This window comes from Microbulbifer litoralis (assembly GCF_023634065.1).
Taxonomy (GTDB): domain Bacteria; phylum Pseudomonadota; class Gammaproteobacteria; order Pseudomonadales; family Cellvibrionaceae; genus Microbulbifer; species Microbulbifer litoralis.
Map to the genome: position 1 here is coordinate 1 of NZ_JALKCV010000018.1, position 90,348 is coordinate 90,348.

A 90,348-nucleotide genomic window follows, 5' to 3' on the forward strand; every position below is an offset into this window, starting at 1 on the left:
CCTGCCTGGCAATAACCTGCGCGGGCGCCCGATCGAAAACACCAGAGCCGCGCCAGGAATGGCTGGGGAAAAACAAGGCCCCAGTTCCCCGACTTCCTGCCCAAACTGAATCCCTCCTGAGCGCTGATTTTTTTATTCGCTTCGAGGAATGGCACAATCATTTAATTTGTATACAAATAGACCAGGTAATAAACACCGCCACTTTGGAGTGTTGTATAGCTATATTCTTCCAGGTCCTGCTCTTCGTACTGGCCATCGCCGTCGTCGTCCTTCTTTTTCAGTCGAGAGCTTTGATTGCCGCGGCTATTGTAACTATATTCAACGGATTCGGCCGAATCGAAATCACCATCGGCATTGATATCTTCCTTCTCTGTTACTGAGGTCAATCGTTCCTCCTGATACTCATAGATTGTCACTTCGATCTCATCGGGGATTGAATCGGTATTCCTATCCAGTTCCTTCCGAGTTTCGGTCAGGAGATTTCTGTCGTTATAGGTGTTGCTTTCGGTTGCGAAGTAATCGTAGTTTCCGTCGACGTCTTCATCGGCCATCTGTTTTTCAGTCAGGCGATGACCTTTATCGTCGTATTCAATTTCAACTTTTTCAATTAAATCTGGAATCCCATCTGCATCGGAGTCGTTGCTGTACTCGGCTTCAACTAAAAGTCCGCTATCATTGCGGGTATATCTATCTTGCCGAGTGGACTCCAGAACGCCGTCGGCATACCTTTCGCGCTCTCTCTCCACTCTTTGTCCAACTGCGTTAAGTGTATAGACGTTCCGCTCTAGTAAATCCGGTGTGCTGTCAGTATTTCCATCTGAGTGCCGTTTGTATGCCTCGCTGAGCAGATTGCCTGTTTCATCCCGGGAGTAGTTTCGGCTGTCAGCATAGTCCAGCTTGCCGTCTGCGTTGTGGTCACTGACATACTCTCGTGATTCTATTTGTCCCAGATCGTTATAACTGTAAGTACGTTTTGTCCAGTAGTTCGCTATGCCTTCACCTACCTCTTCTTCGGCTAGCGGATTGCCGACGTCGTCATACTCTCTGGTGACGGTGTACTCGCTTTCAAGAATGCCATTAGTGCTGGTTCTTAAAATCTGTATCCGGTTGTCCTGTTCGTCGTATTTGTATGAGCTGGTAAGTGTTTCTTCTACACTGCCATCGGATTCATATTCTGTCTTATCGCTTGAAATTACGTAATGTCTTTCGTCGTACTGCCAGTTTCTTTCCTCGTCGATAGCGCCATCTTCATAGTCGCCACGCTGCATTTTTATCCTTCGACCGTAATCGTCAAAATCGGTCTGCATCCAGGTGTCGTAGCTGCCGTCATTGCCGTGGTCCTTGCGTCTCTCCGTTCGGGCCTGTACCGGAACTGTAATTTTGAGCTCTCTGTATAGGTTGGCTAGCGGTAGAGCTATGTGCACCATTTGAAAACTTCTAGGGTGGTAGTTGAATTGGTACCGATTGGCCAGGGCGGAAAGAGTACCCGGACCGGATGCTTCCCGAAAGTAGAAAAGGGGCGCTGCAAAGTCTAGGTGGGCGTCGGAGAGCGTTTCGTCCCAGCCGGTAAGGTTAATTCCGTTTCTCGGATCGCCGTCGCGATCGAGTGTGGCCAACAGCATAACAATATTGGCGACTCGATCGAAGTTGGTGATATCGTCAAAGTTCTCGAATTCGGCCCGAAGTTCCATTTCTGTCTCCGGAGCTTGCATATCGAACAGGTCGAAGGGGCTTATCTTGGTGGCCCCATCTGCCGAGCCCAGTGCGATACCTCCGATCGAGAAGCTGACAGTCTCTCCCACCAGATATACGAATTCGCTGTCGGCGTTGGTAAGCCCGGTAGTGGTTGGCGTTGTATAGCGCAGGCCCTCAACTCGGGCACCGATAAAACTTCCGGTCATCTCTTGCGTCGGTTCCGGGTCTGGATCCGGTTGCGGGGCTGGATTCGGTTGTGGTGTGGGTTCAGCGGCGGAGCCGCCGCCACCGCCACAGGAAGCTGCCAAGCCGGCCAGCAGGATCAGTGGAGCGACGGAAAAACCATTCTTTTTGTCGCTGTTGTGGGTATTGGAGTCGATCACGAATATCCTCCCGCGATTGTGTATGTTTTTTCTGCGTTTTTTTGAGCTGACTCGATCAAGATCCGGGAAGATACTCTTCGGGAATACTTGCCTGCTGTCCGGGCTGAAGCCAGGTGCCCGAGCAGCGCTCGCGTAACTTGTCTTGACTCCAGCCCTCCGATATTGGCCGATAGTAGGATTTGACTTCGTAGATCTCCCTGAAGTCTTCACCGTGCTTGCGTTTCTGGCAGTGTCAGATCAGCCCTTTCTCCGGGCAGCTGCTACCCTGCCGCAATTCTCCCCGACAGATCAGTTCCGCGTTTTCCTGTGTGTCGTTGTAGGTTTCACTGCAGGTTCCGCTGGCACTATTGAGGCAAGTATAGATACGAGACTCTGACTTTGAGCAGCCGGACAATCCGACGGTGGAGATGGTGATGAAAATGGCTAGATGTGCGATCAGTTTTGACATGCGTCCTCCGATGTTGGTTGTCAATAATCCTTGAAGGATTTTCAATAATTGTTGTTGAGCGGCACCGTCAGTTAATGGAAATCCCTATCGGCCGCGGGATCAATACAAAAATACAGCACCGGCGTTCGTGCCGTTATTGTTGTCCCAATCTCCACCAATACCAGTAGCCACGCTATCTTCAAGTGGGGCACTTGCGAACAGGGATTTACCGTCGAAAGAAAGCGTCACCGAGAAACCAAATCCTTCCTGCACTTCGGTGTTTGGTGCCTTTAGATATAGTTTTTGCAGCCACTCGGTTTCCCTTTGGTAGATGTAGACAGCACCGGAAATTTCCGCATTATTATTACTTGCGTCGCTATTCAGCCCGGTCGATGCGCTACCTTCCTGGGGTGCGCCCACCGCGAGGGTGTTGCCATCCCCCGATAAAGACACCAGGCCGAAATGATCGTCTGGATCGGGATTGGAGGCGAGTAGCCTGACCGGTGGAGCCCAGCTCTCACCATCTCGCTGATAGACAAAAACGGCACCAGTATTTTCTCCGGCAGCGGAGTGGAAGGGAGCGCCCGCTACCAGCGTGTTGCCATCGTCTGACAAGGCGATACTGAAGCCGAGTCCGTCCGACGAATCACCTTCGGACTCTTTCGCGACCATCTGCTGCCGCCATTCGCCGGTATCGTCGTCAAACGCAAATACGTAGATACGACCCGGTCCCCAGGAGTCTGCCCCGGCTGCGAGGATGTCGCCCTCTGCTGAGAGCGCAATTGATGCTCCGAGCCTTCTTCCTTCGGCCATGTCAGTGCCCGTGATGTAGGCAGTCTGCGTCCAGCCGGAGTCACTGTAGTCAAAGACGTGGATCGCCCCTGAGTTGGACACTTCATTGTCGGAGGACGTGCTATCGTTGCTTTCACCGGCTGCCCCCACAGCCAGCCGACGGCCGTCCGCAGAGAGGGCGACACTGGCGCCGAAAAAGTAACGCTCACCGGTATTGAACGCTTTGATATAGGACTGCTGCGCCCAGTTGCCTTTGTTGTCCCGCGCAAAAATATAGGCGGCACCGGTATTGAAGTTTGTATCAACATTGACGGATGCATCCCCATCAATACCGGTTGCATCGCTATCTTCGCCGATAGCACCGATCGCTAAGGTATTACCATCGGCGGATAGCGCCAATGACCGGTCGCCGAAACGATCCAGGTTATCGAGTTCTTCAGGTATGAGTTTTTCCTGGAAGTGCCACTCACCCGTATTCTTGACGTACGTATAGACAGCACCATCTCGATCGAGCCCCAGAGCTGAGACGGCCAGTGTCTGGCCGTCGCTTGACAGAGCCGACGCCATGCCAAAAGCCAGCTCGGGCTCGATGACCGGCGCTTTGAAGTAGCCGATCATTTTTTCGATCGTTACCTGATCCAACGGAACGATTTCGGACCGGCCCAGTTCGCTCTCGGTCGCGTTCAGGGCAACCAGTTGCAGCTGTGCATTTTTCCATTTTACCAGGTGCAGGGGCACGGCAAACTCGAATTCCGTAACGTCTCCGGCGATGACTCCCAAACCGCTGCGCGAAAAGCCCGAAGCGCCGTCCGGGTTGATCTCAATACGATAGTACTCGGGCTCAGCGTCAACCTCCCACGCTAGTTTCAGTTTCTTCGGACGGCGTGCACTGCCGCCGGCCTGGACTTCGACATTGAGAAAGTTTGTGGAGAGTGGGCCACCGCTACTACTACTACTACTACTACTGCTGCTGCTATCGCTACTACTACTGCTGCCACCGCTGGTACCACCTCCGTCTCCGCAAGCGACCAATGCAAATGCCATGACCAACAGTCCTGCAAATCGCAGCAGTCTGATTGTGTTTGGGTGGTGTGCGCATTCTTGTTTCATAGCGTGCTATCCATATTTCACGGTTTACAAGATTTTTCACTGATAGATTTTCAGGAACAAGACTGAAATTCTTTATTACGATAAAGAAAATCTTTAACTGCTCGAGGGCTAGACGCATCAACCTGCACGATCAGTAAATACCTCCCATCAATGATTGTCGGCAAGGTTGGTTGAGTGAAGAGCCCGCATGCGAAAGTGGGGCAAGAGCGCGGGCGTTCGTTGCCGATAGTGGATATAGTCTTCGCCCAGTGCGGCGACCAGATCGCGCTCTTCCCAGCGAATTGCGATCAGGATATAGGCGGTAGTAACGACTGCGAACAATAGATGTGCCGCACTCATGGTTGGTGCCGCCCAGAATATAATCAGCCAGCCGACATAAATGGGATGGCGAACCGCTTTGTATAGGCCGGGAGTACGGAATGTCGGGGAACGATAGGGCTCACCACGGAGGTTTCTCCAAACCTGCGCCAGTCCAAAAAGATCAAAATGATCGATTAGGAAGGTGGCATACAGCAAAAGAAGCCAGCCAAGCAGGTAGACCCCCGTGACCACCCAGAAGGCCATGCCATTGGACAACTCCCAGACAATGCCGCCCATCGGCTCCCAGAAGGTGAACAGTGCAATCATGGCCAGTGAGCTGAGCAGGACGTAGGTACTGCGCTCGGCTGCGGGGGAAACAATGGTGGTCCACCAGCGCTTGAAAGCGGGCCGGGCCATGCCGCTGTGTTGTAGAGCAAAAAGTATCAGCAATCCCAGATTGATAGCGATCGCCTCTGACAGCGGTCTGTCGGCGGCTCCGTCCAGTGCCGTGGGGGTAAAAAAGCCGGCGACAAATCCGATCGCATAGAGAAATACCGCAAAGAAAACCGCATAGCAGAACAAGCCGTAGGCAAAGATAGAAAAACGATTCATGATGAAGCCCTCCTTAAAACTAAAGGAGGTTAATGGAATTACGTGGCAGGGACATGAGGCTCTGGCCCCAATGTCGAAAAAAAGTCGGTAAGTATTTTTGCCGGGCTGGGACAAATGTCCCCGTGCGATCAATCTGTGACACCGAGACCGAAATTACGGGCCAGGATGATCGCTTCCGCCCGTCGGCCTACCCCCAGCTTACAGAACACCCGGGTAATATGATTGCGGACAGTCTTTTCAGAGATCTGCAATTTCGCGGCAATTTGCCTGTTGCTCATTCCCTGGGCGATACCATCCAGAACCCCCAGCTCGCGTTCGGTCAGCTCAGACCAACCCTCCGGGGTATTGCTGGATTTGGGGGCGGAACCCAGGAATTGCTGAATCCTGTTGGAAATCTCCGTCCAGGCGTTCTCTTCTGCCAAAAGGATGTGATTGTTGCTCTCTACAGGAACGAATTCGGCACCGTGGATCAGTGCGGCCAGGCGCCGCCCCTCTTCAAATGGTACGCACATGTCGTTGCGGGCATGCAGGACCAACGTTGGTGTTGTCACCATCGGCGCCAGGGATTCGACGTTAATATTGTAAAACGCTTCCTCCATACGTGCGGCCGTTTCTGGTCTGGCGGACAGGCGGGCCAGTTCGTTCAATTGATGCTGTTGCTGCGCATTGGCATCCGGCATTAACAGGGTGGAAAATAGCTGGCGGAAGGCCGGATTCTCTTTGCCCCATCCCAGACGAATGGCATTGACCATCGTTTCGGCTTCCAGGCGCTGATCTGGCGTCAGATCGCGGTGAAAAAATCCGCGGGCATAACCACCATACAAAACCAGGCGCGATACCCGTTCCGGATACTTCACCGCGTAGGCCACTGCCACCGAAGCGCCCTGGGAAATTCCCAGTACAGGAAAACGGTCGAGCCCGGCAGCTAGTGTCACCGCATGTAAATCCTCGACCCAGGCATCGATAGAAAATTTATCGACTTCCCAATCCGACAGGCCGCTACCACGCTCGTCATAGCGAAGTAGCTGATGACTGGCGGAAAAGCTTTCCAGCCAGTGTTTCCATACCGGCCAGTCGTGCTCCAGATGCGTCAGGTAGTTGGCGGCTTTCACCAGTGGTGGGCCATCGCCAGTGACAGCATAGGCAAGGCGTACACCATTTTCCGATGTACAGAGGTGTATTTTCTGGGCGGAAGGTTTCATGGATTCCCGACGCGAGGATTTTTTCTGCGGATGCCAGAATTTAACACATAATCATCAACCTCGAACCGACCGGTGACGTCAACCCATTACACGGCCGGAATATGCGTCGGAGATATCTCCAGATTTCGCTGCTGAACAGTTACCTGGAACTAAGATGAATCTCCATGCATTACTGACCTGACAAACTATTTCGCCGGGTGATCGCGCCGTGTACAGATGCGAGCCAGTTCAGTGATTGGCCGTCAGCGGATCGATAATCTGGGATACTTCGGTGATGCTGCTGGCGGGTATGCCGCTCATCTCTGCGTGATCCAGAATGGCCTCTTCACTCTCTGCGAGGTAGATACAGTAGGTCTTGTCGTTCGCTACATAGCTGTGTTGCCACTGAATTCGCGGTGCCAGGTCCGCCAGGGCCCGATTGGAGGCCCGCGCGGCGCCGCAAAGCTCGGTCAGGGACATGGCGCCTATACCCGGGATGTCGCGTTCGATTACATAGCGTTTCATAGCGGATTCACCTTTTCATTGGTATGGTCGGTAGGATTTTTCACTGACAGGAGCTGTTGGCACAAGTCTGAAATTCTTTACCTTGCTAAAGAAAATCTTTATCTTGAAGTAATGAACAGGCTCACCCATCTAAACAGTCTACAAGCGATTGAGGCGGCAATGCGTTGCGGGTCGCTGAAAACGGCTGCCGAGGAGCTCGGCGTGACCCCAGCGGCCGTAGGCCAACGCATCCGGGCCCTGGAAGATTATCTGGGTACGCCACTGTTGCTGCGTAAGAGTACCGGTATGAGACCGACTGCGGTGTTGCGGAGCGCAATGGAAGATCTGGAGGCCGGCTTCGGGCGATTGAGCGCTGTGGCGGAACAATTGAGAATGCCCTATTCGAACCGCGTGGTGATCTCTGCGGATGAAGACTGGCTATCTCTATGGCTGAAGCCGAGACTCGCCAGATTCCTTGCCCGTTATCCTGAATTGGACGTGGTTACCACTGTCGGTTTGGAAGCCGACCTGACAGTAACCTTTCGAGCCGCGGAGGATTGCGATCTGTTATTTCGTGACTACCTGCTGCCTGTGGTGTCACCGGAGAACCAAAGGCGCATTGCGGATATCCCCTTGGAGTCGCGGCTAGAAGGTTTCCCGCTTCTGCATGCTGATTACTACGCGCGGGATGCCTTGGCATTCAACTGGCCGCGCTGGGTTCAGCGATTTGGGCACAGGTCGGCCAATTCCGATCGGGGTGTACGCTACGCCCGTATCGGGCACGCTGTCGAGGGGGTGACTTCCAACGCTGGAATCTTGTTGTGTGGTCTGGGGTTGGTGCTGACTGCGGTGGAATCCGGAGAGCTGGTATTGCCGTTTCCGCTGGAGGAGGGCGCCTGGACAGAATACGGTTACTGCTTGGAGCCTGCCGATAGCGAGCCCCTCCGCCGACCAGCGCGACTTCTGCGTGAGTGGCTTCGTGAGGAGGCTACCGTAACCCGGGCAGCCCTGTCTGCCCGGCTTCGCAATCGAGCAACGTCGGGAGCCGAAGTGGGGCCAGCATAAGGCCCACTAGCCCGGATATTTCACCAAGCCGCTTAGTATTCAGCGTAACTCTATGTTTTCGTTAATGTTTTCAGGGATCTCCGCGGGGACAGATTGTCACCGGCCAATGCTGGCCACGCCCTCGTTTGATCTCTGCACGCTCAGCACATTTTTGCGACTAATACGTGCAATAAGCATGCATGTACGCCGCACAAATCCTGCAGGATAGGATTTGGACACCCGCCAGGGCGCCCGCAGGATGAAAAACAAGGATGTTTTTCATCCAAAATGCACTGAGCGCACAGATCTCGGCGCGATCATCGTGGCCCCTGGTAAAATATCCGGGCTAGATGCTATCGCGGCCATTCCTATCCGCCAGAAGCTGTATTTCTGTCAGTTCACCCTGTTAATGGCCGCTATTAACCAGTTTCGGGCCCCCGAATACTTGGTCCCTTCACAGCCGCCGTTTAGACTCCCCTGACTAAAAATTCGACAACGAGGTCGCCGTGGCGGAACTCGGAGACATTTCCAGCCTGACGATGGCGCTACTGCTGGCGGTGTGCGTGGCGAGCGCCTTTGTTTCCGCCGTGACCGGTGGCGCCGGCGGCGTGCTGATGTTTGCCGCATTGAACGTGGCCATCCCGTTGCGGGTGCTGGTGCCCATCCACGGTGCTGTACAGCTGATGAACAATCTGGCGCGGATCTACTATGTCCGCGACCATATCCGCTGGGAGCTGTGTCTGCCGTTCTTTATCGGCTGTACGCTGGGATCGCTCGCCATGACCCTGGGGCTGGCGAGCCTCAGTTGGCAACAGCTGCCGCTGGCACTGTTGGCGGTGCTGATCTTCTATACAGTCTTCAAGCCCAGGCGCCTGCCGGAAATATGCCTGGCGCCGCGAAACTATTTCTGGGTGGGCCTTGGCACCGGTACCTTGGGGATTCTCGCCGGGGCCGTGGACCCGCTACTGGCCGCATTTTTCGTGCGCAAGGACCTGTCGCCGAAAGAGGTGGTGGCCAACAAATCTGTGATGCAGGCCTGGTGCCACGCGCTGAAAATCCCCGCGTTTATTTATCTGGGCTTTGCGTTTGCCGATCACCTGGGGCTGATCCTGCTGCTGACCGTAGCGGCGGTTATCGGCACCCGGGTGGGCGTGGCGCTGCTAAACAGAATCGACAGCCAACTCTTCTTCAGGCTGATGCGCCTGGCCCTGTTGGTGGCCGGCCTGCGCATCGTCTATCAGTTATTGGCGGCTCAATAAGGTGTGCACTATGGCCGATTATCAAATCATCAATCCCTACACTCGGGAAGTGATCGAGGAGTACAACTTCGACAGTCGCGAACGGGTCGACGAGGCCCTCGCGGAGCTGGTGCGCGGGCGCAAAGTCCAGGCGGCAACGCCGGCTTTTGAACGCTCCAATATCCTGATGCGGCTCGCCGAGCTGATACTCGAGCACAAGGAGGAGCTCGCGCGCCTGATTACTGAAGAGGCCGGCAAGACCATCAGCGACAGTCGGGTGGAAATAGACCGCGCCTACAATACAGCCTTGGGAAGCGCCATGGAGGCGCGGGGGATCTCGGGTGAGGCGCTGGATTCCGATGCCTTCCCGCCCCAGCGCGAGAAGGTCGGCGTGGTGCTGTGGAAACCCCTGGGCACTGTGCTGTGTATCACACCGTTCAACTTCCCGATCAATATCGCGGTACATAAAATCGGCCCGGCCTTTGCCGCGGGTAACACCATCCTGTTTAAGCCCGGGCCGCAGAACAAGCGCTCCGCCCAATTGCTGATCGAGCTTTGTTACGCTGCCGGAATGGACTCCTCAGTACTGCAGATGCTGATTCCGGATGTCCGGGCCACTGCCCACGCCGCGGCGCACCCCGAGGTACACGCGATCAATTTTACTGGCGGTACCGCCGCCGCCAATGCGATTGCCGCCAACGCCGGTTACAAGAAACTGTTGTTCGAGCTGGGTGGCAACGATCCATTGATCGTGATGGAAGACGGCGATCTGGACGCGTCTGTCAAAGCCGCAATCAACCAGCGCTTCGCCACCGCGGGCCAGCGCTGTACCGCGGCCAAACGCCTGTTCGTGCACCGGACTGTATTCGCGGCCTTTTCACAAAAGCTGGTGGAGGCCGCTGCCGCGCTGAAAGTGGGCGACCCGTCGAGTGACGACACCTTCGTCGGCCCGTTGATTCACACCGCGGCGGCAGACGCAGTGGAGCGGCGTATCGATGCCGCGGTAGCCGACGGTGCCCGCGTGCTGTACGGCCACAAGCGCGAAGGCAATATTATCTGGCCGACTATTCTGGACAATGTCAGCGATGATGCGGAACTGGTTGCAGAGGAAACCTTTGGCCCGGTGATGCCGCTGCGGGCCTTCGACTGCGTCGACGAGCTGGTGCGCCTGGTGAATGATTCTCCGTTCGGACTGCAGGCCGGAGTGTTCACCGAGCGTCTGTCGCTGGCCAAACAGCTGTTCAACCAGCTCGACGTCGGCCTGCTGGCGGTCAACGATGGCCCCGGCTTCCGTGCCGAGCACTTTCCGTTCGGCGGCGTCAAGGAAAGTGGCGCTGGGCGCGAGGGGATTCGCTACGCCATTCGCGAAATGAGTTTCCAGAAGACCCTGGTCATCTGACCGGATTGACGGCTGGTGCCACGAGAGGCATCGACAACGCCTGTTCACAGCAGCGGACATCCTCTATACTCGGCCCAACTTGTCGGAGTGCCTGTGGGCTGAGATCGCTGTTGCGAGATCCGTTGAACCTGATCGGGGTAACCCCCGCGTAGGGAACAAGGCAACTTCTGATAACTGCCGTGTGTGGCCTGAGTGCCCGCTCGCCTGTTGATCGGAAGTTACCAAGATCTGAAGTCGCCAAATCCTGTGTTTCCATCGCGATTGGGCGACTTCTCTCTTCTTATCTTCTGCCCCCGGACGCTGCGGCGCCACTTCCCGCAAGCCATAGGGGGCAGCATGTCCAAGGAAACCACCAGTAGCGCGGAAACCCGCAACGGCAAATCCAGTCGGGCCGCGTCAGGTCGGGCCGCGCCCGGCCGAACCGCGAGTCGCGATTCCGCCAGGGAATTTCTCGATAATCTCACCGCACAGAACTTCCCCAGTTCCCGCAAGACGTACCTGAATGGCGAAACGCCGGATATCCGTGTCGGGGTGCGCGAGATTTGCCTCGGTGACAGCGTCGTGGGTGGCGACGACCAGAATCCGGTACTGGAGCCCAACGAGCCGCTGCGCGTTTACGATACGTCCGGTCCCTACTCGGATCCGGACTATCGGCTGGATGTCCGCGACGGGTTGCCGAAGTTGCGCCAGGCCTGGATCGAAGCGCGCGGCGACAGCGAGGTCCTGACGTCGCGCCAGGCCGCCTACAGCCAGCAGCGCATGGCGGACCGGGGGCTGGACCATATCCGCTTCGACAACCTGCCGTCGCCGCGCCGGGCAAAGGCCGGCCAGAATGTGTCGCAGATGCACTACGCGCGCCGCGGCATCATCACGCCGGAAATGGAATTTATCGCCGTGCGTGAAAATATGGGCCGCGCGCAAGAGGCGGAAGCGCTGAATGAGGCCGATTACCGCAAAGCGCGCGATGGCATTCATATTCCGGAACAGATCACGCCGGAGTTCGTGCGCCGCGAGGTGGCCGAGGGTCGCGCCATCATTCCCGCCAATATCAATCACCCGGAACTGGAGCCGATGATTATCGGCCGCAATTTCCTTTGCAAGGTAAACGCCAATATCGGCAACTCGGCGGTGACGTCCTCCATCGAAGAGGAAGTGGAAAAGCTGGTGTGGTCGACCAAGTGGGGGGCGGATACGGTCATGGATCTGTCCACCGGCCAGAATATTCACGAAACCCGCGAATGGATACTGCGCAATTCGCCGGTACCCATCGGTACTGTGCCCATTTACCAGGCGTTGGAAAAGGTCGGCGGCGTCGCCGAAGACCTGAACTGGGAGGTGTTCCGCGATACCCTGATCGAACAGGCGGAGCAGGGCGTCGACTACTTCACCATCCACGCGGGTGTACTCTTGCGCTACGTGCCGCTGACCGCCGAGCGCGTTACCGGCATCGTCTCCCGCGGCGGCTCCATCATGGCCAAGTGGTGTCTGGCTCACCACCGGGAAAGTTTTCTCTACACCCATTTCGAGGATATCTGCGAGATCCTGAAGGCCTACGATGTCAGCTTCAGCCTCGGCGATGGCCTGCGCCCGGGTTGTGTGGCCGACGCCAACGACGAGGCCCAGTTTGCCGAACTGCACACCCTGGGTGAACTCACCGAGATCGCCTGGAAGCACGATGTCCAGACGATGATCGAGGGCCCCGGACATGTGGCGATTCACAAGATCAAGGAAAACATGGATGAGCAGCTGGAGCACTGCCACGGCGCACCTTTCTATACCCTGGGCCCGCTGACCACCGATATCGCACCGGGCTACGATCATATTACCTCCGGCATCGGCGCCGCGCTGATCGGCACCTACGGCTGCGCCATGCTCTGCTATGTGACCCCCAAAGAGCACCTGGGCCTGCCCAACAAGGAAGATGTCAAAGAGGGGCTGATGGCCTACAAGATCGCTGCCCACGCCGCAGACCTGGCGAAGGGACACCCTCGCGCCCAGCAGCGGGATGACGCCCTGTCGAAAGCCCGCTTCGAGTTCCGCTGGGAAGACCAGTTCAACCTGGGGCTGGATCCGGAGCGGGCGCGCAGCTACCACGATGAAACCCTGCCGAAAGAGTCGGGCAAGGTCGCGCACTTCTGCTCCATGTGCGGTCCCAAATTCTGTTCCATGAAAATCTCCCAGGAAGTGCGCGACTATGCAGCCCGGCAGGAAGTGGACAGGGGAATGGAGGAAATGGCGATCAAGTTTACGGAAATGGGCGGTGAGATTTATCACAAGGCGTGATGATTGAATTCGGAATGCGGTCGCTTCGTGTACCGGTCGTTCTACTGTCTGTCACTCGTAGAGCCGTCATTCCGGGCTCGATCCGGAATCCAGGGCACCGGGGCACCTTCGCTCGATCCCGGACCGTGTCCGGGATGACGACTGTGACGGGTGGTTTTGTTAAAAACAATTTTTGAGACAACGGATCAGTGGCAAATAATCGAGCACCCAGAATCGCCATCGCCGGCGGCGGCCTGATGGGCCGCTTGCTGGCCTGGCGGCTGGTGCGGCGGGGGTTGGATATCAGCTTGTTCGAGGCCGGGGATCTGTCGTCCCCCAGCGGGGCCTGCTGGACGGCGGCGGGCATGATCTCGCCGCTGTCCGAGCTGGTGCACAGCCAGCGGCAGATTTACGACCTCGGTGTGCAGAGCCTGGCGCTCTGGGTGGAATGGGCTGGGGAGCTGGAAGCGCTCAGTGGACGTTCGGTGGCTTTCCGCAGCGCCGGCAGCCTGTTGGTCGCCCACGGCCGGGACAGAACCGAACTGCAACAGTTCCAGCGGGAGCTACAGGCCAAGTTGGGCGACAGTGCGGACGAGCATCTGCGTCAACTGGACCGGACCGGGCTGCGGCAACTGGAGCCGGCGCTGGAGAATTTCGAACAGGGTCTGTTCCTGAGTCGCGAGGGCGATATCGACAACCGCCGGCTGCTGCCGGTTTTGCTCGATGTACTGCGAGAGCAGGATGTGCAATTCCACCAGCGCACGCCGGTAGTGTGTCGCGACCACGCCATTGAACATCGCGGCGGGCAACAGCTGTTCGACTGTGTTATCGACTGCCGGGGGCTCGGTGCCGCGCGGGATATCGACGGCCTGCGGGGTGTGCGCGGTGAGGTGCTGGTGGTGGAGACCGATGAAGTGCCGCTGCAGCGCCCGGTGCGGCTGCTGCATCCGCGCTACCAGTTGTACGCGGTACCGCGCGGTGACAACCGCACCGTGATCGGCGCGACGGAAATCGAGAGCGAGGACCGGTCGCCGATCTCGGTGCGTTCCACGATGGAGTTGTGTTCCGCGCTCTATTCGCTGCACCCCGCCTTTGCCGAGGCGCGCATCGTCGAAACCCGGGTCAACTGCCGGCCGGCGACCATGGACAACCTGCCGTATGTTTACAGTGAACCGGGGCTGGTGCGGGTAAATGGCCTCTACCGGCACGGCTATCTGCTGGCGCCGGCACTGGCGTTGAAAGTGGAGAAACAAATCATGGAACAGTTTTTACAGGTGGCGTGATGGAAATACAAGTAAACGGCGAACACAAAGTGTCGGATACGGGCGACCTGGCCGCGCTGCTCAAAGAGCTGGGTTACAGCGGCGAGGCATTTGCCGTGGCCGTCAACGGCGATTTTGTCCCGCGCGCGCAGTACACACAGAGACAACTTCAACACGGCGATCGCCTGGACGTAGTCGCACCGGTCGTGGGGGGCTGAAAGTGTCCGATCAACTCGAACTTTACGGCAAACGATTCGACAGCCGGCTGCTGGTTGGAACCGCCCTCTACCCGTCGCCGGCCGTCATGCGCGAGTCCGTGCGGGAGTCCGGGGCGGAGATCATCACCCTGTCCCTGCGCCGGCAGGGTCCGGAACAGCAGCAGGGCAAAATGCTGTGGGACTATATCCGCGAATCGGGCTGTCGGCTGTTGCCCAATACCGCCGGCTGCAAAACACCGCGGGAGGCCGTCGCGCTGGCGGAAATGTCGCGGGAGATTTTCCACACCGACTGGCTCAAACTGGAGGTCGTCGGCGATGACTACAATCTGCAGCCGGACCCCTACGGCCTGGTGGAGGCGGCGCGGGAACTGGTAAAACGCGGTTTCAGGGTGCTGCCCTACTGCACGGACGATCTGCTGGTCTGCCGCAGGCTGCTCGACGTCGGTTGCGAGGTGCTGATGCCCTGGGGCGCGCCCATCGGCACCGGCCTGGGGTTGCTGAACAAATACAACCTGCGGACACTGCGCGAGCGTTTGCCCGATATACCGCTGATTGTCGACGCCGGTATCGGGGCTCCGTCCCAGGCGGCCGAGGCGATGGAAATGGGATACGATGCGGTGCTGCTGAACACTGCCATTGCCAAGGCACAGGATCCGGTGCAGATGGCGCGGGCCTTCAGGCTGGCGATCGAGTCCGGCCGCTGCGCTTTTGCCGCCGGCCTGATGCTGCAGCGCCAGACCGCCAGCCCCAGCACCCCGACACTGGACATGCCCTTCTGGCAACAGGCCGATCGGGTGCCGCAGGAATGAGTGCTGTCACGCAGGAAAATGCCAGGCCCATCGTCTGGACGATCGCCGGCAGCGACTCCGGTGGCGGTGCCGGCATACAAGCGGATCTGCTCACCTTCAGCGATTTCGGCTGTCACGGCTGCAGCGCGATTACCGCCAATACCGCGCAGAACACCACCGAAGTGATGGCGATCAACGCCGTCTCCCTGGAGACCCTGCGGTCGCAACTGCGCGCGCTGCAGCGGGACCTGTTCCCGGCCGCGATCAAGATCGGCCTGCTCGCCAATCCCGGCCAGGTGCGGGCCGTGGCCGGGTTCCTGCGCGAGCTTGCGCGGCTTGAAAAAGTCCCGGTCGTCTACGATCCGGTCGCAGTGGCCAGTAGTGGCGCGGCGCTGGCCGAGGGCAGTACCGCCGAAGCCGCGACCGGCGAGCTTTTTCCCTTGTGTGACCTGGTCACCCCCAATCTGCACGAGCTGGAGTGGCTCGCCCGGTTGCCGGTCGCCGGCGCCGATCCGATGATCGACGCGGCACAGAAAGTGCGGCAGAGCGGCTGCGCCGCCGTTCTGGTAACCGGCGGCCACGGTGAGCTGGCCGAGGGGGAGATCGCCGATCTGCTGTGGGATGGCGAGCGGGCCGACTGGTTTATCGGCAACAAGATCAGCAGCGCAAATACCCACGGTACCGGCTGCACCCTGTCTTCCGCCATCGCCGCCTGCCTGGCATTGGGCTATCCGCTGCGGGATGCCTGCGTGGTGGCCAAGGCCTATGTGCAGCGCGGCTTGCGGCTTGGACACGGTGATGACATCGGCCGCGGCGCCGGTCCGGTGGGGCACTGCGGCTGGCCGGACGATCTGCAGGACTTCCCGCAGGTACTGGTGCCGGGTGACAGGCGCGGGCAATACTACGGTCGTGGCGGTGACACGGAGGCTTTTGCGCAGGGTTTCGCCGCGCCGGATAATCGTGTGTTGGGCCTCTACCCGGTAGTGGATTCGGTCGAGTGGCTGCAAAAGCTGGCCGAACAGGGAGTGCGTACGCTGCAACTGCGGATCAAACACCGCGGTAGTGATCTGCGGGACATCATCCGCTGCGCCGTGGAGATCGGCCGGCGCCATGACCTGCGCCTGTTCATCAACGACCACTGGCAACTGGCGATCGAATGCGGCGCCTACGGTGTGCACCTGGGGCAGGAGGATCTGCAGGCGGCCGACCTGTGGGCGATCAAGGGTGCCGGGCTGAAACTGGGTATCAGCACCCACGGCTTTTACGAACTGCTGCGGGCCTACCGTTACCGCCCCAGTTACCTGGCGATCGGCGCCATATACGCCACCGATACCAAGGATATGAGCGGCCAGCTACAGGGTCTGGCAAAACTGCGGCGTATGGCCGCGCTGTTGCCGGACTATCCGCTGGTGGCCATCGGCGGGATCAACCTGGAGCGGGCGCCGGCGGTGGCAGCGACCGGGGTGGGCAGTATCGCGGTGGTCAGTGCGGTAACAAAGGCCGAAAATTACCGTGCGGCCGTGCGGGAATTTCAGGCATTATTGGCGAACGAATGGCAGCCCCCTTCAATGTAGGGGGGCTGCTCTCGCACAGATTTGGATTCGAGTCGTGACACCATGCTGAGCTCAAAAGAACGACAGCGCTACAGCCGCCAGATAATGCTGCCCCAGGTCGGTGAAGCCGGGCAGGAGAAACTGAAAAAAGCGCGGGTGATGATCGTGGGCCTCGGTGGGCTCGGCAGCCCCGCGGCCCTCTACCTGGCGGCAGCCGGTGTGGGCGAGTTGCACCTGGTGGACGGCGACCGTGTGGAAATTTCCAACCTGCAGCGCCAGGTGCTCTACCGGACCAACCACCGCGACAAACCCAAGGCGCAGGTGGCCGCGCAGCAACTGGTGGCCGCCAATCCGGAAATCCGCGTGTATGCGCACGAGCGCATGGCAGACGGGGCCTGGCTGCCGGACCAACTGGGTGGGATCGACTTGGTGCTTGACTGTACCGACAACCTGGAAATCCGCCACACCATCAACCGCGCCTGCCGCGAGCGGCAGACGCCCGCGGTCATGGCCTCGGTGCGCGGCTTTTCCGGCCAGTTGATCAGCTTCGATTTTTCCACGCAGCCATCGCCCTGCTACGCCTGCCTGTTTCCCCCGGGCGGCGGCGCGGAAGTGGAAAACTGCTCCACGGCCGGCGTGATGGGCCCGGCGCTGGGGGTGGTCGGCAGCCTGCAGGCGCTGGAGGCGATCAAGATGCTGCTGGGGCTGCCGGTGGCGAGCCTGGCGCGATTGCAGTTGTTCGAGGCGGAGTCCCTCGAGTTGCGGTCCCTGCAACTGCAGGGTAATAATGACTGCCCGGTTTGCAGTCGACAATAATCACAATGCATTTCCTGAAAAACGGTCTTTCTCTGGCGGCGGTGATGCTGGCAGTGTTGCAGCTTGCCGCCTGCTCGCAGGAAGAGGTGTCCGGCGCGGAGCTCGCCGACGGGGCGGCCGCCGGTGGCGATATCGAAACGGTCTACCTGCGCACCTGCTACAGTTGCCACAACAGCGGTGTCGGCGGAGCGCCGCGCACCGGTGATACGGCGGCCTGGGCGCCGCGGCTGGAAAAGGGCATGGACACCCTGGTGGCCAATGCCATCAACGGTTACCGCGCCATGCCGCCGCGCGGGCTGTGTTTCGATTGCAGCGAGGAAGACTTCGCCCGACTGATTAAACTGATGGCAGGCGAGGGCGCATCGACCCCGTCGGGTTGAGGGCGTCTCCTCTAATTTTCCGGTTTCGATCGCAGGGGCAGGCCATGTGTGCTTCTTCCGGGCTGTATCGTGTGACTTTCCTGTTTTCGCTTGCGCTGTTCCTCTCCGCCGGCGCGGTTGCCGAAGATCCGGCGCTGCCGGATCAACTGTCCCTGAACGAGTGGAAAGTCCCCTGGGAAGGGCGGCCGCGGGATCCGTTTGTCGATGGCGACGGCAATGTCTGGTTCTGCGGCCAGGCCGGCAACTATATCGGCCGTTTCTCCCCTGCCAGCGGTATTTTCAAGCAATTCGGGATTCCCGATGGAACCCACCCGCACAACCTGATTGTCGATGACAAAAACCGGGTCTGGTACGCCGGCAACCGCAATGCACAGATCGGCCGCCTGGACCCGGACAGCGGTGAGATCAGGCAGTTTGCGATGCCGGATGTGATTGAGGATCCGCACACGCTGGTGTTCAACTGCGACGGCAACATCTGGTTTACCGCCCAGCACAGCAACCGCATCGGCCTGCTGGATGTGGGGACGGGCGAAGTGCAATCCATGGCGCCATCGGTCGCGCAGGCACGTCCCTACGGCATCAAAATGGATGCACAGGACAGGCCCTGGATCGCACTGTTCGGCAGCAACCGGCTGGCAATGGTGGATCCGCAGACGATGGAACTGACCGAATTCGAACTGCCTCGCGCCGACGCCCGCCCGCGCCGCCTTGAAATCGATGGCGATGGCCACATCTGGTATGTGGACTACGCAGAAGGTTATCTCGGCCGCTTCGAGCCGGATTCGGGGGCATTTACCGAATGGCGTATGCCCGGAGAGACACCGCGGCCCTACGGCACGGCACTGGATGACAGCGGACGGCTGTGGATTGCGGATACGGGAGTCATTCCCAATCGCATTCTTGCGTTCGATATCAAAGCGGAAAAATTCATCAGCGTCAGCCCGCTACCGAGCGGTGGCAATGTGCGCCATATGTTCTTTAATTCCAGTGATGGCAGTTTCTGGTTCGGCGTCGATACCGGCTATCTGGCCCAGGGGCAGCCACGGGAATGAACCGTTTGTGTGCCCAGTGCGTAGTATTTTCCGATTGGGGAAAAGGGCGCCAGTGAGAGAGTAATGTTATAGCCATTCTCAATTGTTTCCAGCAATTAAATAAATTTTCAATTGCTGTCAGGCGCGTTATTCTAAAGGCCAGTTGAGTCTACTGGCTCCCGGAACCCGACCAAGAACGGAGACAAGAGGTTAATCTATGAGCAAGATCGATATCGGTATTGGTGCCAAGGATCGCGAGACGATTGCCGAGGGCCTGAAGTGCCTGCTGGCGGACAGCTACACGCTCTACCTGCAGACACACTATTTCCACTGGAATGTAACCGGCCCGCTGTTCCGCGACCTGCACCTGATGTTCGAGGAGCAGTACACCGAACTGGCGGAAGCCGTTGACGATATCGCCGAGCGTATCCGCACCCTGGATGTCGCGGCGCCGGGTACCTACAAGGCATTCGCCAAGCTGAGTTCCATCGAGGAGGTCGAAGATGTGCCGGCGGCGGAAAAAATGGTCGAAACCCTGACCCGCGGCCACGAGCAGGTGGTCAAGACCTGTCGCGACGTGCTCAAGGCGGCCCAGGACGGCGACGACGAGTCCACCATCGCGCTGGTTTCCGACCGTATGAGCGTGCACGAGAAAACAGCCTGGATGCTGCGCGCCATGTCGAAATAATACTCGGGACTCGGTCGCGGGGGGCTATACGCCCCGCGACCCGGTTGTCCGCCTTTCCAAAGCTTTCCTCCACTATCCCTTCACCGCTTTCACGGCGAGCCGCCGTCCGGCGGCTGTTCGATCCGAACCTGTCTTTTCCGCTACCGTCATCGAAAAATGGACTTGCAATTCCATACTGTGTGGCACACAGTAGTTACTGTGTGACACACAGTATGGAGATGCCAGGATGACAGTTGCGCCGGAACGGCTGAACAAACTGCTGATGGAGATGCGCCGCGGGGTGCTGATCCTGGCGGTGCTGCGGGCGCTGGACAGGCCCCACTACGGCTATTCACTGCGCAAACACCTGGCCGCCCGCGGGCTCGAGATAGACGAGGGCACTCTCTACCCGCTACTGCGGCGGCTGGAGGACCAGGGCCTGCTGAGCAGCGAGTGGAAGCAGGAAGATGGCCGCAAGCGGCGCTTTTACCGGATTGGCGCGGACGGTGAAACCGCGCTGCAACAGATGGCTGCGGAGTGGCGCAAGCTCAACGGCGCCGTCGAACAACTCGGGGAGACAGTGTAATGGATTGGCTGCAACGCTATGTCGACAACGTAAAGACCTACCTGCCCGGCGGGCAGCGGGAGGATATCGGCAGTGAACTCTATTCCGGCCTGCGGGACCAGTGTGACGATATGGCCGAATCCCTGGGGCGCGAGCCCACGGAGGCGGAGGTGCTGGCGCTGCTGAAACAGAAGGGCCACCCGATGGAGGTGGCCGCGGCCTACCAGCCGCGCCGGGTGCTGGTCAGTGAAACGCTGTTTCCGCTCTACATCCTGGTGCTGAAATGGGTACTGCTGGCGATCGTGATCGCCAATGGTGTGGTCGCGCTGCTGGGCCTAATCGGCCAGAGTGAACCGGCGTTCAGCGGTGTCGCCCTGCAGTGGCTGGCGGGTACCTACAACGCTGCGCTGCACAGCTTCGCCTGGATCACCCTGTCTTTCTATATTGCCGGGGAGGGCATCAGCTACCGCGATGTCTTCGGCAAGTGGGATCCGCGCAAACTGCCGCGGGTGGCCGCCGGCGGCAAACGCATAAGCCAGTTCGAGAGCGCTGTGCAGCTGGTGGCCATGGTGTTGCTGATGGGCTGGCTGAATGATTTTTTTGCGCCGGCAGTGCCGGCCATTGGCAGCGCCACCTTCGTGTTTGGCGACGCGCTGCGGGCGCTGTTGCCGTGGCTGAACCTGGGGGTGGCGCTCAGTATCCTGATGGCGCTGGCGAAACTCGCGCGTCCCTTCTGGACGCACACAAAACTGTTGGCCGAGGGCGCGCTGCACGTCTACTGGCTGCTGCTACTGGTACCTTTGTTTGCGCTCGACAGCGTTTTCAGCGTGCACTGGGATGGTGGCCACTGGGATATGCCGGTCGGCACCTGGCAGGTGATTATCGCCGCAGACTTTGCCATCACCGCTTTCGAATTGAGCCGCTGCTGGCTGCGCTACCGGCACAGCGGTTATGCATCGGCGGCGCCTGCCTGAGTGCCGGTTACCAGCTCCAGAAACGCCGCCGCCGGCGCCGACAGGGCGCCGCGGCTGCGCAGCAGCACCCCCACTTCCTGGGCCACCACCGGCCCGGCCAGCGGCAGGCAGGCCAGGCCGTAGTCGCGCATCTGTGCCCCGCACAGGCTCGGCACCGCACTGACGCCGAGCCCCACCTTCACCAACTGGCCGATGGTGCTGAGCTGGTTCGCCTCGCACAGCAGCCGCGCGCCGGCGCCGCAGCGGGCGAAGGCGCCATCGGTCCAGCGGCGCACCGCCGAGCCGCGGTTCATGGCGATAAACGGTGCCTTCGCCAGGTCGCGCCAGCGCAGTGCCTCCCTCCCGGCCAGCGGGTGATCCGGCGGCACCACGGCGATAAAGCGATCCCGGTCGAAGGGGGCGAATTCCAGCCCGCCCAGGTCGTCCGGGCAGAAGCTGATCCCCAGCTCGGCGCGCCCGGCCTGCACCGCGTCGATCACCCGCTCCATGACGATATCCTCGAGCACAATATTGATATCCGGATGCCGGTGGTGGAATTGTGCCAGCAGTGCCGGCAACCGGTTCAGGGCGAAGGCCGGAATCGCCGCCAGTGACAGCTGGCCGTGCTGCAGCCGGAAGCGTTGCTGGATCGCATCCAGCGACTGGTCCCAGTTGCGCAGCAACTGCTCGGCGCGCGCCAGGAACTCCCGCCCCTCCGGCGTCAGCGCCAACTGGCGGCTGTCGCGGTTGAACAGCGGTCCGCCGGCCACTCCCTCCAGGTTGCGGATCGCCACCGACAGTGCCGGTTGCGAGATATGCAGCTGCGCACTGGCCTCCGCCAGGCTGCGGGTGCGGGCGACGGCGACAAAGGCGCGCAATTGCTTGACGGTGGCGCTCACTGAACTCTCCGGTGAATAACACTTCTCTGTAGGAGCATGCCTGCAGGTGATTGGCCTCCATGGCCCCGTTTTTCGCCTGCAGGGCAGGCTCCTGCGGGCGAAAATCCAATATTAAATAAAATCTAACAAATATAAGAAAGTTTAAAATAGTCTTAACTTTCAGACCAAGGCATGATTGCCCGCATCGCAACTAGGCTAATAATGGTCAACCATCTACCAATAACGAAGAGACAGGTCAGCCGAGATGAGCAACAACGCCCAGCCCCTGTGGCAGCCCAGCCCCGAAGCCATACAGGCCACGCAGATGGACCGGTTCCGCCGCCTGGTCAACGAGCGCCACGCTCTCGAGCTGGCGGACTACGCCGACCTGTACCAGTGGTCGGTCGACCGGCGCGAGGACTTCTGGAATACCCTGTGGGACTTCGGCGAAGTGATCGCCAGCCGGCGCGGCGAGCGCACACTCGGCCGCGACGCCATGCCCGGTGCCGAGTGGTTCCCGGATGCGAAGCTGAACTTCGCCGAGAACCTGCTGCGCTATCGCGACGACGGGGTCGCACTGGTGCAGCGGCTGGAGAACGGCGGCCGCCGCGAGCTCAGCTACGCGGACCTGTACACGCGCGTGGAGCGCCTGGCCGCCGCACTGGTGGCCGAGGGTGTGGAGAAGGGCGATCGGGTGGCCGGCTTTATGCCGAATATCATCGATACCGTGGTGGCGATGCTGGCGAGCGCCAGTATCGGCGCCATCTGGACCTCCTGTTCGCCGGATTTCGGTATCAACGGCGTTTTCGACCGCTTCGGCCAGGTGGAACCCAAGGTGCTGCTGGCCTGCGAGGGCTACTTCTACAACGGCAAGACCATCGACTCGCTGCCGCGCCTGAAAGAGATCATCGCGCGCATCGATTCCATCCGCAAAATGGTGGTGGTGCCGGTGGCGCGAAGTGCCGACGAGACGGCTGCGGCCATCGCCGATATCGGGCGCGCGGTGACCCTGGCCGATTTTGAAGGTGCGGCGCCGCAGCGGGCGCTCACTTTCGAACAGGCGGACTTCAACCACCCGCTGTATATCATGTATTCCTCCGGCACCACCGGCGTGCCCAAGTGCATCGTGCACGGTGCCGGCGGCACGCTGCTGCAACACCTGAAGGAACACCGGCTGCACACCGACCTGAAGCGCGACGACACGCTTTTCTATTTCACCACCTGCGGCTGGATGATGTGGAACTGGCTGGTGAGCGGCCTCGCCTGCGGCGCCACGGTGGTGCTGTTCGACGGCTCGCCTTTCTACCCCGCGGCGGAAAGTCTCTGGGACATGGTGGACGAGGAGGGCATCAGCGTCTTCGGCACCAGTGCCAAGTACATCGCCGCGCTGGAAAAATCCGGCCGCAAGCCGCGCGAGAGCCACCGGCTGGAACAACTGCGCGCGGTGCTGTCCACCGGTTCGCCGCTGGCGCACGAGGGATTCCGCTACGTGTACCGGGATATCAAGCGGGACGTCTGCCTGTCGTCCATCTCCGGCGGCACCGACATCATCTCCTGCTTTGCACTCGGCAACCCGACCCTGCCGGTCTACGCCGGCGAGCTGCAGTGCCGGGGCCTGGGCATGGCGGTGGAAGTCTGGAACGACGGTGGCCAATCGGTGGTGGGGGAGAAGGGCGAGCTGGTCTGCGCCAGATCCTTCCCCTGCATGCCGATCGGCTTCTGGAACGACGAGGACGGCTCCAGATACCACAGCGCCTACTTCGAGAACTGGCCCGGCGTCTGGGCCCACGGCGACTACGCCGAGATCACCGGCCACGGCGGCGTGATCATCTACGGCCGCTCCGACGCGGTGCTGAACCCGGGTGGCGTGCGCATCGGTACCGCCGAGATCTACCGCCAGGTGGAAAAGGTGGACGAGGTGCTGGACAGCATCTGCATCGGCCAGGAATGGCGCGACGACGTGCGTGTGGTGCTGTTCGTGGTATTGCGCGAGGGCGCGGAACTGGACGAAGACCTGATCCAGAAGATCCGCACCACCATCCGCGCCAACACCACCCCGCGCCACGTGCCGGCCAGGGTGATCCGGGTGGCGGATATCCCGCGTACCATTAGCGGCAAGATCGTGGAACTGGCGGTGCGCAATGTGGTGCACGGCAAGCCGGTCAAGAACAGGGAGGCGCTGGCCAACCCGGAGGCGCTGGAGCTCTACAGAGACCTTCCGGAGCTGGCGGACGAGTAACCCCGCCACTGAGAAACCCGCCAACGTCAGTGCCTTCGCATCGGCGCCGGATTTGCATCCGGCCCGGTCGATGGTTCGGGAAAACCACCGAAGCCGACGCGAAGGCCCCGATACGTCAATCAACCGTTAAAAAACAAAAACACGCCATTCAGTTAGCCGCCAATCTGAGCTACCCTTCACTGTCAAAGCATCAATAATCTTCACGGAAGAGCACCCATGGTCACTTATCTCTACTGGGCGGCGGTGATCGCCCTGGTCGTGCTGGCACTCTATGCGGGCAGTCGCCTGGGCAGTCTCAAGATGGGCGCCATCGTCGCCGCGGTCATTTTCATCGGCGGCTGGCTGGCGTACTACTTCCACTACGAGCAGGTGTTCGTCAAGCGCTATGGCGGCGTGATGCGCATCGCCGTGCCCGACGGCCAGCGCCATATCGGCGCCACCTGGAAGGAAGACAATCTCTGGATCGAGAACTACGACCCGGAGACCAACCAGTGCATCTTCTCCGAGTACTCCAAGGGCAACCTGCTCGAGGGGCGCGTCATCATCCGCGGTTGCAATCCGCTGCAGCGCGGATCCGTCCCGACTCCCTGAACTCCCCGCCCATCGCGTCGGTCAGCCGGACGCGGTGGCGCGCTCAGGCGCGGCAACTTTTTTCCTCGAAAAGTATCGGAGCTGCAGGGTAACAACGGACGAGTCCTTTGCGCGTTTTTATCGGTATTCTGTTAACGGGCTTGCTGCTGTCACCGCTACAGCCGGCCCGGGCCATTCCATTTTTCGACCAGCTTCCCGGTTTCGAGGTGCAGGTGCAGGGCGATCGCAAGCTGCAGGAGCGGCTGCGCGCGGAAATGGAGAAGCAGCGCAAGTCCGGTTCGGTGCTGAAAAGCTACAAGGACCCGCGGGACGTGGCCCGTTACGAGCGCGGCACCCTGGAGAAACTGCTGCGCGCCAGGGGCTACTACGATGCCCGTGTGCGCCAGACGGTCAGTGGCGGCGAGATTCTCTACCGCGTCAATCCCGGCCCCCAGTACCGCATCAAGAGTATCACCTTCGACATGCCCGACTACCTGCGCAGCGATCTCGGCGCGCTGCCGCTGTCGGCTGGCGATCCGCTGGTGGCCAGCAAAGTACTCGATGGCGTCAAGGCGATCGAGAAACACCTGGCGGAGAACACCTGCCTGCTGGATATCGACGTCAGCTACCGGGCCACGGTAATCCACAGCGAGGCGGCCGCGCGGCTCGAGTATCGTGTCGCCCCCAGCCCCGAGGTCAATGTGGGCGAAGTGACCATGGAAGGGATTGTCTCGGTGGAGCCGGACTTCCTGCGGGAAAAGCTGGAGATCGGCAGCGGGGATTGCTTCAACCGCGAAAAGATAGACGCGGCGCGCCTGCGCCTGCTGCGCACCAACCTGATCGCCGGTGTGAACACCCGCATCTCCGAACCGTACGGCGGCCTGGTGGACATCACTTTCCTGTTGAAGGAGCGGCGCCACCGCACGGTCAAGCTGGGTGTCGGCTACACCTCCGACCAGGGCGCCGGTGTCTCCGCCGGCTGGGAACACCGCAATGTGTTCCACCGCGGCGAAAAGATCGATATCGAGAGCAAGATCAACCCGGTGCAGCAGTCGCTCAAGGGGGAGTTGCGGGTGCCGCGCTTTTTCAGCGACAAACAGGACTTCTCCGCCAAGGCCGAGTACTCCAACGAGGAGCGGGATTCCTACCTGGCGGAATCCCTGACCGTGGGCGCCGCCGTGCAGCGGCGCCTGAGCCGCAACCGCACTGCCAGTGTCGGCAGCGAACTGAAGTTCAGCCAGGTGGAGGAAGAGGGCGAACCGAGCGAGAACTACCGCCTGCTGTCCTTCCCGCTGGGGCTGAAATGGGACACCACCGACAACCTGCTGGATGCCCGCCGCGGCGCAACGGTGGCGCTGGAAGTGCGGCCCTACGTCGATCTCGCCAATACCGATACCACTTTCGTCAAGAATACCCTGGTGATGACCGGCTACAAGACCGCCGGGGACTGGCGCTACGAACCGACGCTGGCGGTGCGGGTCAAGGCCGGCGCCATCTCCGGGATCGCCAACCTCGACATCCCCGCCGATGAGCGCTTCTACGCCGGTGGCGGCGGCTCGGTGCGCGGCTACGCCTACCAGGCACTGGGGCCGCGGCGGCTGATCGAGGAGCCGGACGGCAGCACCCGCCTGAGCGATCCGATCGGCGGCCGCGCACTGAGCGAGATTTCCATCGAGGGCCGCTTCCGCTTCTCCGATACCTGGGGGGGCGTCCTGTTCGTGGATGGCGGCAACGCCTATGCCGACCCCAGCCCGAACTTCTCCGATCTTTATTGGGGAGCAGGTTTCGGCGTGCGCTATATCACCTCCTTTGCACCGCTGCGATTCGACATCGCCTTCCCGCTGGACAGGCGCGAAGACCTGGATGACCACTTCCAGGTCTACGTCAGCCTGGGGCAGGCGTTTTGATGCGGGGCCTCGCCGCACTGGCGGCCGGCTATGTGCGCGCGCTGGGCACGGTGCTGCGCAGCCTGTGGCAGTCGCTCAGCGGCCGCGGCTCGCTGCTGTTCAGCCTTTTTCTGCTGGTGGTTGTGGCCGTGCTGCTGCTGTTCGGCACCGAAACCGGCCGCGTATCGCTGACCCGCACCGCGATTGTCGCCGCGGCCAAACTCCTGCCGGAACTGGATATACACGCGGAGCATATCGGCAGCGACCACCTGGGAGCCTGGTACTTCTCGCACCTGAAAATCGATTACGGAGCGGAGACCCTGCTGCAGGCGCGGGACCTGGCACTGGACTTCGATATCGGCGGCCTGCTGGAGAACCGCATCGATATCGAACATATCGGCGCCTCGCTGCTGCGCCTCGACAACGACGTGCTGGGCGAATTGCTGCGGGCCCGGGGACAGGCCGCGGAGGATACCGTCGACACCGAAAGCGCGCCCCTGTCCCTGCCGCAGATACGCCTGGGCTCCCTGCTGATCGACCGCCTGGAGGTGATCGACAGCCGCCTGCCGGACCTGCCCGTGGTCTCGGTGACCTCCAACGGCCGCTACCTCTGGCAGGGGGAAAAAGCGCGCCTGGCACTGGAGCTGCGCGAACTCGGCGGCGCCGACCTGCATGTGACCCTGCGCGGGCGGGAGCTCGACAACCGGCATTTCCAGCTTGTGTTCAGTGCGCGGGAAAAGGCCGGCGGATTTGCCGCTAGCCGGCTGCAGCTGCCGGAAGGCGAGGCGCTGGACGCCAGCGGCCGCATCGCGCTGTGGCAACCGCGGGAAAACCGGCTGCGAGTGCAGGTGCAGGAATTCTCGCTGCCGCTGGTGGATCACCGCTTCGCGCTGCAGGGGGGCGCCACTATCACCCTGTCGCCGTGGCAGGTCACCACCGGGGGCCTGCAGCTCGCGGTGGACGACACCCGGCACGAAATCGCCGGCTCCGTCAGCGCCGACCAGGTGGATGCGGAAATCCGCCTGAACCGCCTGCCGCTGTCCATTTCCCAACCCTGGCAGGATTACCTCAGCGGCGGCTGGCTGAGCGCCGACCTGAGCCTGCGCGGCCCGCTATCGCTGCCGGCCGTGTCCGGTATCGTCGAGCTGCAAAGCCGCTACCGCGAGCGGCCACTGCACCTCGAGGGGCGGGTGCAGACAGAGGATGAAGTGATCCATATCCGCACGGCGGCGCTGGAATACATGGACACGCGGCTGGACGCCGGCGGCAGCGTCGATATCGGCAATAAAGCACTGGACCTGCACGGGGAAGTGCGCAAGCTCACGGTGGCGGATATCCGCCGGCTGCTGGCGGCACTGCCGGAGACCGGCGAGGTGCAAATCCCGCCGGAGCTGTCCGGCCGCGTGGAGAAACTGCAGGTCGAGGCAAAGGGCCCCTGGGACAATCCGGCCTACAGCGCCGAACTGCTGGCCAACCCCATCTACCGACAGCTGGACGCCGAGTTGCGCGCCCGGGTCACCGGGGATCTGCGCAGGCTGACGATCTCAGGGCTGCAATTGCAGTCGCAGACCCTGAACCTCAGCGGCGGCGGTGCCGTGGATATCGCCGGCGAATCACTAGATTTGCAGCTGGAGCTGGACGCGCGCGAATTCCGCCCGGCGGAGGAATTGGGCGTGGCCGCGGCGGAGGGTCTGGCGATCGACCTGGACTCGACCCTGGCACTCAGCGGTCCGTGGCAAAGCCCGCAGTTGGCGGCGCGGATCCAGTCCGGTGGCCGGTATCGCGAGTACCGCTACACACTGCGCGGCGGTGCCGCCGGCACCCCGGAAAAGATCCGGCTCGACAAACTGCGCCTGGAACTGTTTGCCGACGATGGCAGCCGCGAACAGGAGCCGCAACCGCTGCGCGGCCCCCAGTCGCTGATCCCGCAGAAGGGGGAGCAGCCGGAGCCACAGCAGAGCCGCAGCCGCGTGGCTGCCCTGGCCGAGGAGGCCGCCGGCCTCGGCCGCCGCGGCGCCGCCTGGCTGGAGCTGGACGGCACCATCGAGCCCCAGGCCGGGCGCGCCGAGGGCACCGTGGCGGGGCGCAATATTCCGGTGGACCTGGCGGAGCTGGCCGGCGTCGACCTGCCGCCTTCGCTGACCGGTGAAATCAGTCTCGAGGGCCGCTTTGCGGGCCCCTTTGCCGGGCCCGAGGCCGCGGTCAGTATCCTCGCGCTGGGGGATTTCCGCAGCGAACCCTGGCAACTGCAGGGGGATATCGGTTACGGCAGCGGGCGCGTCGAGCTGTCCGAGGTGGAGCTGGTCTGGGCCGGGCGCAACCAGCTCTCCGCCAGCGGCAGTCTCAACGACAGGCAGCTCGACCTGCAGGTGCGCGGGCGCGCGCGGCTGGCGGACCTGGAACTGGGGCTGCCGGCCGAGCTGGCCGACAGTGGCGAGGTCAGCCTCAGTGTCAATGCCGCCGGCAGCCCGCAGAAACCCCGGGTGGATGGCGAGATACGCCTGCAGGGCGGCGCGGCGGGCAGGCCCCTGAATGCGGTGCTGGACTGGAACACCATCGGCGACGATCTGCATATCGCTCTCGATGCCCGCAGCGGCGAGCGCCGCGCCATCGAGGCCCGCGGCCAGCTGCGTATCGCCCCCATACTGGAACAGCTGTTCGCCGGGCGGCCGCCGGGCCAGCCGGCGCCGCCGTTGCCGCTGGCCCTGGACAGCGGCGGCAGCGCGGACCTGTCGGTGTTGGCGGAGTTTATCGACCCGGAAATCCACGCCATGCGCGGCCAGTTGGCGTTTACCCTGGGCGCCGACGGCACGCTGGAAAAGCCAAACCTGCGCGGTCGCATCTCGCTCGAGAACGGCGACTACGAACACCGGCCCAGCAATACCCGCCTGCGCCGTATCAATTTTCTCGCGGAGCTGACGCCGGACGTGTGGCGCATCGAGCGCGCCCGCGCCGAGGACGGCGAGCGGGGCAGTCTCAACCTGGCCGGTGCGGTCACCTTCCCGCTCGTCGGGCCACCGCAGATGGATTTCACGCTGCGCTCCGAGCGTATGCAACTGCTGAATACACCGGCGGTGCGCGGTGCCATCTCCGGCCAGCTGGCGCTGACCGGTTCCACCGAGGATTCGCTGCTGGAGGGTCGCCTGACCCTGCGGCCACTGTCGGTGCAGGTGGAGCAGCTGATCGGCAGCAGTGTGCCCGAGATCGAGGTGGTGGAAGTGGAGGTGGACGGCCCGCGGGAAAAACAGGCACCGCCGCTACTGCGCAAGCTGGCGCTGGCGATCGAGGTGGTGCTGGACCAGCAGTCCTATGTGCGCGGACTGGGCCTGGACTCGGAGCTGCGCGGCCAGGTGGATATCGCCGGCACCGCCGCCAAACCGCGGGCTTCCGGCGAACTGGAAATCGTGCGCGGCCAGTTCGACCTGCTGGGCAAGCGCTTCGACCTGCAGGAGGGGCGCGTGCAGTTCGAGAACAACGTCGCCGCCATCTATGTGAAGGGCGTGTACGAATACCCCGAGGGCGAAATTACCGCCGAGATTTCCGGCACCCTGTCCGGCGCATCGGACGACCTGGATATCGAGTTCAGTTCCACCCCGGAGCTGCCCCAGGACGAGATCTTTGCCCAACTGCTGTTCGGCAAGTCATTGACGGATATCTCGCCGCTGCAGGCGATCAGGCTGGTGGGGGTGGTGCGCACCCTGCAGAGCGGCGGCTCGGCCTTCGATCCGGTGGCCAGGACCCGCGAGTTACTGGGCGTGGATACCCTGGATGTGGAGACCGAGGACACGGACGAGGGCGAGGAACAATACGCCCTCAGCCTGGGTAAATACATTACCAATCGCATCTATATCGAGTTGCAGCGCAGTACCGATCCATTGAATCCCTGGCAGGCGGAAATGCAGATAGAGCTGCGGCGCAATTTGCTGCTGGAGTTCAAATCCGCCGACGAAAACGAAAGCGGCGCCGGCAGTGTGGAGTTGCAGTGGAAGAACGACTATTAGTTGTCGATTGAGGATTCGACTCTGGCAGTAGTCGATTCCTCCCACCACAAACTGGATACCCGGCACCGCCATGGAAGGATTCCGCCAGGACCGCCGCAATTTCGTCAAACTCTGCACCGTCGCCGGCATCACCATTTTCGCCGCGCCGGCGCTGTGGCAATTGGGCCGTGCCGGCCAGGCGGACAAAAACGCGGAGCCGCTGCGCTGGCGCGGCGAGGGGGCCGACCCGGCTTTCCGCATCGACGGCCTGGCCAAGGTCACCGGCGATAAGATCTTCGGCCGCGATTTTCGCGCCGTGGATATGCCCGGCTGGCTCAAGCAGCAACACTACGCCTTTATCCTGCGCTGCAACCGGGTGGAACGGCAGTTTGCCGGTATCGATTGGGCGCAGCTCCCGGAGGGCGCAGAACCCTATGCGCGCGTCACGGCACAGACGCTGGCGGAAAACGGGATCGAGCTGCCGGCTTTTTACGGTGATGCGATGCTGCTGGCAGAGGGGAAATCGCCGCACTATTACGGCCACGCGGTGGCGATACTGCTGTTCGACGACTTCGACAAATACGCCACGGCCAAGCAGGCGCTGCAGTTCAACGACGCCGTGATCCAGTACGGCGAAAAGGCGCCCGCCTACCGGCGCGATCCCTACGCCAGCTGGCGCATCATCCGCCAGCAGGGGGAGGGCGGCCCCACCGGTGAGGATCTCTATTCGCCACTGCACGACGGCCTTTTTTTCCCCCAGTACCGGGACCGCAAGGCGGAGTGGCCGACCCACGCCGACCAGGCCGGCAGTGTCAGCGAGCGGGGTATCTACTACGCCGACCGGATCCGCCAGCGGATCGAACGGGAAGCCGCGGACGGCAACTGGCACCTGGTGGAGGGCGACTACAGCACCCAGATCGTCGAGCCGATGATGATGGAGCCGGAGGCGTCCAACGGCTGGTTCGACAGCGACGGCAAGACCCTGCACCTGGTGCTCACCAGCCAGTCGCCGCAGGATTTCCAGGAAATGGCCGCGCACATGATCGCCGGCAGCCGCTTTGCGGGCCGGGTGGAAAACCTGGTGGTGCATTCCGGTTTTGTCGGCGGCGGCTTCGGCGCCAAGGACCACTCCATCTTTCCCTACTACGGCGCCGTCGCCGCGCTCTTTGCCACGGCGCCGCTGCGGCTCGCCAACAACCGTTTCGAACAGTTCCAGGCCGGCCTCAAGCGCCACCCGTTCAAGATGCACAACACCCTGGCGGTGGACAGGAAGAGCGGCAAGTTCCAGGCGCTGCTGGCGGACATGCAGGTGGATGGCGGCGGCCGCCAGAATTTCAGCCCCAGTGTCGCCATGGTCGGCGCCAGCGCCATACAGGGCATCTACTATTTCCCGCGCAACGACATCATCTCCGTCGCCCGCCAGTCGATGAATGTGGACTCCGGCTCCATGCGCGGCTACGGCACCCTGCAGACGATGAACGCCACGGAGATGATGGTAAACCGGGCCGCCCACGAGCTGGGCCTGGACCCGATCGAACTGCGCCTGCGCAACGCCTTCGAGACCGGTTGGCGCAACACCCAGGGCGCGATACCCCGGGTCGGCGTGCGCTATCGGGAGATGCTGGAGCGCGCCCGCGCCCACCCCATCTGGCAGGAGCGGGCCGAGCGCAAGCGGATCTTCGAACAGCAGCACCCGGACCGGTTTTTCGGCACCGGCTACGCCATCGTCACCAAGGATTACGGCACCGGCGGCGCGGCCCCCAGCGCGGCGGTGCAGTTCGATCGCGAAGGCCGCCTGTCGCTCGGTATCGGTTTCATGGAAATGGGTACCGGCACCCAGACCTCCCAGGCGATGTTGCTGGAGGACATCCTCGGCGCGCCGGCGGCGGAGTGTCACGTGGCGGAGATGGATGCCTGGCAGGCGATGCGGCAGTTCCAGACCGAGAGCCCCTACACCATGAGCCAGGCCCACCAGGACAAAATGGCCGCCGACCCGCTGTGGACGCCGGTGGTGGCCATGGCCAGCTCCGCCTCCATGTCCGCCTATTTCCAGAGCCATGTCACGCTGCAGGCGGCGCAGATCCTGTTCGAACAGGGGCTGCTGCCGGCGGCCAGGCAGTTGTGGCAGCTGCAGCAGGTGGATCCGCAGAAACTGCAGTGGCGCAACGGCGCGCTGGAAATGGCCGGGCAGCCGTCGCTGCCGCTGGCGCGGCTGGCGGCGGAGGCCCACCGCTCGGGGCTGGTGACCGGCGTCATGGCGCACGCCTTCAACCGCTGGGACTGGGCCGAGGGGACGTTTGAGCTGGGCGGCGACAAACAGGTGCTGATGATCGACGGCCTGGCCCTGCGCCGCGGCGGCACGGCGGAGCGGCCGCGGGCGAAGGAATACCAGCTGGTGAAGCGCAGTGCCGTGCACTATCCGCCCACCGATCTCAACAACGCCATGGTCACCTACTACGCGCCCTGTGCCGCGCTGGTGGAGGTGGCGGTACACAAGGGCACCGGCGCGGTGGAAATCCTCGGCCTGCAGAATTACCTCGAGTGCGGCCGGCCCATCGTGCGACAGCTGGTGGAGGGGCAGATCGAGGGTGGCGTTGCCATGGGCATCGGCCACGCGCTCTACGAATACCTGCCGGCGCTCGCCGCCGGTGCCGGCAACGGCACCTGGAACCTGAACCGCTACCAGGTGGCGCTGGCCGGGGATGTCTGTGTCTGGAAGCAGCAGCACGAAATCCTGGCGCCGGAAAGCGATGGCGATCCGCACAAGGGGATCGCCGAAGTGGTGATGATTCCGATCGTGGCCGCGCTGGTGGAGGCGATTTTCCAGGCCACCGGCAAGCGCTTCAACGATACGCCGATCTCACCGGAAACCCTGCGCCGCGCGCTCAACCCGGAGGTGTTGTAATGGCGGGACTGTCCGTTTCCATGGAGATCAACGGCAGAGCGGTGGGGCCGATGGAGGTGCCCGAATACACCTCGATGCTGGATTTCCTGCAGGAATACCTGAACCTGACCGGCACCAAGCTCGGCTGTGGTATCGGCGTCTGCCGCGCCTGCGAAGTGATCGTCGAGGGGGACGACGGCGAGCTGCGCACATTGCGTACGTGCATCAACAACGTCGGCCGCTTCAACGGTAAAAAAATCACGACAGTGGAGGGCCACGCGCAGCGCAATGCCGACGGCGACATCGAGTCCCTGTCGCCGGTGCAGGAGGCCTTCCTGCGTCACTTTTCCTTCCAGTGCGGCTGGTGCACACCGGGCTTCGTCAACGCCGCCACAGTGTTGATCGAGCAACTGAAAAAATCCCCGGTGGCAAAAGACGAGGTCGAGGCCACTATCGACGGTGCCCTGGGCAAACATATCTGCCGCTGCACTGGTTATGTGCGCTATTTCCACGCGGTGAGGGATGTGATCGAATCCACGCCCGGGTTGCTGAAGGAGGGCGACTGAATGGGTCCGGTCCTCCGCGCGGCATTGCTCGCGGGCCTGTTCGCCTGCAGCGTGGCCCTGGCCCAACCGCTCGCCGACAAGGGCCGCTATCTTGCCGCCGCCGCGGACTGTGTCGCCTGCCATACGGCGGAAAACGGCCGCCCCTTTGCCGGCGGGCGGCCGTTCCAGACACCGTTTGGCACCCTGTATTCCACCAATATCACCCCGGACAAAAAAACCGGCATCGGCAATTTTTCTCTGGGGGACTTTCGCGCGACCATGCACCGCGGCAAGGGCCCCCACGGCAACCTCTACCCGGCGATGCCCTACACTTCCTACTACCTGGTGCGCGACGACGATATCGAGGCGCTCTACCGCTACTTCATGCAGTTGCCACCGGTGGAAAACCGGCCGCCGGCAAACCGGCTGGTATTTCCGGCCAACCTGCGCTTCGGCCTCGGTTTCTGGAACTGGCTCTACTTCGACCCCGACAGGCCGCTGCCGGATGGGAAAGGCCGCAGCGCACAGTGGCGGCGCGGCAACTACCTGGTCAACGCGCTCGGCCACTGTGGCGAGTGCCACACACCGCGCAATTTTGCCCAGGCCATGCAGTTCGACCGGCGTTTTGCCGGCAATGTGCTGGAGGGCTGGGACGCGGTGGATATCCGCCCGCAGTCACTGCGCCGCCAGGGTTGGGACCGGGAACAGCTGCGGCAACTGCTGACCAGCGGCAGCAGCGAGCGCGGCACCCTGTTCGGTGAGATGTTCCGGGTGATGCAGCACAGCCTGCGCCACCTCAGCGACGAGGATATCGATGCGGTGATCACCTTCCTGCTCGACGAATCGGAGGCCCTGCCCGGCAAGCGGGGCGATGTGCGGCAGGCAACGGATCGCTACGGCGGCGGCCGGGCCGACTATGTCGCCTATTGTGCCGGCTGCCACGGTCGCGCCGGCGCCGGTATCACGCTGGCGTTTGCCCCCGGCATGGACGACAACGCCGCAATCCGTGCGCTGAATCCGCACAACGCCATTGCCGTGATACTGCGGGGCCTGCCGGCGCAGCGTCTCGACCGCACCCGTGCACGGGCCGGTATGCCGTCGTTCCACCGCGAGTTGGACGACGCGCGTATCGCGGAACTGGTGAATTTCATGCGCGGCGCCTGGGGCAGCGGCGGCGCCGGCGTGACGGCAGAGGACGTGGCGCGTATACGCCACCGCCTCGACAAAGAGGGTTACCTGGGAAGTAATCACGGAAACTGAACGGGGACACAGAGTATGCAATTCAGCGCCATCCTGCTCGCCGCCGGCCAGTCGCGCCGCTTCGGCAGCGACAAACGCCTCGCCGCCATTGACGGCGCGCCCATGTTGCTGGCGACACTGCGCAATCTGCAGTTTGCCGTCGACCGGATGTCGAGCGTGGATCTGCAGGTGGTGATTCGCGCGCGCGACCCGGTGGTGGCGCCGATGCTGGCGGATATTGTCGACGACTACCCGCAATCCGTATTGCCCGCTCCGACCTGGCCGCAGGGCCTGGGGGTGAGTATCGCCGCCGGTATGCGCGCGTTGCTGGAGCGCGGCTGTCGCCCGGATTCGGTGGCGGTGTGTGTCGCGGATATGCCGTTCGTACAGCCGGACACGCTGCGGCGGTTGATGTACGCCTGCCGGCCGCACACCATCTGCGTACCGGTCTGCGACGGCGAGCGCGGTCGGCCGCTGGTATTTGGCAAGAAGTATTTCCCGGAACTGCTGCAGCTGCGCGGCAGCCGGGGTGCGGAAAAATTGCTGCGGCTGCATGCGGGTGCAGTGCGCGAATACCCGGTGGACGATATCGGGGTTACGTTGGATATCGATCGCCCGGCGGATTTCCACGCAGCAATGTGTGCGGATCCAGTCGGTAGAATGCGCACAGCTCTCCGTAGAGCTGGGGGTGAAATGTCTTCATCCCGGTGGGGATGACAAAAAACGTTTCGGTGGCCACGGCGAAAAATTCCGCCGGCGACTGCGCGCCGTAGATATCCAGTATCGACGGCGCTTCCCCCGCGAGCGGTTCGTTGCCGCCGTCCGGCTCCGCCCCGGCCTTTCGCCGCAGCCGCTCGAATTCCCTGCCCATGACTGCCGCCCAATTGCTGCCTTCACCGGCGTCGGCGAACAGCGGCCGGCCATCGTAGTAGCCGTCCTCCTCGTCGAGTTTGTGGGCAAACTCGTGCAGAGCCACATTGCGCCCGTTCTCCGGGTGCGCCATATCCTGCTGCAGGTCCGCCCAGGAAAGGACCACCGGTCCGCGATAGTGCGCCTCGCCCTCGCGCGCGCTGTGCTCGGTGGATTCCACGTAATTCTCCACGTGGGTTTCGCGGGCCACGTAGGTATCCGGGTACATCAATACCGTGTACAGGTTCGGGTAGCAGTGGTTCTCCCGCCCCAGCAGCAACAGGCAGGCGAAGCCGGCCACCGCCAGCCGCATCGGCTCCGTCACCCGCAGGCCGTCGCAGCCGACGAACTCCTTGTCGTGCAGGAACAGCGCGACGTTGGCCTGCAGTTCCCGCTGCTGTTCCGGCGACAGGTGGCGGTAGAGCGGCAGCGCGCCGATCAGCAACTCCTGCTGTTCGGCGGTGAGCGGTTTGCGGCGCAGGTGCTGCCGGCGCCAGCGCCGGTAGTAGAGGGGCACCAGCCAGACCAGGATGGCGAGCAGGATAATTGCCAGGAAAGTAGACATGCATCTCCGGATCAGCGCTGTGGATACCCGATATTAGGGAATTCCGTACTTGCGCGCGAGTCGATCGATATCGGCCCCGGATCTGGAAGTCCCGGGGCATTTCCTCCTGAGCCACTGGCTGGATTCCGTACTCGTGTCACCGACCAGTTGCACGACTTCCCAACAGCGGTCTCCCTGCTGAACAAAGGTGCCGGTGGCGGTCCTGTATCTGGCATCTTCGGATTCGAATCGGCGGACCTTGTTGCGCTCACGGGCCAGCTTCTTCGCCAACCCGGGATCGAAAACCGTGGAACGGGATTTGGCGCCGGTCTCGGCTGGCGGTGGGCGGGTATCCCCGGCAGATTGTACCGGGGCCGGCTGTTTTTCCACTTTGGCTGTCGGTTTCGGTGTTGCGGGGCTGGGCCTTGGTTTCGTGGGCTTTGCGGGTCTCGCGGGCTTTGCGGGTGTCGCGGCCGGCGGTTCCGTTGTCGCTGCTGCCGGCTCGATGGTTTTCGCGGGCGCCGGAACGACCTCCGGTTTGGGCGGCTGTACTATGGTGATCCGAATCGGCGGATTGCGGCGCGGCAGTTCACGGTCCAGTGACAGGGGAAGCAACAGCAGGGCGGCGTGCAGGGCGAGGGCCAGCAGCAGCGCCAGCAGGATGCGCCGGGAGAGGGGATCTTCCAGTGCGGGTTCCGGGAATGGCTCGATGGTCTGTGACACTGTCTGGCACTGCTTTCCATTGCGGGCGAATCCTGGCTCATTGGAGTTTCGATTTGCCGCGCAGTTCCCGCGCCCCGGCCTGGGGAGGGACTGGGGAGGGAATTTGGCACCGCGACGCCAAAAGCGGCTATCTTGAAAAATAGGGCTTGCAAAGCGCCCCCGGCGAGGGCAGAATGCGCGCCCTATCGAGCTTCGCCGGCGATCCCCCGGGAGGTTAGGAAGTTCGGTAACTTGCGGATTTTTAAGATGTTTTTTCTTAAAAAGCAGTTGACGAAGCAAGCTCAACTCACTATAGTTCGCAACCACGATGTAACGCGCTCGTAGCTCAGCTGGATAGAGTACCTGGCTACGAACCAGGCGGTCGGAGGTTCGAATCCTCCCGAGCGCGCCATACAGAAAAGGCCCGGTCCGAAAGGATCGGGCCTTTTTTTATCGCTGTATTCCCAATGTGGGGGCCGGTGGGGGCGCCGCCCGGCAGGCTATACTGGTGGTAATTGGCCCGGGCCGTTGCGAGGCGGGATTTCCGCCCGACCCGGTCCGAGAAGGCCCCCTATGGCAGATCGACGGGACAGCGATACAGACCCCGCCCAGGAGCCACCCACACAGGAGCCGCCACAGCGCCCCATGCCGTGGCTGCCGTACCTGGTGTGGATCATGGCGATCCTGCTGACATCCCAGTACCTAGTCAACACCGCCGACGAACCCAGCCGCCAGCAGCTCTCCTACACCGCCTTCAAGGACAAGGTCCGCGAGGGGCAGGTGGCCAGCGTCACGCTGCAGGGGGAGAAGATCCGCGGCAGCTACCAGAGCGCCGAAAGCGAGACGGTATCCGCGGGCGACCAGCCGCCGCCGAAACACTTTGTGACCACGCTGCCGCCGGTGGATGACCCGGACCTGATGCCGCTGCTGGAGGAGCACCAGGTGGAAGTGCGGGCCGAATCCGCCGACGGCAATCTGTGGTCGCGGCTGCTGGTCGGCCTGATCCCGTGGATACTGATCCTCGGCCTGCTGTTCTTCTTTGCCAGTCGCATGCAGGCGCGCATGGGCGGCGGCATGGGCGGTGCCCAGGGGCCGTTCAGTTTCGGCAAGTCCAAGGCCCGGCGTTTCGAGCGGGGCGAATCCCATGTGACCTTCGAGGACGTGGCCGGTCTGGCCAACGCCAAGCGCGATCTGCAGGAGATCGCCGGCTACCTGAAGAACCCGGATCACTACCGCCGGCTGGGCGCCAAGATCCCCAAGGGCATCCTGCTGATGGGGCCGCCGGGTACCGGCAAGACACTGCTGGCCAAGGCGGTGGCCGGCGAGAGTGACGTGCCCTTTTTCAGTATCAGCGGCTCCGAGTTTATCGAGATGTTTGTCGGTGTCGGCGCCTCGCGGGTGCGGGACATGTTCGAGAGCGCCAAGAAGGAATCGCCGTCGATCATCTTTATCGACGAGATCGACTCGGTCGGCCGCGCCCGCGGCACCGGGCTCGGCGGCGGCCACGACGAGCGCGAGCAGACCCTGAACCAGATTCTCAGCGAGATGGACGGTTTCGATCCCCACGAGGCGGTGGTGGTAATCGCGGCCACCAACCGCCCGGACGTTCTCGATGCGGCGCTGACGCGCCCGGGCCGCTTCGATCGCAAGATCACCCTGGACCTGCCCGACAGGCCCGCGCGCCTGGCGATCCTGAAAATCCACGCCCGCGAAGTGCCGATGGCGGACGACGTCGACCTGGAGCGCCTGTCGGCACTGACCGTGGGTTTCGCCGGCGCCGACCTGGAAAACCTGATCAACGAGGCGGCGCTGCTGGCGGGGCGCGAGGACAAGCCGGCGGTGGATATGGCCTGTATGCTGCAGGCGCGGGACAAGGTGGTGCTCGGCGGCGAGCGGGAAATGGTCGTCAGCGACGAGGAGAAAAACCTGATCGCCTACCACGAGTCCGGCCACGCGCTGGTGGCCAGCCTGCTGCCCAACGCCGACCCGCTGGACAAGGCCACCATCATTCCCCGCGGCCACAGCCTCGGCGCCACCGAACAGATTCCCGAGGAGGAGCGCCACAGCCTGCGCCCCAGCTATTTGCGCGACCGCATCGGTGTGATGCTGGGCGGGCGCGCGTCGGAGCAGGTGATTTTCGGTGAAGTCAGCTCCGGTGCGGAGGAAGACCTGAAGCAGGCCACGCGCCTGGCGCGCCATATGGTGATCCATTGGGGCATGAGCGACAAGATTGGCCCGGTGGCCTTCCGCCGCGGCGAGGAGCATGTCTTCCTGGGCCGCGAGATTGCCCAGCAACAGGATTTCAGCGAGCACACGGCGCAGATTATCGACGAGGAGATCGGCGAGCTGGTGCGGGGCATCGAGAAGGAGGTGGTCGCGCTGCTGGAAAAAAACCGGGATAAACTGGAAAAACTGGCCGGCGCACTGCTGGAGAAGGAAACACTGGAGGCGGCCGAGATCCAGCGTATTGTCGGCGGCGGAAATAAAGCGGGCGCTTGAAGAGAGGGCCGGTTGACCGAATACGCGGCTCGCGCCTGCGGCCACTATCGTCATTCCTGGCCTGGGGCGGAATAATACCGGTTTGTTGTTGCTCTCTTGGTAGCATGGGCAAAGCGCAGCGTGCCCATCAATTCAACGCCCGAAACGCTTGAGCAGTTTTTTCAGCGGCAGGCAGTTGATCACATCGCCCTTTTCCAGCCAGCCGCGCCGCGCCTGGTCGATACCGAAGCGCATATAGTCCAGGTCGGTGACACTGTGGGCGTCGCTGGCAATGGAGATTTTCACCCCCAGCTCCTTGGCCATTTTGCAGCTTTCATCCGTCAGGTCCAGGCGGTCCGGCTGTGCATTGAGTTCGATGGCACAGTCCCTGTCCGCGGCTTCCTGCAGTATCTTCTCCAGGTCAAACTCATAGGCCTCGCGCTCGTTGATCAGCCGGCCGCTGGGGTGGGCCAGGATATGGCAGTAGCGGTTGTCCAGCGCGCGCACCATGCGCTCGGTCTGCTTTTTGCGCGACAGGTCGAACTTGTGGTGCACCGCGCAGAGGACGAAATCCAGTTCCTTGAGCACACTGTCCGGCAGGTCCAGCTTGCCGTCTTCCAGGATGTCCACCTCGATGGATTTCAGCAACCGGATATCATCCTGTTCGTCGTTGTATTTATCGATCGCCTGCAGCTGTTTGCGCAGGCGCTTTGCGTCCAGGCCGTTGGCGACAGTCAGGCGGCGCGAGTGGTCGGTGATCGCCAGGTATTCGTAACCGCGCCCGATGGCCGCTTCGGCCATCTTCTCCATCGAGTCGTGGCCATCGGTGGACCTGGTATGGGTGTGGAGGTTGCCGCGTATATCGTCGAGGGTCACCAGTCTGGGTAGTTTGCCGTCGCGCGCCGCCTCCAGTTCGCCGCGGTTCTCGCGCAGTTCGGGTTCGATATAGGGCAGGTCCATTTTCCCGTAGACGGACTTTTCCGTTTTGCCGGCGATGCGCTCATCGCCCTTGAAGACACCGTACTCGTTGACCTTGTAGCCCTTTTTGATGCCCAGCTTGCGAACGGCAATGTTGTGGTCCCTGGAGCCGGTAAAATAGTGCTGGGCAGCGCCGAAGCTGACCTGGGGGACCACGCGCAGGTCTACCTGCATACCGCTTCGCAGGTAGACGGTGGAGCGGGTTTTTCCCTTGGAGACGATTTCCTCCACTTCGTCGTAGTCGGTGAAATGGTCCATGATATCCGCGTCCTGCCTCGCGGTGATCAGGATATCCAGGTCGCCGACTGTCTCCTTGCGGCGGCGGTAGCTGCCGGCGATGGCGATGTCTTTGAGGCCCTCGGCTTTCTTCAGGTATTCGACCAGTGGCTTGGCGATCTCCTCTGCCTCGATCAGCTGGGTGCGTTTCTCGTCTCCGCTGTATTTTTCCAGGCGTTGTTTTATTTTCTCCTCGCTCTTCTCGCCGAAGCCCTCCACACTGCGGATGTCGCCGCGCTCGGCGGCCGCCTTCAGGTCGTCGATGGTGTCGATTTCCAGGGCGTCGTGCAGCGCCTTGACCCGTTTGGCTCCGAGTCCCTCGATTTTCATCAGTTCGCTGAGGGCGCTGGGTGTGCGTTCCTCCACTTCGTCCAGCAGAGGCAGTTCGCCGCTCTCCACCAGCTTCCTGATTTTCTCCGCCAGGTCTTCGCCGATATCCGGCAGCTCCGAAAGATCCTCGCCGTCGTCCAGCAGGTCGGCCATCGAGCGCGGATAGCCGCGCACCGTGCGCGCCGCATTGTGGTAGGCGCGCACGCGGAAGGGGTTGGCCCCCTCGATTTCCAGCAGGTCGGCCAGGCGGTCGAACTTGTCGGCGATTTCTCGATTGTGGACCGGCATGGGCAGTGGATTCTGCAGTTGGGTAAATGGTATCTCTTCTGGGTTCAGTATAGGGAACCCGGTTTGGGGGTTACGCGCCGAGCAGCTTCCTGAACTCTTCCTCATCGATGCACTCGACGCCTTGCTCCTCGGCGTCGTCCCGCTTGCTGCCGGGGTTGTCGCCGACTACCAGGTAGTCGGTTTCGCCACTGATGCTGGAGGTGGCGCTGCCGCCCAGTGCCTCCACCCGTTCCCTGGCTTCGTCGCGGGTGAAGCCGTCCAGCGCGCCGCTGAACACGAAAGTTTTCCCTTTCAATGGCTGCTTGCGGTGGGCGGGCATGTCCTCGATCTGCAGGCCGGCCCGCCGGAGGCGCTGCAGGATTCGGCGGTTGCCGGGGTCGGCAAGGAAATCGGCGGCGGCCCCGGCGATTTCGGCACCGATGCCGGAAATGTCCTCCAGCTGTTCCCGGTCCGCATTCATCAGTGCTTTCAGTGAACCGAATGCCTCGGCCAACTGGCGCGCCACACGCCGGCCTACGCGGGCGATACCCAGGGCATAGAGAAACCGGTCCAGGCGGACGCGACTGGCACCCTGAATGGCCTCGTGAAGCTTGGCGGCAGACTTCTCGGCGTAGCCTTCCAGTGACTCGAGGTCGCTTTCCTTGAGCTGGTACAGGTCTGCGAGGTTTTCCACCAGGCCGCGCTGTACCAGCTGGTCTGCCGCGTCCTCGCCGAGATGATCGATATCCATCGCCTCGCGGGACGCATAGTGTTGGATGCGCCCGCGCAGTTGCGCCGGGCAGGAGAGGCCGGCACTGCAGATATGATAGGCCCCCTCGCGGGTGACTCCGGCTCCGCACACCGGGCATTTGCCCGGCATCTGGAAACGGTCGCCGCGTTTTTTGCCGGGCCGTTTTATGCGTTCGGCGATTTCCGGAATCACATCCCCGGCGCGGATTACCTTGACTCTGTCGCCGATGCGGATGTCCTTGCGTCGGGCTTCACTCTCGTTGTGCAGGGTGGCGCGGCTGACGGTTACGCCGCCGACATCCACCGGCTGCAACAGCGCTACTGGTGTCAGTATGCCGGTGCGCCCCACCTGCACGACGATATCTTCCACCAGTGTGGTTTCCTCGCGCGGTTCGAATTTCCACGCCAGTGCCCAGCGCGGGTTGCGGTCGCGGGCGCCGAGCGAGTCCCGCAGTTGGTAGTCGTCCACCTTGATGACGATGCCGTCGATCTCGTAATCGAGACTGTCCCTGCGCTCGGCGAGTTTTGCGTGGTATTTCCCGATGTCCTCCAGATTGGTGGCGGTTTCGTTCAGGGGCGCGGTTCTCAGCCCCCAATCGCGCAGTTGTTCCAGGACCCGGCGGTGTGAGTCGGGGATATCACCGTCGGCGGAGAGAATTTCATAGAAGAAAATCGCCAGTGGCTTGCCCGCCACGTTTCGGGATTCGTATTGGCGCATCAGCCCGGCGGCGGCATTGCGCGGGTTGGCAAACGGCTCCTGGCCGCGCTCCACGCGCTTTTTGTTCAGCTCGGTGAAACCGTCCAGCGGCATATAAATTTCGCCGCGCACGGCGAGGCTGCCGGGCAGATGGTCGCTTTCTTTCAGTGACAGCGGCAATGTCCGGATGGTTTTCAGGTTGTGGGAAATATCCTCGCCGACCCGGCCGTTGCCGCGGGTGGAACCCTGTTCGAATTTGCCATCGTGGTAGATGACCTCCACTGAAAGGCCGTCGAATTTGGGTTCCAGCATCAGCTGGACCGAGCGACTGTCGGCTTTGTCGCGGACCCGGTCGAGAAAATGTTTGACGTCTTCATTTTCCAGGGTGGCCTGCAGGCTCAGCAGGGGAGCGCGGTGTTCAACCTTTTCCAGTTTGCTAACCGGTTCGGCGCCCACGCGCTGGGTGGGGGAGTCGTCGGTCTTGAGTTTCGGGTAGGCGTCTTCCAGCTCTTCCAGGCGCTTCAATAGCCTGTCGTATTGTGCGTCGGAGATTTTCGGGGAATCTTTTACATAGTAGAGATGATCGTGGTAGCTGATGCCCTCCCGCAACGCAGCCGCCTCTTCGGCGGCCTCGCCCTGATCGAGGTCGTCGATATCCTTGAACTGCGTGCCGGGATTTTTCTTGAAGTCCATATGGATATTCAAGATAGCAGCGAAAACCCCGGGAATGGCCCACCCGGTAAACTCAGGCTGCCGCGATCCCGACGTTTTCCCCCGCCAGCTCGCGCGCAAACGCCGCCTCGATCAGGTCCGCCTCCCGCAGTCGCTTGATGCGTTCAAAGAACACCTGCGCCTCCGGATAGCCCAGTTTCAGGTAGGCCAGCCACTGCTTGATGCGGTTGCCGAGATATTTGGCCGGGTAGAACGCGCGGGTGGTCAGGTAGTAGTCCCACAGCAGGGGGACCACGTCGCGCCAGGTCATGGGCGTGTAGTCCCGGCCCTCGCAGAAAGCCTTTACCTGCAGGCACAGGTCCGGGCGCGCCAGCAGGCTGCGACCGAACATGAAGGCCTCGCAACCGGTGACCTCGCGGCAGCGGCGGAAATCTTCCAGGGTCCAGATATCGCCGTTGGCCACGACCGGAATGGCGAGCTGTTCGCGTATCTCGCCCACATATTCCCAGTAGGCCGGCGGGCGGTAGCCGTCTTTCTTGGAGCGGGCGTGAACCGCCAGCTCAGTGGCGCCGCCCTCTTGCGCGGCGCGGGCGTTGTCCAGGTAGCTGGATCGGTCTTCATAGCCCAGCCGGATCTTGGCAGACACCGGAATCCCGTCCGGTACCGCGCGGCGCACGGCGCCGACGATGGCTTCCACCCGGTGGGGGCTCTGCAGCAGGCAGGCGCCGCCGTCGCTGTTGTTGACGGACTTGGCCGGGCAGCCGAAATTCAGGTCGATGGCTTTGGCACCGACTTCCACCGCCCTGGCGGCGTTTTCGGCAACGGCCCCCGGATTGCCGCCCAGCAGCTGCAGGCGCACCGGGGTGCCGGCAGGTGTGGCGGCGCCCTGTTCCAGTTCCGGGCAGAGGCGCACAAACACCTTGCGCGGCAACCTTGTGGTCGTCACCCGCACGAACTCGGTGACGCAGATATCCACGCCGCCGATGGCGGACAGCAGGGCGCGCACATGGTGGTCGATCACACCCTCCATCGGGGCCTGGTAGAGTCGCGGGGTGCCAGATGTCTGTAGAGTCATAATTCAGGAATAACGGCGGGAACGCAGCCGGGAAATCAAGGCGCGCATTTTAGCAGTGTTGGACGCTTGTCACTAATGTCCTCTTTTGTGCCTCGCGAGAAATACCAATAAACCGGTAATATCCGGTCATGGTTATCCCGGCGCGGCATTTGATATGCCCCCGGGGCCGCTGCGGAAGGGGCATTTAAAATGGCTTTATCGTTGCGCGTGTAACTAATAAGTGTTTGATTTTAAAAGGTCGTTATTTTGTAATAGCGGCCGCCTGAGCGGATCAAAGGAAAAATAGTGCAAGACACCTTACTTCAACAGGGGCTGGACATTACCGTGTTCGGCATGGGAATCGTATTTACCTTCCTGCTGGTGCTGGTTATCGGTACCAGTATCATGTCCCGCATTATTGTCCGTAACTTTCCCGAAGCGGAGACAGCGGCTCCCACCTCAGCCAGACAGCTCGACGACAGCGCGCGCCTGCGCGCCATTGCCAAGGCAGCAGTCCAGAAACACCGCGAGCGCAATAAGCGTTAAATCCAGCGTATTAAGTAATACGTAATACCATTCAATTTTCTGGTTGCTGAAAACTTCAATAAATTGCCGAGAGAGATAACCCATGACTGAGGTAAAGAAACCACTGGGTATTACCGATGTGGTCCTGCGCGATGCGCACCAGTCACTATTCGCGACCCGTTTGCGGCTGGACGATATGCTGCCGATTGCAGAAAAGCTGGACAAGGTCGGCTTCTGGTCACTGGAGTCCTGGGGCGGCGCCACTTTTGATGCCTGTATCCGCTATCTGGGCGAGGATCCCTGGGAGCGTATCCGCGAATTGAAAAAAGCCATGCCCAACACGCCGCAGCAGATGCTGTTCCGCGGCCAGAATATTCTCGGTTACCGCCACTATGCCGACGACGTGGTGGAAAAATTTGTCGAGCGCGCAGCGGAAAACGGTGTCGATGTTTTCCGTGTGTTCGACGCCATGAACGATATGCGCAACCTGCAGACGGCACTGCGCGCAGTCAAAAAACAGGGCAGGCACGCCCAGGGCACCATTTCCTATACCGTGAGCCCGGTCCACACCATGGACCTGTGGGTGGACCTGGGGCGCCAGATCGAGGATATGGGAGCCGACTCCATCGCCATCAAGGATATGGCCGGCCTGCTGCGCCCCTACGACGGTTACGAGCTGGTCACGCGATTGAAGGAAGCTGTGGATATTCCGATCCATATGCAGTGCCACGCCACGACCGGCCTTTCCACTGCCACCGCGCTGAAATGCGTGGAGGCGGGTATCGACAATGTGGATACCGCCATCTCCTCCATGTCCATGACCTACGGCCACAGCCCCACCGAATCCCTGGTGGCGATTCTCGAGGGCACCGACCGCGATACCGGCCTGGATATCGAGCTGCTGGAGGAGATCGCCGGCTATTTCCGCGAGGTGCGCAAGAAGTACGCCAAATTCGAGGGCTCGCTCCGGGGCGTGGATTCGCGCATCCTGGTGGCGCAGGTGCCCGGCGGCATGCTGACCAATATGGAAAACCAGTTGCGCGAGCAGGGCGCCGGCGACCGGCTCGACGAGGTTCTGGAGGAAATTCCCCGCGTGCGCGAAGACCTGGGCTATATCCCGCTGGTCACCCCGACGTCGCAGATTGTCGGCACCCAGGCGGTACTGAACGTGCTGACCGGCGAGCGCTACAAGACCATCTCCAGGGAGACCGCGGCGGTACTGCGCGGCGAGTACGGCGCGACACCGGCGGAAGTGAACCGGGAGCTGCAGCAGCGGGTACTGGAAGGCGACGCGCCGGTAACCTGCCGCCCGGCGGACCTGCTGCAACCGGAACTGGAGAAACTGACCGCGGAGCTGGAGGAAAAGGCCTCCGCACAGGATATCGCCCTGGCCGGCGACGGCGGGGAAATCGACGATGTGCTGACCTACGCGCTCTTCCCTCAGATCGGTCTCAAATTCCTGCAGAACCGCGGCAACCCGGATGCCTTTGAACCGGCGCCCACCGGTGCCGGGGCCAGTGCGGTGACCAACGACAGGGGCGAGGGTGTCTATACCGTCACCATCGAAGGCAAGTCCTACACCGTCACCGTTGCCGACGGCGGCGACGTCACCGGTATGGCACCGACGGACAACGGTTCTGCATCGACCGAATCCGCGCCCGTTGCGGCGGCCCCCGGCAGCGGCGGTGAGCCGGTCAAGGCGCCGCTGGCCGGCAATATTTTCAAGGTGCTGGCCAGGCCCGGCGACCAGGTTGCCGAGGGCGAGAGCATCGTGGTACTGGAGGCGATGAAGATGGAGACCTCGGTCAGTGCGCCGCGGGCCGGCACCGTCACTGAAGTGGCGGTGAAAGAGGGCGATGCCGTGGCGGTGGGCGATGTCCTGCTGTCCATCGCGTAAAGGGGAGACGCTCGTGCAGAACCTGATCAACCTGTGGCAGTCGTCCGGTGTCTACCAGATGGCGACCGGCCAGTTCGCCATGATTCTCGTCGGGCTGGTGCTGCTGTTTCTCGCCATCCGCAAGAATTTCGAACCGTTGCTGCTGGTGCCCATCGGCTTCGGCGGTATCCTCGCCAATATTCCCGGCGCGGACCTGGCGCTGTCCGCGGCGGAGACTGCCATCGTCTCCGGCGACAGCGGTGTGGTGCTGCAGATGGCGCAACTGCTGGGCGTCGACGGCGGCGATCTCCATGCCATGAAAGGGGCGCTGGCCAATGCACCGGCGGCGATCAAGGGCCAGGCCGCGCAACTGGCGATCGACAACGGCTTCAGCAACGGCATGCTGTACAACTTCTACAGTGTGGCCATCGCTTCCGGTGCCGCGCCGCTGGTGATTTTCATGGGCGTGGGCGCGATGACGGATTTCGGCCCGCTGCTCGCCAATCCGCGTACCCTGTTCCTGGGCGCCGCGGCGCAGTTCGGTATTTTCGCCACCGTGATGGGTGCGGTGGGACTGTCGGTGGCCGGCATCATGGATTTCTCCATCGCCGATGCCGCCGCCATCGGTATCATCGGCGGCGCCGACGGCCCCACGGCTATCTACGTTTCCAGCCTGCTGGCACCGGAACTGCTCGGCGCCATCGCCGTGGCGGCCTACTCCTACATGGCACTGGTACCGCTGATCCAGCCGCCGATCATGCGCGCGCTGACGACGCCGGAGGAGCGCAGGATCGAGATGGTGCAACTGCGCCACGTCAGCAAGCGCGAGAAAATCACCTTCCCGCTGTTGCTGCTGATACTGGTGGCGTTGTTCCTGCCGGATGCGGCGCCGCTGCTGGGGATGTTCTGTTTCGGCAACCTGATGCGCGAGTGCGGTGTGGTGGCGCGCCTGTCGGATACGGCCCAGAACGCGCTGATCAATATCACCACCATTTTCCTCGGCCTGTCCGTGGGTTCGAAACTGGCGGCGGACAAGTTCCTGGACCCGAAGACACTGGGTATCCTGGCGCTGGGGATCGTCGCCTTTGCGATCGGCACAGCCTGCGGTGTACTGATGGCGAAACTGTTGAATGTCTTCAGCCAGCACAAGGTCAACCCGCTGATCGGTTCCGCCGGCGTCTCCGCGGTACCCATGGCCGCGCGCGTGTCCAACAAGATCGGCCTGGAGGCCAACCCGCACAACTTCCTGCTGATGCACGCCATGGGCCCGAACGTGGCCGGCGTCATCGGTTCGGCGGTGGCGGCCGGCGTGATGATCACCATGGTTCGGGCGATGACTGGCTGAGGAGGGAACCGGATGCCGGGGACTCTGTGTTCGTCCTGGCGCTTGTCAGTTCGTTCAGGAAGGGCCCGCTACTGATATTTTCCTATCGACATGATAGTGGTATTCAGGCTCCTTTAACGACAGTCGAGTTCTGTATTCGTTCCATACGGTGGTCATTCCGGACTCGATCCGGAATCCAGGCCGCCGGGGCGCTGTCACTGGATCCCGGATCGAGTCCGGGATGACGCTTCGAAGTGCAGCCTTTGGTAAAAAGCCAGATAGAAATACCGATGTTGCTGCGAAGGCGCTGATACCGATAGCGGTTTGACAGACCTTATGAGACAGGGATGTCGATTAGAGCGTACAGGGATGTATCCACAGCGTGTCTGGCAAACCGCTATCGGTAGCAGTGCCGCCACTGGGCTTTATTTGTTGAATACGGGGCCCTGCGGTATCGGGGCCACTAACGATTGACCCAGTCCCACGCCTCGAGCTGCTGGTCCTTATAGAAAAACCGCATTTCTGCATCCATAAACAGGTCGGAAAAACGGGTGCCCAGTTCCTCCCATTTTTCATCGCCGACAATGGCGGTCTTGCCATACTGGTGCGCGTGTTTGCGATCGAATTTCAGGTCTTCCCAGAGTGCGCCCATATCGAAGCCATCGAAGTCCTCGAGTTTGATATAGAAACGCAGGGCTCCGTATTCCTCCAGTTTCTTTTCCAGGTCCGGCAGCAACCGGCGGTAATCCTCGGCGGTGAGTTTGCCGTTGGCGGCCAGGGTCAGTACCCGGTTTTCATTCACCCCTTCCATTTTAAGCATGCGAGTCTCCGCTCAGTGATCGTGGACGTCTGCTGTGGATGTCAGCCTGCCAAATGAGCGCGGCGGGCCTATCAGTGGTGTCTGGATCGGTGTCGCGGCCCCGGGCACGATGACAATGGAATTCTCGCCGGGGTTGATGTCGTAGAGCAGCGGGCCCGGTTTCTTCCAGTTGTTCATCAGCCAGATATTGCCGGAGGGGTCGATGCCGCCGCCGGTGATGCGCTCCAGGGCATTGCTGGTATAGCCGGTAAACGGCGATATGGGGTCGCCCATCGCCAGACCCTGTGGACAGTCGCCGGAACCGCAGAAGTGGGAAATGCCGGTATCGTCCCACTCGGTGTCGTTGGTCACGTCTTCAATCGGCGTGCGGCCGAAGTTGAACACCCACAGGGAGTCACTGCCGTCCACGGCGCTGCCCCAGGGCAGGGTGAGGCCGCCTTCATTGGTGATTTGCGTGGGGGGGCTGCCATCGGCCGGGAACAGCACGATCGACGGTTGATTGCCATCCTGGGGATCGAATGGATCGGCGCAGGGCAGCTTCACCGCATCGGAACTGGACACCCACATATTCCCTTTGCTGTCGCCGGAAATGCCGATCAGCCAGGACAGGTCCACCGAGGAGGAATCCACTACTTCCACGGTGCCGTCGGTCGAGACGATATACACCTCTGCCGACTGGTTGCCCGTGACCCAGGCGCGCCCCTTGGGATCGATGGAAATGGCGAACGGTTTCAGGTTCGGCGTGTCGCCGGTGGTGGCGCCGGGCAGCGGGATATTCCTGGCCAGCAGCGGGTTGCCCCCGGGAATCAGGGTGACCGTATCGTTGCCGCAGTTGGCCACCCAGATATTGCCCTCCCTGTCCGATACCGTACCCTGCGGCCACCCGATATTGCCGCGGGTAAAGCCACCGCGCGGCGAGAGCGGAATACCGCTGGGGTGGAACAGCGAGACGCTGTTGTGGGTGGCCGGGATTTTCCTGGCCGGGTCCGGCGGCACTGTGCCGTCTGCACAGGCGGGCGCCTCGAAACCGAAATTGCCGACCCACAGGTTGCCGCGCGGATCGAAGGTGACACCGAAGCCGGCACCACTGAGCCCGCCGCCGAAGTAGGGCGATCCGGGAAACGTCTCTCCCCAGGGGTAGAACTTCAGCAGTCGCTGGCCGGTGCAGGCGTATTCATCCGGCGCCGCCGGTTTGTAGTTGTTGACCACCCACGCGTAGCCGCGCCGGTCGATGGCGATATTGCCGGGACCGTTCATCAGGTTGCCGCTGTCCTGGTCGGAGTAGAAACCGCCGGTGAATTTCAGGAACAGCAGCCAGCTGGTGGGACGATCGCCGAGTGCCGGCTGGTAGATCGGGGATGCCAGCGACAGCAGGTAAATGGGGTCGTCGACATTATCGGGGTAGTTCGGGTAGGCCGGGTGGCGGGTAAGGTTGGCCAGGGCCTCCAGCACGGTTTCCGGTTCGGGTTCGCCCGCGGGTGTGGTCACCGCAAACAGCGCATCGCAATTGCCCGCGCTGGCGACACAGGCGGCGACGACATTGCTCAGTGCATTGAACGTGTTGTAGGTATCCGTATCGCCGCCATTGGGCTTGCGGCGCAGTATCGGGCTGGCGTCGCCGGTGCGCGGGTCGGCCATATTCGCCGCCATCTTCACCGCGTTCAGCATACCGTATCGGTTGCCGCGGATTTCCCGCCCGCGGATAAACTGGGCGTAGGAAACGGCGGTGGCCACGGTGGTGCGTTCGTTGACGACGATATGCCGCGGCACCCGGTAGCCGCTGCCGATTACGCTGGCCAGCATCTTGGGCCCCTTTTCGGCGATCACGAAATAAACCGGTTTGAGCCGGGGGGAAAGCGCGAAGGGCTTTCGGTAATGCAGCCTGAAATTGCCGGCGTCGTCGGTGTGCGTGTGGGCGACGACACGGCCGTGTTTCGCCCCGCCCGCGTCGCTGGCATAGAGCGAAACCCGGTAGCCGGGCAGGGGGTTGCCGTTGCCGGATAGCGAGCCCCGCACCAGCATCTTCCCGCCGAAGCCGCGGTGGTCTTTCCAGAGGTCGAACAGCGGATGGGATTCATGGGGGCCGGCGGCCGCGGTGCCGGCCAGTACCAGCGCCGACAGCAGAACGAGGGCGCGGCCAGGCCGGCAGAGGGGAAAAACAACCGAGGGGGTGCATCGATCTTCCATGAACCTTACTTCCCTGAAATACTTCCATCGGTTCACGACCGCGAAGAGTCGCAACTGCGTGTCTGCCGAAAGTATGGCACAGTTTTTCCGGCCTCCGTGCCGGCTCAGGCCAGCGCAAACGGCAACCTGTACATACGTTTTCCAGTGGCTGCTGCGATGGCGTTCCCCACGGCCGGAGCCAGTGGCGGCACACCGGGTTCACCGATGCCGGTGGGCGCATCGGTGGAAGGCACTATATGCACTTCCACCTTCGGCATTTCCCGCATACGCGTCGGCACATAGTTGTGGAAGTTGCTCTGCTGCACCCGCCCGTTCTCGAGCGTGATCTCATTGCGCAACAGTGTAGACAGGGCGAAGCCGATGGCACCCTCGACCTGGGCGGCGACGATATCCGGATTGATGGCCACGCCGCAGTGCACTGCGGCGACAATTTTGTCCACCTGAAAAGCGTCGCCGTCGACGGTCACATCCGCGACCAGCGCAACCGGGGTGCCGAAGGATCTGTGGCAGGCGATACCGCGACCGCGATTCTCGCCCGGGTTGCCGCCCCAGCCCGATTTGCCCGCGGCGAGTTTCAGGGTTTCCCGATCGCGCGCATCGGGCAATAGCTTCAGGCGGTATTCGACCGGGTCGGCGCCCGCCATCGCGGCCAGTGCGTCGATGGTGGTTTCCACCACATGGGCCGTATGGTTGTGGCCCACCGAGCGCCACCAGAGGACCGGCAGCGGGGATTCGGCATTGAAGGAGCGCACGGAGAAATCGCCGATCTGATAGGGCGTATCCGCCAGTCCCTCGACACTGCTGTGGTCGACGCCATCAGAGACCATCATCTGCTCGAAGGGGGTGCCGCTGAAAATCGACTGGGTCACCACCTTGTGTTGCCAGCCGCTGATGTCGCCTTCATCGTTCAGGCCCACCTCCAACTGGTGCAGCACCGCGGGCCGGTAGAAACCGCCGCGGATATCGTCCTCGCGACTCCACAGAAGATGCACCGGCGCCTTGCTGTCGCTGGCCTTGACGATCTGTGCCAGCTCCGCGACCCAGTCGCCCACGGGGTTGCCGCGGCGGCCGAAACTGCCGCCACTGAGCAGGGTATGGATCCGCACCCTGTCCACCCCGATACCCATGATTTCGGCGATCACCCGCTCGTCGATACTCTGCAGTTGGCTGCCGGCCCAGAGGTGCGCCTCGCCGTCTTTCATTTCCAGGGCGCAGTTGAGCGGCTCCATCGGTGCGTGGGCCAGGTAGGGGAAGGTGAATTCGGCGCTGAACTTCTGGGTCGCCCTGCCCAGGGCCGCGGCCGCATCGCCGCGATTGGCGGCCGGCAATCCCGCACCCTCGGCCTGCCTGCGGTAATCCGCCAGTATCTGCTCGCTGGAGCGGGTCTCGGCATTGCTGTTGTCCCACTCCACTGACAGCAGGTCGCGGCCGCGCAGGGCACTCCAGCTATCCCTGGCCAATACCGCGACGCCGGTGGGAATCTGCACCGCGTCCAGTACCCCGGGCAGCTTCTTCGCCGCATCGGCGTCGAATCCCGTGGGGCGGGCGCCAAACAGCGGCGGGTGGGCGACGGCCGCGGTCACAGTACCGGGGCGGCGTATGTCGAGTGCAAAGGTTGCGCGACCATCGGTCTTGTCCGGGGAGTCGATGCGCGGCAGGTTTTTGCCGATCAGTTTCCAGTCGGCCGGATCTTTCAGCGGGGCGTCCCGGGGGACCGGCAATTGCATTGCATCGGCCGCCAGTTCGCCGTAGCTTGCCCTTTTGCCGGAACCGTGCAGGACGTGTCCCTTTTCGGCTTTCAGTTCGCCCATCGGCAGCCGCCACTTTCGCGCCGCTGCCTCGACAAACATGCTGCGCGCGGCGGCACCGACCTTGCGCATCTGCTCCCAGGAGCCGGCCATGGAAGTGGAGCCGCCGGTGCCCATGACCGGGCCGAACACCAGGTTGTTGTAGACGGAGGCATCGTTGGGGGCGAATTCGAAATGCATCTGCGACCAGTCCGCCTCCAGTTCCTCCGCCAGCAGCGTGGCCAGGCCGGTCGTCACACCCTGGCCCATCTCGAGATATTTGCTGATCAGGGTGATGTTGTTGTCGGCATCGATGGTCAGGAACAGGTTGGGCGGCGGCGTTTCCACTGCCTGCGGTACACCCTGGGCTCGCGCGCGGCGGCCGAAGGGCAGGTAAAAGCCGATTGCGAACACGGCGGCCCCGGTTGCAGCCGCCTTCAGGAATTGCCGCCGCGTCGCGGATGCCGGCTGGCCGGTGCTTCTGTTCACGAGCGGCCTCCGAGGTTTCTGGCGCTGCGGTGGATGGCGGCGCGGATGCGTTGGTAGGTGCCGCAGCGGCAGAGGTTGCCCTCCATGCTCGCGTCGATATCCTCGTCACTGGGATCGGGGTTTTTCGACAACAGCGTGATCGCCGACATGATCTGGCCCGACTGGCAGTAGCCGCATTGCACCACGTTCAATTCCCGCCAGGCCCCGACGACGGCCTCGGCCACCGGGCCCTCGATGGCCTCGATGGTGGTGATATCCCTGCCCGCGGCATCGCCCAGCATGACGGAGCAGGAGCGCGCCGCCTCGCCGTCGATATGCACGGTGCAGGCGCCGCACAGGGCGCGGCCACAGCCGTATTTGGTGCCGGTCAGGTTCAGGTGATCGCGTATCGCCCACAACAGGGGCATCTGTGGATCCGCGTCCAACTGGTGGGATTCGCCATTGATTTTCAGCGTGATCACGATCGGTCTCCCTCGGTTGCCGCATCCTTCGGGCAGGGCATTCCGGCGTTGACCCAGACCTGCAGTTGTTCCATGAACGCGTCGTGGGCCAGCGGCACAGGTTCGCGGCCGGTGCCGGGGGCCCAGCCCCAGAGCACCAGCTTGTCCTCGCCCATGTGTTTTACCAGTGCCCCGGCATCGCGGTTGCCGTTGCGCTCCGGATCGATCAGCGCGCGGCACAGTTCGGCGGACGACAGCCCGGACCAGTTCATCGACAGCGGTGCCAGCGACCAGTGGGGCGCACCGGGCACACCGGAGGAGGGATTGTTGCCCGACGGGCTGTGACAGTTGCCGCAACGCATGGCGGCGACACCGAGATTGTCCTTGCCGCGCACCACCCGCGGGATATGCGCGCGGCCCTCGTCGCCCTGCAGCGGGCTCTCCACCTGGTGGCAGTTGAGGCAGCGGGGATGCCTCAGCACGCCTGCCACCTGTTCCCAGGCCTGCATCGCGCGCGGATCCGGGGCCGGTGTCGGCGGCTCCCGCTGTTTCCCCGAATCGCAGCCGGCAAGCACCAGCAGCGCGGTGGTCGACGCGACCGCGACCAGTGACCGCAGATGGGAGCTCGTCTGCCGCATTGCCATTTTGCTCTGTCCGCTTTAGAGGAAGAATGCCCGCCACGCAAACCGCCGGAGCCTGCCCGCAGGCGGACTCCGGCCATTTGTGGCTCCTGAAACCATATGCAAACCGGAGTGGGCGGGGGCAGGGCGGACCCATCTCGCGAGGAGTGTCGTGTCAGAAATTGTCCGGCTGGCGCCGGACACTCCCATCATGGCGTGACCGATCGGTCGGCAAGCTGTCCGGTCAGAGCGGTGCGCGTGGTATCATAGGCGCGTTTTTGATTATCGAAGGGGCGCGGCAGAGCGTCCGGAGGAGAGACTATGTCCTGGTTGGGCGCGGGTATCGGGGCCGGTATCGGCATGATGTTTGGCGGTCCCATCGGCGCGGCGCTGGGGGCCTGGATCGGCAGTTCATTCAGCTCCGGCCTGCAGCGGGTGACCGGTGCCGCCGGCAAGCTGAACCGTGACGGCGCGCAGGCGGTGTTTATCGTCACGCTGTTCTCGATGCTGGCGAAGATGGCCAAGGCGGACGGCCAGGTGTCCAGGGCGGAAGTTCGCTTTATCGAGGACTTCATGGAAAACAACCTGCGGCTGTCCGCCGAGGACCGCAAGCAGGCGATCAAGATTTTCCAGAACGCCAAGAGCGACAAATACAGCATCTACGATTACGCCGCCCAGTACCGGCAACTGGTGCACAACCAGGCGATGCGCGAGATGGTCTACCGCGTCCTGTTTGCGGTGGCCCACGCCGATGGCGAACTGCACGCGAGCGAGGAGGAGATACTGCGGCGCATTCCCGAGTACCTGGGGCTGCACGCGTCCATCTTTGCCGCCATGCAGGGCGAATTCGAACGCGGTGCCCCGGCTTCCTCCGCGGCGAGCCTGGAGCAGCATTACGCCGTACTGGATTGCACGCCGGAAACCAGCGATCGCGACCTGAAGCTGGCCTACCGGCGCAAGGCGGCGGAATTCCATCCGGACAAGATCGCGTCCAAGGGGTTGCCGGAGGAGTTCATGCGCCACGCCGAGGACCAGATGAAAAGTGTTACCGTGGCCTACGACACCATCGTCGAGGCGCGCAAACGCAAAGCCGCTGCGACCACCTGACACGTTTATAACGGGATTGACCAGAGGTACACAATGAGCCTTGCCGAAACCATCGAGAACAAGCTGCGGGACGAGTTCGATCCGCAGCATATCGACGTCCAGTGCGAGAGCCACCTGCACAATGTGCCGGCCGGCTCCGAGATGCATTTCCGCGTGGTCCTGGTAAGCGGCGCCTTCGCATCGCTGCGCAAGGTGCAGCGCCACCAGAAGGTCTACGGTGTACTCGCCGAAGAGATGGCCGGGCCGGTGCACGCGCTGGCGCTGCACACCTACAGTCCGGAAGAGTGGCCGGGCGAGGCTCCGGAAAGCCCCCAGTGCCTGGGTGGCGGCAAGCACTGATTCCCTCTGCTCAACGCGGCGCGGCAGTTTTACAGGCTGCCGCGCCTCTTTTCCAGCAGCGCAGCCCCGCGCACTATCCTCCTTCCTTCAGCCGTGCCGATTCCCGACGCGCGTATTTTTGCCCCTCCATTCCTTGACGCCAATTGGGCTTTTACTGCCGAACTTTACAACCAGCCGACTAGACTGATCATGATTGGGCCGATTGCAATTTCACCCGTCGAATATCAATGGAGTATGACCTATGAAAAAGGAGCGCATTCTGGCATCCCTGGCATTTGCCGCATCGGCAATTGTCGCTTCCCCCTCCATGGCCGGACCGTCCGGCTACGCGCCGCCTGCGCCTTCCGGGCCGAAGGCGGTTTACGAAGCCGGCACCGCGGTGGTGCGTCTCGGCGGCGCCTACGTCGATCCGGACTCCACTTCCGGCAACCTGCGCGACCCCTACATTTTTCCCGAGTTTTCCGGGCTCAAGTACGAACTGGATGACAACACCACCTGGCAGTTCAGCGCCATGTTCATGCCGATCGATCACTTCTCGATTGAGTACGGCTACGTCGGCGAATCCAACCACGACCTGGAGGTCCGCCGGTTGAGACTGCTCGGCCTGCCGGAAATCCCGGGCAACAGGCGCAACCTGGGCAATCTGGAGAGAACCTCCAGCACCCTGCTGGTGAACTGGTTTCCGGTCTGCAAGGAGTCGTGGGTACAGCCGTATATCGGCTTCGGCACTGTCTACACCCATTTTGACAGTGTCACTGTGCGCGAGCCCGTCAACGAAGACCTGGCACTGATCGCTGATGCGATCGGCCCGGCGCGGGTCAGTGTGGATGACACCTGGGGTTGGGCCGGCCAGATCGGCATCGATATCGTATTCGGCCGCGACAGCAACTGGCTCGCCAACGCCGCGGTGCAGTATCACGATGTCGAGACCACAACCAGCCTGCGCTACCCGGTGCGGGGGCTGGACAACCAGGATATGGAGCGCCGCTTCCTGAATGCCGTGAGAACCGATCTGGATGTGGATCCCTGGGTGTTCAATCTCGGGGTCGGCTACAAGTTCTGATCTTTCCCCCAGTGCGGAAAAAGGCGTTTCGGCGCCTTTTTCTTCGCCTGCGGGGGGAAGGGGTGACGGAAAAAATAGGAAAAAAGCGCCATTGAAAATTTTTCTTGCGCCAGAAAAAATTTTTACGCGCCAATTTACGTCAATGTTCCAAGCTTTACCGTCAATGTTGGGTATTTTTTCTACAGCTTTTTGCAGCGTGTCTAAACTGAAAGTGATTGGGTTAATTGCTGTTCAATTTGCCGAATATCAATGGAGTTTTACTATGAAAATGACGCGCATTCTGACACCTCTGGCACTGGCTGTATCCGCCGTGGTGGCGTCCCACCAGGCTCTGGCCGGTCCCTCCGGTTACGCCCCGCCGCCGCCGTCCGGCCCGGACCCGGTTTACTCTGCTGGGACAGCCGTGTTTCGCGTCGGTGCTTCCTTTGTAGATCCCGACAACGATCGCGACCACTTCCGCATCGATGATCGCTTCTACATCGATCAGTTCCAGGACCAGTACGACGATTACGATCGCCTGGGTTTCCGTATCGATGACGATACCTCGTGGAACTTCACCGCCGGCTTTATGCCTATGGACCACTTCATGCTGGAAGTGGGCTATATCGGCGAAACCGACCACGACCTGGATATCCGCAATCCGGAGCTGGTGGATATTATCAATGACGAGATCGTCGTCATCGATGACCGCGACCTGCGCCTCGGGCAACTGAGCCGCTGGTCCGGTTTCGCCATGGCCAACTGGTTCCCGGTGTGCACCGAGTCCTGGGTCCAGCCATACGTCGGTATCGGTGCCCACTACACCGACTTCGACAACCACAATGTGCGTGGACGTTTCGCGGACTTCCTGGTGGATTACGCCGGTGGTGTAACTCCCCTCGACGGCCGTGTGCGCTACGACGACGACTGGGGCTGGGCCGCGCAGGCGGGTGTCGACATCATGTTCGGTCGCGACAGCAACTGGCTGGTCAATGCCGCCGTGATGTACCTGGATACCGAAGTGAAAGCGGATCTGCACTACCGTGTAGACAACGAAAACTTCTTCTTCGACACGGTCAGGGCGATCAGAACCGACTTCGACCTGGATCCCTGGGTCTACAACCTGGGTATCGGTTATCGGTTCTGATACCGGCTTCTTTCACGGATGAAGGGAAAAGGCGCTTCGGCGCCTTTTCTTTTTGTGCGGGGAATGTGTCCGCCCGTGGAAATCAGGGCTCGGAAGGGAGGCCGAAAACCGGCATGCCATCTTCGGACCAGCCGAATTCCTTGATATAGGTATGGCGGTTCGGGTCCCACAGCGGATCGCCCTCGATCTCGGTGTAGGTGCGGGCGTGATAGACAAGGATATCGCGCTCGCCGTCTTCCGAAACGGTAAAGCTGTTGTGGCCCGGGCCGTAGATACCGCGCTCGTAACAACTCTGGAACACCGGCTCCGGCGACTTGGTCCAGCTGGCCGGGTCCATCAGGTCTGCCTCTTCATCGGCGTACAGCAGCCCCATGCAGTAGTTGTGATTGGTGGCACTGGCGGAATAGCTGATAAAGATACGACCGTGGCGCTTGATCACCGCCGCGCCCTCGTTGACGGCAAAACCGATTTTCTCCCAGTCGTATTCCGGAATCGTCAGGCACACCGGTTCGCCGGCAATACTGGTGGGAGAGTCCTGGCGGGCGATATACAGGTTGGAGTTGCCGGGAATATCCGGTCCCTTCTGTGCCCACAGGTAATAGCGCTGGCCGCGGTGCTCGAAGCTGGTGGCGTCCAGGCAGAAGGTGTCGATGCCGGAATCCACCTGGCTCAGTGCCCATTCGCCCTCGAGCGGGTTGGCGGCGGTGGTGGTCACTGCGTACATGCGGTGCTGGAACAGATCGTGCTTGATCTCCCGCGACGGCGCCGCGGCAAAATAGATGGCCCAGGTGCCGTCGATATAGTGGATCTCCGGTGCCCAGATCAGGTCGGAATAGGGGCCGGTTTCCGGCTTGCGCCACACGGTGACCTTCTCCGCATCCGCGAGCCCGGCCAGGGTTTCCGAGCGGCGCAGCTCCAGGCGATCGTACTCCGGCACAGAGGCGATGAAGTAGTAGTAGCCATCGCTGTGCTTGTAGATGAACGGATCCGCGCGCTGCTCGATCAGCGGCTGCAGTAGTGGGGATGATTCAGTCACAATAATGCTCCAGGGTACTTCTCTGTTCTGCCCCGCAGGGCGGGGCACTCGGGAAAATCCGTAGTGGTGCCGATCGTGCGATTCCCCGGATTGCGCTGCGCTCCATCCGGGCTACGCAGGAACTGGCCCGTCCGTAGCCTGGATGCAGGCGCGTAGCGCCGGAATCCGGGATGACGCCGATCGCACGAACGCCCGGATTGCGCTGCGCGCCATCCGGGCTATGTGAGATCAGGGCGCCGTGGGTGCGAGGTCGCCGTCGTCCCGGTCGTCTTCGTCTTTCGCCGCCGGCGCCACGCCCTCTTCTTTCTTCAGGCGGTGGTAGTAGTCGTCGGTAATGATGTACCTGCGCATCAGCAGGCCCAGCAGGAAGTGGAACAGGCCGGGGATCACCGTCAGCATCAGCGCGATCCCCGTCAGGGCGAATTCGCTCTGGGCTTCGCCGGCCTGGTAGCCGAAATAGGTCAGCAGCAGGCCGGTAATAAAGCCCGCGATACCGGTGCCGGCCTTCTGGCAGAAGGAAATGCCACCGAAGGCCAGGCCGGACACGCGTTTGCCGGTCTTCGCCTCGCCGTAGTCCACTGCCTCGGCGATCGCGGACCAGAAAATGGGTGCGTGCAGGTCCGCTACGAAGGACAGGATGAAATAGAGCACAAACGCCAGCACGATATCGCCGGGGGCCACGGCGAAGTACATCAGTGCACTGATGGCCGCCAGGAGCAGTTGGGACCAGCCGAACAGCTTGACCTTGCAAAAGCGCTTGGTAATCCAGGTGGAGGCCACCATGGCGGCGATGGAGGCGACGATGCCGGCACTGGTGAACTTGGCGGCCATGGATTCGGTGCCGCCGAGATAGTAGATGGTGTAGTAGAAGGCAACACCGCCGCGCAGCGCATAGCCGATGGTGCCCAGCATGCAGGCCCCCGCCAGCACCAGCCACTGGTCGTTCTTCAGCAGCAGGTTCAGCTGTTCACCCAACGGCTTCTTGTCCACCACATGCTCGACCCGCTCGCGGGTGGTGAAGAAGCACATCATCAACAGTCCCACGCCGACCAGCGACATCAGGCCCATGGCAAACTGGTAGCCCTTGGCGGAGTCCTCGCCGCCCCACCATTGCGCCAGCTCCGGCACCGAGGCGACGATCACCACATTGGCGATTTTGGCGAAGAACATGCGGTAGCCATTGGCCGACAAGCGCTCCTGTGGATCGCTGGTCAGCACGCCGATATAGGAAATGTACGGGATGGCGACGCCGGTAAACATCAGGGTCGCGAACAGATAGGTCAGGTAGGCCCATACCAGCTTGGCGTTGTAGTCCAGGTCCGGCGTGGTAAACAGCAGGCAGACGGCAAAACCATAGGGGATGGACAGGTACAGGAAGTAGGGCCGGAAGCGCCCGTGCCGGCCTTTGAACTTGTCGGTCACGAGCCCCATCAGCGGGTCGCTCAGGGCGTCGACAAAGCGCGCGGCGAGGAACAGCGTTCCCACATGTGCCGGCTTAAGGCCAAAAATATCCGTATAAAAGTACTGCATGAAGTAGAACATGGCCGCGATCATCACATTGACGGCCATATCGCCGGCGCCGAAGCCGACTTTTTCCACTACGGAAAGCTTGTTGGACTGCATTGTTATGTTTCCCATCTATCGCCGGGGTACGGGCCCGCTTATTGTTATCGAGCGTTTGCGATATATATATTATTGTAGTATTAATGTCAAAGCGGATCGCACATCGGGCGGCGCGCCCGGCGCCCTCCAATAACAGCACAATTGGCGCAAAATCGCACATCTGATGCTGACCGGGTTGCGATGAGGCGTCGCGGTCGCGGCCTCCGGCGCGGGGCGGTGCGTCGCCGAGTGGCTGCGAGGACGGCTGTCCGCAAGGTGAAAAATAATAAGGTAGGGCCAATCGCTGTACCAATGGCCCGGGCCAGGTAGTAGAATGATTTTTTGCGGAAATGGCTGTACTGCGTTCCGCCAGGGCCGGAGCACCCAAGTCGACGACCCGATTCGACACTCCGATCATTTTCCTGCTGGAGTGCGCCGGTAACGCCGGGATGCGCGAATTGGCAGTTTTTTATCAAGGCATTTTTAATATGGCAAACCAAGTCAGGGAGAGCAGGCCGCGGAGTGTGCACGCCTGGGTGGCTTACGAATTGGGGACACGGATCGTAAGCGGGACCTACCAGCCCGGGGAGTATATTCCCAACGAGGCCAAGATCGGCGAGGAGCTGAATGTCTCCCGCACTGCACTGCGTGAAGCCTTCAAGATTCTGACCGCCAAGGGGTTGATCGAGTCGCGTCCCAAGCTGGGCACCCGCGTGCGCCCGAAAGACTGCTGGAACATGTTCGACTCCGAAGTGCTCAAGTGGTGTTTCGAGTCCACGCCGTCACCGGAATTCCTGCGCTCCCTGTTCGAGGTGCGCGAAATCATCGAGCCCAACTCCGCCGCCCTGGCCGCCAAGCGCGCCACGCCGGAGCAGATCGACGAGATCGAAAAGGCCTTCCACGCGATGGAAGAGGCCGAGGCCGGGACCGAAGACGTGATCCTGACGGATATCGATTTCCATATGGCGATACTGCACGCCACCAATAATGAGTTTATGGTTTCTCTCGGGCAGTCGATCAAAACCGCATTGATGGGGCTTTTCCGTATCAGCAGTTCCGAGGAGTCGGAGTTCGTCGCATCACTGCCGGGCCACAAGGCTGTGTTCCAGGGGATTCGCGACGGCGATTCCGAGCGCGCCCGCTTCGAGATGAAGTCCCTGCTGTCCAAATCCGTGCGCCGCGCGCTGGACAGCCTGCCGGGGGAATCGGATGTGGATGTGGCCGTTTAGCGATACCGGTTGTCCGGTATGAAAAGGTGATCCTTGCGGTCGCCTTTTTTGTGTCCATGGAAAAAGGCAGAGTGGGGGATAAAAAGGGCGATCCCAGAGGGATCGCCTACTCGCAGGGAGAGTGCGGAATCGTGAGAAATGCAGGCTAGTGGTCCATGCGGAAAGTTGTGTAACTGTTCGCGTCGCCAAAGCGCCCGGCTCTGCGTTGAGAAAGCTTGAAGTAGAACCACTATTCCTGCGCTTTCTCGCCTTGATCTGAACGCTGTGGCTGTGCTCCTTTGTTACCGAACTTTAAGCGGCCCACTAGCGCCTGTTTAGAGTGGCTTCACTGCCGGAATCTTGCGCTCGACGATCTTCAGCGGGTTGCGCAGCGGGCGGCCAAAGAGTTCGGCTTCGATTTCAAAGCGGTCGCCCTCGCGCGGCTCGATCCCATCGCCGAAACTCAGGGTCGCGGTACCGAAGAAATGTACGTGCACATGGCCCGGGCGACAGAAACCCGCGTACTTGAAGTGGTGCGCTTCCAGGTTGGTGACCGTGTGGGACATGTTCTTCTCTCCGCTGAGGAAGCTCTTTTCCCACAGGATCTCGCCGTCCCGCACGATGCGCGAGACGCCTTCGATATGTTCCGGCAGTTCGCCCAGCAGCAGTTCAGGGCCGATGGCGCAGGGGCGCAGCTTGGAGTGGGCCAGGTAGAGATAGTTCTGGCGCTCGGTCACATGGTCGGACAGCTCGTTGCCCAGCGCGAAACCGATGCGGCGCGGATTGCCGTCGGCGTCGTTGATATAAATTCCGGCGATCTCCGGCTCTTCGCCCGCGTCCAGTGCAAAGGAGGGGCTCTCCAGGGTCGCTTCCGGCGCGGCGATGCTGTCGCCGTCGCCCTTGTAGAACCACTCCGGCTGCACGCCGGTTTCACCCGCAGCCGGCTTGCCACCCTCGACGCCCATCTTGAACATCTTCATGGTGTCGGTCAGGTCTTCCTCGGCGCTGGCACTGTTCTGGGCGTGCATGGCGGCGCGGGTGTCGGCGCTGCCCAGGTGGGTCAGGCCGGTGCCGGCGACCATCAGCTGGGTGGCTTGCGGGTGATCGATCGGCGCCAGGAGACGCTTGTCGTCGATGATCTTCTGGTAGTCCAGGCGGGTGTCCGACAGCAGGCTCGTTGCCAGCGTTTCCAGGGCCTCGCCTTTTTCGATGGCTTGTTGCGCCAACTGGTAGATGGTCTCTATATCGCCAAGCTGGTCGATCGTATTGCTGTCGACCACGGCACCCACGGCTCGCTGGCCGTCTTCTCCAGTGAACTGAATCAGTCTCATTGCTTTTTTCTCTTCATGTCGTCTGATCTGAGTAGTGTCGGCCAAAGATTGCTCTTCGAACGGCGCCGTCTGAGCCTTTATATAATACAATATTACTTATTACAACGGGTGGCCATGACTTCGCGGCTGGCCGGGGCTGTGGGGCCGGGATCCATGGGGCGATACAGGGGGCTTGAAGTGGGGTCCCGACTTTAATCGTACAATACTATTGACATATCTTGCGGCGCTGTGTGAGCATTGATGGTAGCGGTACCATTTCGTAGTGACAAACAATAATAACCATGCCGTTGAGTCGCCCTCCAGAATCGTCGCGAGAGGGCAGTAGCGGCAGTCAGCGATTCAGGAGGGTTGCCGCCGAACCCGCTCGATAGTGGCGGCCGCAGAGAAAAATGGCAAGAAACCATCGTCTTTCCCATCCAGCCGTACCTACCAAAACCTCATCTGAAATTACATCCAAGAAGTCGCTGCTGATACTTTCAGTACTTGCGCTTTTCTCAGTATCCGTAAACGCGGAACAGTATGAGCCTGGTGAAAACCCGATCTTCAGGAATATTTTCACGGCCGATCCGGCACCGCTGGTCGTTGGTGATACTCTGTATGTCTATGCCGGGCACGATGAGGCCGGCGAAGGCCAGATGTTCAACATCACCGAATGGGTTGTGTACTCCACCACGGATATGAAGGACTGGACGTTCCACGGTTCGGTCATGAAGCCTACCGATTTTGATTGGGCCATCAGGGATGCCTGGGCTTCCCAGGTGATTGAAAAGGAGGGCAAGTACTGGTTCTACACGACTGTGGAACACGGTCCTCCGCACAGCGGCAAGGCCATCGGCGTCGCGGTTGCGGACACACCACTGGGGCCCTTCAGGGATGCAAAGGGCTCCGCACTGGCCTTTGATGCCACCACTCCCACGCCGGAAGATCCGCACGACTGGGATGATATTGATCCAACCGTATTCACCGATGCCGACGGAACAACCTGGATCGCCTGGGGCAACATGCATTTGTACCTGGCCAGGTTAAAACCGAATATGATTGAATTCGATGGGCCCATCCGGGAAATATACCTGCCCAACTACACCGAAGGTCCGTGGCTGCACAAGCGAGAGGGCTTGTATTACCTGACCTATCCCTGCTTTGCGCATCAGAATATGTACGAAAAGATGTGTTACGGCACAGCTTCCCATATCACGGGGCCCTGGACCTATCAGGGCATCCTCACCGATCGCACCGAAAACAGCTACACCATCCATCCCGGCATCGTCGAGTACGGGGGGCAATGGTACTTTTTCTATCACGATGCCAAGCTGGCAATAGATGGTGTGCCGGGAGCCATGGGAAGACGGTCCATCGCTCTTGAACATCTCTACTATAACGAAGACGGAACCATCAAGCCGATCAGGCAAACAAAAGCGGGCGTGAGTGTCCCGCGCCAGCCACCCGGAGGCTATCAAAGGCCTATCTTTAACCCGGGGGGCGCCCTGGTTGCCGTGGATAGCGACATAGATGTCACGCAGAATGCGGCCGTCGCAGCCACCGAATGGGAATCGAGGCCAGTATTGCAGACTACCGATGATCCCTACAATACCGCCATTGTCCCAGAGAGTTTTAATCACGGTGACGGCGGCGCCACTTCCCTGGGACAGACGTTCAGCCCCGATGTCGATTTCAGGCTGGAGGAAATCAGCTTGTATGCCGGTGACGGGTTCGGGACAACTGAAGATGAACCCGTGACCCTGGCTCTGTATGAGCTCGACAAAGATGACGAAGATAGTGCCGAAATGGGTTCTGTTTCTTCCTATAGGGTAGGGAGGAATCTTCTGGAGTCTGGCGAAAGGCTGCGGATAAACTACAGGCCCCAGGCACAGGGGCTGCTTCAATTCCACCTGGATGAACATCGCCAGCCCGAGTTGAAAGCGGGCAGACGCTATGTACTGGAGCTTCAGGGGGTGCGCGACACGGCTCCCCTTTTCTGGCGAAGGACAAAGACAGACACCCATTTGACAGGAGCGGCTTACCGGGATCGATCACTGATTGAGGAGGAATCGAAGTCGGGAGACTTTGGTCTGGCTCTGTACGGTGAGGCTCTTCAGGAGCAATGATCTCAGTATGAAGGGGGTCGTCTTCAATATTCATGATGTCGCCCTGCTGTTGATCGCCGGTGAATGCAGCATTCTTGCGGTACTGTTCCTGGTGCATCGGAGCGGCAGACCTTTCGCCCACCCGCTGCTGGCGATTTTTCTGATTCTGAACATGCTGGTTGCGGTCGATACCCTTGTCTACTGGGGGGAAGCGGTTCGCTATCGGGTGTTCCATATATCGCCAAACCTGTTCTTCATTTTCGGGTTTTCCTATTTCCTGCTGGGGCCGGTTTTGTATTGGTATACCCGGTCGATGATCTATAGCGACTTCCCGTTTCGTCGGCTGAGTTTCCTGCACCTGCTGCCGGCGGTCGCTGCGCAGGTTTACCTGTACTTTGCCTACCATCGCTATCCCGCGTCTGTGCAGGGAGACCTCGTTCTCGGCCTGGAAATTTTCACTTCTACGGACGGTTATCACGATATATTCATTACAATGCAAAAAGCCGCCGTGGTTATCTACGGCCTGGCCTGCCTTTATCAGCTCGCCCGTTATCGTGCCTTACTGAAAGAAAGTTACTCAAGTATCGAGAAAATCGATTTTGTTTGGTTAAACCTGCTGGTTGGCGGTTTCCTGTTGGCCTGGAGCTGGAGTCTCTTCACGCACATTTTTGGCCTGTATCGCCCCGGAGATATCAGTGACACGATGGGGATCACTGGCAATTACATGATCTTTGTATTGGTCAATAGTCTAGTGTTTTACAGTCTGATCTATTCAGGTGTTCTCGGCGGGGCAGTCAGCCAGGGCGAAAAACGCGACCGGTCCGAGGGCAGGGGTCCGATAGGGCCGCGCCACCTCGATCGGATTCGCGCGGCCATGGAAAAAGAAAAACTGTTCCTCAATCCCAGGCTGACTGTGGAAGAGTTCGCGGGGTACGTGAAACTACCACCTCGCCAGGTATCTTCGTTGATCAAACGTCGGTTTAGCCGAAATTTTCTCGAGTATGTTAACGGGTATCGTGTGGAGGAGGCCAAGCGCAGCCTGGCCGACCCGGCGAATAGCAATAATCCTGTGCTTGATATCGCCTCAAAATCCGGATTCAACAGCAAAGCCACATTCAACCGGTTCTTCAAGAAGTTTGCCGGTGTTACCCCTACGGAATACCGACGCCGTTGTCTATCGGGCCAGCCCGGCTGAAAAGGCGGCACATCGGGTATGGTTGAGCGTCTCAATTCTTGTCTTGCAAAAATTGCAGCTTTACTCGCTGCGGTAGCCATAGGATTCTCTCCAGGCTGTCGCTTGATCCGTGCCCGTCTCATCAAGGGGGGGGGGCAGGCGATTGTGTCGTCGGATCCAACTGTCCGGATGGACATGGTGAAGTCGTACCCGGGCAATCTCCGGCGGCTGACGGATAGTTAAATAAAAATTATTCATATATTCAGCGAGGAGAAGCCGTGTTCCAGTCAACTCTCTACGTCATACGCGCAATATTGATTGCCGCCGTGACACTCTCACCCATGGCCGCCGGTGCCAAACCGTACAAGGCCGCGGAAATTCTTACCAACGATAGCCAGCTCTATGGCAAGTATGTATTCCGGATGCGGGCAGCCGAGGGCAGCGGTATCATATCCAATTTCTTCCTGTGGAAAGATGGCTCAGAACTGGAGGGGGTGACCTGGGAAGAGGTTGATATCGAGGTCTTTGGCCAGGGCGGTGCCCGCTCGTGGCAAAGCAATATCATCACCGGCCTAGACAGCCGAATCACGTCCGAGGAGGTGCACAACGCCGGTGTCTCACTTGCCGAGGACTACCATACCTACAGCATTGAATGGACGCCACAGTGGGTGCGCTGGCTGGTCGACGGGCAGGTGGTACGGGAAACACAGGGAGGGCAGGCCGGCGACCTGATCAATCCCGCGCAGGCCCGTTTCAACTTCTGGCCACCGAATATCCCCTCCTGGGTCGGTCCATGGGACGACAGCATCCTGCCGGTACACATGTTCGTCAACTGGATCGAGTACCACAGCTGGAACGGCGGTGGTTTCGACTTCGAGTGGCGGGATGATTTCAATTCCTTTGATACCGGCCGCTGGAGCAAGGCCGACTGGACTTTCGCCGAGAATCGCGCGGACCTGGTTCCGGCCAATGCCGAGGCGGTTGACGGCTACCTGGTGCTGTCCATGACCCATGAGGGGCAGGAAGGCTTCAGTGGCACGCCACCCGTAGACAATAACGGCAGCTCCAGCTCGTCTTCCAGCAGCTCTTCCAGTTCTTCTTCCAGCTCTTCCTCCAGTTCATCGTCCAGCTCATCGAGCAGCAGCTCTTCCTCCGGCGGACCGGATGACGGCGATTGTCCGGTGGTGTCCTGGAACTCGGGTAATTTCAACACCCAGGGAGCTTATTGCTTCCGCACGCAGCAGGCGATCCAGGGGTGGGGCGTCGCGAATTTCTCCGGTCGATCCATTTCCGTGACAGTAAACGGCTCGGGCCCAGCCGTGACTTCCCTGGGGGCGCCACTGCCGCCCAAGGGTTCCAGCGACTTCTACATTTTTGAGGCCAGTGCCGGCGATTTCCCGTGGGCCTCTGTTTTCTGGTGGTAAAACAGCCTCTCCGATAAGCAAACCGTAGAACCTGTCTTCTCTGGAGTTGGCAGGTTTCCCGGGAGAGGAGTCAAAAGCAGGTGATTTTGGTCTGGCTCTGTATAAAGAGCCTCCTGGCACGATAAATCCCATGGAAGTGCGATGATGCGCGATTCCGGTGATGCCAGATTGAATGAGAGAGAGCGGCGGTAACAATAAAAACCATTTCTGGAGAAAACCCATGAAACTCACAAAACAAACCCTGTCGCTCCCGCCCTCGAAGGGCTGGAGCGGGCACTTCATGTCCAGGGCGCGTGGAATGAAAACTCTGATGAAAGGTTCCCTTGCAACCTTTCTGTTGTCGGCTACAACCGTCTGCTTCGCGGACAACCCGCTGGTATCGCAGGTCTATACGGCGGATCCAGCGGCGCGGGTATTCGATGGTCGGATGTATGTAATTACCACGCACGATCAGGAAGACCAGTCGGATTACAGCGAGCTTCACGACTACACCATGTTCTCGTCGGACGACATGATCAACTGGCAAGACCACGGTGTGGTATTCGACTCGCGTACCGATACCAGTTGGGCCAACCTGGCCTATGCGCCCGATATCATAGAGCGCAACGGCCAGTACTACCTGTACTTTCCGGACGGCGCCAGCTCGATTGGCGTGGCGGTGAGTGACAGCCCCACAGGCCCCTTTACCGATCCCCTGGGCGGTCCCCTCGTCGACCGGAATACGCCCAATGCGAATGTGGACTGGGTATTCGATCTCGGCGTTTTTATCGATGACGATGGCCAGGCCTATCTGTATTTCGGTGGCGGCGGGCCGGGCAACGCCCGCGTGATCCGGCTGAATAGCGATATGATCAGCACCAGTGGTTCAGCCATCACGCTGGATGTTCCCAATTTCTTTGAAGCGCTGTATATGCACAAGCGCAATGGCACTTACTATCTGTCCTACTCCACCAATACCGAAGCGGGGCTGGCGATAGACTATATGACCAGTAACAACCCGACTTCGGGGTTTGTGCACCGGGGCACCGTGCTACCCAATCCCTGGGAGAACAACAGTAACAACAACCACCAGTCCATTCTGGAGTTCGACAATCAGTGGTACATCTTTTACCACAACCGGGCGGTGGCCAACGCGCGCGGTGCCAGTACCTACCAGCGCTCCATCAACGCGGACCAGCTCTTCTATAACGGCGACGGCAGCATACAGCAGGTCAATGCCGGATCCGCGGGCGTACCGAAGCGGAAGAACGTCGATCCCTTTGCCAGAAACGAAGCGGAAACCATCGATAACGAGCAGGGGATCGAGACCGAAGGCCCTGCGACCGGTACCCGCAACCTGGCATTTATCCAGGACGGCGACTGGGTGAAGATTTCCAATGTCGACTTCGGCTCCGGCGCAACCGGCTTCGAGGCCAGTGTCGCTTCGGATACCAGCGGTGGCACCGTAGAGATTGTTCTCGACGATGTGAACAGCCAGCCGATCGGCAGTCTCAGTGTCGGCAATACCGGGGGATGGCAGAGCTGGCAGACGGTTTCCACGCAGATCAATACCGTGACCGGTCTCCACGATCTCTTCCTGCGCTTTTCCGGCGGAAGCGACTATCTGCTCAACCTCAACTGGTACCGGTTTGCCGGTGGTGGGGTCGGGGGCAGTACCCTGGAGGTGGAGCTGGAAAGCCTGTCCGGACAGGGTGGTTTTTCTCCGTTCAATGTCGAGTTCGATGGGGCCGCTTCCGGCGGGCAATACATTGCCTGGCCGAACAATGGCACCCAGATACTGAGTTCACCGTCCGACGGCGAGACCGGCCAGGTCGTGATTCCTTTTTCACTCTCGCAAGCGGCGGGCGTGCAGTTCCAGGTCCGGGCCAATATGTCAAACGCCGATGACGATTCCTTCTATTACAAGCTGGACTCGGGTTCGTGGGCCACGCAGAACAATACCGCCACCAGCGGCTGGGAAACACTGATGCCGGCAACCTTCGACAACCTGTCGGCGGGTGAGCACACACTGCGGATTCTGCGGCGCGAGGACGGCGCGGGGCTGGACCGGATTACACTGACGGCGTCCGCCGGCGAAATCACCGGCTCCGGCGGAAATGGTGGAGAAAGTACTGTCCTGGTGCGCGCTCTCGGAACCACCGGCACCGAGTCGATCACGCTGCGTGTGGGCGGCACCGATGTCCAGAGCTGGACCCTGTCCACCGCCATGGCGGACTACACGGCCACCACCGAACTGTCCGGCGATGTCACCGTGGCCTTCACCAACGACAATGACGGCGATGCCGATGTCCAGGTCGACTATGTGCAGGTCAACGGCCAGACCCGCCAGGCAGAGGACCGGAGCGAGAACACCGGCGCCTGGGGCAACGACCAGTGCGGTGGTGGCTCAAACAGTGAATGGCTGCACTGCAACGGCTATATCAACTTTGGTCCTGTATCCGGCACCGACCCGGATCCCAACCCTGGTCCCGATTTCTTCGTGGGCAATATCACTACGGGCGGCCAGGTCCGTTCCGACTTTATGCAGTACTGGGATCAGATCACCCCCGAGAACGAAGGCAAGTGGAGCAGTGTGGAAGGAACCCGCGACCAGTACAACTGGAGCGGCCTGGATGCGGCCTACAACTTCGCCCAGCAGAATGGCATTCCGTTCAAGCAGCATACATTCGTGTGGGGAAACCAGTCGCCGGGCTGGATCAACAACCTCAGCCCCTCGGAGCAGGCCGCTGAAATCGAGGAATGGATTCGCGACTACTGTGCACGCTACCCGAACACCGAGATGATCGATGTGGTCAACGAGGCCACCCCCGGCCACGCGCCGGCCGGCTATGCACAGAGTGCCTTCGGCAATGACTGGATCATCCGTTCTTTTGAGCTGGCCAGGCAGTATTGCCCGAATGCGATCCTGATCCTGAACGATTACAACGTGCTGAGCTGGAACAACCAGGAGTTTATCGATATGGCCAGACCGGCTGTCGAAGCCGGGGTGGTGGATGCGATCGGTCTGCAGGCGCACGGTCTGGAGGACTGGTCCCTGACTGATCTCCAGAACAACCTTGACGCGGTGGCTGCTCTGGGTCTGCCAATATATATCTCCGAGTACGACGTCAATCATGCCGACGACCAGGTCCAGCTGCAGATCATGCAGGAGCAATTCCCGATGTTTTTCAGTCATCCGTCGGTTGCGGGCATCACCTTGTGGGGTTATGTGGTCGGCCAGACCTGGGTGCCCAACAGCGGCCTTATCCGGAGCGATGGCTCGCACCGCCCGGCCATGACCTGGTTGATGAACTACCTGGAACAATAAGTAATAGATCTTCAGGCGATTGCCGGACCTGGGGACCCACCATGATAGGAGAGCGATCCGATGAAAATCTTATTGAGATTTATCCTGCTGCTGTCCGGTGTACTGTCGACAGCGCAGGCATTTGCTTCGTATAGCTGTTCCGTGGTTTCGAATGTCTGGGGCAGCGGTTACCAGTTGGATGTCACGGTGACCAATGACGGCCCGGGCTCCATCGACGGCTGGACAGTGCAACTTACTTTCGATGAGCCGGCCAATGTCACCAGCAGTTGGAACGTGGTCGACAGCGGCGGCGATACCGCTACCCCGTCGTTCAGCAACTGCTGTGACTGGAACGGCAACCTGGCGGAGGGGCAGAGCGCCACTTTCGGCTTGCAGGGAACCCATGACGGCAGCTTCGAGCTGCCCGTCTGTATCGGCAACGGCGGGCCGGATGGTGGCAGTTCGTCTTCCAGTTCGTCGAGTTCGAGCGGCTCCTCTTCCAGCAGTTCTTCGAGTTCGAGCAACTCTTCCTCCAGCGGCGGTGGCAACAACATCAGCGTGCGCGCGCTTGGCACCACCGGTTCTGAGTCGATCACCCTGAGCGTGGGCGGCACCGACGTGCAGAGCTGGATGCTGGGCACCGGTTTCATGGATTTCAGTGTCAACACCAGTCTGAGTGGCGATATCCTGGTCGAATTCACTAACGACAACGATGACGACGCCGATGTTCAGGTCGACTACATCGTCGTCAACGGCGTCGTCCGCGAGGCCGAAGACCAGAGTGAAAACACCGGAGCCTGGGATGGTGAATGCGGGGGCGGTTCCAACACGGAATGGCTGCACTGCAACGGCTATATCAACTTCGGTTCCGTTTCCGGTGGCGGCTCTTCCTCGAGCAGCTCTTCCTCGGGCGGCTCGTCCAGTTCCGGCGGCAGCGGGTCGGCGGGTTGTGGCCTTGCCCCGGGCCTGAACAGCGGTCGGCACAGCCTCAACGTCGGCGGATTGAACCGGGAATATATCATCGATATCCCGGTCAGCTATGACGTGAATAATCCCTACCGGCTGGTCTTCGCATGGCACTGGCGGGGCGGAAGCGCCGACAACGTCGCCAACGATTCCTATTACAACCTGAAGGGACTGTCGAACAATACGGCGATTTTTGTAGCGCCCAATCGCGCCGACGGCACTGACGGCTGGACGAACACCAACGGCCGCGACATGGACTTCCTGCGGGCAATGCTCGACCAGTTCAACAACTCGTTGTGTATTGACCAGGAACGGATTTTCTCGGCCGGCTGGAGTTACGGTGGCATGATGTCTTTTGCCGTGGGCCGCGAGATGGCCGCCACCTTCCGCGCCATTGCCCCCGCATCCGGCGCGCTCTGGACGCCGTACAACGACAGTGGCCTGCCAATGGCGGCGTGGATAACCCACGGGACCAGTGACAGTGTGGTCGGGTTTGGCAGCGGGGAGGAGGCGAGAGATCTGTATCTCTCGGCCAATAACTGCTCCAATACCACGGTTCCCACGAATCCATCACCTTGTGTGGAGTATCAAAACTGCGATGCGGGGCATCCTGTGGTCTGGTGCCCGTTCAATGGAGGTCACACGACGCCGTCCTTTTACTCCAGCGCCGTCTGGGATTTCTTCAGTCGGTTCTGAACCCAGTCACGGGATGTGTGACCGGAGAGGGCGCCCGCCGCGCAGTGGTTTGCGGGCTGGGCGCCCGAAATTTTGCGTCTCTGTTTCGAAATGGACTTCATGAGGCAGTCGACAAGTTCCAATGATCAATAACACAATAATTACTGGTGTATTTATGAAGCTGACCAGAAAAGCCTCTCTCGCATTGTCATTCCTGTTCGCCGCAACGGCGCTCCTGTTCACCACTGCCGTCACGGCGCAGGACGGCACCATCTACCCGCTCGAGACCCCCGAGGAGCCGAATGCCATTCCGCTGGGCACCGGTGGTGTCGACGAACAGACTGCGCCCGAGACCTGGTTCCGCCAATGGGGAGACCCGATGGCGCGGAACATCTCAACCGCAACCCTCACTCCCTTCCTGCCCGACGCGGACAAGGCGAACGGCGCGGCGGTCATAGTGGCGCCCGGCGGTGGTTTCCGGTGGTTGTCGATGAAGAACGAGGGCTGGGAGGTTGCAGAGGCCTTGGCGGAGCGGGGCATTGCCGCCTTCGTGCTCAAATACCGCCTGCAGCCGACACCGGAATCGCTCGACGGCTTCAGGGAATCGATGGAGCAGCTCTTCGCCGATGCGGACGCGTCTCCCGATGGGGAGAAAAATGGCGAAAAACCGTCAGGCCCGCCGCGCTGGGACCTGTCCAATCAGCTCGAGGATGCCGAGGCCGCCTATGCTCTGATCAACGAGCGGGCCAGTGAGTGGGGCGTGGATACCGATCGCCTGGGCATGATCGGTTTCTCTGCGGGCGCCGGTCTCACGATGCATTCCACACTCAATTCCAAAACCATGGACCTGGCCTTTATCGGACCCATCTATGGCGGCATGGGCCCGGTCGAGGTGCCCGCGGATGCGCCGCCCATGTTCAATGTCATCGCCAGCGATGATTTTCTTTTCCACGGCCGGTTCGGCGCAATCGAGTCCTGGTTCGAGGCGGGCCGACCGGTCGAGTTTCATCTCTACCAGAATGGCGGCCACGGTTTCGGTCTCGGCAATCCGGACCGCACCAGCAATCGCTGGTTTAATGCCTTTATGCACTGGCTGGAAGTGAACGACTTTCTCGCCGCCAATTCGTGACCTTGTATTGATCGATGAAAAGTAAAAAATCTGTAAAGGCCGGACGCTATGTCCGGCCGCTGCTTTGCGTTGTGGCAGCGATGGCCCTGTCGTTCGGTTTGATGGCATGCGGGGCGAAAGGCGCGGACAAACGGGCTGCCGCTCCAGATGACACGCACGAGGGTGCCGAAGCCGGGCCCGCCGAGGCCCGCAACCCCATAACCCGCAACCCCATCATATGGGCGGACGTGCCCGACGTATCGGTAATCCGCGTCGACGATACCTATTACATGAGCAGTACCACCATGCATATGAATCCGGGGCTGCCGATCATGAAATCCCGGGACCTGGTGAACTGGGAACTGCTGGGTTACGCCTACGACAAACTGGTGGACAACGACCAGATGAATCTGGACGGCGGGCAGAACGCCTACGGCAAGGGCTCCTGGGCCAGCAGCCTGCGCTACCATGAAGGACGGTTTTATGTGTCCACTTTCTCCGCGACTTCCGGCAAAACCCATGTGTACACAACGGACGATATCGAGAGCGGGAACTGGCAGGAGACCGCATTCGAGCCGGACCTGCACGACCATTCCCTGTTCTTCGACGACGGCCGTGTCTATATGGTCTACGGCAGTGACGAGATCCGGCTGGTCGAACTGGAGCCCGATTTCTCCGGAATAAAAGCCGATGGCGTCAACCAGGTGATCATCGCCGATGCCAGCAGGCCGGCCGGGGAAGATATCATGTTGCCGGCCGAGGGGTCGCAGTTGTACAAGATCGATGGCCGCTATTACCTGATGAATATCACCTGGCCGCGACAGGGCATGCGCACGGTGGTGATCCATCGTGCCGACCGGCTCACCGGCCCGTACGAGGGCAGGGTGGCATTGCAATACCAGGGCATCGCCCAGGGCGGCCTGATCGAGACGCCGGAGGGCGACTGGTACGCGATGCTCTTCGGCGACCGCGGCGCCGTGGGCCGTATTCCCTATCTGGTGCCGGTCAGTTGGGAAGATGGCTGGCCGATACTGGGCCGGGAAGGCGTCGTCCCCGCAACCCTCGATATTTCGGTGGATGGAAAACCGGCGGGAAATACCAATGCTGCCGGTATCGTCACGTCGGATGAGTTCGAGCGGCCCGAACTGCCCCTTGCCTGGCAGTGGAATCACAATCCGGCCCCGGACTACTGGTCTCTCACCGACCGGCCCGGCTACCTGCGTCTGACCAATGGCCGTGTGGATCCGGACTTGCTACAAACCCGCAATACCCTGACCCAGCGCACGTTCGGCCCGGAGAGCGCCGCCACGGTGCGTATCGATGTGTCGGCGATGCGCGCCGGAGATGTGGCCGGCCTGGCACTGCTGCAGAAGCACTACGGCTATGTCGGCGTCAGGCGGGAGGGCGGAAAGCGCTTTGTCACCATGCTCAGCGCGGAAGGGGAAGCGCCGCGGGAGCTGGGCCGGGTACCCCTGGAGGGAAACACGGTATACCTCAGGGCGCAGGCCGATTTCCGCCGGGGGGCAGATACCGCCGAATTCTATTACCGCCCCGAAGGCGGTCAGTGGAGCCCGATCGGCGGGCCGCTGGCCATGCAGTACACCCTGCCGCACTTCATGGGCTACCGCTTCGGCCTGTTCAGCTTTGCCACCCGGGAGGCGGGCGGCGCGGCCGATTTTGACTACTTCAGGCTGGACGATCCACTTCCTTTCCGGCGGGGACCGGTGTTACAGCAATAGTCGCGTGTCGCCGCGCCCGACTCTGCGGCGCCACCCGGGCTCTGTTGCCCGCCAGCCTGCCTGCCTGCCAGGTGGGGGCGGGCCTGCCGCTATCCCGGATCACTCCCGATTTCGCGGGGGTGCTTGTCCTGTAAATTAATAAGTCATACAATAATAGTTATGAGAGAATAAATGGGGTTCTAATAATGGCCAGTGAAGATAAGAAAAAATCGGTTTTGCGGTCGGCCAATTGGTTCGGGACGCGTGACAAGAACGGGTTCATGTACCGCAGCTGGATGAAGAATCAGGGTATTCCCGATCACCACTTCGATGGCAAACCGGTTATCGGTATCTGCAATACCTGGTCAGAACTGACCCCCTGTAACGCACATTTCCGCAAGATCGCCGAGCACGTCAAGAACGGCATCCGCGAAGCCGGCGGCGTGCCGGTGGAATTCCCGGTCTTTTCCAACGGCGAATCCAACCTGCGCCCCACGGCCATGCTGACCCGCAACCTGGCCTCCATGGATGTGGAAGAGGCGATCCGCGGCAACCCGATCGACGGCGTGGTGCTGCTGGTGGGCTGCGACAAGACCACCCCGGCACTGCTGATGGGGGCCGCCAGCTGCAACCTGCCCTCCATCGTGGTCACCGGTGGCCCGATGCTGAACGGCAAGCACAAGGGCCGGGATGTGGGCTCCGGCACACTCGTGTGGCAGGCGCACGAGGAGTACAAGGCCGGCAATATCTCCCTGCACGAATTCCTCAGCGCGGAGGGCAGCATGTCCCGTTCCGCCGGTACCTGCAACACCATGGGTACCGCTTCCACCATGGCCTGCATGGCCGAATCCCTGGGTACCAGCCTGCCGCACAATGCCGCCATCCCGGCGGTGGACTCGCGCCGCTACACCCTGGCGCACATGTCCGGCATGCGCATCGTGGACATGGTGCACGAGGACCTGACCCTGTCGAAGGTGCTCACCAAGGAGGCCTTCCACAACGCCATCCGCACCAATGCGGCTATCGGCGGTTCCACCAATGCGGTGATTCACCTGAAGGCCATCGCCGGCCGTATCGGCGTCGACCTGAGCCTGGACGACTGGTCCGAGGGCCGCGAAGTGCCCACCGTGGTCAACCTGCAGCCTTCCGGCGAGTACCTGATGGAAGAATTCTACTACTCTGGCGGCCTGCCGGCCGTGCTGCGCCGCCTGGGCGAGGCGGACAAGCTGAACCGCGACGTATTGACGGTCAACGGCAAGACCCTCTGGGAAAATGTGCAGGATGCCCCCTGTTACAACGACGATGTCATCCGCACCCTGGACAATTCGCTGGTGGAAAGCGGCGGTATCTGTATCCTCAAGGGCAACCTGGCGCCGCGCGGCGCGGTGCTGAAACCGTCCGCGGCCAGCGCCGAGCTGATGAACCACCGCGGCCGCGCGGTGGTGTTCGAGGACTTCGACCACTACAAGAAACGCATAGTCGATCCGGACCTGGATATCGATGAAACCTGCGTGATGGTGCTGAAAAACTGCGGTCCCAAGGGCTACCCGGGCATGGCCGAAGTGGGCAATATGGGCCTGCCGCCGAAGCTGCTGAAAAAGGGCGTCAAGGACATGGTGCGTATCTCCGACGCGCGCATGAGCGGCACCGCGTTTGGTACAGTCGTATTGCATGTGGCCCCGGAAGCGATGGAGCTGGGCCCGCTGGCAGCGGTGCGCGACGGCGACATGATCCACCTGGATGCGGAAGGCGGCATCCTGAACCTGGAGATCCCCGACGAGGAACTGGCTTCGCGCCTCGAGTCACTGAAGAAAAACCACGTGATCGCCTCTACCGGCGGCTACCTGGAAATATACCGCGAGCGGGTGCTGCAGGCGGACGAGGGCTGTGACTTCGACTTCCTGGTGGGCTGTCGCGGCGCCGAGGTGCCGCGCCACTCGCACTGAGCGAAATCCGCCCGGCTCTGTAGGAGCCCGCCCCGCAGGCGAAAGGCTACGGAGTCGTGCGCGTTTCGCCTGCAGGGCAGGCTCCTGCAAGGCGGGGCTTGCAGCACGATCAGCAGTATTAAAGAACACAAGAGCGAGCGATGAACCTGACCAACCAATACCCCAGCCTGAACGGCAAAACCGTATTTGTATCCGGCGGCGGCTCCGGCATCGGCGCCAGCCTGGTGGAGGCGTTTTTCCAGCAGGGCGCAAAGGTCGCTTTCCTGGACATCCAGCGGGAGACATCCGAGGCGCTGGTTGAGCGGCTGCGCAGTGAGAAACCGCAGGACTCCGCCGCGCAGGTGAATTTCTACCAGTGCGACCTGACGGATATCGACAGCCTGCGCGCCACCATCGCCCGGGCCGCCGAAGAACTGGGCCCGATCTCGGTCCTGGTCAACAACGCCGCCAACGACCTGCGCCACGACTTCCGCGATGTCACGCCGGAAGAGTGGGACAGGCACACCGCCGTCAACATGCGCCACCAGTTCTTCGCCGCCCAGGCGGTGTACCCCTACATGAAAGAGCAGGGTGCTGGTTCCATCATCAATTTCGGTTCCATGAGCTGGCACGCGGCCCAGGGCGGCATGCCCGGCTACACCAGTTCCAAGGCCGCCATCGAGGGCCTGACCCGCGGCCTGGCGCGGGACATGGGGCCGGACAGGATCCGCGTGAATACCCTGGTGCCCGGCTGGGTCATGACCGAAAAACAGCTGACCCACTGGGTGACCGAGGACACGCAGAAGGATATCGAACGCAACCAGTGCCTGAACGACCGCCTGATGCCGGAGAGCATCGCCGCCATGGCACTGTTCCTGGCCTCCGACGACAGCGCCATGTGCACCGCCCAGAACTTTATCGTCGACGGCGGCTGGATCTGATTTGAGTGACACAACGCGCTGGTAGCGTTAACATTTTTGCGCCGGGTCGCCTGGAGCATCCTTTCGACCCCGGTTCTGAACCGTATTTCCCCGGCAATTGCCGGGAGATACGGCCCGATACCCGCAATTCACGTACCGACAAGGTAACGAACACCAAGGAGACGCAATATGCCGCTTACAGGTAAACAACTGATCGCCGGCAAATGGCTCGACGGCCGCGCCGACACCTTCCACGGCGTCAACCCGGCCAGCGGCGAGAACCTCGAACCGGCGTTCACCTGCGCCGATGAATTCCAGGTGGCAGAGGCCGTCAACGCCGCCACCGAATGCTTTACTAAATTCGCCAACACCTCGCCGCTCGAGCGCGCCGAGTTCCTGAACGCCTGCGCCGACGAGATCATGGCGCTGGGCGACGAACTGCTGGAACGCGTCTCCGCCGAGACCGGCTACCCGCGCGCCCGCGCCGAGGGCGAGCGCGGCCGTACCTGCGGCCAGCTGCGCCTGTTCGCCGACTGGATCGTCAAGGGCGAATACCTGGACGCACGCATCGACACCGCGCTGCCGGATCGCCAGCCGATGCCGCGCCCCGACCTGCGCAGCTTCAACCAGGCCCTGGGCCCGGTGGCCGTGTTCGGTGCCAGCAACTTCCCGCTGGCCTTCTCCGTCGCCGGTGGTGACACCGCGTCCGCCTTTGCCGCCGGTTGCCCGGTGATCGTCAAGGCGCACAACTCCCACCCGGGCACCAGCGAACTGGTGGCCCAGGCGCTGGCCAAGGCGGTCGAGAAATGCGGCCTGCCCGGCGGTGTCTTCTCCCTGATCCTGGGCTCCGGCCGCCGCGTCGGCGCCGAGCTGGTCAAGTCCGCGGGCATCAAGGCAGTCGGTTTCACCGGTTCCTTCTCCGGCGGTACCGCGCTGTTCAAGCTCGCCAACGAACGCCCGGAGCCGATTCCGGTGTTCGCCGAAATGGGCAGCATCAACCCGGTGGTGTTGTTGCCGGAAGCGCTGAAAGGTTCCGCCGAGGGCATCGCCGAAGGCTTTGTCGGCTCCCTGACCATGGGCACCGGCCAGTTCTGTGTGAACCCGGGCCTGGTACTGGCGGTGGAAGGCGAAGACCTGGACCGCTTTATCGGTGCCACCACTGAAGCGCTGTCCAAAGTCGGCGCCGGCGTCATGCTGAACAAGGCCACCATGCTGGGCTACCAGAGCGGCGGCGCCAAGCTGCGCGACCAGCAGGGTGTGGAAGAGGTCGCCGCCGGTGAAGCCACCGGCGACGAGGGCGGTTTCACCTGCCAGGCCAGTCTGCTGACCGTCAGCGGCAAGGACTTCCTGGAAAACGGCGAACTGCAGGAAGAAGTGTTCGGCCCCACCTCGCTGGTGGTGAAATGCCGTGATCGCGACGAACTGCTGCAGGCCGTCGCCGCGCTGCAGGGCCAGCTGACCGGCACCCTGCAGTGCACCGAGGGCGAGCTGGGCAGCTACGGCGACCTGGTCGAACTGCTGCGCCAGCGCGTGGGCCGCATCGTGGTCAATGGCTACCCCACCGGTGTGGAAGTGTGCCACTCCATGATGCACGGCGGTCCCTTCCCGGCGGCCACGGATGCGCGCTTCACCTCCGTGGGCACCAAGGCCATCGAGCGCTTCCTGCGCCCGATCTGCTTCCAGAACTACCCGGAAAACCTGCTGCCGGAAGCGCTGAAAAACGATAACCCGCTGGGTATCGCGCGCCTGGTGAACGGGGAAAAGACCAGTGACACTGTCTGAACTGGCCATGCCCCGCGGTATCGAGTCGGCGGCCCTGCCGGTCGCCGGCGCCGCGCCGCTGAACACGGTGACCCTGACGAATAGTCGGGGAACCCGTGTGCGCCTGTGCGAGCTGGGCGCCAGCCTGCTGTCTGTGGAGACCGAAGACCGCTACGGCCAGCGGGACAATATCCTGCTGACCTACGCCGACCCACAGCACTGGCTGGACAACGGCTGGTATCTCGGCGTAACCGCCGGTCGCGTCGCCAACCGCATCGGCGGGGCGCGCTTCCGCATCGGCGACACCGAATACCAACTGCCGGCCAACGATGGCCCCAACCACCTGCACGGTGGTCCCGAGGGCCTGAGTACCCGGCGCTGGCAACTGGTGCAGAGCGAATCCGGCGCGGCCGGCCAGTCGGTGACCTTCCGTTGCGAAAGTGCGGATGGCGACGGCGGCTATCCCGGCAACCTGGCCGTGGAGCTGACCTACCGCCTGGGCGAGGACGACACCCTCGCGCTCGAGTACCGCGCCAGCACGGACAGGGCCACGCCGGTGGCGCTGACCAACCACTGCTACTGGAACCTGGCCGGGCGCGACGGCATCCTCGAGCACGAACTGGAAATCCACGCGCAGAAGCTGCTGGAGCTGGACGCGGAGCTGGTACCCACCGGCAAGCTGCAGGACGTGCAGGGCACACCGGTGGATTTCCGCAAGCGCAAGAAAATCGGCCGCGATATCGATGCCTGGCCCGGTGGTTACGACAACTTCTGGGTCGTGGACGAAAGCGCGGACAAAGTGCTCAAACCGATCGCAGAACTCACCCACCCGGCCTCCGGCCGCAGTGTGAAAATCGTCTCCAGCGAGGCGGGAGTGCAGTTCTACAGCGGCAATTTCCTGGACGGCACCCGCAATCGCGAGGGCGGTTCACCGATACAACAATACGCCGGGCTCTGCCTGGAAACCCACGGTTTCCCGGACGCGCCCAACCATGAGAATTTCCCGTCTGTGATCCTGCAGCCGGGCGAGGAATACCGGCAGACAACAATTTACGGTTTCTCTGCCGAATAAAAGTAGGGTGCGCACGGCGCACCCTACGACTACAGCTCCGAATCGTCATTCCGGCGCAGGCCGGAATCCAGAGAGCGGGCCCGAAAACTGGATGTCGGCACTCTGTGTCGGATGGGCAAAAGAGCGAAGCAAAGTGCCCAAAAAAACAAAATAAATATAACCAGATCCTTGTGATGAGGAGAAGACCATGAGAATCCCACCGATACTGACCGGTGCTCTCGCGCTGGCGCTCAGTTTCGCCCAGCCCGCCGCCGCCATCACCGTCGGCTTTGCCCAGGTCGGTTCCGAGAGTGGCTGGCGCACCAGCTTCAGTGAATCCGTCAAAGCGGAAGCCAAGCGCCGTGGCATCGAACTCAAATTCTCCGACGCACAACAGAAACAGGAAAACCAGATCAAGGCCGTGCGCAGCTTCGTGGCCCAACAGGTGGACGCCATCATGGTCGCCCCCGTTGTGGAAACCGGCTGGCGGCCGGTGCTGCGCGAGGCCAAGCGCGCGGGCATTCCGGTGGTCATCCTGGACCGCAATATCCGCGTCAGGGATCCCTCCATGTACCTGACCCGCATCGCCTCCAATTTCGTGGAGGAGGGCCGCCGCGCGGCCGAGTGGCTGATGGGGGAGACCGACGGCAACTGCAATATCCTCGAACTGCAGGGCACCGTCGGCGCCACTGCCGCCATCGACCGCATGAAAGGCTTCAAGGACGTCATCGGCGAATACCCGGACGCGACCATCGTGCGCAGCCAGACCGGCGAATTCACCCGCACCAAGGGCAAGGAAGTCATGGAGGCCATGCTCAAGGCCGAGGGCGGTGGTGAAGAGATCTGCGCGCTCTGGTCCCACAACGATGAAATGGCCATCGGCGCCATCCAGGCGATCCGCGAGGCCGGCCTGAAGCCGGGCGAGGATATCCTGGTGGTTTCCGTCGACGGCGTGCCGGATTACTTCAAGGCCATGGCCGAGGGCACGGCCAACGCCACCGTGGAACTGTCACCGCACCTGGGCGCGCCCGCGTTCGATGTGATCGAGCGCTACCTGGGCGGCGACCGCGATATCGACAAGCAGATCACCACCACCGGCGATCTCTATACGCAGGAAACCGCGGCGGAAGAATACAGAAAACGGACGGGTGGTTGATATGAGCCTGTTGAAACTGAACAACATCGAAAAGCGCTATCCCGGCGTCAAGGCACTGGACGGTGTCGACTTCCAGCTGCGCGAAGGCGAGGTCCACGCACTGCTGGGCGAGAACGGCGCGGGCAAGTCCACCCTGGTCAAGGTCATGACCGGCGCGCTGCAAGGCGACGGCGGTTCCATGACCTACCGCGGCGAGCCGCTCAGGCTGAAGAGTACCGCCCAGGCGCAGTCCGTCGGTATCAGCACCGTCTACCAGGAAGTGAACCTGCTGCCGAATCTCAGTGTGGCGCAGAACCTGTACCTGGGGCGCGAGCCGAAAAAGTTCGGCCTGATCGACTGGAAGCGCATTCGCGAACAGTCCCGCGAAGTGCTGAAGCGCTTCGCCCTGGATATCGATGTCACCCAACCCCTGTCCAGCTACTCGGTGGCAATCCAGCAACTGGTGGCCATCGCCCGCGGCGTGGATATGTCGGCAAAAGTACTGGTGCTGGACGAGCCCACCGCAAGCCTGGATTCCGACGAGGTGGAGCAACTGTTCGGCGTGATGCGCGAACTGCGCGACCAGGGCATCGGTATCGTGTTTATCACCCACTTCCTCGACCAGGTCTACGCCGTCAGCGACCGCATTACCGTACTGCGCAGCGGTTGCCTGGTGGGCGAGTTCGAAACCGCGAAACTGCCGCGCGAGGAACTGGTGGGGCATATGCTCGGCAAGGAGTTGCAGGCCCAGGCGCACCGCGCCCAGGAACGCGACGAGCGCGCCACCGGCGAACCGCTGCTGGAAATGGACCAAGTCGCGGTACGCGGCTCCCTGCAACCAACTTCAATGACCGTCAGGCGCGGCGAAGCCGTGGGCCTGGCGGGCCTGCTGGGCTCCGGCCGCTCGGAAGTCTGCCGCGCGGTGTTCGGTGTGGACAAAAAATCCTCAGGCAAACTGAAGTTCTCCGGCCGCGAACGCAGTTTCCGCAAGCCGGCCGAGGCCATCGAGGCGGGGCTGGCGCTGTGCCCCGAGGACCGCAAGGCCAGCGGTATCGTCGGCCCGCTGTCCATCCGCGAAAATATCGCCCTGGCGGTACAGGCCCGCCGCGGCTGGTGGCGCCCCATGAGCCGCGCCGAGCAGCAGGAACTGGCGGACAGGTTTATTGCGGAACTGCAGATCGCCACGCCGGATGCGGACAAACCCATCGAACAGTTGAGTGGCGGCAACCAGCAGAAAGTCATCCTGGCCCGCTGGCTGGCCACCAACCCGGAACTGCTGGTGCTGGACGAACCCACCCGCGGTGTCGATATCGGCGCGCACGCCGAGATCCTGAAACTGATCAAGAAACTCTGCGGCGAGGGCATGTCCCTGCTGGTCACCTCCTCCGAACTGGAAGAACTGGTGGCCTTCTCCGACCGCGTAGCCGTCATGCGCGACCGCAAAAAAGTGGCCGAAATCGAAGGCGAGGATATTTCCGAAAACAACATCATGCAGGCCATCGCCGAAGCCTGAACGCCCCCTGGGTGCGCGGATCTCCTACACCCACCTCTCGTCATTCCGGCGAATGCCGGAATCCAGAGAAAAGGGCACCGTACCCAAAGCCGGCACAAACAAAAAACAGATCAACCAGAACAAAAGCGAAACCAAACAATAAAAGAGGCGAGATGTGAACAACCTACAACCCGCTGCCGCCAAAGAGCAGCCAGTTTCGCCGGCCGGGCCGCGCGGCTTGTTGCCGCCGCTCAACGGCCGCTACCTCTGGCCGCTGCTGGGCCTGGTCCTGCTGCTGGCCATTAACCTGGTACTGGCCCCCGAGTTCTTCCAGATCAAAATCGTCGACGGCCGCCTCTACGGCAGCCTGATCGATGTGCTGAACCGCAGCGCCCCGGTGGCACTGCTGGCCATCGGTATGACACTGGTGATCGCCACCGGCGGTATCGACCTGTCCGTGGGCGCCACCATGGCCATCGCCGGCGCCGTCTGCGCCAATATGCTGGTCGGCGGCGTGGACAGTATTTTTCTTATCGTCGCCGGCGGTATGGCTATCGGTATCCTGATCGGCGCCGTCAACGGTAGCCTGGTCAGTTTCCTCGGTATCCAGCCCATCGTCGCCACGCTGATCCTGATGGTTGCCGGCCGCGGGATCGCCCAGCTGATCAATTCCGGCCAGATCGTCACCTTCCAGAACGAAGCCTTCACCTTTATCGGCACCGGTTCCGTACTCGGCGTGCCTTTCCCGATCGTACTGGTGCTGATCGTGTTCGCCGCCGTGCAACTGCTGATGCGCAAGACCGCGCTGGGCCTGTTCGTGGAATCCGTGGGCTGCAATGCCGGCGCCAGCCACTACCTGGGCGTGAACGCGCGCGCGGTAAAAATGATGGTCTACTGCATCGCCGGCCTGTGTGCGGCCTTTGCCGGCATGATCGCCGCGGCGGATATCCAGGGCTCCGATGCCAACAACGCCGGCCTGTGGCTGGAACTGGACGCCATCCTGGCCGTGGTGATCGGCGGCGCTTCGCTGATGGGCGGGCGCTTCTCGCTGGTGCTGTCGCTGGTGGGGGTACTGATCATCCAGTGCCTGAGCACCACCATCATCATGAGCGGCGTGCCGCCCAAATATAACCTGGTGATCAAGGCGCTGGTGGTGATCTTCGTTCTGCTGCTGCAGAGCCCGCGCTTCCAGGCGCAGATCGGTGCGCTGATTGCACTGGCCAGGTCCAGGAACAACAAGTCCGTCGGGGAGAGGGCAGAAGCATGATGAATTCCAGGTTTACTTCCCTGTATGTCACCGGCGGCCTGTTCGTGCTGCTGTTCCTGGCCGGCTCGCTGCAGTTCGACCATTTCGGCAGTACCCGCGTGGTGGCCAACCTGTTTACCGACAACGCCTTCCTCGCGATTACCGCCATCGGCATGACCTTCGTCATCATCTCCGGCGGTATCGACCTGTCCGTGGGCGCGGTGATCGCGCTGACCGGTGTCGCCTGTGGCGTACTGATCGGCCAGGCGGGCCTGCATCCATTGGTGGTCTTCCCGCTGGTGCTGATCGGCGGCGGCCTGTTCGGCGCCACCATGGGGGCGCTGATTCACTACTACAAACTGCAGCCGTTTATCGTCACCCTGGCCGGCATGTTCCTGGCCCGCGGCCTGGCCACCATCCTCAGCGACAAGTCGGTGCCGATCGACCATTCCTTCTACGACGCGGTGGCGGACTTCGGCGCCTTCCTGCCCGGCGATGCCTGGGTGGGGGCCTCCACGCTGATACTGGCACTGGTGGTAGCCGGCGCGGTGGTGCTGGCCCACTACAGCCGCCTGGGTGGCTATATCTACGCCCTCGGCGGCAACGCCCAGTCCGCCCAGTTGATGGGCGTGCCCGTGGCCCGCACCACCATCTCGATCTACGCCATCAGTGGATTCCTGTCGGCGCTGGCGGGGATCGTCTACTCTTTTTATACCTTTTCCGGCTATTCACTGGCGGCCGTTGGTATGGAGTTGGACGCCATTGCAGCCGTGGTCATCGGCGGCACCCTGCTGACCGGCGGCTCCGGTTATGTCATCGGTACCCTGATCGGCGTCCTGATCATGGGGATTATCCAGACCTATATCTCATTCGACGGCACCCTCAACAGCTGGTGGACGAAAATTGTTATCGGCCTGTTGCTGTTCGCATTTATCGCCATGCAGCGACTGCTGACAGCGCGGGCTTCCAAGGAAATGGCGCATGCTTGATGTACAGCTGATCGACATTATCGATGTAGAAAATACCCTCGGCGAAGGGGTCCAGTGGAACCACCGCGATAACAGCGTCTGGTGGACCGATATCCAGGAGTGCAGACTCTACCGGCTGCAGTGGCCGGGCCGCGAGCTGGAAGTGTTCGACACCCCGGAGCGCCTCTGCGCCTTCGCCTTTACCGAGCGCGACAACTGCATCGTCGCCGCCTTCGAAAGTGGCTTCGCGCTGTTCGACTACCGGAAGGGCGAAGTGCTGTGGCGGAAAACCCTGCTGCCGGAAAATTCCGGCATGCGCTTTAACGACGGCCGCATCGATCGCCAGGGCCGCTTCTGGGCCGGCACCATGGTGGAGGACGGCAGTGATCGCGCCGATGCCGGGCTCTTCCGCCTGGACCCCGACGGCCGTGTGACGCAGGTGGCGAGTGATATCCGGATATCCAACGGCTGTGCCTGGGATCCGCAGGGCGAACACTTCTATTTTGCCGATACCCCCAGGCGCAAACTTTACCGCTATGACTTCGACGCGGAGAGCGGCGATATCTCCAACCGCCAGCTGTTCAACCGCACCCTGATGCACCGCTACCCGGACGGCGCCACCGTGGATGCCGAGGGCCACCTGTGGTCCGCCCAGTGGCGCGGCGCGCGGGTAGTGCGCTACGGCCCCGACAGCCGCAGCGTCGGCGCCGTCACCCTGCCGGTCAGCCAGCCCACCTGCGTGGCTTTCGGTGGTGAAAACATGGACCTGATGTTCGTCACCTCCGCGCGCGAATCCCTGAGCGAATGGACCCTCGACCGCGAACGCTGCGCCGGCGGCCTGTTCATACTGAAGACCCCGTTCAAGGGCCTGCAGGACCCGGTATTCGACAGCACCGCACTACTGGAATCCACCCGGGCAATCCAGCAGACCGCCTGAACCACCACAGGTAGGAGCCCGCCTGCAGGCGAAGATCGCTTCGCCTGCAGCACCACTCCCCCCAAAAAGTAGGGTGCGCCATGCGCACCGCCATCCCCTTACTCCCCGCCACTTCTCTTTTACCCCCAACAAAAATTCCGCTAAGGTAAACCCGGACACCCAAGCGCAAAAAAACCGTAGGAGCCTGCACCGCAGGCGAACCCCCAACCAGCCCCAAAAAAACAACCGGCAACACCCAAACAGCCGTAATCACGCGTAATACAAGGAAGTAATAAACGCCAACCAAAATAAAAAACGAAACCGACAAATGGAACCGTCAAAACCCAAACCACCAAAAAACCAGGCCCGCCCCAGGCACCTGCTCCCCCTGGCAGCACTACTCCTGCTATTCACTATCACACCCCCGGCCAAGGCCAACACCAACACAAAAGACTGCCCGAACTGGAAACCCCCACAAGCCGAACAGCAGATCACCAGGCTGAGCCAAAAAATCCAACGCTGGGACAACGCCTTTTACCGGGACCACCACTCACTGGTAGAGGACGCCGTCTACGACCAGGCCCGGACAACCCTCAGCCACTGGAACCACTGCTTCCCCAACGAGGCCCGGAATCCCAAACCACCGCGCCAATCATCAAACCGCACCATCGCCCACCCGATCCCGCAAACCGGCCTGCAAAAACTCCGCGACCCACAATCGGTCACCCGGTGGCTGGAGCAGCACAAGGATATCTGGCTGCAACCCAAGGTCGACGGCGTGGCCGTCACCCTGGTCTACCGCCAAGGCAAACTGCACAGCATGATCAGCCGCGGCGACGGCCTGCGCGGCCAGGACTGGACCCGCCACGCCCGCCGCATCCCCGCCATCCACAAAACAATCCCGGACAACCGCCAGCAACTGGTCCTGCAGGGCGAAATCTACTGGCGTCTGCAAAACCATATCCAGGCCGGGGGCGGCGACAACGCCCGCGGCCGCGCCAGCGGCGCCATGGCTTCGAACACGTTATCCGACGAACAGGCCCAATCCCTGGCCCTGTTCGTCTGGGACTGGCCCAACGGCCCGGAACAACTGCCCCAACGCCTGCGCGCCCTGAAAGCCCTGGGCTACGACATCAGCACCTACACCCACCGCATAAAGACCCTTGATGAAGCGCGCCAATGGCGGCAGCACTTCTACCGCCAACCCCAGCCCTTCGCCACCGACGGCATCGTCCTGAAACAGAGCCGCCGCCCGGCGGCGGAGCAATGGCAAGCCGAACCACCACACTGGAGCGCCGCCTGGAAACACCCGGCCGCCACCGCACTGGCGACGGTAGTGGATGTGGCATTCCCGGTAGGCCGCACCGGCAACATCGTGCCGGTGGTGGAGGTAGAGCCAACCCTGCTGGACGACCGCGAAATCCGCCGTGTCAGCAGTGGCTCCTTCCAGCGCTGGCACTCCCTGGATATCCGCCCCGGCGACCAGCTACGCCTGAAATTGGCCGGCCAGACGATTCCGCAGATTCTCGATGTGGTACTGCCGGCGGTGGACAGAGTCAAATTGCCGGTACCCGATCCCGACGACTACGGCCCGCTCACCTGCTGGCACCCGCAACCGGGCTGTGTGGACCAGTTCCTGGCGCGGGCCGAGTGGCTGGGGGACAAACTGGAATTCCGGGGAATGGGAGAGGCGCGCTGGCTCTCTCTCTACGAAGCCGGGCTGTTGCCGGACCTGCTGGCCTGGACTTCGCTGACGCGAGAAGAACTGATGGCTGTGCCGGGGATTGGGGAGAAGAGGGCGGATAAGTTGCTGGCGAATTTTCGGCAGGCGCGGGAGCGGGACTTTCGGAGTTGGATGGCTGCGTTGGGGATGCCTTCGGTAAACTTGGTCCCGGAGGAGCTATGGAATGATGCTACATTTTCCGGCTTTGCTGCGCGTAGTGAGTTGGAATGGCAGCAGCTTTCCGGTATCGGATCTGGTCGTGGTGAAGATCTGGGCAGCTTTCTCAAGAGCGAGGACGTGTTGATGTTGAGTAAGAAATTGGAGGAAAGCGGAGTGTCGGGTTTTGATGCGGCTATGGGGGAGTAGGCCTGCTGGAAAGGCTTGATCCATGCCGGGCCGAAAGTAAACGGTTCTTGCTGCCGTGAAGGTGCTCAGGAAAAGGGTAAATCTGCATGGGAGGTTTCGAAATTGCTCTGGCGGAGTCAGAGCTGAAAATTACTCTGGAAGCACTCACCGAACTTGAGCAGAAGATGGTGAGGCTCTGTGAATCACCTGAAAACGAGGATGAAGTCTCGGACGTCGGGAATGATCTTATTGAAGTGCGATTACTTCTTAAAGCTCTCAAAGAGAGAGCAATTAATATGTACGGGCACAGTATAGTCAATTTCTCGCGGGAGGCGCTATAAGCATGCGCTACCAGCTCTTTAGGACCAGCCAATTTATACGTGGCTGGATCAACTACTTTGGCATGGCCAGCGGCTATCAGCTGTGTTGTGATCTGGATCACTGGATAAGGCGCAGAGTACGGATGGCCTACTGGCGCCAGTGGCGTAAGCCG

General features: G+C 61.5%; 70 protein-coding genes, 1 tRNA gene, 2 pseudogenes and 1 riboswitch. Of the genes and pseudogenes, 53 read left to right on the forward strand and 20 right to left on the reverse strand.

Annotation, left to right across the window (positions count from 1 at the left end; all coding sequences use genetic code 11):
• Positions 1-161: 161 nt before the first annotated feature.
• The 6 genes from MWN76_RS19425 to MWN76_RS19450 form a co-directional block, all read right to left on the reverse strand.
• Positions 162-2,078 (reverse strand): hypothetical protein, encoded by a 1,917-nt coding sequence (locus tag MWN76_RS19425; RefSeq protein WP_250464591.1) that lies wholly within the window; start codon positions 2,076-2,078, stop codon positions 162-164.
• Positions 2,079-2,310: 232 nt separating this feature from the next.
• The gene (locus MWN76_RS19430; RefSeq protein ID WP_250464593.1) at positions 2,311-2,526 is read right to left on the reverse strand and encodes a hypothetical protein; all 216 of its coding nucleotides are present in this window, start codon (positions 2,524-2,526) and stop codon (positions 2,311-2,313) included.
• A 99-nt stretch (positions 2,527-2,625) separates the two neighbouring features.
• Entirely contained in the window at positions 2,626-4,341 is a 1,716-nt protein-coding gene (locus MWN76_RS19435) for an FG-GAP repeat protein (RefSeq protein WP_250464594.1), read from the reverse strand.
• Positions 4,342-4,554: 213 nt separating this feature from the next.
• Positions 4,555-5,319, reverse strand: a complete 765-nt coding sequence (mddA, locus tag MWN76_RS19440; RefSeq protein ID WP_250464596.1) for a methanethiol S-methyltransferase — start codon at positions 5,317-5,319, stop codon at positions 4,555-4,557.
• A gap of 128 nt (positions 5,320-5,447) precedes the next feature.
• Positions 5,448-6,521, reverse strand: a complete 1,074-nt coding sequence (locus MWN76_RS19445) for an alpha/beta fold hydrolase (RefSeq protein ID WP_250464598.1) — start codon at positions 6,519-6,521, stop codon at positions 5,448-5,450.
• Positions 6,522-6,749: 228 nt separating this feature from the next.
• Positions 6,750-7,025 carry a DUF4242 domain-containing protein gene (locus MWN76_RS19450; protein ID WP_250464600.1) on the reverse strand — a complete coding sequence of 92 codons (276 nt, stop codon included), beginning with the start codon at positions 7,023-7,025 and terminating at the stop codon, positions 6,750-6,752.
• A 111-nt stretch (positions 7,026-7,136) separates the two neighbouring features.
• Between MWN76_RS19450 and MWN76_RS21330 the strand changes: the two are divergent.
• The 16 genes and pseudogenes from MWN76_RS21330 to MWN76_RS19525 form a co-directional block, all read left to right on the forward strand.
• Positions 7,137-7,313, forward strand: a pseudogene (locus tag MWN76_RS21330) (helix-turn-helix domain-containing protein); the annotation flags it as partial.
• Between the two features lie 27 nt (positions 7,314-7,340).
• Positions 7,341-8,069, forward strand: a complete 729-nt coding sequence (locus MWN76_RS19455; RefSeq protein WP_250464603.1) for a LysR substrate-binding domain-containing protein — start codon at positions 7,341-7,343, stop codon at positions 8,067-8,069.
• A gap of 211 nt (positions 8,070-8,280) precedes the next feature.
• Positions 8,281-8,529 (forward strand): hypothetical protein, encoded by a 249-nt coding sequence (locus MWN76_RS19460; RefSeq protein WP_250464605.1) that lies wholly within the window; start codon positions 8,281-8,283, stop codon positions 8,527-8,529.
• A 25-nt stretch (positions 8,530-8,554) separates the two neighbouring features.
• Positions 8,555-9,307, forward strand: coding sequence for a sulfite exporter TauE/SafE family protein (locus tag MWN76_RS19465; RefSeq protein WP_250464607.1), 753 nt, complete (start codon positions 8,555-8,557; stop codon positions 9,305-9,307).
• A 10-nt stretch (positions 9,308-9,317) separates the two neighbouring features.
• The gene (gene safD / locus MWN76_RS19470) at positions 9,318-10,685 is read left to right on the forward strand and encodes a sulfoacetaldehyde dehydrogenase SafD (RefSeq protein WP_250464609.1); all 1,368 of its coding nucleotides are present in this window, start codon (positions 9,318-9,320) and stop codon (positions 10,683-10,685) included.
• 73 nt (positions 10,686-10,758) lie between these two features.
• Positions 10,759-10,857, forward strand: a riboswitch (TPP riboswitch).
• 164 nt (positions 10,858-11,021) lie between these two features.
• A complete protein-coding gene (gene thiC, locus MWN76_RS19475; protein WP_250464611.1) occupies positions 11,022-12,968 on the forward strand; it encodes a phosphomethylpyrimidine synthase ThiC in 1,947 nt (648 codons plus the stop codon).
• A gap of 188 nt (positions 12,969-13,156) precedes the next feature.
• Positions 13,157-14,230, forward strand: a complete 1,074-nt coding sequence (thiO, locus tag MWN76_RS19480) for a glycine oxidase ThiO (RefSeq protein ID WP_250464613.1) — start codon at positions 13,157-13,159, stop codon at positions 14,228-14,230.
• Positions 14,230-14,427 carry a sulfur carrier protein ThiS gene (thiS, locus tag MWN76_RS19485; protein WP_250464615.1) on the forward strand — a complete coding sequence of 66 codons (198 nt, stop codon included), beginning with the start codon at positions 14,230-14,232 and terminating at the stop codon, positions 14,425-14,427. Before thiO ends, thiS begins: the two co-directional genes overlap by 1 nt.
• A gap of 2 nt (positions 14,428-14,429) precedes the next feature.
• Entirely contained in the window at positions 14,430-15,236 is an 807-nt protein-coding gene (locus MWN76_RS19490) for a thiazole synthase (protein ID WP_250464617.1), read from the forward strand.
• Positions 15,233-16,789 carry a thiamine phosphate synthase gene (thiE, locus tag MWN76_RS19495; RefSeq protein WP_250464619.1) on the forward strand — a complete coding sequence of 519 codons (1,557 nt, stop codon included), beginning with the start codon at positions 15,233-15,235 and terminating at the stop codon, positions 16,787-16,789. Before MWN76_RS19490 ends, thiE begins: the two co-directional genes overlap by 4 nt.
• Before the next feature lie 42 nt (positions 16,790-16,831).
• Positions 16,832-17,584: a HesA/MoeB/ThiF family protein gene (locus MWN76_RS19500; protein WP_250464621.1), complete on the forward strand. Its 753-nt coding sequence runs from the start codon at positions 16,832-16,834 to the stop codon at positions 17,582-17,584.
• Positions 17,585-17,589: 5 nt separating this feature from the next.
• Positions 17,590-17,964 (forward strand): c-type cytochrome, encoded by a 375-nt coding sequence (locus MWN76_RS19505; RefSeq protein ID WP_250464623.1) that lies wholly within the window; start codon positions 17,590-17,592, stop codon positions 17,962-17,964.
• 44 nt (positions 17,965-18,008) lie between these two features.
• Positions 18,009-19,016: a Vgb family protein gene (locus tag MWN76_RS19510; RefSeq protein ID WP_250464625.1), complete on the forward strand. Its 1,008-nt coding sequence runs from the start codon at positions 18,009-18,011 to the stop codon at positions 19,014-19,016.
• Positions 19,017-19,212: 196 nt separating this feature from the next.
• A complete protein-coding gene (locus MWN76_RS19515) occupies positions 19,213-19,683 on the forward strand; it encodes a Dps family protein (protein ID WP_250464627.1) in 471 nt (156 codons plus the stop codon).
• Positions 19,684-19,909: 226 nt separating this feature from the next.
• On the forward strand, positions 19,910-20,248 hold the full coding sequence (locus MWN76_RS19520) for a PadR family transcriptional regulator (RefSeq protein WP_250464630.1): 339 nt from the start codon (positions 19,910-19,912) through the stop codon (positions 20,246-20,248).
• Complete coding sequence (locus MWN76_RS19525; protein ID WP_250464632.1) at positions 20,248-21,201, forward strand: hypothetical protein; 954 nt, start codon at positions 20,248-20,250, stop codon at positions 21,199-21,201. Before MWN76_RS19520 ends, MWN76_RS19525 begins: the two co-directional genes overlap by 1 nt.
• On the opposite strand, the gene MWN76_RS19530 is transcribed toward MWN76_RS19525, so the two are convergent.
• Positions 21,177-22,079 (reverse strand): LysR family transcriptional regulator, encoded by a 903-nt coding sequence (locus tag MWN76_RS19530; RefSeq protein WP_250464634.1) that lies wholly within the window; start codon positions 22,077-22,079, stop codon positions 21,177-21,179. The genes MWN76_RS19525 and MWN76_RS19530 overlap by 25 nt on opposite strands.
• Positions 22,080-22,383: 304 nt before the next feature.
• Between MWN76_RS19530 and MWN76_RS19535 the strand changes: the two genes are divergently transcribed.
• The 8 genes and pseudogenes from MWN76_RS19535 to MWN76_RS19570 form a co-directional block, all read left to right on the forward strand.
• Positions 22,384-24,297, forward strand: coding sequence for an acetoacetate--CoA ligase (locus tag MWN76_RS19535; protein ID WP_250464713.1), 1,914 nt, complete (start codon positions 22,384-22,386; stop codon positions 24,295-24,297).
• 216 nt (positions 24,298-24,513) lie between these two features.
• On the forward strand, positions 24,514-24,888 hold the full coding sequence (locus tag MWN76_RS19540; RefSeq protein WP_250464635.1) for a hypothetical protein: 375 nt from the start codon (positions 24,514-24,516) through the stop codon (positions 24,886-24,888).
• Positions 24,889-24,995: 107 nt separating this feature from the next.
• A complete protein-coding gene (locus MWN76_RS19545) occupies positions 24,996-26,774 on the forward strand; it encodes an autotransporter assembly complex protein TamA (RefSeq protein ID WP_250464637.1) in 1,779 nt (592 codons plus the stop codon).
• Positions 26,774-30,754, forward strand: a complete 3,981-nt coding sequence (locus MWN76_RS19550; RefSeq protein WP_250464639.1) for a translocation/assembly module TamB domain-containing protein — start codon at positions 26,774-26,776, stop codon at positions 30,752-30,754. Before MWN76_RS19545 ends, MWN76_RS19550 begins: the two co-directional genes overlap by 1 nt.
• Before the next feature lie 70 nt (positions 30,755-30,824).
• Entirely contained in the window at positions 30,825-33,638 is a 2,814-nt protein-coding gene (locus MWN76_RS19555; RefSeq protein ID WP_250464642.1) for a xanthine dehydrogenase family protein molybdopterin-binding subunit, read from the forward strand.
• A complete protein-coding gene (locus MWN76_RS19560; protein WP_250464644.1) occupies positions 33,638-34,183 on the forward strand; it encodes a (2Fe-2S)-binding protein in 546 nt (181 codons plus the stop codon). Before MWN76_RS19555 ends, MWN76_RS19560 begins: the two co-directional genes overlap by 1 nt.
• On the forward strand, positions 34,184-35,422 hold the full coding sequence (locus MWN76_RS19565; protein ID WP_250464646.1) for a cytochrome c: 1,239 nt from the start codon (positions 34,184-34,186) through the stop codon (positions 35,420-35,422).
• Between the two features lie 15 nt (positions 35,423-35,437).
• Positions 35,438-35,944 (forward strand): annotated as a pseudogene (locus MWN76_RS19570) (nucleotidyltransferase family protein); the annotation flags it as partial.
• Between the two features lie 52 nt (positions 35,945-35,996).
• Here MWN76_RS19570 and MWN76_RS19575 read toward each other — a convergent pair.
• Together MWN76_RS19575 and MWN76_RS19580 are read right to left on the reverse strand one after the other, a co-directional pair.
• Positions 35,997-36,875 carry a M90 family metallopeptidase gene (locus tag MWN76_RS19575; protein ID WP_250464648.1) on the reverse strand — a complete coding sequence of 293 codons (879 nt, stop codon included), beginning with the start codon at positions 36,873-36,875 and terminating at the stop codon, positions 35,997-35,999.
• A gap of 33 nt (positions 36,876-36,908) precedes the next feature.
• Complete coding sequence (locus MWN76_RS19580; RefSeq protein WP_250464650.1) at positions 36,909-37,577, reverse strand: hypothetical protein; 669 nt, start codon at positions 37,575-37,577, stop codon at positions 36,909-36,911.
• Positions 37,578-37,891: 314 nt separating this feature from the next.
• Here MWN76_RS19580 and MWN76_RS19585 point away from each other — a divergent pair.
• A tRNA-Arg gene (locus MWN76_RS19585) sits at positions 37,892-37,968 on the forward strand.
• 161 nt (positions 37,969-38,129) lie between these two features.
• Positions 38,130-40,055 (forward strand): ATP-dependent zinc metalloprotease FtsH, encoded by a 1,926-nt coding sequence (ftsH, locus tag MWN76_RS19590; RefSeq protein ID WP_250464652.1) that lies wholly within the window; start codon positions 38,130-38,132, stop codon positions 40,053-40,055.
• A gap of 132 nt (positions 40,056-40,187) precedes the next feature.
• Here ftsH and polX read toward each other — a convergent pair whose 3' ends face one another.
• The 3 genes from polX to MWN76_RS19605 form a co-directional block, all read right to left on the reverse strand.
• Positions 40,188-41,906: a DNA polymerase/3'-5' exonuclease PolX gene (polX, locus tag MWN76_RS19595; protein ID WP_250464654.1), complete on the reverse strand. Its 1,719-nt coding sequence runs from the start codon at positions 41,904-41,906 to the stop codon at positions 40,188-40,190.
• A 70-nt stretch (positions 41,907-41,976) separates the two neighbouring features.
• A complete protein-coding gene (ligA, locus tag MWN76_RS19600) occupies positions 41,977-44,025 on the reverse strand; it encodes an NAD-dependent DNA ligase LigA (protein WP_250464655.1) in 2,049 nt (682 codons plus the stop codon).
• 52 nt (positions 44,026-44,077) lie between these two features.
• Entirely contained in the window at positions 44,078-45,079 is a 1,002-nt protein-coding gene (locus tag MWN76_RS19605) for a tRNA dihydrouridine synthase (RefSeq protein ID WP_250464656.1), read from the reverse strand.
• Positions 45,080-45,364: 285 nt separating this feature from the next.
• Here MWN76_RS19605 and MWN76_RS19610 point away from each other — a divergent pair, with 285 nt between their 5' ends.
• The 3 genes from MWN76_RS19610 to MWN76_RS19620 all read left to right on the forward strand — a co-directional run bounded on the left by MWN76_RS19610 (position 45,365) and on the right by MWN76_RS19620 (position 48,804).
• The gene (locus MWN76_RS19610; protein ID WP_250464657.1) at positions 45,365-45,604 is read left to right on the forward strand and encodes an OadG family protein; all 240 of its coding nucleotides are present in this window, start codon (positions 45,365-45,367) and stop codon (positions 45,602-45,604) included.
• A gap of 82 nt (positions 45,605-45,686) precedes the next feature.
• Entirely contained in the window at positions 45,687-47,480 is a 1,794-nt protein-coding gene (gene oadA / locus MWN76_RS19615) for a sodium-extruding oxaloacetate decarboxylase subunit alpha (protein WP_250464658.1), read from the forward strand.
• Between the two features lie 13 nt (positions 47,481-47,493).
• Positions 47,494-48,804 carry a sodium ion-translocating decarboxylase subunit beta gene (locus MWN76_RS19620; protein ID WP_250464659.1) on the forward strand — a complete coding sequence of 437 codons (1,311 nt, stop codon included), beginning with the start codon at positions 47,494-47,496 and terminating at the stop codon, positions 48,802-48,804.
• 442 nt (positions 48,805-49,246) lie between these two features.
• On the opposite strand, the gene MWN76_RS19625 is transcribed toward MWN76_RS19620, so the two are convergent.
• From MWN76_RS19625 to MWN76_RS19645, 5 genes are all read right to left on the reverse strand, one after another.
• The gene (locus MWN76_RS19625) at positions 49,247-49,603 is read right to left on the reverse strand and encodes a SpoIIAA family protein (RefSeq protein ID WP_250464660.1); all 357 of its coding nucleotides are present in this window, start codon (positions 49,601-49,603) and stop codon (positions 49,247-49,249) included.
• A 12-nt stretch (positions 49,604-49,615) separates the two neighbouring features.
• On the reverse strand, positions 49,616-51,790 hold the full coding sequence (locus MWN76_RS19630) for an NHL repeat-containing protein (RefSeq protein ID WP_250464661.1): 2,175 nt from the start codon (positions 51,788-51,790) through the stop codon (positions 49,616-49,618).
• Positions 51,791-51,894: 104 nt separating this feature from the next.
• Positions 51,895-54,066 (reverse strand): xanthine dehydrogenase family protein molybdopterin-binding subunit, encoded by a 2,172-nt coding sequence (locus MWN76_RS19635; protein WP_250464662.1) that lies wholly within the window; start codon positions 54,064-54,066, stop codon positions 51,895-51,897.
• On the reverse strand, positions 54,063-54,527 hold the full coding sequence (locus MWN76_RS19640; protein ID WP_250464663.1) for a (2Fe-2S)-binding protein: 465 nt from the start codon (positions 54,525-54,527) through the stop codon (positions 54,063-54,065). Before MWN76_RS19640 ends, MWN76_RS19635 begins: the two co-directional genes overlap by 4 nt.
• On the reverse strand, positions 54,524-55,144 hold the full coding sequence (locus tag MWN76_RS19645) for a hypothetical protein (RefSeq protein ID WP_250464665.1): 621 nt from the start codon (positions 55,142-55,144) through the stop codon (positions 54,524-54,526). Before MWN76_RS19645 ends, MWN76_RS19640 begins: the two co-directional genes overlap by 4 nt.
• A gap of 303 nt (positions 55,145-55,447) precedes the next feature.
• Here MWN76_RS19645 and djlA point away from each other — a divergent pair, with 303 nt between their 5' ends.
• From djlA to MWN76_RS19665, 4 genes are all read left to right on the forward strand, one after another.
• A complete protein-coding gene (gene djlA / locus MWN76_RS19650) occupies positions 55,448-56,233 on the forward strand; it encodes a co-chaperone DjlA (RefSeq protein ID WP_250464667.1) in 786 nt (261 codons plus the stop codon).
• Between the two features lie 33 nt (positions 56,234-56,266).
• Positions 56,267-56,572, forward strand: coding sequence for a BolA family protein (locus tag MWN76_RS19655; RefSeq protein WP_250464669.1), 306 nt, complete (start codon positions 56,267-56,269; stop codon positions 56,570-56,572).
• Positions 56,573-56,813: 241 nt separating this feature from the next.
• Positions 56,814-57,635, forward strand: a complete 822-nt coding sequence (locus MWN76_RS19660) for an OmpW/AlkL family protein (protein WP_250464671.1) — start codon at positions 56,814-56,816, stop codon at positions 57,633-57,635.
• Between the two features lie 262 nt (positions 57,636-57,897).
• A complete protein-coding gene (locus tag MWN76_RS19665; protein WP_250464673.1) occupies positions 57,898-58,761 on the forward strand; it encodes an OmpW/AlkL family protein in 864 nt (287 codons plus the stop codon).
• A gap of 82 nt (positions 58,762-58,843) precedes the next feature.
• On the opposite strand, the gene MWN76_RS19670 is transcribed toward MWN76_RS19665, so the two are convergent.
• Positions 58,844-59,797: a glycoside hydrolase family 43 protein gene (locus MWN76_RS19670; protein ID WP_250464675.1), complete on the reverse strand. Its 954-nt coding sequence runs from the start codon at positions 59,795-59,797 to the stop codon at positions 58,844-58,846.
• Positions 59,798-60,025: 228 nt separating this feature from the next.
• Complete coding sequence (locus MWN76_RS19675; RefSeq protein WP_250464677.1) at positions 60,026-61,420, reverse strand: MFS transporter; 1,395 nt, start codon at positions 61,418-61,420, stop codon at positions 60,026-60,028.
• Positions 61,421-61,887: 467 nt separating this feature from the next.
• Between MWN76_RS19675 and MWN76_RS19680 the strand changes: the two genes are divergently transcribed.
• A complete protein-coding gene (locus MWN76_RS19680) occupies positions 61,888-62,628 on the forward strand; it encodes a FadR/GntR family transcriptional regulator (RefSeq protein ID WP_250464679.1) in 741 nt (246 codons plus the stop codon).
• Between the two features lie 314 nt (positions 62,629-62,942).
• Here the strand turns inward: MWN76_RS19680 and araD1 are convergent, their stop codons facing one another.
• Positions 62,943-63,938 (reverse strand): AraD1 family protein, encoded by a 996-nt coding sequence (gene araD1 / locus MWN76_RS19685; RefSeq protein ID WP_250464681.1) that lies wholly within the window; start codon positions 63,936-63,938, stop codon positions 62,943-62,945.
• Positions 63,939-64,327: 389 nt separating this feature from the next.
• On the opposite strand from araD1, the gene MWN76_RS19690 reads away from it, so the two are divergent.
• The 19 genes from MWN76_RS19690 to MWN76_RS21085 all read left to right on the forward strand — a co-directional run.
• On the forward strand, positions 64,328-66,043 hold the full coding sequence (locus MWN76_RS19690; protein WP_250464683.1) for a glycoside hydrolase family 43 protein: 1,716 nt from the start codon (positions 64,328-64,330) through the stop codon (positions 66,041-66,043).
• A 7-nt stretch (positions 66,044-66,050) separates the two neighbouring features.
• A complete protein-coding gene (locus MWN76_RS19695; protein WP_250464685.1) occupies positions 66,051-67,217 on the forward strand; it encodes a helix-turn-helix domain-containing protein in 1,167 nt (388 codons plus the stop codon).
• A gap of 257 nt (positions 67,218-67,474) precedes the next feature.
• Positions 67,475-68,620 carry a family 16 glycosylhydrolase gene (locus tag MWN76_RS19700; RefSeq protein ID WP_250464687.1) on the forward strand — a complete coding sequence of 382 codons (1,146 nt, stop codon included), beginning with the start codon at positions 67,475-67,477 and terminating at the stop codon, positions 68,618-68,620.
• A gap of 310 nt (positions 68,621-68,930) precedes the next feature.
• Positions 68,931-71,927: an endo-1,4-beta-xylanase gene (locus MWN76_RS19705; RefSeq protein ID WP_250464689.1), complete on the forward strand. Its 2,997-nt coding sequence runs from the start codon at positions 68,931-68,933 to the stop codon at positions 71,925-71,927.
• 60 nt (positions 71,928-71,987) lie between these two features.
• A complete protein-coding gene (locus MWN76_RS19710; protein WP_250464692.1) occupies positions 71,988-73,568 on the forward strand; it encodes a cellulose binding domain-containing protein in 1,581 nt (526 codons plus the stop codon).
• A gap of 154 nt (positions 73,569-73,722) precedes the next feature.
• Positions 73,723-74,676 carry an alpha/beta hydrolase gene (locus MWN76_RS19715; RefSeq protein WP_250464694.1) on the forward strand — a complete coding sequence of 318 codons (954 nt, stop codon included), beginning with the start codon at positions 73,723-73,725 and terminating at the stop codon, positions 74,674-74,676.
• A 14-nt stretch (positions 74,677-74,690) separates the two neighbouring features.
• Positions 74,691-76,394 carry a glycoside hydrolase family 43 protein gene (locus MWN76_RS19720; RefSeq protein WP_250464695.1) on the forward strand — a complete coding sequence of 568 codons (1,704 nt, stop codon included), beginning with the start codon at positions 74,691-74,693 and terminating at the stop codon, positions 76,392-76,394.
• Positions 76,395-76,579: 185 nt separating this feature from the next.
• Positions 76,580-78,319: an IlvD/Edd family dehydratase gene (locus MWN76_RS19725; protein WP_250464697.1), complete on the forward strand. Its 1,740-nt coding sequence runs from the start codon at positions 76,580-76,582 to the stop codon at positions 78,317-78,319.
• 140 nt (positions 78,320-78,459) lie between these two features.
• Positions 78,460-79,239: an SDR family NAD(P)-dependent oxidoreductase gene (locus MWN76_RS19730; RefSeq protein ID WP_250464699.1), complete on the forward strand. Its 780-nt coding sequence runs from the start codon at positions 78,460-78,462 to the stop codon at positions 79,237-79,239.
• 168 nt (positions 79,240-79,407) lie between these two features.
• Complete coding sequence (locus tag MWN76_RS19735) at positions 79,408-81,000, forward strand: aldehyde dehydrogenase (NADP(+)) (protein WP_250464701.1); 1,593 nt, start codon at positions 79,408-79,410, stop codon at positions 80,998-81,000.
• A complete protein-coding gene (locus tag MWN76_RS19740) occupies positions 80,987-82,051 on the forward strand; it encodes an aldose epimerase family protein (RefSeq protein WP_250464703.1) in 1,065 nt (354 codons plus the stop codon). Before MWN76_RS19735 ends, MWN76_RS19740 begins: the two co-directional genes overlap by 14 nt.
• A 187-nt stretch (positions 82,052-82,238) precedes the next feature.
• The gene (locus MWN76_RS19745; RefSeq protein WP_250464705.1) at positions 82,239-83,186 is read left to right on the forward strand and encodes an ABC transporter substrate-binding protein; all 948 of its coding nucleotides are present in this window, start codon (positions 82,239-82,241) and stop codon (positions 83,184-83,186) included.
• A gap of 1 nt (position 83,187) precedes the next feature.
• On the forward strand, positions 83,188-84,678 hold the full coding sequence (locus tag MWN76_RS19750; protein ID WP_250464707.1) for a sugar ABC transporter ATP-binding protein: 1,491 nt from the start codon (positions 83,188-83,190) through the stop codon (positions 84,676-84,678).
• Between the two features lie 154 nt (positions 84,679-84,832).
• The gene (locus tag MWN76_RS19755; protein WP_250464708.1) at positions 84,833-85,924 is read left to right on the forward strand and encodes an ABC transporter permease; all 1,092 of its coding nucleotides are present in this window, start codon (positions 84,833-84,835) and stop codon (positions 85,922-85,924) included.
• The gene (gene yjfF / locus MWN76_RS19760; RefSeq protein WP_250464709.1) at positions 85,921-86,892 is read left to right on the forward strand and encodes a galactofuranose ABC transporter, permease protein YjfF; all 972 of its coding nucleotides are present in this window, start codon (positions 85,921-85,923) and stop codon (positions 86,890-86,892) included. The genes MWN76_RS19755 and yjfF overlap by 4 nt, the downstream gene beginning before the upstream one ends.
• Complete coding sequence (locus MWN76_RS19765) at positions 86,885-87,808, forward strand: SMP-30/gluconolactonase/LRE family protein (protein WP_250464710.1); 924 nt, start codon at positions 86,885-86,887, stop codon at positions 87,806-87,808. Before yjfF ends, MWN76_RS19765 begins: the two co-directional genes overlap by 8 nt.
• Before the next feature lie 307 nt (positions 87,809-88,115).
• Positions 88,116-89,876 carry an NAD-dependent DNA ligase LigB gene (gene ligB / locus MWN76_RS19770; protein WP_250464711.1) on the forward strand — a complete coding sequence of 587 codons (1,761 nt, stop codon included), beginning with the start codon at positions 88,116-88,118 and terminating at the stop codon, positions 89,874-89,876.
• Between the two features lie 86 nt (positions 89,877-89,962).
• On the forward strand, positions 89,963-90,196 hold the full coding sequence (locus MWN76_RS19775; RefSeq protein WP_250464712.1) for a hypothetical protein: 234 nt from the start codon (positions 89,963-89,965) through the stop codon (positions 90,194-90,196).
• 2 nt (positions 90,197-90,198) lie between these two features.
• A partial coding sequence (locus MWN76_RS21085; RefSeq protein WP_284500763.1) for a group II intron maturase-specific domain-containing protein occupies positions 90,199-90,348 on the forward strand: 150 nt, incomplete at its 3' end.

What these genes read in the sequence shown, in the direction of transcription:
- MWN76_RS19735 (WP_250464701.1), top strand. Translation starts at nt 79,408, where the DNA reads ATGCCGCTTACAGGTAAACAACTGATCGCCGGCAAATGGCTCGACGGC.
- MWN76_RS19575 (WP_250464648.1), bottom strand. Translation starts at nt 36,875, where the DNA reads ATGTCTACTTTCCTGGCAATTATCCTGCTCGCCATCCTGGTCTGGCTG.
- MWN76_RS19655 (WP_250464669.1), top strand. Translation starts at nt 56,267, where the DNA reads ATGAGCCTTGCCGAAACCATCGAGAACAAGCTGCGGGACGAGTTCGAT.
- MWN76_RS19690 (WP_250464683.1), top strand. Translation starts at nt 64,328, where the DNA reads ATGGCAAGAAACCATCGTCTTTCCCATCCAGCCGTACCTACCAAAACC.
- MWN76_RS19645 (WP_250464665.1), bottom strand. Translation starts at nt 55,144, where the DNA reads ATGCGGCAGACGAGCTCCCATCTGCGGTCACTGGTCGCGGTCGCGTCG.
- MWN76_RS19775 (WP_250464712.1), top strand. Translation starts at nt 89,963, where the DNA reads ATGGGAGGTTTCGAAATTGCTCTGGCGGAGTCAGAGCTGAAAATTACT.
- MWN76_RS19710 (WP_250464692.1), top strand. Translation starts at nt 71,988, where the DNA reads ATGAAAATCTTATTGAGATTTATCCTGCTGCTGTCCGGTGTACTGTCG.
- MWN76_RS19435 (WP_250464594.1), bottom strand. Translation starts at nt 4,341, where the DNA reads ATGGCATTTGCATTGGTCGCTTGCGGAGACGGAGGTGGTACCAGCGGT.
- araD1 (WP_250464681.1), bottom strand. Translation starts at nt 63,938, where the DNA reads ATGAGACTGATTCAGTTCACTGGAGAAGACGGCCAGCGAGCCGTGGGT.
- MWN76_RS19680 (WP_250464679.1), top strand. Translation starts at nt 61,888, where the DNA reads ATGGCAAACCAAGTCAGGGAGAGCAGGCCGCGGAGTGTGCACGCCTGG.
- MWN76_RS19730 (WP_250464699.1), top strand. Translation starts at nt 78,460, where the DNA reads ATGAACCTGACCAACCAATACCCCAGCCTGAACGGCAAAACCGTATTT.
- MWN76_RS19510 (WP_250464625.1), top strand. Translation starts at nt 18,009, where the DNA reads ATGTGTGCTTCTTCCGGGCTGTATCGTGTGACTTTCCTGTTTTCGCTT.
- ligB (WP_250464711.1), top strand. Translation starts at nt 88,116, where the DNA reads ATGGAACCGTCAAAACCCAAACCACCAAAAAACCAGGCCCGCCCCAGG.
- polX (WP_250464654.1), bottom strand. Translation starts at nt 41,906, where the DNA reads ATGCCGGTCCACAATCGAGAAATCGCCGACAAGTTCGACCGCCTGGCC.
- MWN76_RS19560 (WP_250464644.1), top strand. Translation starts at nt 33,638, where the DNA reads ATGGCGGGACTGTCCGTTTCCATGGAGATCAACGGCAGAGCGGTGGGG.
- MWN76_RS19540 (WP_250464635.1), top strand. Translation starts at nt 24,514, where the DNA reads ATGGTCACTTATCTCTACTGGGCGGCGGTGATCGCCCTGGTCGTGCTG.
- MWN76_RS19550 (WP_250464639.1), top strand. Translation starts at nt 26,774, where the DNA reads ATGCGGGGCCTCGCCGCACTGGCGGCCGGCTATGTGCGCGCGCTGGGC.
- MWN76_RS19455 (WP_250464603.1), top strand. Translation starts at nt 7,341, where the DNA reads ATGGAAGATCTGGAGGCCGGCTTCGGGCGATTGAGCGCTGTGGCGGAA.
- MWN76_RS19705 (WP_250464689.1), top strand. Translation starts at nt 68,931, where the DNA reads ATGAAAGGTTCCCTTGCAACCTTTCTGTTGTCGGCTACAACCGTCTGC.
- ligA (WP_250464655.1), bottom strand. Translation starts at nt 44,025, where the DNA reads ATGGACTTCAAGAAAAATCCCGGCACGCAGTTCAAGGATATCGACGAC.
- ftsH (WP_250464652.1), top strand. Translation starts at nt 38,130, where the DNA reads ATGGCAGATCGACGGGACAGCGATACAGACCCCGCCCAGGAGCCACCC.
- MWN76_RS19430 (WP_250464593.1), bottom strand. Translation starts at nt 2,526, where the DNA reads ATGTCAAAACTGATCGCACATCTAGCCATTTTCATCACCATCTCCACC.
- MWN76_RS19525 (WP_250464632.1), top strand. Translation starts at nt 20,248, where the DNA reads ATGGATTGGCTGCAACGCTATGTCGACAACGTAAAGACCTACCTGCCC.
- safD (WP_250464609.1), top strand. Translation starts at nt 9,318, where the DNA reads ATGGCCGATTATCAAATCATCAATCCCTACACTCGGGAAGTGATCGAG.
- yjfF (WP_250464709.1), top strand. Translation starts at nt 85,921, where the DNA reads ATGATGAATTCCAGGTTTACTTCCCTGTATGTCACCGGCGGCCTGTTC.
- MWN76_RS19695 (WP_250464685.1), top strand. Translation starts at nt 66,051, where the DNA reads ATGAAGGGGGTCGTCTTCAATATTCATGATGTCGCCCTGCTGTTGATC.
- MWN76_RS19660 (WP_250464671.1), top strand. Translation starts at nt 56,814, where the DNA reads ATGAAAAAGGAGCGCATTCTGGCATCCCTGGCATTTGCCGCATCGGCA.
- MWN76_RS19625 (WP_250464660.1), bottom strand. Translation starts at nt 49,603, where the DNA reads ATGCTTAAAATGGAAGGGGTGAATGAAAACCGGGTACTGACCCTGGCC.
- MWN76_RS19535 (WP_250464713.1), top strand. Translation starts at nt 22,384, where the DNA reads ATGGACCGGTTCCGCCGCCTGGTCAACGAGCGCCACGCTCTCGAGCTG.
- MWN76_RS19720 (WP_250464695.1), top strand. Translation starts at nt 74,691, where the DNA reads ATGAAAAGTAAAAAATCTGTAAAGGCCGGACGCTATGTCCGGCCGCTG.
- MWN76_RS19450 (WP_250464600.1), bottom strand. Translation starts at nt 7,025, where the DNA reads ATGAAACGCTATGTAATCGAACGCGACATCCCGGGTATAGGCGCCATG.
- MWN76_RS19505 (WP_250464623.1), top strand. Translation starts at nt 17,590, where the DNA reads ATGCATTTCCTGAAAAACGGTCTTTCTCTGGCGGCGGTGATGCTGGCA.
- MWN76_RS19765 (WP_250464710.1), top strand. Translation starts at nt 86,885, where the DNA reads ATGCTTGATGTACAGCTGATCGACATTATCGATGTAGAAAATACCCTC.
- thiE (WP_250464619.1), top strand. Translation starts at nt 15,233, where the DNA reads ATGAGTGCTGTCACGCAGGAAAATGCCAGGCCCATCGTCTGGACGATC.
- MWN76_RS19605 (WP_250464656.1), bottom strand. Translation starts at nt 45,079, where the DNA reads ATGACTCTACAGACATCTGGCACCCCGCGACTCTACCAGGCCCCGATG.
- thiC (WP_250464611.1), top strand. Translation starts at nt 11,022, where the DNA reads ATGTCCAAGGAAACCACCAGTAGCGCGGAAACCCGCAACGGCAAATCC.
- MWN76_RS19555 (WP_250464642.1), top strand. Translation starts at nt 30,825, where the DNA reads ATGGAAGGATTCCGCCAGGACCGCCGCAATTTCGTCAAACTCTGCACC.
- thiS (WP_250464615.1), top strand. Translation starts at nt 14,230, where the DNA reads ATGGAAATACAAGTAAACGGCGAACACAAAGTGTCGGATACGGGCGAC.
- MWN76_RS19445 (WP_250464598.1), bottom strand. Translation starts at nt 6,521, where the DNA reads ATGAAACCTTCCGCCCAGAAAATACACCTCTGTACATCGGAAAATGGT.
- MWN76_RS19520 (WP_250464630.1), top strand. Translation starts at nt 19,910, where the DNA reads ATGACAGTTGCGCCGGAACGGCTGAACAAACTGCTGATGGAGATGCGC.
- MWN76_RS19630 (WP_250464661.1), bottom strand. Translation starts at nt 51,790, where the DNA reads ATGGAAGATCGATGCACCCCCTCGGTTGTTTTTCCCCTCTGCCGGCCT.
- MWN76_RS19725 (WP_250464697.1), top strand. Translation starts at nt 76,580, where the DNA reads ATGGCCAGTGAAGATAAGAAAAAATCGGTTTTGCGGTCGGCCAATTGG.
- MWN76_RS19500 (WP_250464621.1), top strand. Translation starts at nt 16,832, where the DNA reads ATGCTGAGCTCAAAAGAACGACAGCGCTACAGCCGCCAGATAATGCTG.
- MWN76_RS19675 (WP_250464677.1), bottom strand. Translation starts at nt 61,420, where the DNA reads ATGCAGTCCAACAAGCTTTCCGTAGTGGAAAAAGTCGGCTTCGGCGCC.
- MWN76_RS19715 (WP_250464694.1), top strand. Translation starts at nt 73,723, where the DNA reads ATGAAGCTGACCAGAAAAGCCTCTCTCGCATTGTCATTCCTGTTCGCC.
- djlA (WP_250464667.1), top strand. Translation starts at nt 55,448, where the DNA reads ATGTCCTGGTTGGGCGCGGGTATCGGGGCCGGTATCGGCATGATGTTT.
- MWN76_RS19750 (WP_250464707.1), top strand. Translation starts at nt 83,188, where the DNA reads ATGAGCCTGTTGAAACTGAACAACATCGAAAAGCGCTATCCCGGCGTC.
- MWN76_RS19565 (WP_250464646.1), top strand. Translation starts at nt 34,184, where the DNA reads ATGGGTCCGGTCCTCCGCGCGGCATTGCTCGCGGGCCTGTTCGCCTGC.
- MWN76_RS19665 (WP_250464673.1), top strand. Translation starts at nt 57,898, where the DNA reads ATGAAAATGACGCGCATTCTGACACCTCTGGCACTGGCTGTATCCGCC.
- mddA (WP_250464596.1), bottom strand. Translation starts at nt 5,319, where the DNA reads ATGAATCGTTTTTCTATCTTTGCCTACGGCTTGTTCTGCTATGCGGTT.
- MWN76_RS19515 (WP_250464627.1), top strand. Translation starts at nt 19,213, where the DNA reads ATGAGCAAGATCGATATCGGTATTGGTGCCAAGGATCGCGAGACGATT.
- MWN76_RS19745 (WP_250464705.1), top strand. Translation starts at nt 82,239, where the DNA reads ATGAGAATCCCACCGATACTGACCGGTGCTCTCGCGCTGGCGCTCAGT.
- oadA (WP_250464658.1), top strand. Translation starts at nt 45,687, where the DNA reads ATGACTGAGGTAAAGAAACCACTGGGTATTACCGATGTGGTCCTGCGC.